The organism is Pseudonocardia sp. EC080619-01, assembly GCF_001420995.1.
Taxonomy (GTDB): Bacteria; Actinomycetota; Actinomycetes; order Mycobacteriales; family Pseudonocardiaceae; genus Pseudonocardia.
In genome coordinates this window covers 3,605,984-3,716,760 of the sequence record NZ_CP012184.1, presented here as the reverse complement: position 1 = coordinate 3,716,760, position 110,777 = coordinate 3,605,984, and the positions used below count along the sequence as shown (strand labels likewise).

121 protein-coding genes, 4 tRNA genes and 3 pseudogenes (2 of these 128 running past the window's edge) are annotated in these 110,777 nt (G+C 72.5%); 37 read left to right on the top strand and 91 right to left on the bottom strand.

Features of this window, described 5'->3' with window-relative positions; translation table 11 throughout:
• From rpsI to eccCa, 6 genes are all read right to left on the bottom strand, one after another.
• Positions 1–286 carry the start of a 30S ribosomal protein S9 gene (gene rpsI / locus AD017_RS36400; RefSeq protein ID WP_082539071.1) on the bottom strand. It extends 323 nt beyond the left edge of the window, so 286 of the gene's 609 nt are visible here — the first part of the coding sequence; it begins with the start codon at positions 284–286; its stop codon lies off the left edge, out of view.
• A complete protein-coding gene (gene rplM, locus AD017_RS17455) occupies positions 283–726 on the bottom strand; it encodes a 50S ribosomal protein L13 (protein WP_010234325.1) in 444 nt (147 codons plus the stop codon). Before rplM ends, rpsI begins: the two co-directional genes overlap by 4 nt.
• Positions 727–1,000: 274 nt before the next feature.
• Positions 1,001–1,294, bottom strand: a complete 294-nt coding sequence (locus tag AD017_RS17450; protein WP_060574846.1) for a WXG100 family type VII secretion target — start codon at positions 1,292–1,294, stop codon at positions 1,001–1,003.
• Between the two features lie 9 nt (positions 1,295–1,303).
• Complete coding sequence (locus AD017_RS17445; RefSeq protein WP_010234331.1) at positions 1,304–1,615, bottom strand: WXG100 family type VII secretion target; 312 nt, start codon at positions 1,613–1,615, stop codon at positions 1,304–1,306.
• Positions 1,616–1,755: 140 nt separating this feature from the next.
• Entirely contained in the window at positions 1,756–3,072 is a 1,317-nt protein-coding gene (locus tag AD017_RS17440) for a type VII secretion-associated protein (protein ID WP_060574845.1), read from the bottom strand.
• Positions 3,069–6,959: a type VII secretion protein EccCa gene (gene eccCa, locus AD017_RS17435; protein ID WP_060574844.1), complete on the bottom strand. Its 3,891-nt coding sequence runs from the start codon at positions 6,957–6,959 to the stop codon at positions 3,069–3,071. The genes AD017_RS17440 and eccCa overlap by 4 nt, the downstream gene beginning before the upstream one ends.
• 118 nt (positions 6,960–7,077) lie before the next feature.
• Between eccCa and eccD the strand changes: the two genes are divergently transcribed.
• Both eccD and mycP read left to right on the top strand, forming a co-directional pair.
• Entirely contained in the window at positions 7,078–8,463 is a 1,386-nt protein-coding gene (gene eccD, locus AD017_RS17430) for a type VII secretion integral membrane protein EccD (RefSeq protein WP_060574843.1), read from the top strand.
• Positions 8,460–9,794, top strand: coding sequence for a type VII secretion-associated serine protease mycosin (mycP, locus tag AD017_RS17425; protein ID WP_060574842.1), 1,335 nt, complete (start codon positions 8,460–8,462; stop codon positions 9,792–9,794). The genes eccD and mycP overlap by 4 nt, the downstream gene beginning before the upstream one ends.
• A 34-nt stretch (positions 9,795–9,828) precedes the next feature.
• Here mycP and eccB read toward each other — a convergent pair whose 3' ends face one another.
• Entirely contained in the window at positions 9,829–11,235 is a 1,407-nt protein-coding gene (gene eccB / locus AD017_RS17420; RefSeq protein ID WP_168170446.1) for a type VII secretion protein EccB, read from the bottom strand.
• Positions 11,236–11,363: 128 nt separating this feature from the next.
• Here eccB and AD017_RS36395 point away from each other — a divergent pair, with 128 nt between their 5' ends.
• From AD017_RS36395 to AD017_RS17390, 6 genes are read left to right on the top strand one after another with little or no spacing between them, the layout of a single operon-like run.
• Positions 11,364–12,959, top strand: a complete 1,596-nt coding sequence (locus AD017_RS36395) for an ABC transporter substrate-binding protein (RefSeq protein ID WP_202968864.1) — start codon at positions 11,364–11,366, stop codon at positions 12,957–12,959.
• Complete coding sequence (locus AD017_RS36390; protein ID WP_010237981.1) at positions 12,956–13,960, top strand: ABC transporter permease; 1,005 nt, start codon at positions 12,956–12,958, stop codon at positions 13,958–13,960. Before AD017_RS36395 ends, AD017_RS36390 begins: the two co-directional genes overlap by 4 nt.
• Positions 13,953–14,876, top strand: a complete 924-nt coding sequence (locus AD017_RS17405; protein ID WP_060574839.1) for an ABC transporter permease — start codon at positions 13,953–13,955, stop codon at positions 14,874–14,876. Before AD017_RS36390 ends, AD017_RS17405 begins: the two co-directional genes overlap by 8 nt.
• Entirely contained in the window at positions 14,873–15,835 is a 963-nt protein-coding gene (locus tag AD017_RS17400) for an ABC transporter ATP-binding protein (RefSeq protein WP_060574838.1), read from the top strand. Before AD017_RS17405 ends, AD017_RS17400 begins: the two co-directional genes overlap by 4 nt.
• Positions 15,832–16,512: an ABC transporter ATP-binding protein gene (locus tag AD017_RS17395; protein ID WP_060574837.1), complete on the top strand. Its 681-nt coding sequence runs from the start codon at positions 15,832–15,834 to the stop codon at positions 16,510–16,512. Before AD017_RS17400 ends, AD017_RS17395 begins: the two co-directional genes overlap by 4 nt.
• Before the next feature lie 44 nt (positions 16,513–16,556).
• The gene (locus AD017_RS17390; protein ID WP_060574836.1) at positions 16,557–17,003 is read left to right on the top strand and encodes a hypothetical protein; all 447 of its coding nucleotides are present in this window, start codon (positions 16,557–16,559) and stop codon (positions 17,001–17,003) included.
• 22 nt (positions 17,004–17,025) lie between these two features.
• On the opposite strand, the gene truA is transcribed toward AD017_RS17390, so the two are convergent.
• The 8 genes and pseudogenes from truA to infA all read right to left on the bottom strand — a co-directional run bounded on the left by truA (position 17,026) and on the right by infA (position 21,732).
• Positions 17,026–17,832, bottom strand: coding sequence for a tRNA pseudouridine(38-40) synthase TruA (gene truA, locus AD017_RS17385; RefSeq protein WP_060574835.1), 807 nt, complete (start codon positions 17,830–17,832; stop codon positions 17,026–17,028).
• A gap of 230 nt (positions 17,833–18,062) precedes the next feature.
• Positions 18,063–18,614: pseudogene (rplQ, locus tag AD017_RS36385) on the bottom strand (50S ribosomal protein L17); the annotation flags it as partial.
• Positions 18,615–18,616: 2 nt separating this feature from the next.
• Positions 18,617–19,669 (bottom strand): DNA-directed RNA polymerase subunit alpha, encoded by a 1,053-nt coding sequence (locus tag AD017_RS17375; protein ID WP_010228524.1) that lies wholly within the window; start codon positions 19,667–19,669, stop codon positions 18,617–18,619.
• 93 nt (positions 19,670–19,762) lie between these two features.
• Positions 19,763–20,368 carry a 30S ribosomal protein S4 gene (gene rpsD / locus AD017_RS17370; protein ID WP_010228522.1) on the bottom strand — a complete coding sequence of 202 codons (606 nt, stop codon included), beginning with the start codon at positions 20,366–20,368 and terminating at the stop codon, positions 19,763–19,765.
• Positions 20,369–20,386: 18 nt separating this feature from the next.
• Complete coding sequence (gene rpsK / locus AD017_RS17365; protein ID WP_010228520.1) at positions 20,387–20,794, bottom strand: 30S ribosomal protein S11; 408 nt, start codon at positions 20,792–20,794, stop codon at positions 20,387–20,389.
• Positions 20,794–21,174, bottom strand: a complete 381-nt coding sequence (gene rpsM / locus AD017_RS17360) for a 30S ribosomal protein S13 (RefSeq protein WP_010228518.1) — start codon at positions 21,172–21,174, stop codon at positions 20,794–20,796. Before rpsM ends, rpsK begins: the two co-directional genes overlap by 1 nt.
• Positions 21,175–21,350: 176 nt before the next feature.
• Positions 21,351–21,464, bottom strand: coding sequence for a 50S ribosomal protein L36 (gene rpmJ, locus AD017_RS17355; protein WP_010228516.1), 114 nt, complete (start codon positions 21,462–21,464; stop codon positions 21,351–21,353).
• A gap of 46 nt (positions 21,465–21,510) precedes the next feature.
• A complete protein-coding gene (gene infA / locus AD017_RS17350) occupies positions 21,511–21,732 on the bottom strand; it encodes a translation initiation factor IF-1 (RefSeq protein ID WP_010228514.1) in 222 nt (73 codons plus the stop codon).
• A gap of 243 nt (positions 21,733–21,975) precedes the next feature.
• On the opposite strand from infA, the gene AD017_RS17345 reads away from it, so the two are divergent.
• Positions 21,976–23,295: an MFS transporter gene (locus tag AD017_RS17345; protein ID WP_060574833.1), complete on the top strand. Its 1,320-nt coding sequence runs from the start codon at positions 21,976–21,978 to the stop codon at positions 23,293–23,295.
• A gap of 53 nt (positions 23,296–23,348) precedes the next feature.
• On the opposite strand, the gene AD017_RS17340 is transcribed toward AD017_RS17345, so the two are convergent.
• The 31 genes from AD017_RS17340 to rpsL all read right to left on the bottom strand — a co-directional run bounded on the left by AD017_RS17340 (position 23,349) and on the right by rpsL (position 44,193).
• On the bottom strand, positions 23,349–24,743 hold the full coding sequence (locus AD017_RS17340) for an NAD(P)(+) transhydrogenase (Re/Si-specific) subunit beta (RefSeq protein WP_060576443.1): 1,395 nt from the start codon (positions 24,741–24,743) through the stop codon (positions 23,349–23,351).
• A 20-nt stretch (positions 24,744–24,763) separates the two neighbouring features.
• Positions 24,764–25,093, bottom strand: coding sequence for an NAD(P) transhydrogenase subunit alpha (locus AD017_RS17335; protein WP_010228509.1), 330 nt, complete (start codon positions 25,091–25,093; stop codon positions 24,764–24,766).
• Entirely contained in the window at positions 25,093–26,211 is a 1,119-nt protein-coding gene (locus AD017_RS17330; RefSeq protein ID WP_060574832.1) for a Re/Si-specific NAD(P)(+) transhydrogenase subunit alpha, read from the bottom strand. Before AD017_RS17330 ends, AD017_RS17335 begins: the two co-directional genes overlap by 1 nt.
• A gap of 138 nt (positions 26,212–26,349) precedes the next feature.
• Positions 26,350–27,195: a type I methionyl aminopeptidase gene (gene map, locus AD017_RS17325; protein WP_010228504.1), complete on the bottom strand. Its 846-nt coding sequence runs from the start codon at positions 27,193–27,195 to the stop codon at positions 26,350–26,352.
• 78 nt (positions 27,196–27,273) lie between these two features.
• Positions 27,274–27,771, bottom strand: coding sequence for an adenylate kinase (locus AD017_RS17320; protein ID WP_238592005.1), 498 nt, complete (start codon positions 27,769–27,771; stop codon positions 27,274–27,276).
• Positions 27,772–27,956: 185 nt separating this feature from the next.
• On the bottom strand, positions 27,957–29,267 hold the full coding sequence (secY, locus tag AD017_RS17315) for a preprotein translocase subunit SecY (protein ID WP_010228500.1): 1,311 nt from the start codon (positions 29,265–29,267) through the stop codon (positions 27,957–27,959).
• Between the two features lie 355 nt (positions 29,268–29,622).
• Positions 29,623–30,081, bottom strand: coding sequence for a 50S ribosomal protein L15 (gene rplO / locus AD017_RS17310; RefSeq protein ID WP_010228497.1), 459 nt, complete (start codon positions 30,079–30,081; stop codon positions 29,623–29,625).
• Entirely contained in the window at positions 30,078–30,263 is a 186-nt protein-coding gene (gene rpmD, locus AD017_RS17305) for a 50S ribosomal protein L30 (protein WP_010228496.1), read from the bottom strand. Before rpmD ends, rplO begins: the two co-directional genes overlap by 4 nt.
• A 5-nt stretch (positions 30,264–30,268) precedes the next feature.
• Positions 30,269–30,901: a 30S ribosomal protein S5 gene (rpsE, locus tag AD017_RS17300; protein ID WP_010228493.1), complete on the bottom strand. Its 633-nt coding sequence runs from the start codon at positions 30,899–30,901 to the stop codon at positions 30,269–30,271.
• Between the two features lie 40 nt (positions 30,902–30,941).
• Positions 30,942–31,310, bottom strand: a complete 369-nt coding sequence (gene rplR / locus AD017_RS17295; RefSeq protein WP_227012851.1) for a 50S ribosomal protein L18 — start codon at positions 31,308–31,310, stop codon at positions 30,942–30,944.
• A 44-nt stretch (positions 31,311–31,354) separates the two neighbouring features.
• Positions 31,355–31,894, bottom strand: a complete 540-nt coding sequence (rplF, locus tag AD017_RS17290; RefSeq protein WP_010228489.1) for a 50S ribosomal protein L6 — start codon at positions 31,892–31,894, stop codon at positions 31,355–31,357.
• Positions 31,895–31,911: 17 nt separating this feature from the next.
• Positions 31,912–32,310, bottom strand: coding sequence for a 30S ribosomal protein S8 (gene rpsH / locus AD017_RS17285; protein ID WP_010228487.1), 399 nt, complete (start codon positions 32,308–32,310; stop codon positions 31,912–31,914).
• A 127-nt stretch (positions 32,311–32,437) separates the two neighbouring features.
• A complete protein-coding gene (locus tag AD017_RS17280) occupies positions 32,438–32,623 on the bottom strand; it encodes a type Z 30S ribosomal protein S14 (protein WP_010228486.1) in 186 nt (61 codons plus the stop codon).
• Positions 32,624–32,627: 4 nt separating this feature from the next.
• Complete coding sequence (gene rplE, locus AD017_RS17275) at positions 32,628–33,191, bottom strand: 50S ribosomal protein L5 (protein ID WP_010228484.1); 564 nt, start codon at positions 33,189–33,191, stop codon at positions 32,628–32,630.
• A gap of 1 nt (position 33,192) precedes the next feature.
• Positions 33,193–33,519 (bottom strand): 50S ribosomal protein L24, encoded by a 327-nt coding sequence (gene rplX, locus AD017_RS17270; protein ID WP_010228482.1) that lies wholly within the window; start codon positions 33,517–33,519, stop codon positions 33,193–33,195.
• Between the two features lie 14 nt (positions 33,520–33,533).
• A complete protein-coding gene (rplN, locus tag AD017_RS17265) occupies positions 33,534–33,902 on the bottom strand; it encodes a 50S ribosomal protein L14 (protein WP_010228481.1) in 369 nt (122 codons plus the stop codon).
• Positions 33,903–33,910: 8 nt separating this feature from the next.
• Entirely contained in the window at positions 33,911–34,243 is a 333-nt protein-coding gene (gene rpsQ, locus AD017_RS37435; protein ID WP_010228479.1) for a 30S ribosomal protein S17, read from the bottom strand.
• Between the two features lie 8 nt (positions 34,244–34,251).
• Positions 34,252–34,497, bottom strand: a complete 246-nt coding sequence (rpmC, locus tag AD017_RS17255; RefSeq protein WP_010228477.1) for a 50S ribosomal protein L29 — start codon at positions 34,495–34,497, stop codon at positions 34,252–34,254.
• A complete protein-coding gene (rplP, locus tag AD017_RS17250) occupies positions 34,497–34,916 on the bottom strand; it encodes a 50S ribosomal protein L16 (protein WP_010228475.1) in 420 nt (139 codons plus the stop codon). The genes rpmC and rplP overlap by 1 nt, the downstream gene beginning before the upstream one ends.
• Before the next feature lie 3 nt (positions 34,917–34,919).
• The gene (gene rpsC, locus AD017_RS17245; RefSeq protein ID WP_060574831.1) at positions 34,920–35,759 is read right to left on the bottom strand and encodes a 30S ribosomal protein S3; all 840 of its coding nucleotides are present in this window, start codon (positions 35,757–35,759) and stop codon (positions 34,920–34,922) included.
• Entirely contained in the window at positions 35,759–36,175 is a 417-nt protein-coding gene (rplV, locus tag AD017_RS17240; protein WP_010232347.1) for a 50S ribosomal protein L22, read from the bottom strand. Before rplV ends, rpsC begins: the two co-directional genes overlap by 1 nt.
• A gap of 37 nt (positions 36,176–36,212) precedes the next feature.
• Positions 36,213–36,494 carry a 30S ribosomal protein S19 gene (rpsS, locus tag AD017_RS17235; protein ID WP_010232348.1) on the bottom strand — a complete coding sequence of 94 codons (282 nt, stop codon included), beginning with the start codon at positions 36,492–36,494 and terminating at the stop codon, positions 36,213–36,215.
• Positions 36,495–36,508: 14 nt separating this feature from the next.
• Entirely contained in the window at positions 36,509–37,342 is an 834-nt protein-coding gene (gene rplB / locus AD017_RS17230) for a 50S ribosomal protein L2 (protein WP_010232349.1), read from the bottom strand.
• 16 nt (positions 37,343–37,358) lie between these two features.
• Positions 37,359–37,658: a 50S ribosomal protein L23 gene (rplW, locus tag AD017_RS17225; protein WP_010232350.1), complete on the bottom strand. Its 300-nt coding sequence runs from the start codon at positions 37,656–37,658 to the stop codon at positions 37,359–37,361.
• Complete coding sequence (gene rplD / locus AD017_RS17220; protein ID WP_010232351.1) at positions 37,655–38,341, bottom strand: 50S ribosomal protein L4; 687 nt, start codon at positions 38,339–38,341, stop codon at positions 37,655–37,657. The genes rplW and rplD overlap by 4 nt, the downstream gene beginning before the upstream one ends.
• The gene (gene rplC / locus AD017_RS17215) at positions 38,338–39,024 is read right to left on the bottom strand and encodes a 50S ribosomal protein L3 (RefSeq protein ID WP_050802408.1); all 687 of its coding nucleotides are present in this window, start codon (positions 39,022–39,024) and stop codon (positions 38,338–38,340) included. Before rplC ends, rplD begins: the two co-directional genes overlap by 4 nt.
• Positions 39,025–39,038: 14 nt before the next feature.
• A complete protein-coding gene (gene rpsJ, locus AD017_RS17210) occupies positions 39,039–39,344 on the bottom strand; it encodes a 30S ribosomal protein S10 (RefSeq protein ID WP_003938093.1) in 306 nt (101 codons plus the stop codon).
• A 511-nt stretch (positions 39,345–39,855) separates the two neighbouring features.
• Positions 39,856–41,049, bottom strand: coding sequence for an elongation factor Tu (gene tuf, locus AD017_RS17205; protein WP_060574830.1), 1,194 nt, complete (start codon positions 41,047–41,049; stop codon positions 39,856–39,858).
• Positions 41,050–41,198: 149 nt separating this feature from the next.
• Positions 41,199–43,247 carry an elongation factor G gene (fusA, locus tag AD017_RS17200; RefSeq protein ID WP_050802409.1) on the bottom strand — a complete coding sequence of 683 codons (2,049 nt, stop codon included), beginning with the start codon at positions 43,245–43,247 and terminating at the stop codon, positions 41,199–41,201.
• A 101-nt stretch (positions 43,248–43,348) separates the two neighbouring features.
• Positions 43,349–43,819 (bottom strand): 30S ribosomal protein S7, encoded by a 471-nt coding sequence (gene rpsG / locus AD017_RS17195; RefSeq protein WP_010232376.1) that lies wholly within the window; start codon positions 43,817–43,819, stop codon positions 43,349–43,351.
• Positions 43,819–44,193, bottom strand: coding sequence for a 30S ribosomal protein S12 (rpsL, locus tag AD017_RS17190; RefSeq protein WP_010232377.1), 375 nt, complete (start codon positions 44,191–44,193; stop codon positions 43,819–43,821). The genes rpsG and rpsL overlap by 1 nt, the downstream gene beginning before the upstream one ends.
• 602 nt (positions 44,194–44,795) lie before the next feature.
• Between rpsL and AD017_RS17185 the strand changes: the two genes are divergently transcribed.
• Positions 44,796–45,695: an alpha/beta hydrolase gene (locus AD017_RS17185; protein ID WP_060574829.1), complete on the top strand. Its 900-nt coding sequence runs from the start codon at positions 44,796–44,798 to the stop codon at positions 45,693–45,695.
• Positions 45,696–45,823: 128 nt separating this feature from the next.
• Here AD017_RS17185 and AD017_RS17180 read toward each other — a convergent pair whose 3' ends face one another.
• Together AD017_RS17180 and AD017_RS17175 are read right to left on the bottom strand one after the other, a co-directional pair.
• The gene (locus AD017_RS17180) at positions 45,824–49,735 is read right to left on the bottom strand and encodes a DNA-directed RNA polymerase subunit beta' (RefSeq protein ID WP_060574828.1); all 3,912 of its coding nucleotides are present in this window, start codon (positions 49,733–49,735) and stop codon (positions 45,824–45,826) included.
• Positions 49,736–49,785: 50 nt separating this feature from the next.
• Entirely contained in the window at positions 49,786–53,295 is a 3,510-nt protein-coding gene (locus AD017_RS17175; protein WP_010232380.1) for a DNA-directed RNA polymerase subunit beta, read from the bottom strand.
• 526 nt (positions 53,296–53,821) lie between these two features.
• Here AD017_RS17175 and AD017_RS17170 point away from each other — a divergent pair.
• Positions 53,822–54,793 (top strand): cyclase family protein, encoded by a 972-nt coding sequence (locus AD017_RS17170; protein ID WP_010232381.1) that lies wholly within the window; start codon positions 53,822–53,824, stop codon positions 54,791–54,793.
• Positions 54,793–56,475 carry an AMP-binding protein gene (locus tag AD017_RS17165; RefSeq protein ID WP_060574827.1) on the top strand — a complete coding sequence of 561 codons (1,683 nt, stop codon included), beginning with the start codon at positions 54,793–54,795 and terminating at the stop codon, positions 56,473–56,475. The genes AD017_RS17170 and AD017_RS17165 overlap by 1 nt, the downstream gene beginning before the upstream one ends.
• Positions 56,476–56,543: 68 nt before the next feature.
• Here AD017_RS17165 and rplL read toward each other — a convergent pair whose 3' ends face one another.
• The 14 genes and pseudogenes from rplL to AD017_RS17095 all read right to left on the bottom strand — a co-directional run bounded on the left by rplL (position 56,544) and on the right by AD017_RS17095 (position 70,810).
• Positions 56,544–56,933, bottom strand: a complete 390-nt coding sequence (rplL, locus tag AD017_RS17160) for a 50S ribosomal protein L7/L12 (protein WP_010232383.1) — start codon at positions 56,931–56,933, stop codon at positions 56,544–56,546.
• 47 nt (positions 56,934–56,980) lie between these two features.
• The gene (rplJ, locus tag AD017_RS17155; protein ID WP_060574826.1) at positions 56,981–57,550 is read right to left on the bottom strand and encodes a 50S ribosomal protein L10; all 570 of its coding nucleotides are present in this window, start codon (positions 57,548–57,550) and stop codon (positions 56,981–56,983) included.
• A gap of 290 nt (positions 57,551–57,840) precedes the next feature.
• On the bottom strand, positions 57,841–58,674 hold the full coding sequence (locus AD017_RS17150) for a hypothetical protein (protein WP_060574825.1): 834 nt from the start codon (positions 58,672–58,674) through the stop codon (positions 57,841–57,843).
• A 71-nt stretch (positions 58,675–58,745) separates the two neighbouring features.
• Positions 58,746–59,318, bottom strand: coding sequence for a hypothetical protein (locus tag AD017_RS17145; RefSeq protein ID WP_060574824.1), 573 nt, complete (start codon positions 59,316–59,318; stop codon positions 58,746–58,748).
• A gap of 189 nt (positions 59,319–59,507) precedes the next feature.
• The gene (locus AD017_RS17140) at positions 59,508–60,803 is read right to left on the bottom strand and encodes an MCE family protein (protein WP_010225957.1); all 1,296 of its coding nucleotides are present in this window, start codon (positions 60,801–60,803) and stop codon (positions 59,508–59,510) included.
• Entirely contained in the window at positions 60,800–62,122 is a 1,323-nt protein-coding gene (locus AD017_RS17135) for an MCE family protein (RefSeq protein ID WP_060574823.1), read from the bottom strand. The genes AD017_RS17140 and AD017_RS17135 overlap by 4 nt, the downstream gene beginning before the upstream one ends.
• Positions 62,119–63,519, bottom strand: coding sequence for an MCE family protein (locus AD017_RS17130; RefSeq protein WP_082539070.1), 1,401 nt, complete (start codon positions 63,517–63,519; stop codon positions 62,119–62,121). Before AD017_RS17130 ends, AD017_RS17135 begins: the two co-directional genes overlap by 4 nt.
• Positions 63,519–64,484 (bottom strand): MCE family protein, encoded by a 966-nt coding sequence (locus AD017_RS17125; protein WP_060574822.1) that lies wholly within the window; start codon positions 64,482–64,484, stop codon positions 63,519–63,521. The genes AD017_RS17130 and AD017_RS17125 overlap by 1 nt, the downstream gene beginning before the upstream one ends.
• 260 nt (positions 64,485–64,744) lie before the next feature.
• A pseudogene (locus tag AD017_RS17120) lies at positions 64,745–65,737 on the bottom strand (MCE family protein); the annotation flags it as partial.
• On the bottom strand, positions 65,734–67,188 hold the full coding sequence (locus AD017_RS17115; RefSeq protein WP_060574821.1) for an MCE family protein: 1,455 nt from the start codon (positions 67,186–67,188) through the stop codon (positions 65,734–65,736). The gene AD017_RS17115 and the pseudogene AD017_RS17120, both read right to left, overlap by 4 nt.
• Complete coding sequence (locus AD017_RS17110; RefSeq protein ID WP_060574820.1) at positions 67,185–68,027, bottom strand: ABC transporter permease; 843 nt, start codon at positions 68,025–68,027, stop codon at positions 67,185–67,187. The genes AD017_RS17115 and AD017_RS17110 overlap by 4 nt, the downstream gene beginning before the upstream one ends.
• Before the next feature lies 1 nt (position 68,028).
• Positions 68,029–68,808, bottom strand: coding sequence for an ABC transporter permease (locus AD017_RS17105; RefSeq protein ID WP_060574819.1), 780 nt, complete (start codon positions 68,806–68,808; stop codon positions 68,029–68,031).
• Complete coding sequence (locus AD017_RS17100) at positions 68,805–69,935, bottom strand: ABC transporter ATP-binding protein (protein ID WP_060574818.1); 1,131 nt, start codon at positions 69,933–69,935, stop codon at positions 68,805–68,807. The genes AD017_RS17105 and AD017_RS17100 overlap by 4 nt, the downstream gene beginning before the upstream one ends.
• 308 nt (positions 69,936–70,243) lie before the next feature.
• Positions 70,244–70,810, bottom strand: coding sequence for a TetR/AcrR family transcriptional regulator (locus tag AD017_RS17095; protein WP_145982522.1), 567 nt, complete (start codon positions 70,808–70,810; stop codon positions 70,244–70,246).
• A gap of 189 nt (positions 70,811–70,999) precedes the next feature.
• Here AD017_RS17095 and AD017_RS17090 point away from each other — a divergent pair, with 189 nt between their 5' ends.
• From AD017_RS17090 to AD017_RS17080, 3 genes are read left to right on the top strand one after another with little or no spacing between them, the layout of a single operon-like run.
• Positions 71,000–71,416: an SCP2 sterol-binding domain-containing protein gene (locus tag AD017_RS17090; protein ID WP_060574817.1), complete on the top strand. Its 417-nt coding sequence runs from the start codon at positions 71,000–71,002 to the stop codon at positions 71,414–71,416.
• Positions 71,413–72,681 carry a cytochrome P450 gene (locus AD017_RS17085; protein ID WP_060574816.1) on the top strand — a complete coding sequence of 423 codons (1,269 nt, stop codon included), beginning with the start codon at positions 71,413–71,415 and terminating at the stop codon, positions 72,679–72,681. The genes AD017_RS17090 and AD017_RS17085 overlap by 4 nt, the downstream gene beginning before the upstream one ends.
• Positions 72,678–73,694 carry an LLM class F420-dependent oxidoreductase gene (locus tag AD017_RS17080; RefSeq protein ID WP_060574815.1) on the top strand — a complete coding sequence of 339 codons (1,017 nt, stop codon included), beginning with the start codon at positions 72,678–72,680 and terminating at the stop codon, positions 73,692–73,694. The genes AD017_RS17085 and AD017_RS17080 overlap by 4 nt, the downstream gene beginning before the upstream one ends.
• Before the next feature lie 16 nt (positions 73,695–73,710).
• On the opposite strand, the gene AD017_RS17075 is transcribed toward AD017_RS17080, so the two are convergent.
• From AD017_RS17075 to AD017_RS17060, 4 genes are all read right to left on the bottom strand, one after another.
• Positions 73,711–74,613 (bottom strand): oxygenase MpaB family protein, encoded by a 903-nt coding sequence (locus AD017_RS17075; protein WP_060574814.1) that lies wholly within the window; start codon positions 74,611–74,613, stop codon positions 73,711–73,713.
• Between the two features lie 11 nt (positions 74,614–74,624).
• Positions 74,625–75,605 carry a R2-like ligand-binding oxidase gene (locus tag AD017_RS17070; protein ID WP_010243236.1) on the bottom strand — a complete coding sequence of 327 codons (981 nt, stop codon included), beginning with the start codon at positions 75,603–75,605 and terminating at the stop codon, positions 74,625–74,627.
• A gap of 26 nt (positions 75,606–75,631) precedes the next feature.
• Positions 75,632–76,741, bottom strand: coding sequence for an NDMA-dependent alcohol dehydrogenase (locus AD017_RS17065; protein WP_010243234.1), 1,110 nt, complete (start codon positions 76,739–76,741; stop codon positions 75,632–75,634).
• A gap of 91 nt (positions 76,742–76,832) precedes the next feature.
• Positions 76,833–78,134 (bottom strand): sensor histidine kinase KdpD, encoded by a 1,302-nt coding sequence (locus AD017_RS17060; RefSeq protein WP_060574813.1) that lies wholly within the window; start codon positions 78,132–78,134, stop codon positions 76,833–76,835.
• A gap of 62 nt (positions 78,135–78,196) precedes the next feature.
• On the opposite strand from AD017_RS17060, the gene AD017_RS17055 reads away from it, so the two are divergent.
• The 3 genes from AD017_RS17055 to AD017_RS17045 all read left to right on the top strand — a co-directional run bounded on the left by AD017_RS17055 (position 78,197) and on the right by AD017_RS17045 (position 80,577).
• Positions 78,197–78,865: a response regulator transcription factor gene (locus AD017_RS17055; protein WP_010243230.1), complete on the top strand. Its 669-nt coding sequence runs from the start codon at positions 78,197–78,199 to the stop codon at positions 78,863–78,865.
• 136 nt (positions 78,866–79,001) lie between these two features.
• Positions 79,002–79,412 carry a hypothetical protein gene (locus AD017_RS17050; protein WP_010243228.1) on the top strand — a complete coding sequence of 137 codons (411 nt, stop codon included), beginning with the start codon at positions 79,002–79,004 and terminating at the stop codon, positions 79,410–79,412.
• A gap of 64 nt (positions 79,413–79,476) precedes the next feature.
• Positions 79,477–80,577: a CaiB/BaiF CoA-transferase family protein gene (locus AD017_RS17045; protein ID WP_060574812.1), complete on the top strand. Its 1,101-nt coding sequence runs from the start codon at positions 79,477–79,479 to the stop codon at positions 80,575–80,577.
• Between the two features lie 76 nt (positions 80,578–80,653).
• Here AD017_RS17045 and rplA read toward each other — a convergent pair whose 3' ends face one another.
• The 14 genes from rplA to rpmG (AD017_RS16975) all read right to left on the bottom strand — a co-directional run bounded on the left by rplA (position 80,654) and on the right by rpmG (AD017_RS16975) (position 85,998).
• A complete protein-coding gene (gene rplA / locus AD017_RS17040; RefSeq protein WP_010243224.1) occupies positions 80,654–81,379 on the bottom strand; it encodes a 50S ribosomal protein L1 in 726 nt (241 codons plus the stop codon).
• A gap of 74 nt (positions 81,380–81,453) precedes the next feature.
• Entirely contained in the window at positions 81,454–81,888 is a 435-nt protein-coding gene (gene rplK / locus AD017_RS17035; protein ID WP_010243222.1) for a 50S ribosomal protein L11, read from the bottom strand.
• Positions 81,889–81,959: 71 nt separating this feature from the next.
• The gene (gene nusG / locus AD017_RS17030) at positions 81,960–82,886 is read right to left on the bottom strand and encodes a transcription termination/antitermination protein NusG (protein ID WP_060574811.1); all 927 of its coding nucleotides are present in this window, start codon (positions 82,884–82,886) and stop codon (positions 81,960–81,962) included.
• Between the two features lie 58 nt (positions 82,887–82,944).
• Entirely contained in the window at positions 82,945–83,292 is a 348-nt protein-coding gene (gene secE, locus AD017_RS17025) for a preprotein translocase subunit SecE (protein WP_010243218.1), read from the bottom strand.
• A gap of 132 nt (positions 83,293–83,424) precedes the next feature.
• A tRNA-Trp gene (locus AD017_RS17020) sits at positions 83,425–83,500 on the bottom strand.
• Positions 83,501–83,609: 109 nt separating this feature from the next.
• Positions 83,610–84,071, bottom strand: coding sequence for a MaoC family dehydratase (locus tag AD017_RS17015; RefSeq protein ID WP_010243216.1), 462 nt, complete (start codon positions 84,069–84,071; stop codon positions 83,610–83,612).
• Positions 84,068–84,520, bottom strand: a complete 453-nt coding sequence (locus AD017_RS17010) for a MaoC family dehydratase N-terminal domain-containing protein (RefSeq protein ID WP_060574810.1) — start codon at positions 84,518–84,520, stop codon at positions 84,068–84,070. Before AD017_RS17010 ends, AD017_RS17015 begins: the two co-directional genes overlap by 4 nt.
• 2 nt (positions 84,521–84,522) lie before the next feature.
• Positions 84,523–84,690 (bottom strand): 50S ribosomal protein L33, encoded by a 168-nt coding sequence (rpmG, locus tag AD017_RS17005; protein WP_029240095.1) that lies wholly within the window; start codon positions 84,688–84,690, stop codon positions 84,523–84,525.
• 43 nt (positions 84,691–84,733) lie between these two features.
• Positions 84,734–84,809 (bottom strand) — tRNA-Met (locus AD017_RS17000).
• 39 nt (positions 84,810–84,848) lie between these two features.
• Positions 84,849–84,921: transfer RNA gene (locus AD017_RS16995), tRNA-Thr, on the bottom strand.
• A 122-nt stretch (positions 84,922–85,043) separates the two neighbouring features.
• Complete coding sequence (gene rpsN / locus AD017_RS16990) at positions 85,044–85,349, bottom strand: 30S ribosomal protein S14 (RefSeq protein WP_060574809.1); 306 nt, start codon at positions 85,347–85,349, stop codon at positions 85,044–85,046.
• Positions 85,349–85,585 carry a 50S ribosomal protein L28 gene (rpmB, locus tag AD017_RS16985; protein WP_060574808.1) on the bottom strand — a complete coding sequence of 79 codons (237 nt, stop codon included), beginning with the start codon at positions 85,583–85,585 and terminating at the stop codon, positions 85,349–85,351. The genes rpsN and rpmB overlap by 1 nt, the downstream gene beginning before the upstream one ends.
• Before the next feature lie 3 nt (positions 85,586–85,588).
• Positions 85,589–85,831: a 30S ribosomal protein S18 gene (rpsR, locus tag AD017_RS16980; protein WP_060574807.1), complete on the bottom strand. Its 243-nt coding sequence runs from the start codon at positions 85,829–85,831 to the stop codon at positions 85,589–85,591.
• Positions 85,831–85,998 (bottom strand): 50S ribosomal protein L33, encoded by a 168-nt coding sequence (gene rpmG / locus AD017_RS16975; protein ID WP_010243203.1) that lies wholly within the window; start codon positions 85,996–85,998, stop codon positions 85,831–85,833. Before rpmG (AD017_RS16975) ends, rpsR begins: the two co-directional genes overlap by 1 nt.
• Positions 85,999–86,081: 83 nt before the next feature.
• Here rpmG (AD017_RS16975) and mrf point away from each other — a divergent pair, with 83 nt between their 5' ends.
• From mrf to AD017_RS16950, 5 genes and pseudogenes are all read left to right on the top strand, one after another.
• Positions 86,082–87,314 (top strand): ribosome hibernation factor-recruiting GTPase MRF, encoded by a 1,233-nt coding sequence (gene mrf, locus AD017_RS16970; protein ID WP_060574806.1) that lies wholly within the window; start codon positions 86,082–86,084, stop codon positions 87,312–87,314.
• Entirely contained in the window at positions 87,314–87,484 is a 171-nt protein-coding gene (gene rpmF / locus AD017_RS16965) for a 50S ribosomal protein L32 (protein ID WP_010243198.1), read from the top strand. The genes mrf and rpmF overlap by 1 nt, the downstream gene beginning before the upstream one ends.
• 141 nt (positions 87,485–87,625) lie before the next feature.
• Positions 87,626–88,909 (top strand): cytochrome P450, encoded by a 1,284-nt coding sequence (locus tag AD017_RS16960; RefSeq protein ID WP_060574805.1) that lies wholly within the window; start codon positions 87,626–87,628, stop codon positions 88,907–88,909.
• Positions 88,906–90,586: pseudogene (locus AD017_RS16955) on the top strand (class I adenylate-forming enzyme family protein). The gene AD017_RS16960 and the pseudogene AD017_RS16955 overlap by 4 nt, the downstream one beginning before the upstream one ends.
• Positions 90,587–90,796: 210 nt before the next feature.
• Positions 90,797–91,111 carry a hypothetical protein gene (locus AD017_RS16950; RefSeq protein ID WP_139316881.1) on the top strand — a complete coding sequence of 105 codons (315 nt, stop codon included), beginning with the start codon at positions 90,797–90,799 and terminating at the stop codon, positions 91,109–91,111.
• A gap of 6 nt (positions 91,112–91,117) precedes the next feature.
• Here the strand turns inward: AD017_RS16950 and AD017_RS16945 are convergent, their stop codons facing one another.
• On the bottom strand, positions 91,118–91,351 hold the full coding sequence (locus AD017_RS16945) for a hypothetical protein (protein ID WP_139316882.1): 234 nt from the start codon (positions 91,349–91,351) through the stop codon (positions 91,118–91,120).
• Between the two features lie 209 nt (positions 91,352–91,560).
• On the opposite strand from AD017_RS16945, the gene tenA reads away from it, so the two are divergent.
• A complete protein-coding gene (gene tenA / locus AD017_RS16940) occupies positions 91,561–92,229 on the top strand; it encodes a thiaminase II (protein ID WP_010243188.1) in 669 nt (222 codons plus the stop codon).
• A 23-nt stretch (positions 92,230–92,252) separates the two neighbouring features.
• Here the strand turns inward: tenA and AD017_RS16935 are convergent, their stop codons facing one another.
• The 3 genes from AD017_RS16935 to AD017_RS16925 form a co-directional block, all read right to left on the bottom strand.
• Complete coding sequence (locus AD017_RS16935; RefSeq protein WP_227012767.1) at positions 92,253–92,672, bottom strand: phage holin family protein; 420 nt, start codon at positions 92,670–92,672, stop codon at positions 92,253–92,255.
• A complete protein-coding gene (locus tag AD017_RS16930) occupies positions 92,669–93,910 on the bottom strand; it encodes a serine hydrolase (protein ID WP_060574803.1) in 1,242 nt (413 codons plus the stop codon). Before AD017_RS16930 ends, AD017_RS16935 begins: the two co-directional genes overlap by 4 nt.
• A gap of 89 nt (positions 93,911–93,999) precedes the next feature.
• Entirely contained in the window at positions 94,000–94,803 is an 804-nt protein-coding gene (locus AD017_RS16925) for a class I SAM-dependent methyltransferase (protein WP_082398771.1), read from the bottom strand.
• A gap of 164 nt (positions 94,804–94,967) precedes the next feature.
• Between AD017_RS16925 and AD017_RS16920 the strand changes: the two genes are divergently transcribed.
• Positions 94,968–95,942: a patatin-like phospholipase family protein gene (locus AD017_RS16920; RefSeq protein ID WP_060574802.1), complete on the top strand. Its 975-nt coding sequence runs from the start codon at positions 94,968–94,970 to the stop codon at positions 95,940–95,942.
• 100 nt (positions 95,943–96,042) lie between these two features.
• Complete coding sequence (locus AD017_RS16915; RefSeq protein WP_010243179.1) at positions 96,043–96,300, top strand: hypothetical protein; 258 nt, start codon at positions 96,043–96,045, stop codon at positions 96,298–96,300.
• Positions 96,301–96,316: 16 nt separating this feature from the next.
• Here AD017_RS16915 and AD017_RS16910 read toward each other — a convergent pair whose 3' ends face one another.
• Positions 96,317–96,535, bottom strand: a complete 219-nt coding sequence (locus tag AD017_RS16910) for a hypothetical protein (RefSeq protein ID WP_010243177.1) — start codon at positions 96,533–96,535, stop codon at positions 96,317–96,319.
• 153 nt (positions 96,536–96,688) lie between these two features.
• On the opposite strand from AD017_RS16910, the gene AD017_RS16905 reads away from it, so the two are divergent.
• Positions 96,689–98,323, top strand: a complete 1,635-nt coding sequence (locus AD017_RS16905) for a CocE/NonD family hydrolase (protein ID WP_060574801.1) — start codon at positions 96,689–96,691, stop codon at positions 98,321–98,323.
• A 161-nt stretch (positions 98,324–98,484) separates the two neighbouring features.
• Here the strand turns inward: AD017_RS16905 and AD017_RS16900 are convergent, their stop codons facing one another.
• Positions 98,485–98,838: a hypothetical protein gene (locus AD017_RS16900; protein ID WP_010243173.1), complete on the bottom strand. Its 354-nt coding sequence runs from the start codon at positions 98,836–98,838 to the stop codon at positions 98,485–98,487.
• Positions 98,839–99,266: 428 nt separating this feature from the next.
• Here AD017_RS16900 and eat point away from each other — a divergent pair, with 428 nt between their 5' ends.
• The 3 genes from eat to eutC are packed head-to-tail and all read left to right on the top strand — an operon-like array spanning position 99,267 to position 102,802.
• Positions 99,267–100,661, top strand: coding sequence for an ethanolamine permease (gene eat / locus AD017_RS16895; protein ID WP_010243171.1), 1,395 nt, complete (start codon positions 99,267–99,269; stop codon positions 100,659–100,661).
• Between the two features lie 33 nt (positions 100,662–100,694).
• Positions 100,695–102,071, top strand: coding sequence for an ethanolamine ammonia-lyase subunit EutB (locus AD017_RS16890; protein WP_010243169.1), 1,377 nt, complete (start codon positions 100,695–100,697; stop codon positions 102,069–102,071).
• On the top strand, positions 102,068–102,802 hold the full coding sequence (gene eutC / locus AD017_RS16885) for an ethanolamine ammonia-lyase subunit EutC (RefSeq protein ID WP_060574800.1): 735 nt from the start codon (positions 102,068–102,070) through the stop codon (positions 102,800–102,802). The genes AD017_RS16890 and eutC overlap by 4 nt, the downstream gene beginning before the upstream one ends.
• A 5-nt stretch (positions 102,803–102,807) precedes the next feature.
• On the opposite strand, the gene AD017_RS16880 is transcribed toward eutC, so the two are convergent.
• Positions 102,808–103,059: a hypothetical protein gene (locus AD017_RS16880; RefSeq protein ID WP_060574799.1), complete on the bottom strand. Its 252-nt coding sequence runs from the start codon at positions 103,057–103,059 to the stop codon at positions 102,808–102,810.
• An 89-nt stretch (positions 103,060–103,148) separates the two neighbouring features.
• Here AD017_RS16880 and AD017_RS16875 point away from each other — a divergent pair, with 89 nt between their 5' ends.
• The 4 genes from AD017_RS16875 (at position 103,149) to AD017_RS16860 (ending at position 105,781) form a co-directional block, all read left to right on the top strand.
• Positions 103,149–103,787, top strand: coding sequence for a maleylpyruvate isomerase family mycothiol-dependent enzyme (locus tag AD017_RS16875; protein WP_060574798.1), 639 nt, complete (start codon positions 103,149–103,151; stop codon positions 103,785–103,787).
• 31 nt (positions 103,788–103,818) lie between these two features.
• Positions 103,819–104,160: a helix-turn-helix transcriptional regulator gene (locus AD017_RS16870; RefSeq protein WP_033200686.1), complete on the top strand. Its 342-nt coding sequence runs from the start codon at positions 103,819–103,821 to the stop codon at positions 104,158–104,160.
• A complete protein-coding gene (locus tag AD017_RS16865) occupies positions 104,157–104,660 on the top strand; it encodes an SRPBCC family protein (RefSeq protein WP_060574797.1) in 504 nt (167 codons plus the stop codon). The genes AD017_RS16870 and AD017_RS16865 overlap by 4 nt, the downstream gene beginning before the upstream one ends.
• A 116-nt stretch (positions 104,661–104,776) precedes the next feature.
• A complete protein-coding gene (locus tag AD017_RS16860; protein WP_060574796.1) occupies positions 104,777–105,781 on the top strand; it encodes a helix-turn-helix domain-containing protein in 1,005 nt (334 codons plus the stop codon).
• An 83-nt stretch (positions 105,782–105,864) separates the two neighbouring features.
• Here the strand turns inward: AD017_RS16860 and AD017_RS16855 are convergent.
• A tRNA-Tyr gene (locus tag AD017_RS16855) sits at positions 105,865–105,949 on the bottom strand.
• A 98-nt stretch (positions 105,950–106,047) separates the two neighbouring features.
• On the opposite strand from AD017_RS16855, the gene AD017_RS16850 reads away from it, so the two are divergent.
• Positions 106,048–106,539: a YajQ family cyclic di-GMP-binding protein gene (locus AD017_RS16850; protein ID WP_060574795.1), complete on the top strand. Its 492-nt coding sequence runs from the start codon at positions 106,048–106,050 to the stop codon at positions 106,537–106,539.
• Here AD017_RS16850 and AD017_RS16845 read toward each other — a convergent pair.
• The 3 genes from AD017_RS16845 to htpX all read right to left on the bottom strand — a co-directional run bounded on the left by AD017_RS16845 (position 106,530) and on the right by htpX (position 109,550).
• Positions 106,530–108,017, bottom strand: coding sequence for an amidase (locus tag AD017_RS16845; protein WP_060576441.1), 1,488 nt, complete (start codon positions 108,015–108,017; stop codon positions 106,530–106,532). The genes AD017_RS16850 and AD017_RS16845 overlap by 10 nt on opposite strands.
• A 25-nt stretch (positions 108,018–108,042) precedes the next feature.
• The gene (locus AD017_RS16840; RefSeq protein WP_010243151.1) at positions 108,043–108,597 is read right to left on the bottom strand and encodes a hypothetical protein; all 555 of its coding nucleotides are present in this window, start codon (positions 108,595–108,597) and stop codon (positions 108,043–108,045) included.
• Between the two features lie 95 nt (positions 108,598–108,692).
• Entirely contained in the window at positions 108,693–109,550 is an 858-nt protein-coding gene (gene htpX, locus AD017_RS16835) for a zinc metalloprotease HtpX (RefSeq protein WP_010243150.1), read from the bottom strand.
• A gap of 148 nt (positions 109,551–109,698) precedes the next feature.
• Here htpX and AD017_RS16830 point away from each other — a divergent pair, with 148 nt between their 5' ends.
• Together AD017_RS16830 and AD017_RS16825 are read left to right on the top strand one after the other, a co-directional pair.
• Positions 109,699–110,460, top strand: a complete 762-nt coding sequence (locus tag AD017_RS16830) for an enoyl-CoA hydratase (RefSeq protein WP_010243148.1) — start codon at positions 109,699–109,701, stop codon at positions 110,458–110,460.
• A 126-nt stretch (positions 110,461–110,586) separates the two neighbouring features.
• Positions 110,587–110,777, top strand: partial view of a 2-oxoacid:acceptor oxidoreductase subunit alpha gene (locus AD017_RS16825; protein ID WP_010243146.1) — the 5' portion only. Its footprint extends 1,744 nt past the window's final position; the window shows 191 of its 1,935 coding nt (coding positions 1–191); its start codon is at positions 110,587–110,589; the stop codon falls past the right edge of the window.

The following is a 110,777-nucleotide window of genomic DNA, read 5'->3' as shown; positions in this document are numbered from 1 at the left end:
CGGGCAGCAGACGCACGCGGACGACGGCCTCCTTGCGGCGGCCGACGGTCTGCACCGGACGGTCACCCAGGACGGGCGCCTCGACGGCGAACGTATCGGCGTCGAACTCGGAGGAGTCGTCGATCGAGTAGTCGACGTCCGCGACGGCCTCGCCGACGGTCTCGGTCAGCTCGGTGTCGGTCGCCTCGGCGGCGGCACCCTCGGTCTCGACCGTCTCGACGACCTCGTCGGGTCCGTTCTCGGGGCTGGTCACGGGCTGTCCCTCTTCGTTGCTCGGGGTGGTCACTGGCTGACCTGCTTGATCTCGAACGGCTGCGGCTTCTGGGCCTCGTGCGGGTGCGACGGGCCGGCGTAGACCTTCAGCTTCTTGGCCATCGCACGGCCGAGACGGTTCTTCGGCAGCATGCCCTTGATGGCCTTCTCGACCAGGCGGTCCGGGTGGCTGTCGATCATCTCGCCGACCGACCGCTGGCTGAGGCCACCCGGGAAGCCGGAGTGCCGGTACACGAACTTGTCGGTGCGCTTGTTGCCGGACACCGAGATCTTCTCGGCGTTCACGATCACCACGAAGTCGCCGTTGTCGACGTGCGGCGCGTAGGTCGGCTTGTGCTTGCCACGCAGCAGCGTGGCGGCGTGGGTGGCGAGCCGACCGAGGCGCACGTCGTCGGCGTCGATCACGTGCCAGGCGTGGTTGATGTCGCCGGGCTTCGGGCTGTACGTGGGCACGGATCTACCTCGTCGTCGTTCTCGGCTTCGGTGGGCGGTACCGGCGGGGCATCCGCGCGGCCACCGGTCCACACTGGTGTGTCACTGGTTCCTCAGCGTGCCGCTGGTGGACGCCGGAGGGACGCACGCCCGCCGGACTCGGCTGCCCTCACGAACCTGCTCGAGGGACGACGGACAGCGCCCGCGGGTCTCCACCGCTGCACAACGAGAGTCAAGAGTACCCGGCGCTCCCGGGAGCGGACGCGGGGGGTCGCTCCGGTCCGCTCCCGGGCGGTCAGGCCGTGAACCGCTTCGCGTTGTCCGCCTCGACGGCCCGGTAGCCCGCCCCTGCGTCCAGGACCAGCACCTTGATCTTCTGCAGGGTGCCGGTCAGGTCGGCCGCGGAGCCGTCCCAGCGCCACTGTGCCTCGTCGTAGCGGGTGGCCGCGTCGCCCGTCCAGCCCGACACGACCGGCGCCAGGTACCCGCGGAGGTCGTCGAGCTGTCCGAGGATGCGCGCCCGCGCCCCGTCGATGTCGGCCGCGGCCTGCTCGATCGCGGCGAACGTGACCTTGATCTCGCCTCCCATGCCCGCCCCTCAGCCCAGCGCCGACGTGATGGCCGAGACGTTCCGGGCGTTCTCGTCCTCGATCCGCCGGTAGGCCGTGGCCGTGCCACCGAGCTGGTCGGCGATGTCGGCGAGCGCGGCGTTGAGCCGCGTCGCCTCGGTGTCCCACTCGGCCATCAGCGCGGTGAAGGCGGTGGCCGCGGCGCCCGCCCACCGGCCGCGGGTCGCCTCCAGCCGCGAGCGCAGCCCACCCAGCTCGCCGTCCACCGCGGTGCTCACCTCCCGCACCCGGCCCGCCGCCCGGGCCATCTCCTCCGTCGTCGTGCCGAACCCCTCGGCCATGCGCCTCACCCCGTCCCGTGTCCGCCCCGGGCGGCCGGGCCGTCCGGGGCCGGGGACACCCGTCCCCGGCCGGGGCACCGTCGCAGGGCGGGGACGCGGCCACGGCCGTTCGGGACCCGCCGTTCGCGACCGGGAACGCCTCAGCGCACCGTCCGCACCGAGCCGACGACCTCGGCGCAGGCCGGGGTGACCACCGCGCCCGCCGGACGACGGCAGCCCACGACGAGCTGCTCACCGCCCTCGAACACCGCGTGCCAGTCGACGACGGTGCCGTCGCCGGGGTGCTGGGTCCAGCCGAGCACCGCCCGGCCGCCGACGGTGCGCGGACCGGGCGGTCCGGTCCCGGCCCGGCCGCCGAGCAGGCCGGCGAGCTCACGGCGCACCCGGTCCGGTTCGCGGCCGGCGTCGTAGCCGAGCGGGCTGCGTTCGACGACGACGAGATCGGCGCCGTCCGGCCGTCCGGCCGGGGTGAGCAGCACGCGCCGGCGGGCCGGGTCCCCGCCGGTGTGCTCCCACCCGGCGGGCAGCGCCGCCGCGTAGCCGTACTGGACGACGACCGCTGCCCCTGCCACCGGCCCGGCGGGCCCCTCCGCCCCCACCGGGCCGCGACCGCCGGCGAGCAGGCCCGCGACGACGAGCGCCGTCCCGAGCACGGTGAGCACCGGGAGGACGAGCCGGGCGCGGCCCGGGTCGTGGTCCTCGCCCGGGTCGTGGTCCTCGCCCGGCCCGGGCTCCCCGTCCGGCCCGGGCTCCCCGTCCGGCCCGGGCTCCCCGTCCGGCCCGGGCTCCCCGTCCGGCCCGGGTTCCCCGTCCGGCTCCACGGCCCCGGCGAACGACGGCCCCGCGGCCGGATGTCCCGCGCCCCGGTTTCCCGCGCCCCGATGTCCCGCCACCAAGGCCCCCGCCCCGAGCACCGCCGCGCCGAGCACCGCCGCGGTGTCCGGCCCGGCGCCGGGCACGTCCGCCGGGTCGCCGGGCCCCGCCGGGCCCGCCACCCGCACCGGGCACGCCGCCGTCCGGGCGGTCGCGGCCGGCCAGCCGGGGTCGTCGAGCACCCGCTCCCCCGCCAGGACGATCTCCACCGGGACACCGCGCGGGGCGGTGCCGGACGGCACGACCGTCCCGCCGTCGACCACGACCGCGTCCGTCCCGTCCGGACCGGCGTGCACGACGAGCACCGGCCCGGCCGCGGGCACCGGCCCGACCGCCAGCACCGCGACCGCCACCGGTACCGGCAGCACCCGCGGCGTCCCGGGGAACGGGCCACCCGGCGTCGTCCCGACCCGGATCACGACGGCGGGCGGGTCGTCGCCGAAGAAGTCCGTGACCGCGTCGGCCGGGGGTGTCCCCGCCGGGGCCGCGGCGAGCAGCCGGATCCCGCCCTCGTCCGCGGCCGCGAGCAGCACCCCGGACGGCCGGGTGTGGACCGCCACGGCGAACCCCGGCACGGTCGTCACTCCGGCTCGGTCCAGGCCAGCTGCACCCGGCGCGCGCCGTGTCCGCGGTCGACCAGCACCGCCCGCCCCGGCGGCATCGGGCCCGGCTTCACCTTCTCCAGCAACGCCCCCTCGTCCGGGCTGCCGGCGCCGACCAGGCCGGGCGCGCCGAGCTCGCGCAGCCGCCCCAGCACCGGATCGAACAGCGCGCGGCTCGCGCCCCCGGTCCGCCGGGCGACGACGACGTGCAGCCCGACGTCGCGGGCCTGCGGCAGGTACTCGGCCAGCGGCAGCAGCGGGTGCCCGCCGGAGCTGCCGGCCGCCGGGACGACGAGGTCGTAGTCGTCGACCAGCACCCAGACGTCCGGCCCGCTCCACCAGGAGCGTTCCCGCAGCTGGGCCGGGGTGACGCCGGCGCCGGGCAGCCGCCGCCCCAGCGACCCGGCGACGTCGGCGCAGGCCTCCGCGGTCGCCCCCGCGGTCGCGGCGTGTGCCAGCAGGTGCGACGGCGGGACCGCACCGAGCAGCGTCCGCCGGTGGTCGACGACGACGATCCGGGCCTCCTCGGGCGTCCGGCGCGCCGCGATGCCGCGGGCGATCAGCCGGAGCAGGTTCGTCTTGCCGCCGCCGGAATCTGCGAAGCAGAGCAGGTGCGGCTCGTCCGGGTCGAGTTCGACGGTGCTCAGCCGGTCCTCGTCGACGCCGAGGGCCGGACCGCGCCCGGGCCCGGGCGGGAGCTCCTCGACGGTGATCCGCTCGGGCAGCAGCCGCACCGCGGGCAGACCGGCGCCGGGCCATGCGGCCGCGACCGGCGGTGCGGGGTCGGCGCCGGTGACCGTCACCGGGGCGGCGACCACGGCCGCCGCGCCGTCGGGGGCGAGCCCGTGCCCGGGCCGCGACGGCACCGCGGCGGCCCGCCGGCGGTCGGTCTCGGAGTCCGACGGGTCACCGAGACGCAGCTCGAGGCGGCTGCCGAGCTGGTCCTTGAGCACCGGCCGGAAGTCGGCCCAGCGCCCCGCGGACACCGCCACGTGCACGCCGTACGCGAGCCCGCGCGCCGCGAGCGCGGTGAGCCGCTCGTCGAGGTCGTCGCCCGCGGACCGCAGCGCGGGGTAGCCGTCGACGACGAGCAGCAGGTCCGTGCAGGACTCGTCGGTGAGCTCGCCCGCCGCACGCCGGGTGCGGAAGTCCTCCACCCCGGCGATGCCGTGCGTGCCGAAGAGCCGCTCCCGGTGCTCGACGGTCGCGACGACCTCCGCCACGACCCGCCGCACCAGGTCCGTACGACGGCGGTCGGCGACCGTCCCGACGTGCGGCAGCCCGCCGAGCGGGCCGAGCGTGCCGCCGCCGAGGTCGAGGACGTGTACACCCAGCTCGTACCGGGTGTGGGTCAGGGCGAGCGCGACGACCAGCGTGCGCAGCGCCGTCGACTTGCCCGACCGCGGACCGCCGACGACGGCGAGGTGCCCCGCCGCCCCGGACAGGTCCACCACCAGGGGGTCGCGTCGTTGCAGGTAGGGCCGGTCGACCAGCCCGATCGGTGCGACCAGCCGTCCGGTGGGGCCGGGCGCCTGCAGGCCGCGGCCGGACCGGACCGCCGGCTCGCCGAGCACCGTGGACAGCGGCGGCGGCTCGTCGAGGGGCGGCAGCCACACCCGGTGCGCGCGCGGCCCGGGCCCCGACACGGCGGCCACGACCCGCTCCAGCACGGTCGGGAACCGGTCCACCGGTGGCGCCGGGCGCGGACGGTCCGGGGCGGCGGGCGGCGACACCCGTCCGGCGAGGAACGGCAGCACGCGACGCGCGGCCGGACCGTGCCGCCGGGCCGGGAGGTCCGGTCCGGGCGCCGAGACGTAGGCGGCCCGGAACCGCACCAGCTCGTCGGTACCCGCGGACAGGTAGGCCGCACCGGGCGTCGGCGGCAGCAGGTGCGCGTCCGGCACGCCGAGCACGGCCCGCGACTCGGCGGCGGAGAACGTGCGGAGCGCGATCCGGTACGACAGGTGCGACTCGAGCCCGCGCAGCCGTCCCTCCTCCAGCCGCTGCGACGCCAGCAGCAGGTGGATGCCCAGCGACCGGCCCAGCCGGCCGACCGTGACCATCAGGTCGATCATCTCGGGGCGCTGGGCCAGCAGCTCGGAGAACTCGTCGACCACCACGAGCAGCGACGGCAGCGGTTCCGGCACGGGCTCCCCGCGCCGCGCGGCGGCCTCGCGCGCGGCCGTGTGCTCGGCCTGCGAGGCCAGGTTCCCGGCGGCCCGCAGCAGCTCCTGCCGGCGGGTGATCTCCCCGGCGAGCGCGTCGGCCATCCGGTCGACCAGCGCCAGCTCCTCCGCCAGGTTCGTGATCACCGCGGAGACGTGCGGGAGACCGGCCAGCCCGAGGAACGTCGCACCGCCCTTGAAGTCGACGAGGACGAGGTTCAGCTCGTCGGCGGGGTGCGCGGCGACCAGTCCCAGCACCAGGGTGCGCAACAGCTCCGACTTGCCCGATCCGGTCGCGCCGATGCACAGACCGTGCGGACCGGCCCCACCCTGCGCGGACTCCTTCACGTCGAGCAGCACGGGGCGGCCGGCGTCGTCGGTGCCGATCGGCACCCGCAGCCGCTCCGCCGGGCCGCGCCGGCGGCGCAGCGCGGCCACCGCGGCCGCGTCGACGTCCGGCCCGGGCAGCGACGGCAGGCCGGCGACCGGGCCGTCGGTCCCGGGTCCGGCGACGGTGCCGGGAGCCCCGGCGGGCCGGTAGCGCGCGAGCCGCCGGGCGAGCGCCCGCGCCTCCGCGACGGTGACGCCGTCGGGGCGGCCGACGGTCGTGCCGTCCGGCCCGCCACGACGCAGGGTCCTCGTCCCGTCCGGGCCGGTGCCCGCGGCGAGGCGCAGCACCGACGGGGCCGGCCTGCGCCGCCCGGCCGGGCCGAGCCGCAGCACCGTCACCCCGGGCAGCCCGGCCCACGCGCCGGGGGTGTCCGCCGCACCGTCGAGCACCACGAGCAGGTGTTGCTGCGCCGACGACGGCTCGTCGACCCACCAGCGCCGCACCCGGTCCGGGTCGTCGGTGATCATCCGGACCGGCCCGACGGCGTCGTGGTGCCGGGGGTGCTCGACGTGCGGGAGCCACTTCGCCCAGTCCCAGCGGGCAGCGGCGGCGCCGGGGGCGACGACGGCGAGCCGGGCGTCGTCCGGGCCGTGCCAGAGCACGAACTGGGCGACGAGCGCGCGGGCCAGGTCGAGCGCGGGGGTGGCCGGGCCGGCGTCGTCGAGCGGTTCGAGCCAGACGGTCGCCGCGACCCGGACGTCGACCGCGACCGGCAGGCCGGGCACGGTCGAGTGGCGGCGCAGGAAACGGCGCAGGGCCAGCGCGGACAGCGGTTCCAGGGTCTCCAGCGGTCCGGTGTGCGGGGCGGTGAGCCGGGTCGCGAGCCGCTGGGTGCCGCGGCCCGCGCGGAGCCGCCCGAAGTCGTCGTCGCCGGGGCGGCGCTCCCAGAGCCGCCCGGCGGCGAGCACGTCCGGCCACGCGCCCGGCTCCGGGTGCACGGTCTCCAGTGCGCACCGCTGCTCGGCCGCGATCCCGCGGACCCGGGCGCCGAGGACGTCGAGGTAGCGCAGGTAGTCGCGGCGGTCCTCGTCCATCGTGGCGGTGCGGGCACCGGCACCGCGCCCGCCCCCGGAGACGAGCATCCCGGCCGCCGACAGCACGAACATCCCGCCGAACAGCCAGCTGCCCGACTCGCGGGGGTTCAGCACGACGAACAGCAGGGCCCCGGCGATCATCACCAGCGGGAGCAGGCGTTGCGCCACGCCGCCGGGGACGGGCCGCTCCGGCTCCGGCGGCGGCTCCAGCACCAGCTCCCCGCCGGGCAGCTCGGGCACCGACCGCCGTGGCCGTCGCAGGCCGACCGTTCCCGCCACCGCGGACCTCCGCGCTCGCCGAGTTCTCCCGAACGCCCACGGCGGCCGCCGGGACCGGCGAATACTCGCAGCCGCCCCGGGCCCACCGGGGCCGTTCCCGCGAAGTCCGGAGCCGCCCGTGACCGCCGTCCTGCCCACGCCGACCGGCCCCACCGGAACGTCGCCGGGCCGCTGGGTGCGGGTCACCGTGCTCACCCCGCGCGGGTCGGCGGACCTGGCACTGCCCGCGGACGTCCCGGTGGCCGAGCTGGTCCCGATGGTCCGTGAGCTGGGCCTCCCGGGCGCCCGGCCGGCCGTCCCGGAGGCCTGGCGGTTCACCGGTCCCGGCGGGGGCCCGCTGCCGCCGGACGCGACCCTCGGCGAGCTCCGGGTGCACGACGGCGAGCTGCTCCACCTCGGCCCGGCCCGGCCCGCGCCGGCTCCCCCGGTCCTCGACGACGCCGCCGAGACCGTCGCGGACGCGGTCCGCGAGGCCGCCGCCGGGTCGGCGCCGGCCCCGTGGGCGGGTCCCGCCGCGGCGGTCATCGGCACCGCGGCCGCCTGCGCGGTGCTGTCCACCGTGGACGGGCCGTGGCGCTGGGCCGCGGCGGCGACCGCGGCCACCGGCGCCGTCGCCGCCCTGGCCGTGGCACGCCGCGGCGGCGACCCCGGGGACGGCGACGGCGACCGGGTCGCGACCGGCGCCGCGCTGTGCGCGGTCCCGGCCGCGGCGGCCGCGGGTCTGCTCGCACTGCCGGCACCCGCCGGGGCGGGCGCGGTCCTGCTGGCCGCGGCGGGTGCGGGCCTCGCCGCGGCGGCCGGGCAGGCGGTCCGGCGCCCGGTGTCCCCCGTGCTGCTGGCGGTGGCGCTGGCTGCCACCGCCACCGCGGCGGCCGCGCTGGTGGGCCTGTCGCTCGACGTCCCGGCGTCCGCGGTCGCCGCCGGGCTCGCCGCGCCCGCGCTGGCCGCCGGACCGCTCCTCCCGCGGCTCGCACTGCGCCTCGCGGGGGTACCCGCCCCGGTGGTCCCGGCCGATTCCGGCGGGCTCCCCGACGCCGAGCAGGTCCTCCCTGGCGACGCGCCGGCCGCCCGGGCCCGGCTCGCCCGCGGGCTGCACTCCGGCGCCCTCGCCGGGACCGCGCTGCCGGCCGCGGGCGGGGCGGCGACCGCGGCGGCGCTCGGCGGCTGGACCGGGTCGCTGCTGCTGACGGTCACGGCGGCGGTCCTGCTCCTGCGGGCCCGTGCGCTCGTCGAGCCGGTCCCGGCCCGGTTCCTGGCGGGCACGGCGGTGGTCGCCGTCGCGGTCGCCGCCGTCCCGGCCGCCGCGGCGCTCGGGCCGCCGGGGCGGATCGTGGTGGCGGCCGGGCTACTGCTCGCCGTCGGTGCGGGGGCCGTCGCGGCGCGAGCGGCACCGTCGCCACCGGCCCGGCGCGCCCTCGACGTCACCGAGCTGGTGCTCACCGCCGCCGCGATCCCGGCCGCGCTCGCCGCCATGGGCCTGTTCGGCCTGGTCCGCGGGCTGTGACCCGGGCACGCGCGGCGGGGGTCGTCGTCGCGGGGGTGGCGGCGGTCGCGCTGGCCGCGGTGCCGGCGGCGGACCTCGCCGCGGCGCCGACCGGCCCGGTCCCCGCCGTCGCGGGCGCCACCCGAGCCGCGGTGGGCGAGCCCGGCCCGCCACCCGGCCCGGCCGACGGCCTCCGCCGGACCCGCGCGTGCACCCCACCCGGCACCGGCGGGCCCGACGCCGCCCCCGGCGCTGTCCCCCGGCCCCCGGACGGGCTGGCCACCGGGGCCGGGCAGATCGTCGCGGTGATCGACACCGGGGTCGCCGCCGTGCCGCGCCTGGCCGGTCGGCTGCGCGGCGGCGGGGACTACCTCGCCGGCGGCGACGGGCTCGACGACTGCGACGGCCACGGCACCGACGTCGCACTCCTGCTCGCCGGCGCCGCCGACGGCACCGGCATCGGCGCCGGGATGGCGCCGGGCGCGGGGCTCGTGTCGCTGCGACAGTCGTCGGCCCGGTTCGCGGTGCGCGACGACGACGGGACCGAGCGGCCCGCCGGCGAGATCCGGACCCTGGCCGCCGCCGTCGACCGGGCCGTGGCGCTCGGCGCCTCGGTGATCAACGTGTCGGAGGTCGTCTGTGTCCCCGCCGACCGGCTCGACGACGTCGCCGCGCCGCTCCGCACGGCCGTCGCCGCGGCGCGCCGCGCCGACGTCCTGGTCGTCGCGGCGGCCGGGAACCTCGACCCGGCCGGGACCTGCACCGGGGACCCGGGGCTCCGGCCGCTGCCCGCGCTCTACGACGCCGTGCTGGCCGTCGGCGCCGTCGACGGCGACGACCGCCCGGCCCCGTTCTCCGTCGCGGGCCCCTGGGTCGACGTGGCCGCCCCGGGCGTCGGCCTGCCGGCGCCGGCGGGCCCGGAGGGCGCCGTCGTCAGCGGGACGTCGTACGCGGCCCCGCTGGTGGCGGGTACCGCTGCGCTGGTCCGCGAACGTTTCCCGATGCTGACCGCCGGTCAGGTGGCCGACCGGCTGCGGGCGACCGCACGCCGTCCGGGCGCGGGGCGCGACGACCGGGTCGGCGACGGCGTGCTGGACCCGTCCGCCGCGCTGAGCGCCGAGCCGCTCCTGCTGGTCCCGGGTCCGGGCGGTCCCACCGCCGGCGGGACGGCGGGCGGCCCCGGCACGCCGCAGGGCGCGACCGCGCCGCTGCCCGCCCCGACGCCCCGCCCGCCGGACCTCCCGGCGGTCGCCGGGATCGGCGCCGTCGCCGCCGCGGGCGGAGCGCTCGCCGCCGTCCTGGCCGGTCTGCGGCGGCGCACGGGCGGTGCCCGCCGATTCCTGTCCTCCTGACGAGGACTGCCTCCCACCGGCCGGGACGGGACCGTCAGCCCGGGACGTCGGCGGCACCCCGGGCCGCTGCGACGTCCAGCACACCGCCGCGCGGCAGCAGCCGCACGATGTCGGCGGGAGCGTTCCCGGACACCGTGATCCCGAGCGCCGCGGCCGTCGGGTCGTCGGCGACACCGAACACCGCACCGGACGCGGCGAGCAGCCAGCGCGTCCCGCCGGCGTCCCCCGCGGCGCCGGGGGACCTCGCGCGCAGCGGGCCGGGCCCGGACGGCGGCAGGACGATCCCGTCCAGCGCGGGTCCCGGCCCGTCCGCACCGGCCGGCGTCACCGCGACGGAGCCGGCCGCGACGGGCGGCCGCTCGCCGGCGACGACGCCGCCGCGGCCGTCCCGCCAGGTCCGGCAGAGCACCGGTGCGGACCCCGTGCCGGCGAGCCGGGCCGCCGGCCACGCGCCGGCTCCGGGCACCGTCGCCACCGGGGCGGTCGCCACCCGGCCCTGCGGCAGGGTCGTGGGGCGGCCCTGCCCGCTGCGCGACAGCACGGCGTCGGCGAGGGTCACCGGGACGGGCGCGAGACCCCCGTCGACGACGAGGTGGTACGCGGCGGGCGCCCCCAGCGGCCGGGTGACGACGACGTCCCCGGCCCTCCCGAGACCGGGCACCTCGTCCGGCCGCGGCGCGGGCACCCGCAGCGCCGGGCCCTCGGGGATCGCCGACAGCAGCCCGCCCGCCACCCGGCGCACCGGCGCCCCGAGCAGCCCGAGCCCGGACAGGGCGTCCCGGTCGGACGGGTCGAGCCGGTGCCTGCGGCCGTCGTGCACGAGGTAGGTCGCACCGCCCTCGGCGGTGAGCAGCAGGGACGGGCCCGCTCCCTCCGGGCCGGGACCCAGCGATCCGGCGAGCACGGTGACGTCCCCCGGCCAGGGGCCGGCCGCGGGCGCGGTGTCGCAGACCGCCCACGCGGGCGGCACGGCCGCGCCGTCGAGGGCGACGCCGACCGCACCGCGTGCGGCGGCGGGCGGGGTGCGCGGGGCCGTGGCGAGCACCGCGTCGGACACCGCGACCGGGACCGCGGCGCCGTCGGGCCTGCCGAGCGCGGCGAGGACGAGCCGGCCGGCGACGGGATCGGCGACCGGGACGAGCCGCGGCGGGCCGGCGGCGACGGCGTAGAGCACCCCGCTGCGCTCCCCGCGCACCAGCGCCCGCTGCTGCCAGTCCGTCGCCCCGCCGGGCAGCAGCGCAGCGACCCCGAGCGCCAGGAGCCCGAGCAGCGCCCCCGCAACCACCGCCCGCCGTTGCGAGCGGATCTGCTCGTGCAGGGGGACCGGATCGGCCCGGACGAGCGCCGCCTCGGTCCGGCGCACACCGAACCGGTAGGCGTCGACCTGGTCGCGGGTGGCCGGCGCGCGCTGGACACGGACCGGGCCGGGCTCGGCTGGCACCACCCGGACGGTAGGCAGCGACCCACCCGGCCGCGCCGGATCGGCACACGCTGCGTAGAAGTACCTCACCTGTCCGATCGGCCGGTTTCGTTGCCAGCTCTCGGTTGTTGCACATAATGTGCCGCTGCGTGATCGCCCTGCGGAACATCGCCGTCCCGTTGCTGGCCGCCCTGGTCGTCGCCGGATGCTCGGCCCCCACGCCCGCGCCCGGGGAGTCCGCTCCCACCGGGGACCCCACCACGATGACCCTCGCCGACGGCTACGAGCCCGACGACCTCAACCCGCTGCTCGGGTACGGCGCGGAGGGCGCGAGCAAGTTCTACGACGGGCTCTACGCCCACGACGCGGACCGGGCCCTGCAGCCGGCGCTGGCCGCCGGCGAGGCGACCCCGTCGCCCGACCGGCGGTCCTGGACCGTCCCGCTGCGTCAGGGCGTCACGTTCCACGACGGCTCCACCTTCGGACCAGAGGACGTCGTCGCGACCTACCGGGCGATCCTGGCGCCGGACCGGGCGGCGACGATCGGCTCCGCCGTCCCGATGCTCGAGCGGGTCGAACCCGTCGGCACGGACGCCGTCCGGTTCGACCTGTCCTACGCCTACGGGGCGTTCCCCGCCCGCCTCACCTCGGGGATCCTCCCCTCCGAGGTGCTGCAGGACGGCGGGCCCGTCGCCGACCTCCCGGTGAACACCCGGCCGGTCGGCACCGGCCCCTACTCGCTCGTCGAGTGGCGCCGCGGCGACGCGATGGTGCTGCAGGCCCACGAGGGCTACTGGGGCGGTGCGCCCGCGGTGAAGCGGGTGACCGTCGTCTTCGCGACCGACGACAACACGCGCGCCCAGCGGGTCGGCGCGGGCGAGTTCGACGGCACCGTCCTGCCCCCGGCCCTGGCGAAGGCGGTCGCCGCGCAGAGCGGCATGGCGCTGCGGGAGCACTCGTCGGCCGACTACCGCACGATCGCGCTGCCGTTCGCGAACCCGGTGACGGCGGACCCGGCGATCCGGGCCGCGCTGAACAGGGCGGTGAACCGGCAGGGCATGGTCGACGCGCTGCTCGCCGGGCAGGGGCGGCCGGCCTCGAACCCGATCCCGGACGCCCTGCCCGAGCAGGTCGAGCCGTCCGCCGCCTTCGACTTCGACCCCGCCGGGGTGGCCCGGCTGCTCGACGAGGCCGGCTGGGCACCCGGCCCGGACGGCGTCCGCGCCCGGAACGGGCAGGCCGCGAGCTTCTCCCTGATGTACCCGGCCACCGACACCATCCGGCGGGACCTCGCGCAGGCGTTCGCCTCCGACGCCCGCGCCGCCGGGATCGACGTGCGGCTGGAGGGCCTGGGCTGGGAGGCCATCGAGCCCCGGATGGGCCGGGACGCACTCGTCCTCGGCGGCGGCGATCCGTTCGACCCGGGCTTCAAGTCCTGGCAGCTGCTGCACTCGTCGAACGCGGCCGACGGCTTCAACAACCCGGGCTCGTACTCGAATCCGCAGGTCGACGCGGCCCTCGACGCCGCACTGCGCGCCCCCGACGACGCCGCCCGCGACGAGCAGATCCGCGCGTTCCAGCGGGCCTACGCCGCCGATCCCGGGATGGTCTTCCTGGTGTTCGTGGGGCACAGCTACGTCTCCCGCGACAGCTGGGACGGCTACGTCGAGGTCGTCGAGCCGCACACGCACGGCGTCACGTGGGGCCCGTGGTGGAACCTCGAGGACTGGACGCCGAAGCAGTGACGGCGATCGCGCCACCCGAGCGCCGGCGGGGACGCGCGGTCGCCCGACTGGTCGGGCTCCGGGTCCTGCTCGGTGTCCCCACGGTCGTGATCGTCGCGGTCGGGGTGTTCCTGCTCGCCGCGGCGTCGCCGTTCCGGCCGGTGTACCAGTACTTCGGGGTCGGGATCTTCTCCGCCGGCGACGAGGAGATCGCCGCCGCGGAACGCGCGCTCGGCCTGGACGGCGGGGTGTTCGACCAGCTCGGCCGGTGGCTGGGCGGGCTGCTCACCGGTGATCTCGGGCAGAGCCTGTCGATGCGCCAGCCGGTCGCCCAGGTGGTCGCCGAGCGGCTGCCGTGGACGCTGCTGCTCGTCGTCTGCGCCCTGCTGGTGTCCCTGGTCCTCGCGCTGGCGGCCGGGACGGCGGCGGCGTGGCGGCAGGGCGGCTGGTTCGACCGGGCCGTCACCGCCGTCGGGCACACCTTGGAGGGCCTGCCGCCGTTCGTCCTGGCGCTCGCGGCGATCGCGGTCTTCGCCGTCGCCTGGCCGGTGCTGCCGGTCGCCGGGCTCACCGACGCCGGTGCCGCACCGACGGCCGGTCAGGTCGCCCGGCACCTCGTCCTGCCTGCGGTGGTGCTGGGGGTGTCCCAGACGCCGTGGCTGGTGCTGCACGTGCGGGCCTCGCTGATCTCCGCGCTGGACGACGACCACGTCGCGGGTGCCCGGGCCCGCGGCCTCCCGGAGCGCGTCGTCGTGCTGCGGCACGCGCTGCCGACCGCGCTGCTGCCGTTCGTCACCGTCCTCGGCAACCGGCTGCCCGAGCTCGTCACCGGCGCGGTGCTGGTGGAGACGGTCTTCTCCTGGCCGGGCATCGCGGCCGCGGTCGTCACCGCGGCGCTCGCGGTGGACTTCCCGCTGCTCGCCGCGCTCACCCTGCTGTCCGCCGTGGCGGTGCTCGCCGGGTCGCTGGTCGCCGACCTGACCGTCCTGCTCCTCGATCCCCGGGTGGTCGCCGATGTCTGACCTCGCTCTGCACACCGGGACGCACCACCCCGATCCCGGGCCGTGGCGCCCGGCCGGGCGGCCCCGTCCCGGCTCGCCGCGCGGGCGTCGCTCGTCGGGCCGGGCCCGGCTGGTCGCGGGCGCGTCCGGACTGACGCTGCTGGTGCTCGCCGCCGCCCTCGTCCCGTGGCTCGGCGGTCTCGACGAGGGCCTGGTCGACTACACCGCGATCCGGCAGGCCCCCTCGGTGGCGCACCCGTTCGGCACCGACTCGGTCGGCCGGGACGTCCTGTTGCGCTCGTTCGCGGGCCTGTGGGTGTCGCTGCAGGTCGCGGCGGCCTGTGCGGTGCTCTCGACGGTGATCGGCACCCTGTTCGGGGCGCTGTCCGGGCTGCTCGGCGGCTGGTACGACCGACTGCTGATGCGGGTCGTCGACGCGGTCAACGCGGTCCCGCACCTGCTGCTCGGGATCGTGATCGTCGCGCTGTACCGGGGCAGCGTGCTCGCGGTGATCGCCTCGATCGGCCTCACCCACTGGACGACCGTCGCCCGCGTCGTCCGCTCGGAGATCCTCTCGCTGCGCGAGCGCCCGTTCGTCGACGCCGCGATCTCCGGCGGGGCGTCCCGGCTCCGGGTGCTGCGGCGGCACCTGCTCCCCGCGGTCGTCCCGCAGGCGGTGCTGTCCGCCGTGCTGATCCTCCCGCACGCGGTGTGGCACGAGACGGCGCTGAGCTTCCTCGGGCTCGGGCTGCCACCGCACCTGGCGAGCCTCGGGACGATCCTCGGTGAGGGGCGGCAGGCGGTGCTCCTCGGATCCTGGTGGATCGTGGTGTTCCCGAGCGTCCTGCTGGCGGCGACGACGCTGTGCGTCGCCGGGATCGCAGCGTGGTGGCGGGACCGGACCCTGCCCCGCCGCCGCTCGGAGCAGGCGCTGTGAGCGCCCGTGGGACGGACGTGCTCACCGTCCGCGATCTCGATGTGGCGTTCCGCGTCGGTCGCGGTCCGCGCGCCCGGACCGTCCGCGCGGTGACCGGCGCCGGCCTGACCCTGCGCGGTGGACGCCTCACCGCCCTGGTCGGTGAGTCCGGCTGCGGGAAGTCGGTCCTCGCCGAGGCGCTGACCGGACTGCTCCCGGGGACCGCGTCGGTGCGCGGGTCGGCCGTGCTGTCCACCCCGGACGGCGCCGGGACCGTCGAGCTGCTCACCGCCCCGGAGGCGGTGCTGCGCGACCGCGTCCGCGGACGCCTCATCGGCCTGGTCCCGCAGTCCGCCGCCTCCCACCTCACGCCGACCCGCACCGTCGGCGCCCAGCTCCGGGAGACGGTCGCCCGGCTCGGCACGGACACGACGGCGGCCGAGCTCCTCGACCGGGCCGCGCTGCCCGCGCACGTGCTCGGGCTCTACCCGCACGAGCTCTCCGGCGGCCAGGCCCAGCGGGCCGGGCTGGCGTCCGCGCTGGCCGGGAACCCGCCGGTGCTGCTGGCCGACGAGCCGACCGCGGGCCTCGACCGCCCGCTCGTCGAGCACGTGACCGCCCTGCTGGCCGGGCTCGCGGACGAGGGGCACGCCGTCCTGCTCATCACCCACGACCTGCGGGCGGCCCGGGACGTGGCCGACGACATCGCCGTCATGTACGCCTCGCGCCTGGTCGAGACCGGACCGGCCGACGACGTCGTCGCCGAGCCCTGGCACCCGTACACGGCGGGCCTGCTCGGGGCCCTCCCCGGCGCCGGGTTCACCCCGGTCCCGGGGCACCCGCCCGAGCTGTCCGCGCTGCCCGACGGCTGTCCGTTCGCTCCCCGGTGCGCGGTGTCGGCGTCCTGCTCGGGCGATCCCGAGCCGGTGTCCTACGGCGACCGCCGGGTGTCGTGCCACGTCCCGGAGGGGGCCCGATGAGCCTGCGCGCGGAGTCCGTCACCGCCGGGTGGCGGCGGGGACACCCCGTCGTCGACGACGTCGACCTCACCGTCGAGCCGGGGGTCGTGCTCGGCCTGGCCGGCCCGTCCGGATGCGGGAAGTCGACGCTGACCCGGGTACTGGCCCTGCTGCACGCCCCCTGGTCGGGAACGGTGACGGTCGGCGGGGAGCCGGTCCACCGGTACCGGTTCGGCGCACCCGCGGCACTGCGGCGGCGCATCGGCGTGGTGTTCCAGTCGCCGCGGGCGTCCACCGACCCCCGGCTGACCCTGGACCGGATCGTCGCCGAGCCGCTCCGCGCGGCGGGCACGCCGGATCCCGCTGTGACCGCACGGGTCGACGAGATCGCCGACCTCGTCGGGCTCACCCCGGAGCTGCGCACGCGGCACCCGCACGAGGTCTCCGACGGCCAGCTCCAGCGGGCCTGCCTCGCGCGGGCGCTCGCCCCGGAGCCGGACTACCTGCTGTGCGACGAGATGACGGCGATGCTCGACGCCTCCACCACCGCCGCGCTGGTCTCGGTCGTCGCCGACGAGGTCACCGGACGTGGTCTCGGGGTACTGGCCGTCAGCCACGACGAGCCGTTGCTCGGCGCGTGGGCCGGCGAGGTCGTCCGCCCGTGGAGCCGGGTCCGTCCGTGCCCCTGGACCGGGTAGTCGTACGGAGCCGCCGTCGCGGCCGCGGGCGACAGACTCACCCCATGCGGACGAGCTGGAACCTCACCCTGCAGGTGGTCGCGGTCCTGGCCGCCGCCGGGCTGCGCCTCACTGCGCCGGGCTGGCTGCTGTTCTTCCTGGTGGTGACGATCGTGGGTCTGCTCGTTCCGCTGGTCCCGACGGCCCTGTCGAGCGTCGTGTTCCGGCGGCGGGTGCTGGAGCGGGCGCTCGCCGCGCCGTTCCTGTCGTGCGCCGGGTTCCTGCTCCTGGCGGCCCTGACCGTGCCGGACTTCGACGACGTCCGCGCGCACGCGCCGATCATGGCCGGGTCCGGGGCGGAGGTCCCGGCCGTCGTGACCGGGATCGGCATGCTCTCGCTGCTCGCGTGGCTCGGGTCGGTGCTGTGGCTGTGCGTCGCCGTGGTGCTGGCACACCGCCCGTCGCGGCGACCGGCGGGACCGCCGCACCCGGCCTGGACCGCCCGGGACTGAGCGGTACCGCCGGCACGACGGATCAGGAGGCGCCGGGGACCCGGATCCGCCGGGTCTGCTCGGCCCGGGCGGCCAGCTCGTCGTCGGCGGGGTAGTCGACGCCGGTCAGCGACAACCCGTGCGGCGGCGCGACCGTCACCTCCGACGCCCGCGACGTCCGCGCCAGCAGCTCGGCGGGCCACTCCGGGGGCCGGTGCCCACGGCCCACCTCGAACACCGCGCCGACCAGGCTGCGGACCATCGAGTGGCAGAACGCGTCGGCCGACACCGACGCGACCAGCACACCGGGCTCCCCCGGCGCCGGGTCCCACTCGAAGCGTTGCAGCGCCCGCACCGTGGTGGCGCCCTCCCGGCGTTTGCAGAACGCGGCGAAGTCGTGCTCGCCCACCATCAGCGCGGACGCGGCGTTCATGAGCGCCGGGTCGAGCGGATGGGGCCAGGCCACCGTCTCGCGGGCGCGCAGCGGCTCGGCCCCGAACGACGCGGTGGTGACCCGGTAGCGGTAGTGCCTGCGGAGCGCGGAGAACCGGGCGTCGAAGGTCTCCGGGACCCGGGTCGTCGCCCGGACCCGGACGTCGGGCGGCAGGAACCGGTTGAGCCGTCGGAGCAGCCCGTCCAGCTGCGGATCGAGCTCCGCGGGGACGTCGACGTGCGCGACCTGCCCGGACGCGTGGACCCCCGCGTCGGTCCGGCCGGCGACGGTGAGCCGCAGCGGGGTGCGCAGCACGGTCGACAGCGCGTCGGTGAGCACGCCCTGGACGGTGCGGCGGGTCGGCTGGATCGCCCAGCCGGAGAAGTCGGTGCCGTCGTACGCGATGTCGAGGCGCACCCGGACCGGCCCGGAAACGCCGACGAGCCCGCCGTCGGGGACGGCGGGCTCGTCGGAGTGGTGCGGACCGGTCAGGAGCCGGACTCCTGCTGGGACGCCGGCTTCGCGAAACCGGCGGCCTCGGCGGCCTCCTCGGAGGCGAACCAGACCTCGGCCACGGTCCGGTCGTAGTGCGACGAACCGGGGACGTGGTAGAGCTTCGAGTCGTCGTTGCCCTTGATCTCGAAGCCCTCCGGGGCCTGCGCCGGGTCCTCCAGCGGGGCGTGGCTGCCCTCGCCGTACGGAGCCTCGGTGGCCTCGGCGACGGCGTCGGTGGTGGTCGCCTCGGCGGCGGTCTCCTCCGGTGCGGTCTCCTCGGCCGGGGCCTCGGTGGTGGCCTGGGACGCGGCGGCGCGGCGCGCGCGGTTCGCCTCGTCGGTGACCGTCTTCTGCTGGACCAGCTCGATGACCGCCATCGGGGCGTTGTCGCCCTTGCGCGGCATCGTCTTGGTGATCCGGGTGTAGCCACCGTTGCGGTCCGAGAAGAACGGACCGATCTCGGTGACGAGACGGTGCACGACCGACTTGTCGCGGATCACCTTCATGATCTCGCGCCGGTTGTGCAGGTCGCCGGCCTTGGCCTTGGTGATCAGCCGCTCCGCGTACGGACGCAGCCGCCGGGCCTTGGCCTCGGTGGTGGTGATCCGGCCGTGTTCGAACAGCGAGGTCGCCAGGTTGGCCAGGATCAGCCGCTGGTGCGCGGGCGACCCGCCGAGGCGGGTTCCCTTGGTGGGCTGGGGCATGGCTACAACTGCTCCGTTTCTGCGTAGTCCTGACCGTCGTCACCGAAGGTGTCCGGGTCGAACCCGCTGCCACCGTCGACGCCGTACTCGGCCGCCGCCGCCGACGGGTCGAACCCGGGCGGGCTGTCCTTGAGGGCCAGGCCGAGACCGACGAGCTTCATCTTGACCTCGTCGATCGACTTGGCGCCGAAGTTGCGGATGTCGAGCAGGTCCGCCTCGCTGCGGCCGACCAGCTCGCCGACCGTGTGGATGCCCTCGCGCTTGAGGCAGTTGTAGGACCGGACCGTGAGGTCCAGCTCCTCGATCGGCATCGCGAACGCCGCGATGGTGTCCGCCTCCTGCGGGGAGGGGCCGATCTCGATGCCCTCGGCGTCCACGTTCAGCTCGCGGGCCAGGCCGAACAGCTCGACCAGGGTCTTGCCGGACGACGCCAGCGCGTCCCGCGGGGTGATGGACGGCTTCGACTCGACGTCGAGCACCAGCTTGTCGAAGTCGGTGCGCTGCTCGACTCGCGTGGCCTCGACCTTGTAGGTCACCTTGAGCACCGGCGAGTAAATCGAGTCGACCGGGATCCGGCCGATCTCGGCGCCGGTCGCCTTGTTCTGCATCGCCGGGACGTACCCGCGACCCCGCTCGACGACGAGCTCGACCTCGAGCCGGCCCTTGTCGTTCAGCGAGGCGATGTGCAGGTCCGGGTTGTGCACGGTGACACCGGCGGGCGGCACGATGTCGCCCGCGGTGACCGCGCCCGGGCCCTGCTTGCGCAGGTACATGGTCACCGGCTCGTCCTCCTCGGAGCTCACGACGAGCTCCTTGAGGTTCAGGATGATGTCGGTGACATCCTCCTTGACCCCCGGCACGGTGGTGAACTCGTGCAGGACGCCGTCGATCCGGATGGACGTGACGGCGGCACCGGGGATGGACGAGAGCAGCGTCCGGCGCAGGGAGTTCCCGAGGGTGTAGCCGAAGCCCGGCTCGAGCGGCTCGATGACGAACCGCGACCGGGTCTCGGTGACGACGTCCTCGGTGAGAGAGGGTCGCTGAGAGATCAGCATGGGTGTGTGCCTCCTTCGCACCTGCGACAACCGCTATTTGATGTCGCAGTGAGAACCCGCCGCCCCTCCCTGCGGGGCGGCGGGGGTGTCGAGCTACTTCGAGTAGTACTCGACGATGAGCTGCTCGGTGACCTGTGTGTCGATCTGAGCGCGCTCGGGCAGCTGGTGGACGAGGATGCGCAGGGTCGACGGAACGACCTGCAGCCACGCCGGGACCGGGCGGTCGCCCTGGGTCTCCTTGGCGATGACGAACGGGTCGGTGTTACGCGACTTCTCCCGCACGTCGATGATGTCGTACTTCGAGACCTTGAAGCTGGGGATGTCGACCTTCTTCCCGTTGACCAGGAAGTGGCCGTGGTTCACCAGCTGGCGAGCCATCCGCCGGGTGCGCGCCAGGCCGGCGCGGTACACGACGTTGTCGAGGCGCGACTCGAGGATCTGCAGCAGCTCGTCGCCGGTCTTGCCCTCCCGGCGGTGCGCCTCCTCGTAGTAGGCGCGCAGCTGCTTCTCCTGCAGGCCGTACCCGAAGCGGGCCTTCTGCTTCTCCTGCAGCTGCAGGAGGTACTCGGTCTCCTTGATCCGGATCCGGCCGTGCTGGCCGGGCGGGTAGGGACGACGCTCGAACGCCTGGTCGCCGCCGACGAGGTCGGTCTTCAGTCGGCGGGACTTGCGGGTCATGGGGCCGGTGTAGCGAGCCATGGTGGTTCTCCCTTCCCCTTAGACCCGGCGCCGCTTGGGCGGACGGCAGCCGTTGTGCGGCTGCGGGGTGACGTCGTTGATGGTGCCGACCTCGAGACCGGCAGCCTGGAGCGAGCGGATCGCGGTCTCGCGACCCGAACCCGGGCCCTTGACGAACACGTCGCACTTCTTCATGCCGTGCTCCATCGCCTTGCGGGCGGCGTTCTCGGCGGCGAGCTGTGCGGCGAACGGCGTCGACTTGCGGGAGCCCTTGAGGCCCACGTGCCCGGACGAGGCCCAGGCGATGACGGCACCGGTCGGGTCGGTGATCGACACGATCGTGTTGTTGAACGTGCTCTTGATGTGGGCGTGCCCGTGCGCGACGTTCTTCTTCTCGCGACGGCGGACCTTCTTGGGTCCGGTGCCCTGGCGTGCGCGGGGCGGCATTACTTCTTACCTGCCTTCTTCTTACCGGCGACGGTCTTCTTCGGACCCTTGCGGCCGCGCGCGTTGGTCTTCGTGCGCTGGCCACGGACCGGGAGACCCCGCCGGTGACGGATGCCCTGGTACGAGCCGATCTCGATCTTGCGGCGGATGTCCGCCTGGATCTCACGGCGCAGGTCACCCTCGACCTGCAGGTGCTCCTCGATGTAGTCGCGGAGCTTGGTCACGTCCTCGTCGGTCAGGTCCTTCGACCGAAGGTCGGCGCTGATCGCCGTGGCCTCGAGGATCTCCTTCGACCGGGCCCGTCCGACCCCGAAGATATAGGTGAGCGCGATCTCCATCCGCTTCTCGCGGGGGAGGTCGACGCCGGCAACACGTGCCATGCGGCGTTGTCTCCTTCAGTTCTCGTTCCAGGTCTTCCCGGTGTCCGCCCCGTTCCGCCGCTGCGAGAACGGGCCCCGGCCTGGTTCCGGGGGTGCTACCGGGCCCTCGTGGCCCGGCAGGTGCACCGGGGGCTTCTGCTGACGCGATCAGACGATCGCGACGAGTACCGCTCTGCTCAGCCCTGGCGCTGCTTGTGGCGCAGGTTCGAGCAGATCACGATGATCCGGCCGTTGCGGCGGATCACCTGGCACTTGTCGCAGATCTTCTTGACGCTCGGCTTGACCTTCACGTCGTCTGCCTCTGTCCGTTGATCTTCTCGGTCTGGCGACCGACGGTCACTTGTAGCGGTAGACGATCCGGCCGCGGCTGAGGTCGTAGGGCGACAGCTCGACGACCACGCGGTCCTCCGGAAGGATCCGGATGTAGTGCTGCCGCATCTTCCCGCTGATGTGCGCGAGGACCCGGTGGCCGTTCTCCAGCTCCACCCGGAACATCGCGTTCGGCAGGGGTTCGACGACCCGGCCTTCGACCTCGATCGCCCCGTCCTTCTTGGCCATGTCCTCCGCTATCCGTGACAGGTGTCGGTTGCACCGGCCGACGATGGAGCCGACGACCGGATCGGCACGCGCGACCCGGGGCCCGGACCGGAGAGTGTGCAGAGCACATGCGGAGCGGGCACCAGACGGCGCACCGATAGTCAAGTGTACGGAGTGCGCACGGGACCGGTGCGAGCGGGGGTGCGGAACACCCGCGGGCGGCCCGGTTGCACGACGCGGGTGCCCGGGTGATCGCATGGGTCCGTGACGGACCACGTGCCCGACGGTACCGAAACCACCCCGCCGACGACCAGCACCCGGCTGCCCCGGGCGTTGCGCCCGTTCCGGCACCGCGACTACCGGTTCCTCGTCGCGTCGATGGCCGCGTCGCTGTTCGCCTCCGGGGTGTGGCTGCTCTCGCTCGTCTGGCAGGTCATCGGCCTCGGTGGCGGCCCCGCCGCGCTGTCCGCCGTGACGGCGTCGGCGAGCGCGGGCCTGCTGGTCAGCGTGCTCATCGGCGGCGTGGCCGCGGACCGGTTGCCGCGTCGCACCGTGCTGCGCTCGGTGGAGGTCGTCCGGATCGTCGCGGCGGCCGGTGCCACGACGCTCGCCCTGACCGGCACCCTGACGATCTGGTCGCTGGCGGCCATCGCCTTCGTGATCGGCGCCGCGGAGGCGTTCTACTTCCCCGCCTACTCGGCGCTCCTGCCCACGCTCGTCCCGTCCGGCGAGCTGCTCGCGGCCAACGGCGTCGAGCAGACCCTGCGCCCGGCGATGATGCAGGCGGTCGGGCCGGGACTCGCCGGGCTCGTCGTCGGGGCGTTCGTCCCGGGTGCCGGGCTGGCCGTGGCGACGGCCGGCTACGCCGTCGCCCTGGTCCCGCTCCTGTTCCTGCGGGTCGTCCCCCCGCTCGCCGCGGGCGAACCCGGTGCGACGGCGGAGGGTGAGCCGCGCCGCTCGGTGCTGCACGACCTGCGCGAGGGCTTCGGCTACCTGGTCCGGACCGGCTGGCTGTTCGCCAGCCTCGCGTTCGCCATGCTCTACGTGGTCGTGATCATCGGGCCGATCGAGGTGCTGCTGCCGTTCGCGGTGCGGGACCGCGCGGGCTCCGGGCCGGCGGGGTTCGCGGCCGTGCTCGCCGCGTACGGCATCGGCGGGGCGCTCGGGTCGATCGCGATGGCGAGCCGGCCGCTGCCGCGCCGCTACCTCACCGTGATGCTGCTGCTGTGGGGCACCGGGGCACTGCCCCTGGTCGTACTGGGCCTGGCGACGGCGGTGTGGCCGATGGCCGTCGCCGCGTTCCTCGTCGGGGCCACCGGCGCAGCGGCGATGGTGATCTGGGGGACGCTGCTGCAGCGGCGCGTCCCGCCGCACCTGCTCGGCCGGGTCTCGAGCCTGGACTTCTTCGTGTCGCTGGCGCTGATGCCGGTGTCGATGGCACTGGCCGGGCCGGTCGGAGCCGCGATCGGCATCCCGATCACGTTCGTCGTCGCCGGGTGCCTGCCGGTCGTGCTCGCGGTGCTGGCCATCCTGCTGTGGCGGCTCCCCCGCGACGAGACCGCGCACCCGCTCAGCGCGGAGTAGCACCGGGGCGTGGTTCCCGGGGGACCGGTCCCCCGGGAACCACGCCCGGGCGGCTACAGCGCCTTCAGCTCCTCCGTCACCTCCGTCACCGACGACTTCGCGTCGCCGAAGAGCATCGAGGTGTTGTCGGCGAAGAACAGCGGGTTGTCGATGCCGGCGAACCCGGACCCCATCGACCGCTTGAGCACGATGACGTTGCGGGACTCGTCGACGTTGAGGATCGGCATCCCGTGGATCGGGCTCGACGGGTCGTTGCGCGCGGCCGGGTTGGTGACGTCGTTCGCGCCGATCACCAGCGTGACGTCGGTGCGGGAGAACTCGTCGTTGATGTCGTCCATCTCCTTGAGCGCGTCGTAGGAGACGTCGGCCTCGGCGAGCAGGACGTTCATGTGCCCGGGCATCCGGCCGGCCACCGGGTGGATGGCGTACTTGACCTCGACGCCCTTGCCCTCCAGCAGCTTGGCCATGTCCTTCACGGCGTGCTGGGCCTGCGCCACCGCCATGCCGTAGCCGGGGACGACGATGACCTGCGACGCGTACGCCATCTGGATCGCCGCGTCCGCCGCCGAGGTCGACTTCACGGTGCGCTCGACGCCGTCGTCGACGGCCGCGGCCTGCGTCCCGCCGAACCCGCCCGCGACGATCGCCGGGATGGTCCGGTTCATCGCCACGGCCATCTGGTTGGTCAGGATCGAGCCCGAGGCACCGACGATCATGCCGGCGACGATCATCGCGGTGTTGTCCAGCGCGAGACCCGCCGCCGCCGCGGACAGCCCGGTCATGGCGTTGAGCAGCGAGATGACGACGGGCATGTCCGCACCGCCGATGGGCAGGACGACCAGCACGCCGACCACCGCGGCGATCACCAGCACCGCGACGATCCAGATCTCCGAGGCGCCCTCCATGCCGGCGAACACCGCGGCGACGACGGCCAGCACCAGCAACCCGATGTTGATGACCTGCTGGGCGCCGCCGAGCCCGATCGGCTTGCCGGGGAGGATCTCCTGCAGCTTGCCGAACGCGATCAGCGAGCCCCAGAACGAGATCGAGCCGACGATCGCGGCGAACAGCGACGCGATGACGATGTAGAGCTCGACGCCGACGAACCCGTCGGACCCGCGGAACTCCGCCCACGCGATCAGCGCGACCGCACCACCGCCGACGCCGTTGAACAGCGCCACCATCTGCGGCATCTGGGTCATCTTGACGTTCCGCGCGGACGGGACGCCGAGCAGCGTGCCGACCACCAGGCCGACGATGATCAGGATCCAGTTGGCCTGGACGAGCAGCAGTGTCGCGAGCACCGCGATCGCCATGCCGACCGCGGCGATCTTGTTGCCGCGCACCGCCGTCTTCGGCCCGGTCAGGCCGGACAGGCCGTAGATGAACAGCGCGAACGCGATGATGTAGAGGATCGGGACGATCACGCCGAGCGGGCCGTCCGGCATCGTCTCCGTGGCGGCGAGGGTCACGATCCGCTCCCGTTCTGCTCGGCCTTCTTCGCGGCACCGGGCGTCTTGCCCTTGAACATGCCGAGCATCCGGTCGGTGACCAGGAAGCCGCCGACGACGTTGATGACGCCGAAGGCGATCGCGACGACCAGGATGATCGCGTCGACGACGCCGACCTCCTCACGGCCGAGCACGACGATCGCGCCGAGCAGCACGATGCCGTGGATCGCGTTGGTGCCCGACATCAGCGGCGTGTGCAGCGTGTTCGGGACCTTCGAGATGACGGCGAAGCCGACGAAGCCGGCCAGCACCAGGATGGCGATGTTCGCCAGCAGTCCGGAGTCCATCAGGCGCTCCCCTCCTCACGCGTCACGCAGGACTTGGCCAGTACCTCGTCGTCGAAGTCCGGGGACAGCCGGCCGTCGGTGACCATCAGCTCGAGCAGCGAGGTGACGTTGCGGGCGTACAGCTCCGAGGCGTGCTCGGGCATCGACGCGGGCAGGTTCAGCGGGGACACGATCGTCACGTCGTGACGCACGACGGTCTCCCCGGGCTCGGTCAGCTCGCAGTTGCCGCCGGCCTCGCCCGCCATGTCCACGATGACGCTGCCCGGCCGCATCCCCTCGACCGCGGCGGCGCTGACCAGCTGCGGCGCCTTCCGCCCGGGCACCAGTGCGGTGGTGACGACGACGTCGAAGCCCGTGATGGCCTCCTCGAGCGCCTTCTGCTGCCTCGCCCGCTCGTCGTCGCTGAGCTCGCGGGCGTAGCCGCCCTCACCGGCCGCGTCGATGCCGAGGTCCAGCCACTGGGCGCCCAGCGACTTCACCTGGTCGGCGACCTCGGGCCGCACGTCGTAGCCGGTGGTGCGGGCCCCGAGTCGCTTCGCCGTCGCGAGCGCCTGCAGGCCCGCGACACCGACGCCGAGCACCAGCGCGGTCGCCGGCTTCACGGTGCCGGCCGCCGTCGTCAGCATCGGGAAGAAGCGGGTGGAGTGCTCGGCAGCGGCCAGCACCGCCTTGTACCCGGCGACGTTCGCCTGCGACGACAGCGCGTCCATGCCCTGCGCGCGGGAGATCCGCGAGATCGACTCCATCGCGAACGCCGTCACCCCGGCGTCGCGCAGCTTCTCCACGGTCTCGGGGTGGGTCAGCGGGGACAGGAACCCGACCAGCACCTGGCCGGACCGGAGCTTCCCGATCTGCTCCGCACTGGGCGGATTGACCACCGCGACGACGTCGGCCGCCCACGGGTCCCCGATCTCGGCGCCGGCCTCGGTGAACTCGTCGTCCGGGATCAGTGCGCCCTCGCCCGCCCCGGTCTCCACCACGACCCGCGCACCGCGGCCTGCCAGCTTGCCGACGACCTTCGGGACCAGCGCCACGCGGCGCTCGCCCTCCCGGATCTCCTTCGGCACCCCGACCGTGACCGTGCTCTGCGGGCCGTCCTGCTCGGCCTCATCGCTCATGCGGGGAACCTAGACCACGTGCAACGGTCTGTGGGCCCGGGACGTGACGGGCACTACCCGCTGGGAGAGCCCTTGATCGATTACCCGGTACGACCTGTATCGATCAGGGCCTGACCTGCCGGGCGGGTGGCCGGAGGGTCAGCTACCCGGACGGTCGGGTGCGCCGGCGGGCGCGGTCAGCAGCCACGGCCCGTCCTCGGTGACGGCGACGGTGTGCTCCCAGTGCACGGCCCGTCCGCCGCTCGCGGTGACGACGGTCCAGCCGTCGTCCAGCTCCACGGTCTCCGGGTCCCCCGCGACGAGCATCGGCTCGACGGCCAGGGCCATCCCGGGCCGCAGCCGCGGGCCGCGGCCCGGCTCGCCGTGGTTGGGCAGGAACGGGTCCATGTGCATCGAGGTGCCGATGCCGTGCCCGCCGTACTCCGCGACGATGCCGTAGTCGGCGCGGTCCGCCTCCGCGGCGGCCCGGCACGCCTCCTGGATCGCGTACGAGACGTCGGTGAGGCGCGCCCCGTCCTGCACGGCGACGACGCCGGCGTCCATCGCGCCCCGGCACGCCGCGGACAGCGCCAGGTCGGCCGGCGAGACCTCGCCGACGGCGATGGTGACGGCCGAGTCGCCGTGCCAGCCGTCCAGGATCGCGCCGCAGTCGACCGACAGCAGGTCGCCGTCGGCCAGCACCTGCCCCGCGGACGGGATGCCGTGGACGATCTGCTCGTTCACCGAGGCGCAGATGCTCCCCGGGAACCCGTGGTACCCGAGGAACGAGGGGACGCCGCCGCCGTCGCGGATGGTCTGCTCGGCCAGCGCGTCCAGCTCGGCGGTGCTCACCCCCGGCTTGGCGTGCTCGGTGACGGCGGCGAGCGTCGCGGCCACCAGTGCCCCCGACTCCCGCATCGCCTGCAGCTGACGCGGGGTCTTGAGCTCGATGTCCCGTCCCCGGTACCGGGCGATGGCGCCACGGAGGCCACCCCGACCGTTCATGCGTTCCCTCGGTTCCTCGCCGTGCCGGCCGGCACCGCCCGGTCGTCCCGGGCGGGGCCCACTGCCGACGCCGGTCCGCTAGGCGCTGCGGTCGCGCAGCGCGGAGAAGACCCGCTCGGTGATCTCGTCGATCTCACCGACGGCGTCGATCGTGACCAGCTGGTCGCGGTAGTGGTCCAGCAGCGGCGCGGTCTCCTCGCGGTACACGCGCTGCCGGTTGCGGATGGTGTCCTCGTTGTCGTCACTGCGGCCACGGCCCAGCAGCCGCTGCACGACGACCTCGTCCTCGACGTCGAACTGGACGACGGCGTCGAGCTTCAGGCCCTTCTCGTCCAGGATCGCGCCGAGCGAGGCCGCCTGCGCGGTGTTCCGCGGGAACCCGTCGAGGATGAAGCCCTTCTCCGTGTCGGCGTCGCCGAGACGGTCCTTCACCATGCCCACGGTCACCTCGTCGGGGACGAGGTCCCCGGCGTCCATGTACCGCTTGGCCTCGCGGCCGAGCTCCGTCTCGTCGCGCAGGTTCGCGCGGAACAGATCGCCCGTCGAGATGTGCGGGACATCCAGCTTCTCGGCCATCTGCTCAGCCTGGGTCCCCTTGCCGGCACCGGGCGGTCCCACCAGAACGAGTCGCACGCGAACCCGACCTCCTGAAGTCTCTTGCTTGTCCACACCGGCGGCGTTACCGGCGCGCGGTGCCGCCGGCACCGAACCGGGGCCGGGGCCCCGACCGGGGTTCCCGCACGGCCACGTTCCGCCGGACTCTAACGCAGGAAACCCTCGTAGTTCCGCTGCATGAGCTGGCTCTCGATCTGCTTCAGGGTGTCGAGGCCCACCGTCACCATGATCAGCACGGCCGTACCACCGAACGGGAAGTTCTGGTTCTGGCCGGTCCCGGTGATGCCGAGGAAGAAGTTCGGCAGCACCGCGATGATGCCCAGGTACAGCGATCCCGGCAGCGTGATGCGGCTGAGCACGAAGTTCAGGTACTCGGCGGTGGGCCTGCCGGGCCGGATGCCCGGGATGAAGCCGCCGTACTTCTTCATGTCCTCGGCGCGCTCGTCGGGGTTGAACGTGATGCCGACGTAGAAGTACGTGAAGAAGATGATCAGTGCCATGTACAACACGATGTGCACGGGATTGGACTGATCGACGAGATAGGTCTGCACGAACTGCTGGAACCATCCGCCCTCGTTCCCGGCGAGCCGGGCGACCAGGTCGGGCAGGTACAGCAGCGAGCTACCGAAGATCACCGGCACGACGCCGGCCTGGTTCACCTTCAGCGGGAGGTACGTGGAGGTGCCGCCGTACATCCGGCGCCCGACCATCCGCTTGGCGTACTGGACCGGGATCCGCCGCTGGCCGTTCTCGATGAACACGACGCTCGCGATGATGGCGAGACCGAAGGCGCAGACACCGGCGAAGACCAGGCCGCCCGAGTTCTCCAGGATGAGCTGGCCCTCGGCGGGGATCCGGTGCGCGATCGAGGCGAAGATCAGCAGCGACATGCCGTTGCCGATGCCGCGCTCGGTGACCTGCTCGCCCAGCCACATCACCAGCGTCGTTCCGGCGACCATCGTGACGACGATGACGACCAGGGTGAAGACCGACGAGTCCGGGATGACCGGCAGCTGGCAGCCCTGGAAGAGCTGGCCCCGCTCGGCGAGCGCGACGAAGCCCGTCGCCTGCAGTACCGCGATACCGATCGTCAGGTAGCGGGTGTACTGCGTCAGCTTCGCCTGGCCGGACTGGCCTTCCTTCTTCAGCTGCTCGAACCGCGGGATCACGACCTGCAGCAGCTGCACGATGATGCTCGCGGTGATGTAGGGCATGATGCCCAGCGCGAAGATCGACAGCTGGAGCAACGCCCCGCCGGAGAACAGGTTGATCAGCGAGTAGACGCTCGCGTTGTCGCCGCCCTCGACCTGGCGGACGCACTCCTGGATGTTGGGGTAGGACACCCCCGGCGAGGGGATGTTCGCCCCGAGCCGGTACACCGCCACGATCGCCAGCGTGAAGAGGATCTTCTTGCGGAGATCCGGCGTGGTCAGGGCCGACCGGACTGCGCTGAGCACTCGGTGATCCTCCTACGACGTCGGCGGCCCGACACCGCCTGCGCCGGCCCCGGGACGGGGACGGCCGGTTGGAAGACGCGATCCGCGCCTTGCGGGGACACCCGGGCCGACAGGTCCTGCACCGGCGGGGGCTGCGCGATGACACGCCTGTCCCGTTGCCTCGGACGCGTAGTCCGGAAGTGACTGTAACAGCGGCCCGGACACGCCTCGGCGCCGCCCACGAACCCGTCCCGCCTGGGCGGACGACGGGCACCGTGGACGGCGCCGTGGACGTGTCGGAGGCGGCGGTGCGGAGCCGATGGCTCCGCACCCCCGGCCGCCTGGCCTCGGGGCGGGGCCCCGTCCCGCGAGCTCGTCAGAGCTCGGAGACGGACCCACCCGCGGCCGAGATCTTCTCGCGCGCGGAGGCCGAGAACTTGTGGGCCTTCACCGTGAGGGTGACGCCCGACAGCTCACCCTCGCCCAGCACCTTGACCGGCTGGTTCTTGCGAACCGCGCCCGCCTCGGCCAGCTCGGCCGGTCCGACCTCGCCACCCTTCGGGAACAGGGCGGCCAGCTCGCCGACGTTCACGACCTGGTACTCGACCTTGAAGCGGTTCTTGAAGCCCTTGAGCTTCGGCAGCCGCATGTGCAGCGGCATCTGACCGCCCTCGAAGCGCGGCGACACCGTCTTGCGGGCCTTCGTGCCCTTGGTGCCGCGACCGGCGGTCTTGCCCTTGGAGCCCTCACCACGACCCACACGGGTCTTGGCCTGCTTCGAGCCCGGGGCCGGCCGCAGGTCGTGCAGCTTGATCACGTTCTGCTCGTCGCTCACGCCTGCACCTCCTCGACGGTCACGAGGTGGCGCACCACGTGGACGTACCCGCGGGTCTGCGGGTCGTCCGGGCGCTCCACCGACTGCCGGATCTTGCGCAGGCCCAGCGAACGCAGCGAGTCACGCTGGTTCTTCTTGGTCCCGATCCGGCTCTTCACCTGGGTGATCTTCAGAGTGGCCATGTCGCTCACACCCTCGCCGCGTCGGCCTCGGCCCGCCGACGCATCATGCTGTGCGGGGCGACGTCCTCGAGCGGCAGGCCACGGCGGGCCGCCACCTCCTCCGGACGCTGCACCGACTTCAGCGCGGCCACCGTGGCGTGCACGATGTTGATCGCGTTGTCGGAGCCGAGCGACTTGGACAGGATGTCCGAGATGCCGGCGCACTCCAGCACCGCGCGGACCGGACCACCGGCGATGACACCGGTACCCGGCGACGCCGGACGCAGGAGGACGACGCCGGCGGCGTCCTCACCCTGCACGCGGTGCACGATCGTGCCGCCGATGCGCGGGACGCGGAAGAAGTTCTTCTTCGCCTCCTCGACGCCCTTGGCGATCGCGGCCGGCACCTCCTTGGCCTTGCCGTAGCCGACGCCCACCAGGCCATCGCCGTCGCCGACGATCATCAGCGCGGTGAAGCTGAACCGGCGGCCGCCCTTGACGACCTTGGCCACGCGGTTGATCGTGACCAGCCGCTCGATGTACGGGGTCTTGTCCTGGGCCGCCCCGCCACGGCCACCGTCCCGGCGGTCCCGGCTGTTGCGGTTGTCGTTGCTACCGCCGCCGGGCCCTCCGCCGTCACGCCGCGTACGTCCCGGCATCAGACGATCCCTTCAGTTCCGTGCATGGTCTGCGTCTTCATCAGAACTCCAGGCCCCCCTCGCGGGCGGCGTCGGCCAGAGCCGCGATCCGCCCGTGGTAGGCGAGGCCCCCACGGTCGAACACGACCGCGGAGACGCCGGCGGCCTTGGCCCGGGCTGCGATGAGCTCGCCGACCTTGGCCGCCTTGGCCTTCTTGTCGCCGTCCACCGTGCGCACCTCGACGTCCAGGCTGGACGCGTGCGCCAGGGTGTGCCCGGCGAGGTCGTCGATCAGCTGGACGGTGATGTGCCGCGAGGAGCGGTTGACCGCCAGACGCGGGCGGACCGGCGTACCGGAGATCTTCTTGCGGAGCCGGGCGTGCCGACGGATGCGCGAGTCGCGGCGCTTGCGCGCAACCTGGGACGCCATCCGCCGACGGGCGGCACCCGACACGGTCTCGTTCGTCTCGGCCATCACTTACCCGTCTTTCCGACCTTGCGGCGGACCTGCTCGCCGGCGTACCGCACGCCCTTGCCCTTGTACGGGTCGGGACGGCGCAGCTTCCGGATGTTCGCGGCGGTTTCGCCGACCAGCTGCTTGTCGATGCCGGAGACCGAGAACCGGGTCGGCGACTCGACCGCGAAGGAGATGCCCTCCGCCGGCTCGATGACGACCGGGTGCGAGTAGCCCAGGGAGAACTCGAGGTTCGCGCCCTTGAGCTGCACCCGGTAACCCACGCCGTGGATCTCCAGCTTCTTCTCGTAGCCGGCGCTGACGCCGACGACGATGTTGTTCACGAGCGAGCGGGACAGGCCGTGGAAGGCCCGGGTCTCGCGCTCCTCGTCAGGACGCTGGACCAGCACCGCGCCGTCGTCGTCGCGCTCGACCGTGATCGGCTCGATGACGGTGTGCGACAGGGTGCCCTTGGGGCCCTTCGCGGTGACCGTGCGGCCGTCGATGGTGATCTCCACGCCGGACGGGACGGTGACGGGCAGCTTTCCGATGCGGGACATCGTTCGTTACCCCTTTCTCACCAGGCGTAGGCGAGGACTTCCCCGCCAACGCCGCTCCGGTAGGCCTGCTGGTCGGTCATCAGACCCCGCGAGGTCGAGATGATCGCCACGCCGAGGCCACCCAGGACCCGCGGCAGGTTCGTCGACTTCGCGTACACACGCAGACCGGGCTTGGAGACCCGGCGCAGGCCGGCGATGCTCCGCTCACGGTTGCGGCCGTACTTCAGCTCGACCACCAGGGACTTGCCGACCTCGGCGTCCTCGGTGTGGTGGGCCGCGATGTAGCCCTCCTTCTGCAGGATCTCCGCGATGGAGACCTTCAGCTTGGAGTGCGGCATCACGACGCGGTCGTGGTAGGCCGAGTTCGCGTTCCGCAGACGGGTCAGCATGTCTGCGATCGGATCGGTCATCGTCATGGTGTATGTCTCTTTCCCGCCGTGGTTCCTCGCGGCCCGGCGCGGTGCCCCCGTGGAGGGGCACCGCGCCGGCGCGGGCCTTCGGCGATCGGGTCGACCCGGGCCCCGCCGGTGCGGGGCCTGCGGATCACCAGCTGGACTTGCTCACACCCGGCAGCTCGCCGGCGTGGGCCATGTCGCGCAGGCACACGCGGCAGAGGCCGAACTTGCGGAAGACGGCACGCGGACGGCCGCACTTCTGGCAGCGGGTGTAACCCCGCACGCCGAACTTCGGCTTCGCGTTCGCCTTGTTGATGAGCGCCTTCTTCGCCATTCGCTCAGCTCTCCTTGAACGGGAAGCCCAGGTGGCGCAGCAGCGCCCGGCCTTCGGCGTTGGTGGTCGCGGTGGTCACGACCGTGATGTCCATGCCCCGCGGCCGGTCGATGGTGTCCGGGTCGATCTCGTGGAACATCGACTGCTCGTTCAGCCCGAACGTGTAGTTCCCGCGACCGTCGAACTGGTCGCCGCTCAGGCCCCGGAAGTCCCGGATACGCGGCAGCGCGATGGTCAGCAGCCGGTCCAGGAACTCCCACATGCGGTCGTTGCGCAGGGTCACCTTCGCGCCGATGGGCATCCCCTCGCGCAGCTTGAACTGCGCGATCGACTTGGTCGCGCGGCGCAGCTGCGGCTTCTGACCGGTGATGGTGGCCAGGTCGCGCAGCGCGCCGTCGATCAGCTTGGAGTCCCGGGCGGCGTCGCCGACACCCATGTTCACCACGACCTTGGTCAGGCCGGGGATCTGCATGACGTTCGTGTAGCCGAACTCCTCGCGCAGGGAGCCGAGGATGTCGTCACGGTAACGCTGCTTGAGACGCGGGATCTCGGTGGTCGGAGCGGTCATCTCAGATCTCCTTCCCGTTGCGCTTGGAGATCCGGACCCGGCGGGTCGTGCCGTCCTCGTTCTCGACGACCTTCTTGCCGATCCGGGTCGGCTTGCCGTCCGAGTCGACGACCATCACGTTCGAGACGTGGATGGCCGCCTCCTGCGTGACGATCCCGCCGCTCTCGGCGCCACGCTGGTTCTGGCTGATCCGGGTGTGCTTCTTGATCCGGTTCACGCCCTCGACCAGCACGCGCTCACGGTCCGGGTAGGCCGCGATGACCTTGCCCGTCGCGCCCTTGTCCTTGCCGGCGATCACCTGCACGGTGTCGCCCTTCTTCACCTTCATCTTCGCCTTCATGATCAGAGCACCTCCGGAGCGAGGGAGATGATCCTCATGAACTTGCGGTCGCGCAGCTCGCGCCCGACCGGGCCGAAGATACGGGTCCCTCGGGGTCCGTTGTCCGCCTTGATGAGGACGGCGGCGTTCTCGTCGAATCGGATGTAGCTGCCGTCGGGACGGCGCTTCTCCTTCTTGGTGCGCACGATGACCGCCTTGACGACGTCACCACGCTTGACACCTGCGCCGGGGATGGCTTCCTTGACCGTAGCGACGATGACGTCGCCGATCCCGGCGTAGCGCCGCGCGGAGCCGCCCAGCACCCGGATGCACAGGATCTCCTTGGCACCGGTGTTGTCGGCGACGCGCAGCCGCGACTCCTGCTGGATCACTGTGACTCCTACTTGGCCTTCTCGAGGATCTCCACCAGCCGCCAGCGCTTGGTCGCCGACAGCGGACGGGTCTCCATGAGGCGGACACGGTCACCGATGCCGGCCGTGTTGCCCTCGTCGTGCGCCTTGACCTTGCTGGTCCGGCGGATGACCTTGCTGTAACGCGGGTGCTTGACCCGGTCCTCCAGCGAGACGACCACGGTCTTGTCCATCTTGTCGGACACGACCAGGCCCTCGCGGACCTTGCGCTCGCCGCGCTGCCCCTCCGGCTTGACGTGCGCGGACTGCGGCTTGCTCGCCGCGGTCGCGTCGTCGGCCGGCGAGCGCACGTCGTCGCTCACGCCCTCGCTCATGCTGCGCCCTCACTCTCGATCGGCGCAGCGGAAAGGCCCAGCTCACGCTCGCGCATGACGGTGTAGACCCGCGCGATGTCGTGGCGGACGGCCCGCAGCCGCCGGTTGTTGTCCAGCTGCCCGGTGGCCATCTGGAAGCGGAGGTTGAACAGCTCCTCCTTGGCCTCCCGGACGCGCACGACCAGCTCCTCGTCGGAGAGCTCGCGCAGCTCGGCCGCCTTGGTGTTGCCAGCGCTCGCCATCAGATGTCACCACCCTCACGGGACACGATCCGGCACTTCATGGGCAGCTTGTGGATGGCCCGGCGAAGTGCCTCGTGGGCCGTCTCCTTGTTCGGGAAGGTCATCTCGAACAGCACCCGGCCGGGCTTCACGTTCGTGACCCACTTCTCCGGCGAACCCTTACCGGAGCCCATGCGGACCTCGGCGGGCTTCTTGGTCATCGGGATGTCCGGGAAGACGTTGATCCAGATCTTCCCGCCACGCCGGATGTGCCGGTTGATGGCGATACGTGCGGACTCGATCTGCCGGTTCGTCACGTAGGCCGGCTCCAGCGCCTGGATGCCCCAGTCACCGAAGGTGACCGCGGTACCGCCGCTGGCCATGCCCTTGCGCTTGGGCCGGTGCTGCTTGCGGTGCTTGACCTTGCGTGGGATCAGCATCTGTCAGCTCTCCCCACCGTTGCTCTGGTTCTCACCGGAGGCCGGCTCCTCGGCGGTCGCCGTGGAGGCGCCGCCCTGGCCGCCGCTCTGCGCGGCACGCCCGGCCTCGGTGCTGGTCGCGGTCGTGCCCGAGGCACCCGAGCGACGACGGGCCGGACGCTCGCGGCGCGGACCGCGCCCCGGCGCCTCGGCGGCGGGCGCGCCCTCACGGCGGCCACCGACGACGTCACCCTTGTAGATCCAGACCTTCACGCCGATCCGGCCGAAGGAGGTCCGGGCCTCGAACAGGCCGTAGTCGATGTCCGCGCGCAGCGTGTGCAGCGGGACCCGACCCTCGCGGTAGAACTCCGACCGCGACATCTCGGCGCCGCCGAGCCGGCCGGAGCACTGGACCCGGATGCCCTTGACCTGCGGGCTGCGCATGGCCGACTGGATGGCCTTGCGCATCGCACGCCGGAAGGCGACACGGTTCGACAGCTGCTCCGCCACGCCCTGCGCGACGAGCTGTGCGTCGGACTCCGAGGCCTTGACCTCGAGGATGTTCAGCTGGACCTGCTTCTTGGTCAGCTTCTCCAGGTTGCCCCGGATGCGGTCGGCCTCGGCGCCGCGGCGGCCGATCACGATGCCCGGACGGGCGGTGTGGATGTCCACCCGCACGCGGTCCCGGGTCCGCTCGATCTCGACCTTGGAGATGCCGGCCCGCTCCATGCCCTTGGAGAGCATCTTGCGGATCTCGACGTCCTCCTTCACGTACTCCGAGTACTGCTTGTCCGCGTACCAGCGCGACTTCCAGTCCGTGGTGATGCCCAGGCGGAAGCCGTGCGGGTTGATCTTCTGCCCCATCAGCGGGCCCTCCCCTTCGCACCACGACGGCCGGCCTTCGCGGGGACCGACTCGACCTCGATGGTGATGTGGCTCGTCCGCTTGCGGATCCGGTAGGCGCGCCCCTGGGCACGCGGACGGATGCGCTTCAGCGTCGGGCCCTCGTCGACCATCGCCACGGCCACCACGAGGGTGTCCGGGTCCAGGTCCAGGTTGTTCTCCGCGTTGGCCGCGGCGCTGGCCACGACCTTCGCCACGGGCTCCGCAGCCGACTGCGGCGAGAACCGCAGGATCGCGAGCGCCTCGGACACCGGCAGGCCGCGGACCAGGTCCACGACGCGGCGGGTCTTCATCGGCGAGCTACGGACGAACCGTGCCACGGCACGCGCACGAGTCGGCTCGAGCACGGCGCCGGTGGTCTCGGCAGTGTCTGCCATTTCCTCCACCTCTCCTTGTCGCTACTCGGGCCGGCTTCTAGCGCCGACGTGCCTTGCGGTCGTCCTTGATGTGACCCCGGAAGGTCCGCGTGGGGGCGAACTCCCCCAGCTTGTGCCCGACCATCGAGTCGGACACGAACACCGGGACGTGCTTGCGGCCGTCGTGCACGGCGATCGTGTGACCGATCATGTCCGGGATGACGGTGGACCGTCGGGACCACGTGCGGATGACGGTCTTCTTGCCGGACTCGTTGAGGGCGTCCACCTTCTTGAGCAGGTGGTCGTCCACGAAGGGGCCCTTCTTCAGGCTGCGCGGCATCTTTACCTCCCTGCTCAGCGCTTCTTGCCGGTACGGCGCCGGCGGACGATCAACTTGTCGGAGGGCTTGTTGCGACGGGTGCGGCCCTCGGGGGTACCGGCCGGGTTGACCGGGTGCCGGCCACCGGAGGTCTTGCCCTCACCACCACCGTGCGGGTGGTCCACCGGGTTCATGACGACACCACGGACGGTCGGGCGCTTGCCCTTCCACCGCATGCGGCCGGCCTTGCCCCAGTTGATGTTGGCGTGCTCCGAGTTGCCGACCTCGCCGACGGTCGCGCGGCAGCGCACGTCGACGTTGCGGATCTCGCCGGAGGGCATCCGCAGCTGCGCGTAGGGCCCGTCCTTGGCGACCAGCTGGACGCCGGCACCGGCCGAGCGCGCGATCTTCGCGCCGCCACCGGGGCGGAGCTCGATCGCGTGCACCACGGTGCCCGTCGGGATGTTGCGCAGCGGCAGGTTGTTGCCCACCTTGATGTCGGCCCGGGGGCCGTTCTCGATCGGGTCGCCCTGCTTCAGGCGGGCCGGGGCGATGATGTAGCGCTTCTCCCCGTCCGCGTAGTGCAGCAGCGCGATCCGCGAGGTGCGGTTCGGGTCGTACTCGATGTGAGCGACCTTCGCCGGGATCCCGTCCTTGTCGTTGCGACGGAAGTCGATCAGGCGGTAGGCCCGCTTGTGGCCGCCACCCTGGTGCCGGGTGGTGATCCGGCCGTGGGCGTTGCGGCCGCCCTTGTTGTGCAGCGGACGCAGCAGCGACTTCTCCGGGTGGTCCCGGGTGATCTCGGCGAAGTCCGAGACACTGGAGCCGCGGCGACCGGAGGTCGTCGGCTTGTACTTACGAATGGCCATGGGTCTGCTCGCTCCCTCAGCTCGCCTGGCCACCGAACACGTCGATCGCCTTGCTCTCCTCGGAGAGCGTGACGATCGCGCGCTTGGTGTCCTTGCGCTTGCCGTAGCCGGTGCGGGAGCGCTTGCGCTTGCCCGGGCGGTTCAGCGTGTTCACGCTGGTCACCTTGACCCCGAACACCTTCTCCACGGCGATCTTGATCTGGGTCTTGTTCGCGTCGGGTGCCACGACGAAGGTGTACTGGCGCTCGTCGAGCAGCCCGTAGCTCTTCTCCGAGACGACCGGCGCGAGCAACACGTCCCGCGGGTCCGTGATCACTTCTCGCCCTCCTCAGCGGCAGCCCGGCGGCTCGCGGCCTTCGGCGTGGCGATGGGGCCGGACAGGAAATCGTCCAGCGCCGTCTGCGTGAACACGACGACGTCGTTGACGAGCACGTCGTGGGTGTTCAGCTGGTCCGGCGCGATCATGTGGACCTGCGGCAGGTTGCGCAGGCTCAGCAGCGCGGTCTCCGCCGTCCGCTCGACGACGACGAGCACGCGGCTCGCACCGGCCTCCGGCAGCAGGACCTCGAGGGTCTTGCGGGCGGCCTTGGTCGACGGGGTGTCACCCTCGACCAGAGCGGACACGACGTGGACGCGGCCGGCGCGGGCCCGGTCCGAGAGGGCACCGCGCAGGGCGGCGGCCTTCATCTTCTTCGGGGTCCGCTGCGAGTAGTCCCGCGGCGTCGGGCCGTGCACGGTGCCACCACCGGCGAACTGCGGCGCGCGGACCGAACCCTGACGGGCGCGGCCGGTGCCCTTCTGCCGGTACGGCTTCTTACCACCACCGCGGACCTCGCCGCGGGTCTTGGTGTCGTGCGAGCCCTGGCGCGCCGCGTTCAGCTGCGCGGTCACGACCTGGTGCATGAGGGCGATGTTCGCCGTCACGTCGAAGACGTGGTCGGGCAGCTCGACGCTGCCACCTGCGGCGCCCTCCGGCGTCTTGATCTGAACGGTGCTCACTTGCCATCACCCTTCGCGGGGGTCTTCACCACGACGAGGCCACCACGGGCACCGGGGACCGCGCCCTTGATGAGCAGCAGGCCGCGCTCGGCGTCCACGCGGTGAACCTTGAGGTTCTGCGTGGTCTGGCGCTCGGAGCCCATCCGGCCGGCCATCCGCACGCCCTTGAACACGCGGCCCGGGGTGGCGCAGCCGCCGATCGAGCCCGGCGAGCGGTGCTTGCGCTGGGTGCCGTGCGAGGCGCCCAGGCCGGCGAAGCCGTGCCGCTTCATGACACCGGCGAAGCCCTTGCCCTTGGTCACTCCGACCACGTCGACCTCGGCGATCTCCGCGAAGGCCTCCGCGGTGATCTCCTGTCCCGGCGTGTAGTCGGCCGCGTCGGCGGTGCGGAGCTCGAGGAGGTGGCGACGGGGGGTGACGCCGGCCTTGGCGAAGTGGCCGGTCTCCGGCTTGTTCACCTTGCGCGGGTCGATGGCCCCGTAGGCCAGCTGGACGGCGGTGTAGCCGTCGGACTCCTCCGAGCGCACCTGGGTCACGACGTTCGGCCCGACCTGGACCACCGTGACCGGCACGACGCGGTTGTTGTCGTCGAACACCTGGGTCATCCCGAGCTTGGTGCCCAGGACCCCGGTGATGTTCCTGGCCTGCTTCGTGGCGGCCGTCTTCTTGTTCACTGCAGTCATCGTCGCCCCCACGCCTACTGGATGTTGACGTCGACGCTCGCCGGGAGGTCGATGCGCATGAGCGCGTCGACCGTCTTCGGCGTCGGGTCGAGAATGTCGATCAGCCGCTTGTGCGTGCGCATCTCGAAGTGCTCGCGCGAGTCCTTGTACTTGTGCGGCGAGCGGATGACGCAGTACACGTTCTTCTCGGTAGGCAGCGGCACGGGGCCGACGACCCGGGCACCGGTGCGCGTCACGGTCTCCACGATCTTGCGAGCAGACGCGTCGATTGCCTCGTGGTCATAGGCCTTGAGCCTGATGCGGATCTTCTGTCCCGCCATGGTCGTCGGTCGTCCTCTTCTTCCTGCCGCGGGGGTGTCGCGGTTCGGCCCCGTAAGAACTCGCGCCGTGCTGCCACCGGGGGATCCCCGGGACGCGGCCGGCTGCGGCCCGTGCTCTGTTCAGGTCTGTCGGCCCGGAGCGGCTCCAGTCGCCTGGAACCGGCTTCCTGCCGGGGCTCTCCGGTCCACGCGGTCGGGCGTGTCGCACCCGACCCTCATAGTTCTACCCGGGTCACCGCGTCCCACCCCCTGTGGGGCGGGCATGTCGTTGGATCTCCCCGATCCCGCTGCCCGACACCGGCTGACCGGGACGGGAACGACGAACTCGGGGCTCACAACGAACATGGCGCGTGGAGCGCGACTCCTGAACTACCGGAGGACCGGGAACAGAGGCGGCGCTTCCACGCGCCATGCTCATCGTGCAACCCGTCAAGGATGACACACCGCTGTGCGGCACCCTCGACCGGGGGGTGGGTAGCGGGGCTGCTCACCTCGGAGCAGCCCCGCGACCTCACGCGTTGATCTTGGTGACCTGACCGGCGCCCACGGTACGACCACCCTCACGGATGGCGAACTGCAGGCCCTCCTCCATGGCGATCGGCTGGATCAGCTGAACGCTCATGGTGGTGTTGTCACCCGGCATGACCATCTCGGTGCCCTGCGGGAGGGTCACCACACCGGTCACGTCGGTCGTCCGGAAGTAGAACTGCGGACGGTAGTTGTTGAAGAACGGGGTGTGACGGCCGCCCTCGTCCTTGCCCAGGATGTAGACCTGGCCCTCGAACTCGGTGTGCGGGGTGATCGAACCCGGCTTCACGACGACCTGGCCGCGCTCGACGTCCTCGCGCTTGATGCCGCGGAGCAGCAGGCCGACGTTCTCGCCGGCACGCCCCTCGTCGAGGATCTTCCGGAACATCTCGACACCGGTGACGGTGGTCGGGGTCTTGTTCGGGCGGATCCCGACGATGTCGACGGTCTCGTTGACCTTCACGATGCCCCGCTCGACACGGCCGGTGACGACCGTGCCGCGACCGGTGATCGTGAAGACGTCCTCGACCGGCATGAGGAACGGCTTCTCGATGTCGCGCTCGGGCTCCGGGATCGCCTCGTCGACGGCGTCCATCAGCTCGACGATCGCGTTGGCCCACTGCTCGTCGCCCTCGAGGGCCTTGAGCGCCGAGACGCGGACGATCGGGAGGTCGTCTCCCGGGTAGTCCTGGTCCGAGAGGAGCTCACGGACCTCCATCTCGACGAGCTCCATGATCTCCTCGTCGTCGACCATGTCCGCCTTGTTCAGGGCGACGACGATGTACGGCACGCCGACCTGACGCGCGAGCAGCACGTGCTCGCGGGTCTGGGGCATCGGGCCGTCGGTCGCGGCGACCACCAGGATCGCGCCGTCCATCTGGGCGGCACCGGTGATCATGTTCTTCACGTAGTCGGCGTGCCCGGGGCAGTCGACGTGCGCGTAGTGCCGCTTCTCGGTCTGGTACTCGACGTGCGCGATGGAGATCGTGATACCGCGCTGGCGCTCTTCCGGCGCCTTGTCGATCATGTCGAACGCCGAAGCCTCGTTGAGGTTCGGGTACTTGTCGTGCAGAACCTTGGTGATGGCCGCCGTCAGCGTGGTCTTGCCGTGGTCGATGTGACCGATGGTGCCGATGTTGACGTGCGGCTTGGTCCGCTCGAACTTCGCCTTCGCCACTGCTGGGTCCTCCTGGACTCTTGTCTTCTTCTCCGCCGTGCTGACGGCAGGTCTGTGGGTGTGAGGTGCGGGCCGCGGACCTTACAGATCCGCGGACCGCTCCCTCCGAGCAGGTCGGACTGGGTACCGACCGGCCCTCGTTGCGAGACTTACTCGCCCGTCGCCTTCGCGATGATCTCCTTGGCCACGTTCGCCGGAACCTCGGCGTACGAGTCGAAGACCATCGTGTAGTTCGCCCGGCCCTGGGTCCGCGACCGGAGGTCACCGACGTAGCCGAACATCTCGGACAGCGGCACGAGCGCCTTGACGACGCGGGCGCCGGCCCGCTCCTCCATGGCCTGGACCTGGCCACGACGGGAGTTCAGGTCGCCGATGACGTCACCCATGTAGTCCTCGGGGGTGGTGACCTCGACGGCCATCATCGGCTCGAGGATGGCGGGGCTCGCCTTGCGGGCCGCCTCCTTGAACACCATCGAACCGGCGACCTTGAAGGCCATCTCCGAGGAGTCGACCTCGTGGTACTGCCCGTCCAGCAGGGTGCACTTCACGCCGACCACGGGGTAGCCGGCCTGGATGCCGTACTGCATGGCGTCCTGGACACCGGCGTCCACCGACGGGATGTACTCCCGCGGGATGCGGCCACCGGTGACCTTGTTCTCGAACTCGTACAGCGCACCGTCGCCGCCGGTGAGCGGCTCCAGGTTGATGATGACGCGGGCGAACTGCCCCGAGCCACCGGTCTGCTTCTTGTGCGTGTACTCGTACTTCGTGACCGGCTGCCGGATGGTCTCCCGGTAGGCGACCTGCGGCTTGCCGATGTTGGCCTCGACCTTGAAGTCGGACTTCATCCGGTTGACGAGCACCTCGAGGTGGAGCTCGCCCATGCCGGCGATGATGGTCTGGCCGGTCTCGTCGTCCAGGGAGACCTGGAACGTCGGGTCCTCCTCGGCGAGCTTCTGGATCGCCGTGGAGAGCTTCTCCTGGTCGGCCTTCGACTTCGGCTCGACGGCCACCTGGATGACCGGGTCCGGGAAGGTCATCGACTCGAGGACGATCGGGTTCTGCGAGTCGCAGAGCGTGTCGCCGGTGGTCGTGTCCTTCAGACCGATGACCGCGTAGATGTGCCCGGCGACGGCCTCGTCGACCGGGTTCTCCTTGTTGGAGTGCATCTGGAAGAGCTTCCCGATGCGCTCCTTGCGGTCCTTCGTCGAGTTGATGATCTGCGCGCCCGACGCGACCCGGCCCGAGTAGACCCGGACGTAGGTCAGCTTGCCGAAGAACGGGTGGGCGGCGATCTTGAAGGCCAGCGCCGAGAACGGCTCGTCCTTCGACGGCTTGCGGCTCGCCGGGGTCTCACCGTCGGTGAGGAAGCCCTCGACCGGCGGCACGTCGTACGGCGACGGCAGGTAGTCGATCACCGCGTCCAGCATCGGCTGGACACCCTTGTTCTTGAAGGCGGACCCGCACAGGACCGGGTAGGCGGCGCGGTCGGTGACCAGCTTCCGGATACCGGTCTTGATCTGCGCGACCGAGATCTCCTCGCCGCCGAAGTAGGCCTCCATCAGGGCGTCGTCGGTCTCGGCGACGGCCTCGATGAGCGCGGTCCGGTACTCCTCGGCCCGCTCCTTGAGCTCGGCCGGGATCTCCTCGATGGCGTAGTCCTCGCCCTTCTTGGGCTCGCCACGCCAGGTCAGCGCCCGCATCTCGACCAGGTCGACGACACCGATGAAGTCCGACTCCGACCCGATCGGCAGCTGCAGGGGCAGCGGCGTCGCGTTCAGCCGGTCCTTGATCGTCTGGACGGTGAAGTAGAAGTCCGCGCCCAGCTTGTCCATCTTGTTGACGAAGCAGATGCGGGGGACGTCGTACTTGGTGGCCTGCCGCCAGACCTGCTCGGACTGCGGCTCGACCCCCTCCTTGCCGTCGAAGACCGCCACCGCGCCGTCGAGCACCCGCAGGGACCGCTCCACCTCGACGGTGAAGTCGACGTGCCCGGGGGTGTCGATGATGTTGATCTGGTGGTCGTTCCAGAAGCAGGTCGTCGCGGCCGACGTGATCGTGATGCCGCGCTTCTGCTCCTCCTCCATCCAGTCCATGGTGGCGGCGCCGTCGTGCACCTCACCGAGCTTGTAGTTGATCCCGGTGTAGTACAGGATCCGCTCGGTCGTGGTGGTCTTACCGGCGTCGATGTGGGCCATGATGCCGATGTTGCGGACCTTCGTGAGGTCCGTCAGCACGTCCTGTGCTGCCACTGCTCAGCTCTCCCTCGATCGCGAGTTGGCGCCCGACGGTCGGCCGGTCACCAGCGGTAGTGGGCGAAGGCGCGGTTCGACTCCGCCATCTTGTGCATGTCCTCGCGCCGCTTGACGCTGGCACCGAGGCCGTTGCTCGCGTCGAGCAGCTCGTTCATGAGGCGCTCGACCATGGTCTTCTCACGGCGCTGACCGGAGTAGGTGACGATCCAGCGCAGGCCCAGGGTGGTCTGCCGGACGGCACGGACCTCGACCGGGACCTGGTAGGTCGCGCCACCGACACGGCGGCTGCGGACCTCGAGGGCCGGCTTCACGTTGTCGAGCGCGCGCTTCAGCGTGACGACCGGGTCGGTGCCGGTCTTGTCACGGGTGCCCTCGAGGGCGGCGTAGACGATGCGCTCGGCCAGCGAACGCTTGCCGTCCTTCAGGATCTTGTTCACCAGCTGGGTGACCAGCGGGGAGCCGTAGACCGGGTCCGAGACCAGCGGACGCTTCGGGGCGGGGCCCTTGCGGGGCATCAGCTCTTCTCCTTCTTCGCGCCGTACCGGCTGCGGGACTGCTTGCGGTTCTTGACGCCCTGGGTGTCCAGCGAGCCGCGGATCACCTTGTAGCGCACGCCCGGCAGGTCCTTCACTCGGCCACCGCGCACCAGCACGATGGAGTGCTCCTGCAGGTTGTGACCCTCACCGGGGATGTAGGCGGTGACCTCGATGCCGCTCGAGAGCCGCACACGGGCGACCTTGCGAAGCGCGGAGTTCGGCTTCTTCGGGGTGGTGGTGTACACGCGGGTGCAGACCCCGCGGCGCTGGGGGCTCCCCTTGAGCGCGGCGGTCTTGGTCTTCGCGACCTTGTCCTCGCGGCCCTTGCGGACCAGCTGCTGGATCGTGGGCATGAACCGTCTACTTCTTCCCGTCAGGTGTGGCTCGACTGTTGTCGCTCGTCGCTGTTCTTCGTCGTGCTTCGTTCTCGATGACTCCGGGGATCCGGGCGCCGGGGTGGCTTCCGATCTCCGCCACCGTCGCGCCGGACCCCGAGGTCGGGCGTGTCGTCCCGTGCACGCTCGTGGCCGGAAGGGCCCCGCGGAGGCTGTCGGGACGTCCACCGTGCCCGTCACCGCGGCACTACCTGGTCCCGGGAGGTGATGACCTTCCGGGACCGAGCACCACGGGGCACGCGGACCGGCCCGACCGAAGTCGAGCGCAGAGCATGAGAGTACTCGGCCCTCTTCGACACGGTCAAAGCGGGTCCGTCACGGACACCGCCTCGGGATCCTCCGGGGGCTTCGGAGATCCTCGGATCCGCCGGGGCCGTGCCCCTGCGGAGACCTGATGTGACCCGACGATGCCGCACGGAGCGGCGCCTGGCAAGCAGGCTCACCCGCTCGTCGCAGATCGTCTGCCGCTCGTCGCGGCCGGGTCGGTGCTGGGCGATGGTGCTGTCGCACGTGGTCCGGCTGGTCACCCCGGGGGGCCGGTGTTCCGGTTACCGTCCGGTATGCACCTGCCGACGGCGGTCAACCGCTTCGCCACGCGCGCGCTCATCGCGCCACTGCTCGCACCGACACTACCCGTACCGGTCCGGCGCCGTGGCCTCGACCTCGTCGGCGCGTCGGTACCGCTCCCCCGCGGCACCCGGCGGGCCCGCGGCGAGCTCGGTGGCGTCCCCACCGAGGTGGTCGCGCCGTCCGTGCCGTTCGGACCGCACCGTGTGCTCTACCTGCACGGCGGCGGTTACCTGGTCGGGTCCGCCGCCTCGCACCGGCCACTGCTCACAGGGCTCGCACACGCGACCGGGACGCCCGTGCACGCGCCCGAGTACCGCCTGGCACCGGAGCACCCGTTCCCGGCCGGCCTGGACGACGCACTGGCCGCCTGGCACGCCCTGCGCGCGGCCGGACACCCTGCAGAACGCATCGCGGTCGCCGGTGATTCCGCAGGCGGTGGCCTGACCATGGCGCTGCTGCTGCGGCTCCGCGCCGACGGGGAGGACCTGCCCGGCTCGGTCGGGCTCGTCTCCCCCTGGCTCGATCTCGGCTGCACCGCGGACGCGATGACGCGCAACGCCGCGTCCGACGCGATGCTGGACCCGTCGTGGCTGCCGTCCGCCGCCGCCGACTACGCCCCGGGCGGCGTCGTGGCACCCGAGCTCCGCCCGCTCGACGCCGACCTCTCCGGGCTGCCGCCGCTGCACGTCGTCGCCGGATCGGACGAGATCCTCGTCGACGACGCCGACACCCTCGTCGAGCGGGCCCGTGCCGCCGGCGGCACCGTGGACTACCAGCGCGTCGAGGGCATGTGGCACGCCTTCCCGACGCTGGCCGGGCTGCTCGCCGAGGCCGACGACGTCCTGGGTCACCTGGGGGCGGCACTGCGGGCGGACTGCGGCGTGCGCTGACCTGCGACGGGCCCGGAACGCACGAACGGGGCCGGACACCGCCACGGGAGAGCGGTGCCCGGCCCCGTCCGGGACCTCCTCGGCCGCGTCCCGCCGCCGTCGCGGCGGGACGCGGTGCGGTCACCGCATCAGCGGTAGTCGCGCCCGAAGTCGTAGTCGTCCAGCGGCACCGCGGCACCGGTGCCCGTGCCGAACACGTCGGGGCTGTAGTAGCCGTCGTCGTAGCTCGGCAGCGCGTAGGCGGCCGCGCGGGCCTCCTCGGTCGGCTGGACCTGGATGTTCCGGTACCGGTTGATGCCGGTACCCACCGGGATCAGCTTGCCGATGATCACGTTCTCCTTGAGCCCGACGAGCTTGTCGCGCTTTCCGTTGATCGCGGCATCGGTGAGGATCCGGGTGGTCTCCTGGAACGAGGCCGCGGACAGCCACGACTCCGTCGCCAGCGAGGCCTTGGTGATCCCCATGAGCACCGGGCGGCCGGAGGCCGGCTCGTTGCCCTCGGCGACGACCCGGCGGTTCTCCGACTCGAACTCGCCGCGCTCGGCGAGCGCGCCGGGCAGGAACTCGGTCGCACCGGAGTCGATGATCGTCACCCGGCGGAGCATCTGCCGGACGATGACCTCGATGTGCTTGTCGTGGATGTCCACGCTCTGCGTGCGGTACACCTTCTGCACCTCCCGCACGAGGTGCAGCTGCACCTCACGCGGGCCCATGACGCGCAGCACCTCGTGCGGGTCCGCCGTGCCCTCGAGGAGCAGCTGACCGACCGTCACGTGGTCGCCGTCGGCCAGCGGCCGCTCGGCACCGTCGACCGAGGTCATCCCGAGCCACTGCCGCTTGGACAGCTTCTCGTAGACGATCTCCTCGCCGCCGTCGTCCGGGATCAGCGTGATCTTCCAGAAGCGGTCGCCGTCCTCGATGCGGATGCGTCCGTCGACGTCGGCGATCGGCGCCTTGCCCCGCGGCACCCGGGCCTCGAAGAGCTCGGTGACACGCGGCAGACCGGTCGTGATGTCGTCGCCGGCCACACCACCGATGTGGAAGGTACGCATCGTCAGCTGCGTGCCCGGCTCACCGATGGACTGCGCGGCGACGATGCCGACGGCCTCGCCGACGTCCACCAGCTTGCCGGTGGCCATCGAGCGGCCGTAGCACATGCCGCAGATGCCGGTCGCCGAGGCGCAGGTCAGCGCGGACCGCACCCGGATCTGCCGGATGCCGGCACCGACCAGGGCGTCCAGCGCCGGGTCGCCCAGGTCGTCGCCCTTGCGGACGATCACCGTGCCGTCGGGCGCGGTGACCTCCTCACCGGAGGTACGGGCGTACACCGAGGTGCGCAGGTACCGGTGCGGGATCAGGCGGCCGTCGGCCGTCTCCTCGGTGACCTGCATGGTGATCGCACGCTCGGTGCCGCAGTCCACCTCGCGGACGATGACGTCCTGCGAGACGTCGACCAGACGCCGGGTCAGGTACCCCGAGTCGGCGGTCCGCAGCGCGGTGTCCGCCAGACCCTTCCGGGTGCCGTGCGTGGAGATGAAGTACTCCAGCACCGACAGGCCCTCGCGGAAGTTCGACTTGATGGGCCGCGGGATGTACTCACCCTTGGGGTTCGCCACCAGGCCCTTCATGCCCGCCAGCTGGCGGACCTGGGCCATGTTGCCCGCGGCACCGGACTGCACGATCGTCGGGATCGGGTTGTCCTGGGGGAAGTTCTCCTCCATGGACCGCGCGACCTCCTCCGAGGCCTGCGACCAGATCTTGACCATCTCGTCGTTGCGCTCCTGGTGCGACAGGGCGCCGCGCTGGTAGCGCTTGTTGATCTGGTCGGCCTTGACCTCGTACGAGTCCAGGATCTCCTGCTTCTTCGGCGGGACGACGACGTCGTCGATCGCCAGGGTGACGCCCGAGCGGGTCGCCCAGAAGAAGCCGGCGTCCTTGAGGCGGTCCAGGACCTGCGCGACCTCGGTCATCGAGTACCGCTCGGCCAGGTCGTTGATGATCATCGCCTGGCGCTTCTTCGGCAGCGGCTCGTTGACGAACGGGTAGTCCGCCGGGAGCAGCTCGTTGAACAGCACCCGGCCGAGGGTGGTGTCGGCCGTCCAGACGCCGTCCTCGGTGACCGTCTCGGCCGCGGCACCCGCGGTCGGCGTGACCTGCGGGAGCCGGATCTTGATCGGCGCCTGCAGGTGGAGCACCTTGCGGTCGTAGGCCATGATCGCCTCGGCCGAGGAGCCGTAGTGGTTGCCGGCCCCGTGGGCCTCCTCGCGCAGCCGGGTCAGGTGGAACAGACCCGTCACCATGTCCAGGCGGGGCATCGCCAGCGGGCGGCCGGACGCCGGGGACAGGATGTTGTTCGAGGACAGCATCAGCACGCGGGCCTCGGACTGCGCCTCGGCCGACAGCGGCAGGTGCACCGCCATCTGGTCACCGTCGAAGTCCGCGTTGAACGCCTCGCAGACCAGCGGGTGCAGCTGGATGGCCTTGCCCTCGACCAGCTGCGGCTCGAAGGCCTGGATGCCGAGACGGTGCAGCGTCGGCGCACGGTTCAGCAGCACGGGGTGCTCGGAGATGACCTCCTCGAGCACGTCCCACACCTGCGAGCGGCCGCGCTCGACCATCCGCTTGGCGGACTTGATGTTCTGCGCGTGGTTGAGGTCCACCAGGCGCTTCATCACGAACGGCTTGAACAGCTCCAGCGCCATCTGCTTGGGCAGACCGCACTGGTGCAGCTTCAGCTGCGGGCCGACGACGATGACCGAACGGCCCGAGTAGTCGACGCGCTTGCCGAGCAGGTTCTGACGGAACCGGCCCTGCTTGCCCTTCAGGAGGTCGGACAGCGACTTGAGCGGGCGGTTGCCCGGTCCGGTCACCGGCCGGCCGCGACGGCCGTTGTCGAACAGCGCGTCGACGGACTCCTGGAGCATCCGCTTCTCGTTGTTGACGATGATCTCGGGCGCGCCGAGGTCGATCAGTCGCTTGAGGCGGTTGTTCCGGTTGATGACCCGGCGGTACAGGTCGTTCAGGTCCGACGTGGCGAAGCGGCCACCGTCGAGCTGCACCATCGGGCGCAGGTCCGGCGGGATGACCGGGACGCAGTCGAGCACCATGCCCATCGGCGAGTTGCCGGTGGACTGGAACGCCGCGACGACCTTCAGGCGCTTGAGCGCACGCAGCTTCTTCTGGCCCTTGCCGGACCGGATGATCTCGCGCAGCTTCTCGGCCTCGGCCTCGATGTCGAAGTTCTCCAGGAGCTTCTGGATCGCCTCGGCACCCATGGCGCCGGTGAAGTAGTCGCCGTAGCGGTCGTACAGCTCGCGGTAGATGGACTCGTCCGCGATGAGCTGCTGGACGTCGAGCTTGGTGAACGTCGTCCAGATCTCGTCGAGCCGGTCCAGCTCGCGCTGGGCACGGTCGCGGAGCTGGCGCATCTCCCGCTCGCCGCCGTCCTTGACCTTGCGGCGGACGTCGCCCTTGGCACCCTCGGCCTCGAGCTCGGCGATGTCGGACTCGAGCTTCTGGGCGCGGGCCTCGAGGTCCGCGTCGCGGGTCTGCTCGATCCGCCGGCGCTCCACGCTCATCTCGTTCTCGAGCGTGGACATGTCGTTGTGCCGCAGCTCGGTGTTCACCGAGGTGATCACGTACGCCGCGAAGTAGATGATCTTCTCGAGGTCCTTCGGAGCCAGGTCGAGCAGGTAGCCCAGCCGGCTCGGGACGCCCTTGAAGTACCAGATGTGCGTGACCGGCGCGGCCAGCTCGATGTGGCCCATCCGCTCACGACGCACCTTGGCGCGCGTGACCTCCACGCCGCAGCGCTCGCAGATGATGCCCTTGAACCGGACGCGCTTGTACTTGCCGCAGTAGCACTCCCAGTCCCGGGTCGGACCGAAGATCTTCTCGCAGAAGAGCCCGTCCTTCTCCGGCTTCAGGGTGCGGTAGTTGATGGTCTCCGGCTTCTTGACCTCACCGTGCGACCACTGGCGGATGCCCTCGGCGGTGGCCAGGCCGATGCGCAGTTCGTCGAAGAAGTTGACGTCGAGCACGTATGTCCTCTGTTTCTTCGTTATCTCGGCTGAGTCGGTCTACGGCGGGGTCAGTTGACGACGTCGTCGACGGTCATCGACTCCGAGCCCGGGCGGCTGGACAGGTTGATGCCCAGGTTCGCGGCGGCACGCTCGAGGTCCTCGTCGTCGGCGTCCCGCATCTCGATCGCCGCGCCGTCGCTGGAGAGCACCTCGACGTTCAGGCAGAGGGACTGCAGCTCCTTGAGGAGCACCTTGAACGACTCGGGGATCCCCGGCTCCGGGATGTTCTCGCCCTTGACGATCGCCTCGTAGACCTTCACGCGGCCCACGACGTCGTCGGACTTGATCGTCAGCAGCTCCTGCAGGGTGTAGGCCGCGCCGTACGCCTGCATCGCCCAGCACTCCATCTCACCGAAGCGCTGACCACCGAACTGCGCCTTACCTCCCAGCGGCTGCTGGGTGATCATCGAGTACGGGCCGGTCGACCGGGCGTGGATCTTGTCGTCCACCAGGTGCGCCAGCTTCAGGATGTACATGTAGCCGACCGCGACCGGGAACGGGTACGGCTCGCCGGAGCGCCCGTCGAGCAGCTGCGCCTTGCCGTCCGGCTGCACCATCCGCTCACCGTCGCGGTTCGGGAGGGTGCTGCCGAGCAGCCCGGTGATCTCGTGCTCGCGCGCACCGTCGAAGACCGGCGTCGCGGTCTTCGTGTCGGCGGGCACCGAGTAGAGCTCCTCGGGCATCCGGGACGCCCATTCGGGCTGCCCCTCGATCTCCCAGCCGGTCTTGGCGATCCACCCGAGGTGGGTCTCCAGGATCTGGCCGATGTTCATACGACGCGGCACACCGTGGGTGTTCAGGATGATGTCGACCGGCGTGCCGTCCGGGAGGAACGGCATGTCCTCGGCCGGGAGGATCTTGCCGATGACGCCCTTGTTGCCGTGGCGGCCGGCGAGCTTGTCACCGTCGGAGATCTTGCGCTTCTGGGCCACGTAGACCCGGACCAGCTCGTTGACGCCCGGGGCCAGCTCGTCGTCGTCGTCGCGGGAGAAGACCCGGATGCCGATGACCTTGCCGTTCTCGCCGTGGGGCACCTTCAGCGAGGTGTCGCGGACCTCGCGCGCCTTCTCACCGAAGATCGCGCGGAGCAGGCGCTCCTCCGGGGTCAGCTCGGTCTCGCCCTTCGGCGTGACCTTGCCGACCAGGATGTCGCCGGGCTGGACCTCGGCACCGATCCGGATGATGCCGCGCTCGTCGAGGTCGGCGAGCACGTCCTCGGAGACGTTCGGGATGTCCCGCGTGATCTCCTCGGCACCCAGCTTGGTGTCACGGGCGTCGACCTCGTGCTCCTCGATGTGGATCGAGGTCAGGACGTCGTCCTGGACGAGGCGCTGCGACAGGATGATCGCGTCCTCGTAGTTGTGGCCCTCCCACGGCATGATCGCCACGAGGAGGTTCTTGCCCAGCGCCATCTCACCGTTCTCGGTGCACGGTCCGTCGGCGAGCACCTGGCCCACCTCGACCCGCATGCCCTCGTCGACGATCGGCTTCTGGTTGTTGCAGGTGCCCTGGTTCGAACGGCGGAACTTGTTCAGACGGTAGGTCTGACGCTGCCCCTCGTCGTCCATGACGGTGATGTAGTCGGCGCACAGCTCCTCGACCACACCGGCCTGCTCGGCCACCACGACGTCGCCGGCGTCGACCGCGGCCCGCAGCTCCATGCCGGTGCCGACCAGCGGCGACTCGGAACGCAGCAGCGGCACGGACTGACGCTGCATGTTCGCACCCATGAGGGCGCGGTTCGCGTCGTCGTGCTCGAGGAACGGGATCATCGCGGTCGCGACCGACACCATCTGGCGCGGCGAGACGTCGATGTACTCGACGCCGGTGGGCGAGATCAGGTCGACCTCGCCGCCCTTGCGGCGGACCAGGACCCGGTCCTCGGCGAACGAGCCGTCCTCGTTCAGCCGGGCGTTCGCCTGGGCGACGACGAAGCGGTCCTCCTCGTCGGCGGTCAGGTAGTCGATCTGCTCGGTGACGACACCCTCGGTGACCTTGCGGTACGGGGTCTCGATGAAGCCGAACGGGTTGACCCGCGCATAGGAGGCGAGCGACCCGATCAGACCGATGTTCGGCCCCTCCGGGGTCTCGATCGGGCACATCCGGCCGTAGTGCGACGGGTGGACGTCACGGACCTCCATGCCCGCACGCTCACGCGACAGACCACCCGGGCCGAGCGCCGACAGGCGGCGCTTGTGGGTCAGGCCCGCGAGGGGGTTGTGCTGGTCCATGAACTGGGACAGCTGCGAGGTGCCGAAGAACTCCCGGATCGCGGCCGTGATCGGCCGGGTGTTGATCAGGGTCTGCGGCGTGATCGCCTCGACGTCCTGCGTGGTCATCCGCTCGCGGACGACCCGCTCGGTGCGCGACAGACCGACCCGCACCTGGTTCTGGATCAGCTCGCCGACGGTACGCAGACGCCGGTTGCCGAAGTGGTCGATGTCGTCGGTCTCGACCGGGATCTCCCGGGCGGAGTCGCCGGAGCCCACCGACATCGTGGTCTCGCCGGCGTGCAGCCGGACGAGGTACTCGATGGTCGTGGCGACGTCCTCCTCGGTCAGCGTGCCGACCGAGTTCTCGATGTCCAGACCGAGCTTCTTGTTGGCCTTGTAGCGCCCGACCTTGGCCATGTCGTAGCGCTTGTCCTTGAAGAACAGGTTCTCCAGGAGGGCCTGGGCGCTCTCGCGCGTCGGCGGCTCACCGGGGCGCAGCTTGCGGTAGATGTCGAGCAGCGCCTCGTCCTGACCCGCGGTGTTGTCCTTCTCCAGCGTGGTCATGATCGTCTCGGAGAACCCGAAACGCTCGCCGATCTGCTCGGCCGTCCAGCCCAGCGCCTTCAGCAGCACGGTGACCGGCTGGCGGCGCTTGCGGTCGATGCGGACACCGACGGTGTCGCGCTTGTCGACGTCGAACTCCAGCCACGCACCCCGGCTCGGGATGATCTTGACCGAGTAGACGTCCTTCTCGGTCGTCTTGTCGATCGAGTGGTCGAAGTACACACCCGGCGACCGGACGAGCTGCGACACGACGACGCGCTCGGTGCCGTTGATGATGAAGGTGCCCTTGTCCGTCATCACGGGGAACTCACCCATGAACACGGTCTGGGACTTGATCTCACCGGTGGTGTTGTTCGTGAACTCCGCCGTGACGAACAGCGGGGCCCCGTAGGTCATGTCCTTGTCCCGGCACTCCTCGACGGAGGCCTTGACCTCGTCGAAGCGGGGGTCGGAGAAGGACAGCGACATCGACCCGGAGAAGTCCTCGATCGGGGAGATCTCGGTGAGGATCTCCTCGAGACCGCTCACGGGGAGGTCGTCGCCGGCCTCGATCCGGCGCTGGAACCAGGCCTCGCTGCCGACGAGCCACTCGTAGGACTGGATCTGCAGGTCGAGGAGGTCCGGGACCTCCAGCGGCTCGGAGATCTTCGCGAAGGTGACCCGAGTGGGTGCACCGGGGTAGTTCGGGTTCGCCGAAGCGGAGAGGGTCGAGGTGGTCGCGGCGGCGCGGGAGACAGCCAAGATGCGTCCTTCCGAGAACTGCGCTTCTCGTCTGGCGTGCGCCGGTGGCGAGCGCTACCGTCTCCCTCGATCCGATCGGGTCCCCCCGGGATCGTGAGCCGGCAGCCGGCCCCGTCGCACGCCGTCTGTTGTCAGGCGCCGTCGTGCGCGCCAGAATCCCCGCGCCCACTCCGCCGGACCCTCTCCGGCGGCCGACGGACACACCGCCAGGCCCGGATACTTCCGGTAGTGAGCGCGCAGAGCCTGGGCGCAGGCAGCGCAAAGAATGACTATAGACGCTGCGAACGCAGCTGTCGAGACAGGTCGCCGATTTCAGCATCCAGGCAACCACCGTGGCCCAAGAGTGACCTGCCCGGCGCACCGAGTCAAGTCCCCGAGCGTCGATGAACGGTCGGAAGTCCGGGACGACCGGTCGTCGGCCGTCCGTTCGCAGCGGTTCCTCCCGATGGTTGACACGACGTCGTCGCCACACCAACGATCTGTCACGGGTCGATGACGACGCGGATGACGACGCGGGAGGACGACGATGTCCGACGACACCCCTTCGATGCGCGAGCTGCTCGGGGACGACGCACCGTCGAACTGGGGCCGGTGGGGCCCCGACGACGAGCTCGGCTGTCTCAACTACCTCGACGCCGGCGAGGTCCTGCGCGGCGTACGGCACGTGCGGTCCGGCGAGGTCTTCACGCTGCAGATCCAGATGGGGCGCACCGACTCCCCCGGCGATCCGCTGTGGCCGGGCCGGGAGGGCATCAAGCGCCAGAACGTGATGGACGAGGGCACCTGGGACGGTGCGGACGCGCCGCAGTTCCCCGGCGGCCTGCACTACGCCGACGACACCGCCCTGATCTTCCTGCAGGGCTCCACGCAGTACGACGCGCTCGGCCACGTCTGGTACGACGGCAAGCTCTGGAACGGCTACGACGCCCGCTCGACGGTCGACGCGATGGACCGGGCGTCGGTGCTCCCGATCGCCGAGAAGGGTGTCGTCGGACGGGGGGTCCTGATCGACGTCGCCCGGCACCGCGGGAAGCAGTGGCTGGAGAAGGGCGAGACCTTCGACCACACCGATCTCGAGGCCGCCGCGGCGGCGCAGGGGGTCGAGATCGAGCCGCACGACGTCCTCGTCGTCCGCACCGGGTGGATGCGGTACTGGTACGAGCTGAACGACCCGGAGACCTTCTACACCGACTTCAAGGAACCCGGCCTGACCTACTCCCGGGAGCTCGTGGAGTGGTTCCGGGACAAGGAGATCCCCAACCTCGTCACCGACACCATCGCGAACGAGGTGACGACGGAGCCGGGTACCGGGGTGGCCCTGCCGCTGCACTGCGCACTGATGCGCAACCTCGGCGTCACCCTCACCGAGATCGCCTGGCTCGACGACCTCGCCGACGCCTGCGCCGCCGACAACCGCTGGAGTTTCCTGTACGCGGCCGCGCCGCTGAAGGTCGTCAACGGGACCGGCGCGCCGGTGAACCCGATCGCGATCCGCTGATGGGGTACGCGGACCGCCCGTGGCTCCCCCGCTTCGCCGAGGGGCAGCCGCACGACATCACCCCGGACTTCCCGGATGCGCTGACGATGTTCCGCGCGGCGGTGGCGCGGAACCCCGACGGGGACGCGATCCGCTACTTCGACGGCGCCGTCACCCACCGCGAGCTCGACGCACTGACCGACGCCTTCGCGGCCGGGCTCCTCGACGCCGGCTTCACCGCGGGTGAGCGGGTCGCCATGTACCTGCAGAACGTGCCGCAGTTCGTGATCGGGCTCGTCGGGACCTGGAAGGCGGGCGGCGTCGCCGTCTCGGTCAACCCGATGAACCGGGAGCGGGAGCTGGACCTGCTGCTGCGTGACTCCGGGGCGTCGGTCCTGGTGTGCCTGGAGTCGCTCTACGCCGACGTCGCCGCCGGGGTGGTCGCGGGGACCGGCGTCCGCACCGTCCTCACGACCTCCGAACGGGACTTCCAGACCCGGGACGACCCCCGGGCGTTCGGCGACGCGCCCCGCCCGGACCTGTCCGGGGCCGCCGTCACCGGCCTGGGCGCGTTCCTGGAGCGGTACCGCGGGACGGTGCCGCCCGCGGTGTCCTTCGAGGCCGGGGACACCGCGTTCCTGACCTACACCTCGGGCACGACGGGGCCGCCGAAGGGAGCGATGAACACACACGGCAACGTCGTGTTCAACAGCCAGGCCTACGCCACCTGGTGCGACCTCGGCGACGACGACGTGGTGCTCGGCGTGGCACCGCTGTTCCACATCACCGGGCTGATCGCGCACGTGACCCTGGCCCAGTACCTGGCGGTGCCGCTGGTGCTGTTCCACCGGTTCGAGCCGTCGCTGGGGATCGACGTGATCCGTGAGCACCGGCCCACCTTCACCGTCGGCGCGATCACCGTGTTCATCGCGCTGATGAACGCCCCGAACGCCGAGCGCTCCGCACTCGCGTCGCTCACCACGATCGCGTCCGGGGGCGCGCCGATCCCGCCGTCCACGGTGACCGCGTTCCACGAGGTGTTCGGGCACTGGATCCACAACGTCTACGGGCTCACCGAGACGACCTCGCCGTCGCACGGGACGCCGATCGGCACGCAGGGCCCGGTCGACGCCGCGTCCGGGGCCCTGTCGGTGGGGGTGCCGATCTACAACACCGTCGTGCGGATCCTCGACGACGAGGGCGCCGAGCTGCCGCCGGGCGAGGTCGGCGAGATCTGCACGTCCGGCCCGCAGGTCGTGTCCGGCTACTGGAACAAGCCGGAGGAGACGGCGACGGCGCTGCACAGCGACCCCACGCGGCCGCCGGAGCTGCACACCGGCGACGTTGGCTACATGGACGAGGCCGGCTGGTTCTACATCGTCGACCGGAAGAAGGACCAGATCAACGCGGGCGGCTACAAGGTCTGGCCGCGCGAGGTGGAGGACGTGCTCTACGAGCACCCCGCGGTGCGGGAGGCGGCCGTCGTCGGCGTCCCGGACCGGTACCGGGGCGAGACGGTGAAGGCCTTCGTCTCGTTCCGCCAGGGCACGAGCGCGACCCCGGAGGAGCTCGTCGCGTTCACGAAGGAGCGGATGGCGGCCTACAAGTACCCGCGGCAGGTCGAGATCCTCGACGAGGTGCCCAAGACGGTGACCGGCAAGGTCCTCCGCCGGGAGCTGCGGGACCGCGACCCGCGGGGATAGGACCCCGGGAACGCAGAAGGGGCGGGACCCGCGTCGGGTCCCGCCCCTTCCGGGCGCATGCGCTCAGATCACTTGAGGGAGATCTTGGCGCCGGCCTCTTCGAGCTTGGCCTTGGCCGCGTCCGCGGCCTCCTTGTTGACGCCCTCGAGGAGCGGCTTCGGCGCACCCTCGACGAGGTCCTTGGCCTCCTTGAGGCCCAGGCCCGAGACGACCTCACGGACGACCTTGATGACCTGGATCTTCTTGTCACCGGCGGACTCGAGGACGACGTCGAACTCGTCCTTCTCCTCCTCGGCCGGGGCGTCGCCCGCGGCCGGGGCGCCGGCGGCCGCGACGGCGACCGGGGCGGCGGCGGTGACGTCGAAGGTCTCCTCGAACTTCTTCACGAAGTCCGAGAGCTCCAGGAGGGTGAGCTCCTTGAAGGCATCGAGCAGCTCGTCGGTGGACAGCTTCGCCATGATGGCTGGTCCTTTCTCTTACGAAAGACGTTCGGTGGGGGTGGTGATCAGCTCTCGGCGGAGTCGCCGTCGGCCGCGGCCTCGGCCGGGACGGACTCGCCGCCCTCGACCTTCTTGTCGGCCAGGCCCTGGGCGAGCCGGGCGACCTGGGAGGCCGGCTGGCTGAACAGCGTCGCGGCCTTCGACAGGTTCGCCTTCATCGCGCCGGCCAGCTTGCCCAGCAGCACCTCGCGGGACTCGAGGTCCGCGAGCTGCTCGATCTCGGCGACGGACAGGGCGCGCCCGTCCATGTACCCGCCCTTGATCGACAGGCCGGGGTTGTCCTTGGCGAACTTCTTCAGCGCCTTGGCGGCGTCGACAGCCTCGCCCTGGATGAACGTGATCGCGGTCGGACCGGCGAGCAGGTCGTCGAGACCCTGCACACCGGCGTCCGCGGCCGCGCGCTTGACCAGCGTGTTCTTCGCGACGCGGAACTTCGCGTCCGCACCCAGGTCCCGGCGCAGCTGGGTCAGCTTGGCGACGCTGAGTCCGCGGTACTCGGTCACGACCGAGGCGTTGGCCTCGCGGAAGCGGCTGGTGATCTCCTCGACCGCTGCGACCTTGTCAGGTGCTGCCATCGCTGCCCTCCTCTCGGGTGGTTGGTCCTTGCAGGTGCCACCGCACCGACCCCGAGAGACGACGAACGCCCCGTGCGCAGAGCACGGGGCGTGGAAAGTACTGGGGCGCTGTCGCGCCGGATCGCCTCGTCCTCCTGCGCGGGCCGCCCGGTTCTTCCGGGACCTTCGACGCTCCGGCGAGCCGGGGCGCAGACCTGCGGTCTTCGGTGGATCGTGGACAACCCTACGCGAGCGCCCCGTACCCCCGGCAGGCGGGGGTACGGGGCGCGGGACGCGACGTCCGGACCGGGTCAGGCCGGGGTCATGGCGCCGATCTTCCAGCGGCCGTCGAGGAACTCGGCGTCGATCCGCAGCCGGGCCGCGGCCGAGCCCTCCTGCGGCGCCCCGCCGTCGGCCTGCCGGCGGATGACCTGGTTGACGAACACGTACACGGTGGCCCGGTCGCCGTCGATGCTCGCGACCGCGGACTTCGGGATCGTCGCGGTGACGACGGCCTGCTGCTGCGGGGCGAGGTCCCGCACGCTGCCGAAGATCCGCTCGAACTCCGGCCGGAAGGCCGGGGTGATCACGTCGGCGGCGTCGGCCTCGGCCTGCTGCAGCCGGGCGTAGTCGAACGAGTAGACCTTGGTGACCGCCTCGCCGACCTGGGCGCTCACCTCGGCCGTGGCGCCGACGTCGGTGAGGGCGGTGTTCGCCGCCGAGCCGGCGAACTCGGTGCGGTACCACTGCACACCGAAGAACGCGGCGGCCGCGGTGAGCAGCACGGTGACGGCGAGCAGCACCGCGGTCGCCCGGCCGGTCGCCGGGGCGGCAGGGAGCGGAAGCCTGCGGCGGGCGCGGGGGGCCGGGTCGGCGGTGCCCCCGCCGGTGGCGGTGGTGTCGGCGTCGGGGTCCAGCTCGGTCCCTGCCGCGTCCTCCGGCTCCGCCGCGCCGGTTCGCACCGGTGCGGCGGGGGCGACGTCGACCGGGGCGTCGGCGCGCTCGTCGACGGCGACGCCGCCGGTGGTCGTGCCGGACGTCTCGCCGGTGCCGTCCTGCTCGTCGTCGGCGCGGCCGGTGCGCGGCCGCCCGGCGACCTGGGGCCTGCGGATGCCGCCCGTGGGGCGGCGGCGCGGGGTGGACATGCGGTGACCTCCTGGGGTGGTCGACCTGGGAGCGGGCCGGCGGCCGGTGCGGGCCGCCGGGAGGGCGGGACTCAGCCTTCGGAACCGGGCGTCAGCAGCGGTTCGAGGGCGTCGACCTTCCAGCCGTCCGGGGTGTCGACCATGCCGAGCTCGATGCGCTGCCGGGTCACGGTCGGCTGGCCGCCCTCGGGTGTCACGGTCACGTCGACGCCGGCCAGCACCCTGGCCGTCCCGGCCCGCGGGTCGACCTCGGACACGGCGGCGTCGGCGACGGTCGCGGTGGTCGTGCGCTTCTGCTGGGTGACGAGCTGGGCGTAGGCGTCACGGTTCTTCTCGAACTCGTCCCGCACGGAGCCCGACGACGACTGGATCCACAGGTCCAGGCCCTTCTGGGCGTCGTTGTGGTCCAGCGTGTTCAGGTTGATGACGGCCTGGCGGGCGTCGCGCAGTGCCTCGTCACGGGCCTGCGACACCTGCACCGAGTCGCTGTTCAGGGCGATCAGCCAGAGCGCTCCGAAGACCAGTGCCAGCACCGCGGCGACGATCGCCGCGATCGGCAGGATCCGGGCGAGCCGTCCCGGCTCCCGCGGGGGGTTCGGCGGCTCCCCGGCGTCGGCCGGGCGCTCGTCGAGTTCGGTGACCATTGCGGAGCGTTCCTCCTCCCGGCTGCGGGGGCACAGCCGCTCGGCGGCCGCTCGGGGCGGCCGTGGGGCCGGCCGTGGGACCGGGCCGCCCGGCGGGCGGCCGCGGCACCGCGGTCGTCGTGCCGGTCGCGCCACGGGGGTGCACGACCGTCGTGCCGGTCACGCCCGCCGGGGGCGCGACCGTCGCGCTCATCCGCCCATCAGGATCTGGGCGGCGTCGTCGACCAGGCCAGACGAAGCGATCCGCTCGGGACGGTCGTCGCCGAGCGAACCGGCGTTGGGCCGCGTCCCGGGCCCGCCGTCGGTCCCACCGGCGCCGGGGTCTCCACCGTTCCCGGAGAACCCGGAGTTGCCCGAGTAGTCCTGCACCTCGAGAGGCTGGGGCCTCTCGACATTCTGCATACCGCGCACGTTGGTGGGGCTGCCGGGGGGCTCGGCGCAGCGGGCGTCGGAGTTCACCGGGACCTCGCTGACGTCCAGGCCACCCCGGGTGTCCGTGCCCTCGTACCCGCGGGCGCAGGCCGGCGGGTCGAAGAAGTTGACCACCAGGCCGAGGTGGGCCGTCCCGTCGCCGGGCACCACGTTCGGCGCCACGGCGACCAGTCCGGGGTAGGTCACCAGCAGCTGGCGCAGCCCCGCCTGGCGTGGCTCCAGCAGCTCGCTGACGGTGCGCAGGTTCGCGACCGACTCGCCGAGACCCGGGCCGCTCTCGCGGATCAGCCCGCTCAGCTGGTCGCCGGCCCGGGGGCCGTCGTCGATGATCCGCCGGATGTCCGGGTCGGACTGCTTCAGCTGCTCGGCGACCTCGCGCAGCCCCCGGCTGAACTCCTGGAACTGCGGTGCGACCTCGTTCTGGGTGGTCAGGACCGGACGCGCGTCGCGGATCAGCGCCGTTGTCTGCGGCAGCGCCTCGGTCGCGGTCCGGGTGAACTGCCCGGACGTGTCGAGCAGCTGCTGCAGCGGCTGCGCGGTGCCCTCGAAGCCCTGGCCCAGCTCCGACACCACGGTGCGCAGCGAGTCCTTCGGCACCGTCGAGACGAGCCCGTCGAGCTCGGTCAGGAAGGTGTTGATCCCGACCGGGGCCTGGGTGCGCTCCTGCGGGATCACGGCACCGGCGGCGAGGGTCTCGCCGCCGTCGGCGACGGGCTGCAGGTCGACGTACTGCTCACCGATCGGCGACAGGTTCCCGACGACGGCGCGGGTGTCGGCCGGGATCTCCGGCGACCCGTTGGCGATGTCCAGCTGGACGTCGACGCCGGACTGGGACAGCGACAGCGGGCCGACCCTGCCGACGCTGACGCCGCGGTAGGTGACGTCGGCGCCGGTGAAGATCCCGCCGGAGTCGGCCATCTGCACGGTCACCGGGTACGTCGTCGCCCCGAAGATCCGGTCCAGGCCCGCGTAGCGGAACCCGGCGTAGCCGACACCGACGATCGTCACGATCGCCAGCGCGATCAGCTGCCAGCGGACGGTCTTCGTGATCACGATCCACCTCCGAAGAGTCCGCCGAGGAGACCGCCACCGCCGGAGTCACCGGACTCGGGCGCCGGGGTCGGGGTCGGGGTCGCCGGTGCCGTTCCGGACGGCGCCGGGGTCCCGGGCGCGCCCTCCGCGGGGGGCGCCGGTGCCGGGGTCGCCTGCTCCGGCCCGAGCAGCGGCAGCTGCGGGACGCCGGGGGCAGGCGGGGTGGCCGGCGCGTCCCCGCCGAGCAGCGGGGTGAGCAGCTGGGCCGTCGGCGGCAGCTGTTGGAGCTGGTCCAGCGGCAGCGGGAGTCCCAGCTGCCGGGAGTTCAGGATGTTCTGCAGGATGTTCCCCAGGTCGGCGTCGACCGTCACGTAGAGGTTCGCGTAGTCGCCGGCGACGGCGTCGGTGGCCGCGTCGGTGAAGGGGATCGTCAGCAGCAGCTCGAGCGAGTCCGGCAGGTTCTGCCCGGAGTCGGCGAGGTTGCGCAGGACCGGTCGCAGCGCCTCGAGATCGGCGAGGAGGTCGTCGCGGGAGCGGTTCACGACGTTCGTCGCGACGCCGGACAGCCGGTCGAGCGCCTGCAGCATCCCGACCAGCTGGGTCCGCTGCGCCTCCAGCTCGCGCAGCCCGGGGCTGATGTTCTGCAGGGCGTTCTGGATCTGCGGACGGCGCTCGGCCAGCGTCGCCGACAGCCGGTTGAGGCCGTCGAGCGCGCGGTTGATGTCGTCCTTGCTCTGGTCCAGCGACCCGACCAGCTGGTCGAGGTTGCCGAGCAGGGCCCGGATCTCCGGCTCGCGTCCGGAGAGCGCGTTGTTGAGCTCGGTGGAGATCGTCCGGATCTGCGCGACGCCGCCACCGTTGAGCAGCATCGACAGCGCGCCGAGCACCTCCTCGACCTCGGCCGCCCGGCCGGAGGACTGCAGCGGGATCCGCCCGGCCTGGGCCAGCGAGCCCTCGGCGGGACCCTGCGGACGGTCCAGGGACACGAACTTCTCGCCGAGCAGCGACGTCGTCCGCACCCGGGCGGTCGAGTTCGCCGGCAGCTCGACGTCGCGGTTGACGTCGATCGTGACGAGCGCGTTCCAGGAGGCCGGCTCCACGTCGACGCTCTCGACCGTCCCGATCGGGACGTCGCCGTAGCGCACGATCGACTGCGGGACGAGGTCCACGACGTCCGGGAACTCGATCTGCACCCGGTAGGGGTCGTCGCCGAGGCTCGCGCCACCGGGCAGCGGGATGCCCCGCAGGCCGCCGTCGACCACGCCGCAGCCGCTCGCACCGATCGCCACGGCGGTCAGCAGGGCGGCGGCGCGACCGATCCGGCCGGTCGTGCCGATCACGATCCACCTCCGAAGAGTCCGCCGAACAGGCCGCCGCCGCGCTCCTCCGGCTCGGGTACCGGCGTCGGCGTGGCCTGGGGGCCGGACGTCGGTGCCGGAGCGGCGGGCGGGGCGCTACCGGGGGCCGGGGTCTCCGGGGCCGGGGCCTCCGGGGCGGACGGCGCCGGGGCGCCCGGGGCCCGCAGCTGCGAACCCGGGTCGGTCAGGGAGAGCGGCGAGCCGGGCAGCAGCTGGGGCAGCGCCGGGTTGGACGGCGTCACGCCCTGCTGGAGCTGGGTGATGATCTCCTGCGGCGTGGGCAGCGGGACCGCGCCGTCGAGGATCGGCTGCAGGCCGTCACACAGCGCTCCGGCTCCGGCCTGCGGTCCCTCCGTGGGGAGCGTGCCCGCTCCGCGGCGGAGGATCTCGCAGATCGCGACCGGCAGCGGGTACGCCAGCTCGTTGATGTTCGCCCGGGTGTCCAGGGTCTCCGACGATCCGTTGTAGATGTTCGCCAGGTTGCCCAGTGCCGCCGGGGCGGTGTCCGCGATCTCGGCCAGCGCCCGCTGGTGGTCCACGACCTCCTGCGACACGTTCGCGAGCTTGTCCACGTTGGACTTGAGCGCGCCGCGGTTGTCCTGGACGAAGCCCGCGACGTCCCCGAGCGCGTAGGACAGCTCGTTGAGGGCGCCGCCCAGCTCGCCGCGCTGGCCCGCGAGGAACCCGGTCACGTCGGCGAGCTTGCCGTTGAGCTCCCGCACGCCGGGGTCGTTCTCCTTCAGCGTGGCGACGAACTTCTGCAGCTCGGTGACGGTGCCGAACAGGTCCTCGCTGGAGCCGTTCAGCGTCGTCGAGAGCCCGCCGAGGTTGCGGATGGTGTCGTTGAGGGCACGGCCGTTGCCGTCGAGGTTCTGCGCGGCGACGTCGAGCGTGTCGTTCAGCGCACCGTTCGCGTTGGCGCCCTGCGGGCCGAGTGCCCGGGACAGCTCGGTGGCGGTCCGGGTCAGGTCGTCCACGCCCAGCGGGAACGCGGTGCGCTCCAGCAGGATCGGCTCGCCGTTCCACTCGGGTCCACCGGTGTAGACCGGCGTCAGCTGGACGTACCGGCCGGTGACGAGGCTGGGCGAGACCACCGCGGCCTTGACGTCGGCCGGGAGGGTCACGTCGTCGTCGGTGATGGTCATGTCGACCCGCACCCGGTCGCCCTCGGGGGTGATCTTCTCGATCTTCCCGACCGGGACGCCGAGCACCCGCACGTCGTTGTCCTCGAACAGCGCCGCGGCGCTGGTGAAGTACGCGGTGACCGGGCGGCCGCCACCGGAGGTGATCAGCCAGATCGCGCTCGCCGCCAGCACGGCGACGACGGCGACCAGGGCACCGAACTGCAGCGCGCGCCGGTCGTTGGCCCAGGAACCCATCAGCAGTCACCCCCCAGCGGGACGGCCGGCGGGACGAGCCCGCAGACGTAGTTGTCGAACCAGCGGCCGTTGCCGAGGGCGTTGCCGAACACGCGGACGAACACCGCTTCCTTGTCCAGGATCTCGCCGAGGTTGTCGCGGTTCTCCTCGAGCACCGCCAGCACCTTGTCCACGGTCTCCAGCGCCGGCCGCAGCTGCTCCTGGTTGTCGCCCACCAGCCCGCGCAGCTGCACCGACAGCTTCTGCACGCCGTCGAGCAGGTTCGCGATGGCGTCCTTGCGCTGCTGCAGCTCGCCGAGCAGGAGGTTGCCGTCGTCGACGAGCTTGACGACGTCGCCCCGCCGGTCGGCCAGCGTGGTCGAGAGCTGCCGGGTGTTGGCGAGCAGCTGCTTGAGCTGGCCGTCCCGGCTGGAGATCGTGTTCGAGAGCCGGGACAGCCCGTCCAGCGCCCCGCGGATCTCCGGCGGCGTCTCCCGGAAGGTGTCCGAGTGCGTGGTCAGGCTCGTCGCCAGCTGGTCGGTGTCGAGCTGGTCGATGGTGCCCGACAGCCCGTTGAACGCGTCCACGACGTCGAACGGGGACTTGGTGCGGTCCCGCCCGATCGGCGCGTCCGGGTCCTGCTCGGCGTCGCCGCGCGGGTCGAGGGCCAGGAACTTCGAGCCGAGCAGCGTCGCGATCTCGATCGACGCCGTCGTCCGGTTGCCGACCCAGGCCTCCTCGACGCTGAAGTCGACCTTCACGTGGTCGCCCTCGAGCTCGACGCTCTGCACCCGGCCCGCCTCGACGCCGGCGACCGTGACCCGGTCGTTCGCCTGCAGGCCGGCGGCCTCCGGGAACTCCGCGGTGTAGCGGGTCGCCCCGGAGAACAGCGCCTCGTAGTTGAACGCGGCCAGGGTCAGCGCCACGACGGTCACGAGGCCGATCGTGGCGACCAGGACGGGCCGCTTCTGCCCCACCTGTGCCATCAGTTGCCTCCCGGCTGCAGCGCGGCGGTCGGGTCACCGCTGGAGTCGACGCCCTGCCCGGCCGGGTTCGCCAGCTGCTCCAGCGACTCGGTGTTCGGGTCGCGCATCAGCGGGTTGTCCTCGGGCTTCTGCGCCCGGTCGTCCGGGCCGCCGGGCGACGAGCCGTCGGTCGGGCCGGTACCGCCCGGGCCGAGCCCGGACGGGTCCGGGCCGCAGCGGCGCTCGGGGTTCTGCGCCAGCCCGCCCAGACCGAGGTCCTCCAGCGAGGTCGGCGGGAGGATCGGCGAGACGCCGATGTTCCCGTCGAGGCCGCACAGGTAGAAGTTGAACCAGCTGCCGTAGGAGCCGACCCGGGCGATCCGGTTCAGCTTGAACGGCGCGTACTCCAGGAACCGCTCGATCGCGGGCCGGCCCTGGTCGAGCTGGGTGGCCAGGTCGCCGAGGTTGCGGATGTCGTCGCGCAGCGCGGGCCGCGCGTCCTCCACGAACGACCCGGTGACCTGGGTCAGCGTGCCGATGGACTCGATCGCGTTCCCGATCGGCTCACGGTCCTGGGCGAGCCCCGACACCACGGCCTGCAGCGAGCTGATCAGCTCGTTGAGCCCCTGGTCGTTGTCGTTGACCGTCTGCAGGGTCAGGTTCAGGTTGTCGATGACCTGCCCGATCACCTGGTCGCGGTCGGCGACGGAGTTCGTCAGCGACGACGTCGACGCGAGCAGCGACTGCACGGTGCCGCCCTCGCCCTGCAGGACCTGGACGATCTCCATCGACAGCTTGTTGATCTGGTCCGGGTCGAGTCCCTGGAACAGCGGCTGGAAGCCGTTGAACAGCACGGTCAGGTTGACCGCGGGCCGGGTGCGCTCCAGCGGGATCTGGCCGTCGGCGGGCAGCGTCTCGCCGGTCGGGCCCGCGCCCTGGTCGAGCGCCAGGTAGCGCTGCCCGATGAGGTTCTTGTACTTGAGCGCCGCGTTGGTGGACGCGGGCAGCTGCGTGGACGAGTTCACGTCGAACTCGACCTCGGCGACGCGCCGGTCGACGATGCGGACGTCCTTCACCGACCCGACGACGACGCCGGCGATCCGGACGTCGTCCCCGGCCAGGAGGCCGGTCGCGTCGGTGAACCGCGCGGTGTACTCGGTGGTGTCGCCGCCACGGGCGTTCGCGATCGTCAGACCGAGGACCGTGGTCCCGAGCGCCGTGACCAGCGCGAACACCAGGAACTTGATCAGCGGGGAGAGCGGGAGCCTGCTCACGTCAGCGTCACCTCCGCCCCGCGCAGCAGCGGGCCGACCATCGTGCTGCTCCAGGCCGGGACGGCCTCCGGGGAGCCACCCTGCTGCGCGGCCAGCAGCTGTGCGACGACCTGCTGCTCGCCGGGTGAGTTGGCGACGCCCATGTCGACGGCGCCGGACTGGTGCTCACCGCTGGTGTGCGAGCTCGGCTGGATGCCGGCCTGCCCGAGCGCCGTCGTCAGCGGGGGCAGGATCCCGGCGCCGTTCTGCGCGCTCTGGTCCTGGACCAGGCCGAAACTGTCGGTGCCGTCGTAGGTGCCGAAGGTGTCGACGCCGAAGTCCTCCGGGTTGCCCATCGGCTGGCCTGCCGGGCCGGGGCCGGGCACCGAGCCGTCACGGAACGGGCCGTCCGGCGGGTACTGGGTGCCCTCCGGGACCGGGATCGGGTAGCAGCGCGGGCCGCGGTCGTCGCCGTACTCGGGCTCGTCCTGGTTCGGCAGGTACTTGCCCTTGCTGGCGACGATCTCCAGCGTGATGTTGACGCCGACCCGGTCGGTGCCCGGCCGGATCGCGTCGTTGATCTTCGGGACCAGGTCGACGAGCTGGCGGGTCAGGCACGGGAACTCGGGCGAGTACCGGGCCAGGGTCTCCAGCGTGGGCCTGCTGGCGCTCGAGACGCCGATGATGTTGTCGCCGTTGGCGTCGAGGAAGGCCCGCAGGTCGTCGGACGCCCCGGTGACGGAGCGGTACAGGTTCCGCAGCCCCTCGCGCTTCTCGACGATCGTCCGGCTGGTGACGGTGAGGTCGTCGAGCGCGTCGAGCAGGTCCGGCGCCGCGGTGTTCAGGTTGTCCGAGAACGTCGCGAGCTGGCGGATGTCCTCCTGCAGGTCCGGCACCGCCGGGTTCAGGCCCTCGACCAGCGTGTTGAGCTGGGTCAGCGTCTGTCCCAGCTGGTCACCACGGCCCTGCAGCGCCTGGGACAGCGAGCTCAGCGTGGTCGCCAGGTCCTGCGGGCGGACGGTCTGCAGCAGCGGGAGGAGCTCGTCGAGCACCCGCTCGACCTCGATCGCGCCCTGGCTGCGGTCCTCGGGGATCACGTCGCCCGCGGTGAGGCGCGTCGTCGCCGGGGCCTGCGGCGGGACCAGGGACACGAACTTCTCGCCGAACAGCGTCTTCGGCAGCAGCTGCGCCTGGACGTTCTCCGGGATCTGGTCGATCAGCGCCGGGTTCATCGACATCTCGATGCTGGTCGTCTGCCCGTCCGAGGTGACCTGGTCGACCTCGCCGACGATGAGCCCGCGCACCTTGACGTCGGCGCGCTCCTGCATCTGGGTGCCGACCCGGGCGACGTTGAGGGTCACCGGGACGCCGGAGGAGAACAGGCCCGAGTACTGCGCGACGGCGAGGCCGAGCAGCACCACGATGACGGTGACGAACGCCAGGCCCTGGAGGACTCGCTTGGGGGACCTCATCCGGCCACCCGCACCGAGGTCGAGGTGCCGAACATGACCAGCGTGAGGAAGAAGTCCAGGATCGCGGTGCTCACGATGGACAGCCGCACCGCACGCCCGACCGCGACGCCGACGCCCGCCGGGCCGCCCTTGGCCGCGTAGCCGTAGTGACAGTGGATCAGGATGATCACCGTCGCGAAGACGATCACCTTCAGGTACGACAGCAGCACGTCGCTGACCGGCAGGAACAGGTCGAAGTAGTGGTCGTAGGTACCACCGGACAGTCCGTTGACCAGGGTCACGTTCAGGCGGGCGGCGGCGTAGCTCGCGAGCATGCCCAGCGTGTAGATCGGGATGATCGCGACGATCCCCGCGATCACCCGGGTGGTCACCAGGTACGGCACCGACGGCACCGCCATGACCTCCAGCGCGTCGATCTCCTCGGAGATCCGCATCGCGCCGAGCTGGGCGGTGAAGCCGGCGCCCAGTGTCGCCGTCAGCGCCGACGCGGCGACCAGCGGGGCGATCGACCGGGTGTTGAAGTAGGCGGTGATGAAGCCGGTCAGGGCCTCGACGCCGAGCGCGTCGAGCGCCCGGAAGCCCTGCAGGCCGACCAGCGAGCCGACGAACAGCGACAGCGACGCCATCACGCCGACCGTGCCCAGGATGACGATCAGCGCGCCGGACCCGAAGGAGACCTCGGCGAGCAGCCGGGCGACCTCCTTGCGGTAGTCCTTGAGCGTCTTCGGGATCCAGACGATCGACCGGGTGTACAGCGAGAGCTGGTCGCCCAGCTCCTCGAGCTGGTTCAGCGGCGCCTGCACCAGCCGGCGGGCCCGCGTGCCCAGTTGTGTGGCCATGTCAGAAGCCCTTCGGCGGGACGAGCTCGAGGTACAGCGCGGTGAGCACGAGGTTGATCAGGAACACCAGCACGAACGAGATGACGACCGCCTGGTTCACCGCGTCGCCGACCCCCTTCGCGCCGGGGGGCGGGTTCAGCCCGCGGAACGCCGCGACGACGCCGGCCACGATGCCGAACAGGAACGCCTTGATCTCCGACACGACGATGTCCGAGACCTGGGCGATCGCCGAGAAGCTGCTGATGTAGGCCCCGGGCGAACCGCCCTGGATGATCACGTTGAAGAAGTAGCCGCCGCTCACGCCGACGCAGGTCGCCAGGCCGTTGAGCACCACCGCGGTGATGCCCATGGCGAGCACCCGCGGGACGACGAGGCGCTGGATCGGCGAGATGCCCAGCACCTCCATCGCCGCGATCTCCTCGCGGATCGTGCGGGCGCCCAGGTCGGCGCAGACCGCGCTGCCGCCCGCACCGGAGATGAGCAGCGCCGTGACGATCGGCGCCGCCTGCTGGACGATCGCGAGCACCGCGCCGGCACCGGTCTGCGACTGCGCACCGAACTGGCGGGTGAGCTCGCCCAGCAGCAGCGCGATCGTCGCGCCGAACGGGATCGTGAACAGCGCGGTCGGGAGGGCCGAGACCTTGGTGACGAACCAGGTCTGCTCGATCAGCTCGCGGAGCTGGAACGGGCGCCGCAGCGACTGCTTGCCGATCTCGGCGCCGAGGCCGATGAACTTCCCGACCGGGGAGAGGACCCGGGTGACGGGGCTGGGCGCGGTCACCGGTCGCCGCCGGAGAGCTGGTGCCGCCCGGGCGGCGTGGTGTCGTCGGTGATCCGCGGGTGGATGTCGGTGGGCCGCTCGTCGGACCCGGCACCGTCACGTGCGACCTCGCGGGTCGTGCCGTCGTTCGCGGGGAGGTCGGGGCGGGCGTAGCCGGACCCGCCTGCGGCCCCGTAGGACTCCCGGATCGCCCGCTGGGCGGGCTCGGGCAGCTCGTGCATCATCGCCTCGACCCGCTCCCGGCGACGGTGCACCGCCTGCCGGTCGGGCATCCCCGACGACGCCTCGAGCTGCGGCTTGAGCGGCGGCAGGCCCTGCAGCTCCCCCGCCTCGGCCATCTCCCGCTCCGCCTGGCCCGCGTCCTTCTCCTCCGACATCCCGATCGGCCCCTCACGACGGCCGTTGAGGAACTGCGCGACCACCGGCTCCTCCGAGGTCAGCAGGACCTCCCGCGGACCGAACATCGCCAGGTGCTTGCGGTACAGCAGGCCGATGTTGTCCGGCACCGTCTGCGCGGTGTTGATGTCGTGCGTGACGATCAGGAACGTCGAGTCCGTCTGCGCGTTCAGATCGATGATCAGCTGGTTCAGGTACGCCGTGCGCACCGGGTCCAGACCCGAGTCCGGCTCGTCGAACAGGATGATCTCCGGCTCCAGCACCAGCGCCCGGGCCAGCCCGGCCCGCTTGCGCATCCCGCCCGAGATCTCGCCCGGCAGCTTGCCCTCGTCGCCGCGCAGGCCGACCAGGTCCATCTTCTCCAGCACGATGTCCCGGATCTGCGACTCGCTCTTCTTCGTGTGCTCGCGCAACGGGAAGGCGATGTTGTCGAACAGGTTCATCGACCCGAACAGCGCGCCGTCCTGGAACAGCACCCCGAACAGCTTCCGGATCTCGTAGAGCTTCGACTCCGTGCATCGGACGAGGTCGGTGTCGTGGATCATGATCGACCCCTTCTCCGGCTTGAGCAGCCCGATCAGGGTCTTCAGGAACACCGACTTGCCGGTACCCGACGGGCCCAGCAGCACCGACACCTCGCCCGGGGGCAGGGTCAGCGTCACGTCCGACCAGATGTTGGCCCGACCGAAGGACTTGGTCAGCCCCTCGACCTTCACCTCGACACCGGCCACGTGTCGCCTCCTCGCGCAATCGACCGTCGGTCCGCACCGGGGGCCCGGGTACGCGGGGAGCGCGGGCCACTCTTCGGTGCTGAACGGCACAACGAGACGGACGGCACCGGGTTACTCGGAGGTACCCCAGCTGTCCGGCCAGTTTCCATAACGTGCTCTACGTTATGGTGACGGTGCGTCAGTCTTCGGTCACCGATGTAGCGGACCGTGGGTAACAGTTGCTCTCCGACGCCCATCGGACTGGTCCGAACGGCCTGATCGTCACCGATCGCCCCGTTCCGCACCGGCCGGGACACCCGGCCGGATGATCACCCGATCGGAGGCGTCACGGACCGGAGATGTTCGGGCGCGTAGGTGAGGATCAGGCGCTGGAAGTCGTCGAACAGCACCCGGAGCAGGTCCCGGTCACGGGGGTCGCACGTCTGCTGGAAGCCGGCCATCAGCGAGATGCCGAGGACGGCGAGCCGGTGCGCCTCCGCGCGGTCCTCGACGACGGCACCGACGACCTGCTCCAGCGCGATCCGTCGCTGCACGTCGACCCGGGACTGGGCCCGGCCCACCTCGGCGTCGATCTGCGACCACGCGCGGATGGCCGCCTCGGCGTCGTGCCGGAGGTCGACCGTCAGCCGCTTCACCACCAGCATCCGCTCGACCGGGTCCGCGGTGGCCCTGGCCAGCTCGACCACCCGCTCGGTCTGCTCGGCCTCCCAGTACCGCAGCAGACCGCGGACGAATCCCGCCCAGCCACCGAAGTGGTGGTAGAACGAGCCGCTCGTGACGCCGAGCGACCGGCACAGCGGGCCGATCTTGAGCCCGGCGGCCCCGTCCCGCGCGAGGATCGACATGGCCGCCTCGTAGTACTGCTCGGCGGCCACCTGCCGTCCCGCTCTCCTGGCCACCTCGCGCCGCCCCGCTCTCGTCGCGCCCCGTTCCGGAGCGACCACCCTGCCACGGATCCGGGCCCACCACCCCGCCCCGAGGGCGAGGGCCGTCCACCCGTTTGACAGTAACGTACTCTACGTTATGTTCGGGACGACCGGTTCACACGACGACGTGGAGGACACGTGCCCGGCTTCGCCGACGAGGACGAGCTGTACCGCTACATCGGCGGAATCTTCGAGACCGCACTCGCCGATCCCGACCTGGAACCACGGCTGCGCGCCACCGGTCTGGTGCTGCGCCAGCAGTGCACCGACCCCGACTCCGCCCTGGTCATCGACCTCCCCGGCGGGAAGGTCTGGCGAGGATCGGACCCCGCCGCCCCGGACGCCCACGCCACGATGACGATGGCGACCGCGACCGCCAACGCCTACTGGCAGGGCACGGTCAACCTCACGTTCGCCATGGCCCGCGGCACGGTGAAGGTCGAGGGGACCGTGACCAAGCTGTTGCAGCTGGCGCCCCTGGCGAAGCGGCTGTTCCCGGTCTACGCCGAGCGGCTGCGCGCCGACGGCCGCGACGACCTGCTGGTGGCGTCGTGACGGCCGCACGGGCCCACGACCCCGTCGACATCTCCAGCCGGGCGTTCTGGGCGCGGCCACCGGACGCCCGCGAGGAGTCGTTCGCCGAGCTGCGCCGGGAACGCCCGCTGTCCTGGCACCCGCCGGCCGAGACCGACCTGCTGCCCGATCCGGACGCCCCCGGGTTCTGGGCGCTGGTCACCCACGCCGACATCACCGCGGTCAGCCGCGACGCCGAGACGTTCGCCTCCGGGCAGCGGTTCGGCGGGGTGATGCTCGAGGACGTCCCCGAGGACATGCTCGAGGCGGCGCACTCCATCCTCGCGATGGACGCGCCGCGGCACGTCCGCCAGCGCCGGGTGATCGCCTCGGTGTTCACCCCGCGCCGGGTCCAGCGGATCTCCGACCAGATCCGCGAGCAGGCCCGCCTGATCGTCGACGAACTGCTCGCACAGCCCGGTGAGGTGGACTTCGTCGGCGCGGTGTCCGCCCGCCTCCCGATGTGGACGATCTCGGAGATGATCGGCATCCCGGAGCCGGACCGGCAGCGGGTCGCGGACGCCGCCAACGCGATGGTCGGCTGGAACGACCCCGACTTCATCGGTGACGGCGACCCGATGGCCGTCCTGCTCGACGGGCTGATGACGCTGCACACCGCGTCGTTCGAGCTGTCGGCGCTGCGCCGCGAGGAGCCGGCCGACGACCTGATGACGGCGCTGGTGCAGGCCGAGGTCGAGGGGGCGTCGCTCACCGACGAGGAGATCGCCGCGTTCTTCGTCCTGCTCTGCGTGGCGGGGAACGACACCACCCGGCAGACGGCGTCGCACGCCGTCCTCGCGCTCGACCGGAACCCGGAGCAGCGACGGCTGCTCGTCGAGGAGTTCGACGACCGGATCGGGCCAGCGGTCGAGGAGTTCGTGCGCTGGGCGAGCCCGGTGCTCACCTTCCGGCGGACGGCGACGCGCGACACCGAGATCCGCGGGCAGCGGATCGCCGAGGGCGAGCGGGTCGTGATGTTCTACCACTCGGGCAACCGCGACGAGTCCGTCTTCGCCGACCCGCACGCGTTCGACGTCACCCGCGCGGAGAACCCGCACGTCGGCTTCGGCGGGGGCGGGCCGCACTTCTGCCTGGGCAGCCACCTGGCCCGGATGCAGCTGCGGTCGCTGTTCGGCGAGCTGCTGACCCGGGTGCCGGACCTGTCGGTCGGCGAACCCGTCTGGCTGGCGGGCAACTTCATCAACGGCATCAAACGGCTGCCGGTGACCTTCGGGGAGGCGTCGTGAAGCTCGGTCTCGCGCTGGGGTACTGGGCGGCGGGCCCGCCCCGCGGCACCGCGGAGAAGGTCGCCGCCGCCGAGGACCTCGGCTTCGACTCGATGTGGACCGCCGAGGCCTACGGCTCGGACGCCTTCACACCATTGTCCTGGCTCGGGGCGCGGACCACGCGGATGCGGCTGGGCACCTCGGTCGTGCAGATGTCGGCCCGCACGCCGACCGCCACGGCGATGGCGGCGATGACCCTCGACCACCTGTCGGGCGGGCGCACGGTGCTGGGCATCGGCGCGTCCGGGCCGCAGGTGGTGGAGGGCTGGTACGGGCAGCCGTACCCGCGCCCGCTCGCCCGCACCCGCGAGTACGTGCGGATCCTGCGCGACACGATCGCCCGGGAGAAGGTCGTCTCCGGCGGACCCGCCTACCCGATCCCGCACCCCGGCGGGACCGGCCTGGGCAAGCCGCTGCGGTCCACACTGCACCCGTACCGCACCGACCTCCCGATCCTGCTCGCCGCCGAGGGCCCGAAGAACGTCGCCCTCGCCGCGGAGATCGCCGACGGCTGGCAGCCGCTGTTCTACGCACCCCGCCACGACGCCCACTACCGCGAGTCGCTCGCCGCCGGCTTCGCCGCCCGCGGCGGGGAGCCGCCGGGCTTCGAGGTCGTCTGCATGGTCCAGGTCGTCGTCGACGACGACGTCGAGGCCGCCGCCGACCGCATCCGCCCGTTCCTCGCCCTCTACATCGGCGGGATGGGCGCGAAGGGCGCGAACTTCCACTACGAGGTGTTCGCCCGCATGGGCTACCCCGACACCTGCGCCCGCATCCAGGAGCTCTACCTGGCCGGGGACAAGGACGCGGCGGCGAAGGCCGTGCCGACGTCGATGGTGGAGCAGGTGGCGCTCGTCGGGCCGGAGGCGAAGATCCGCGAGGAGCTCCCGGTGTTCCGGGACTCCCTGGTCACGACCATGGTCGTGGACGGGTCGCCGGAGCACCTGCGCACGATCCGCGACCTGGTCGGCTGAGCCCGGCGGGCCCCGTTCAGACCGCGGTGTCGCGGGGCCCGTCGTGCCGGACCGGGCAGGTCGGGAACGTGCCGAGCTCCCGGACGTCGTAGCCGCTCGGGTAGCTGCGGATGTTGGGCGACTCCGTGACGGAGAAGGGCTCGGTCCGCACCGGCATCCGCCGCACGACGGTGCCCCGCGCCCGCAGGAGCAGGTCGGCGGCGATCCGGGCGGGCTTCGGCGGGAACGGGTACCCGAGGGCGTCGAGCAGCGGTGTGTCCATGAGGGACAGCACGAACCCGCGGCTCAGCGCCGCCGGCAGCAGGTGGTTCGGCGGGAACGTCGTCGCCAGCCCGAGGGTCGCGTCGGCGACGGCCCGGCCGCCCGGGTCGTAGCCGAAGTGCTCGGCCTCGTAGGTGTCGAGGAGGGCGTAGAACTCCTGCCAGGTCTCGGGGACGTCCCTGATCCCCATGTGCCTGCCGAGCCGCCGGTAGTAGTTCGCGGTCGCGACCCGCTCGACGTCGGTGTGCCGGCGCCAGCCCCACCGGTCCACCCACCGCAGCGGGACGACGACGAACGTCGCCAGGACGTAGCGCATGTCGTCGTTCGAGATGTCGTAGGACCGGTGCATCTGGTTCATCCGGCGGATCGCGGCCCGGCCCTCGACGTGGTCGAAGCCGTTCGCCAGCACCGACTCCAGGATCAGGGCGGTGTCGTCGTAGCGCTTCTGCACCCGCCCGGTGAACTCGCCGGTGCCGGCGAGCAGCCGTCCGATCGAGGGCACCGCGTAGGTGCGGAACAACGCCAGCGACAGCGCCTGCTGGACGTCCCAGGGGAACTCCAGCCCGGACAGCGCCCGGTAGATCTCGACGTAGGAGACCTCCGGGTCCATCGCCGCGAGCTCGTCGCGCCGGTCGTACCGTCCGGGCCGGGTGTCCATCCTGGTTCCTCCTACGATGCGGCGGCCGCGGCGAGGATCCGCTGGTCCTCGGCGTGGAACCGCTCCTCGAGCCGCTCGGGTTCGGCGTCGGCGTCGATCGTCAGCAGGTCGGCGCCGCGGGCCGACTCGATGGCGCCCAGCCGTCGTCCGACCTTGTCCATGGCGTACTCGGCCAGCTCGTTCAGGTCGATACCGAACGGCGCCTGCCCGTCCGGCCACCGGTCGACGGTGCCGGTGACGACACCCATCGCCGGCACCATGAGCTCCTGCATCCGGCCGTCGACGACGTCCCAGAGCGCGTCGTCGGCCGCGACGTGCCTGCGGCAGGTGAAGGTGCCCCAGGCCATGTGGCGGCGCTCGTCGTCCCCGATGTGCTTGATCACCTTCTGCATCCCGGGGAGGATCCCGCGCTCGGCGCAGATCTTGTGCCAGGTGAAGTAGCCGGTCAGCGCGAGCGTCCCCTCGACGACGTGGTTGTACGTGACCGACGCGCGGAGCTGGTTGGCAGGGCTCGGGTCGTCCGCGAGCGCGTACAGGCTCTCCGGCAGCGCCCGGGTGAAGATCTCCAGGTAGTGCTCGTTGTGCTCGATGTAGGAGTGCAGGTCACCCGTCATCCCGACGGCGTCGAACCACAGCCGGAAGGCCTGGGTGTGCTTGGCCTCCTCGTAGACGAACTGGGTCAGGTACATCTCGTCGCCGAGCCTGCCCTCCGCGGCCATCGCGGCCACGAACGGCTGCAGGTCCTGCGTCACCGACTCCTCGCCGGCCATGAACTGCGCGGCGAGCGCGCAGGTCTGCCAGCGCTCGTCGTCGGTCATCGCCGCGAAGTCCTCGGCGTCCTGCGTGAAGTCGATCGCCGACGGGTCCCAGTGCTTCCCGTTGCCCTTGCTGAACAGCCGCATCGGGAACGAGTCGGCCCGCAGCCGTCCCGCGGACAGGCTCGCGAACCCGTCCCGCTTGCCGTGCTCGATGGTGCGCGTGGTGGTGGTCAACGCTCGGCCCCCTTGCCGTGGTCGCCTTACCGGTACCTGATCAGTCCCCTGATGTTGCGCCCCGACCGCATGTCCTCGTAACCCTCGTTGACCTGGTCGAGTGTGTACTCCCGGGTGATGAGCTCCCGGAGCCGGAGCTGCCCGAGGTTGTGCATCTCGAGCAGCCGCGGCACGTCGTGCTGAGCGGCCGAGCTGCCGAACAGTGCGCCGCGGATCTGCTTCTCGTAGAGGGTGAGGTCCAGCAACGACAGCGTCGCCGTCTCCTCCTCGGCGTTCGCCAGCGCGGTGACGACGACCCGGCCGCGCTTGCCGACCAGCTGCAGCAGCGGCTGCAGCTCGGCGCCGGCCGCGACGCCGGTGCACAGGATCGCGGCGTCCGCCATCTGGCCGCGGGTCACCTCGCTGACGATCTCCCAGGCCTCGTCGATGCTCGCCGCGACGTGCGTGGCGCCGAGCTCCCGCGCGCGCTCGCGCTTGAGCTCCACCGGGTCGACGGCGACGACGTACCGGCAGCCCGCGACCCGGGCGCCCTGCACCGCGTTCGCGCCGATCCCGCCGACGCCGACGACCACGGCCGCGTCGCCGGCGCGCAGCTCGGCGGTGCGCACCGCCGAGCCGAACCCGGTGGTCACGCCGCAGCCGACCAGCGCGGCCAGGTCCAGCGGGAAGCCCTCGTCGATCTTCACCACGGACTTCACGGGGACCACGGTGTGCTTCGCGAACGTGCCGAGCAGGCACATCTGCCCGATGTCCTCGCCACGGGCGTGGAACCGGTAGGTGCCGTCGAGCTGCGGGCCCAGGGTGGCGCCCGCGCCGTCGTTGCACAGGTTCGGCAGGCCCTTGGCGCAGTACGGGCAGCGCCCGCAGGACGGCAGGAACGTCATGACGACCGGGTCGCCGACCTCCAGGTCGGTGACGCCCGGGCCCACCTCGATCACCCGGCCCGCGCCCTCGTGCCCGCCCACCATGGGGAGCACGGCCGGGAGGTCCCCGGTGACCAGGTGCTCGTCGGAGTGACACAGCCCGGAGGCCGTCAGCTCCACCATCACCTCACCGGCGCTCGGCCCGTCGAGCTCGACCTCCTCGAGCTCCCACTTGCCGCCCGGTTCCCACAGCACCGCTGCCGTCGTCCGCATGGCGGCCGATGATGGTCCGCTCGCGACGGCGGCCACACCCGCCGTCCGCGCCACGGCTGGCCCCCGGGTGCCACCCGGCGGGCGACGGGAGTCAGGCCGGCGGGAGCGGCAGGGTGAGGCGTGCGGTGAGCCCGCCGCCGTCGCGCGGGAGCAGGCTGAGCTCGCCGTCCATCGCCGACGCGAGCGCCTCGGCGATCCACAGGCCCAGCCCCGCGGTGCCGCGCCGCTCCCCCAGCGCCACGCCCTTCGCCGTCACCACGCCCTCCTGCCCCTCGGGCAGGCCGGGGCCGCGGTCGCGGACCTCGGCGGTGAGGGTGGCGCCGTCGTGTGCCAGGTGGAGGTCCACCGGCTCGTCGCCGCTGTGCCGGGCGGCGTTCTCGGCGAGGTTGGTGAGCAGCCGCCGCAGCCGCTGCGGGTCGCAGTGGACGGCGGCGTCGGGCGGTGTGACGACGGGGCGCCGCCGCTCCGCGCTGATCCCGGCCGAGTCGAGGACGGCGTCGGCGAGATCGGCGAGCGGGATCCGGCGGGGCCGGTTGCGGCCGAGCGGGCTGCCGTCGGCGACGGCGAGATCGGCCAGCCCGTCGAGCATGTCCTGCAGGTGGGCGGCGTGGTCGGCGAGCAGCCGCGACGCCGTCCGGGCGGCGTCACCGGTCAGCCGTTCCTGGGCGAGGTCGGCCGAGAGCGCGGTCAGGGAGGCGACCGGGGTGCGGAACTCGTGCAGCACGACCCGCGCCCCGTCGAGCCGGGCCCGGCTCTGCGAGACGATCCGGTCGCGCAGCTCCCGCTCGGACAGGTACCGCTCGTGCTCGCTCTCGGCACGGGCCCGGGTGGTGGCGATGTCGGCGAGCTGGCGTTCCAGCAGCCGGACCAGCACCCCGACGAGCACGGCCGTCGCGAACAGGAACCCGGTCCACCATACGCCGGCGACGACCCGGCCGAGCAGCGACGTGCCCGTTGCCGAGCCGAACAGCGCCGCCGCGGTGTACCCGGCCCCGAGCGCGAGGGCGGCGGCCCGGCCGACCCGGTCACCGCCGCGCAGCGCGATCGCGATGACGACCAGCGGCAGGGTCGCGACCATCGGGCTCGCCAGACCGCCGGTCAGCCAGCACGCGACGACGCCGAGCACCCCGTCCAGCCCGGTCAGCACGGCCGGGCGGACCGGCAGGGTCCCGCGCAGCACCGACGTCGCCGCCAGCACCGCGGCGTAGACCGCCGTCAGCCCGATCAGCACCGTGGCGAGGACGACCCGCTCCCCGGCGAGCTCGGGGCGCAGCACGATCAGCACGACCGCCGCGAGCACCACGCACAACCGCAGGACGACGGCCGTGCGCTCCTCGGTCGTCCGCTCCGGTAGCTGGTCGGAGGGCCTGGTGGCGGCGGTGCTGGTGGTCATCCTGGACGGCCCCGCTCTCCCGGTGCGACGACGGCTGGCGCGCCCACACTAGGCTCGCGGCCGTGCCCGCCGAGCCGCACGTCGTCGTCATCGTCGACGACCACGCCCTCTTCTCCCAGGGGCTCGCCCTGCTGCTCGAGTCCCGCGCCGGTGACACCTTCCGGGTCGCCGGGTCGGCCACCGCCGGGGAGGAGGCGGTCGCGCTCGTCGGGAAGCACCGTGCGGGGATCGCGATCGTCGACCTGGCCCTGCCACCGCTCGGCGGGGTGGAGACCATCCGCCGGATCAAGGCCGCGTACCCCGCGACGAAGGTGCTCGCGCTGTCCGGCACCGAGGACCTCGACCTGGCCGCGGCGTCGCTGCGGGCCGGTGCGGACGGCTACCTCGGCAAGTCGGCGGACCCCGAGGTGCTCGTCGCGCCGCTGCTGTCGATCGCCGCCGGGGTGCGGGTGCTGCGGGCCGAGCTGCTCGACGCGCTGCTCGCGGCCTCCGACCGCACCGCCGACGGCCTGCTCGACCGGCTCGGTGACCGCGACATCGAGCTGTGGACACTGCTCGCCCGTGGCCTGGAGACCGCCGACATCGCCCGGCCGCTGCTGGTGAGCGAGCGCACGGCGAAGCGCATGATCGCGTCGCTGCTGCACAAGCTGGGTGCGACGAACCGGATCGAGGCCGCCGCGCTGGCCGGGCGCTGCGGGCTGCTCGACGAGGACCCGGCCGACCGGCCCTGAGCCGTTCCGGGCGGGACGGCCCGGGCGGGCCAGACGTGGCCCGGTGATCGGCTGGGCCGCGCCGCCCGCTGCCGCCAGACTCCCCCACGGTCACGGGCACGTCCGTGCCCGCCGCACATCTCGCGAGGAGGCGCTGATGGCCGTGTTCGCCGACGAGGCCGAGGTCTACGAGTACCTGGGCGGGGTCTTCCGGATCGGTCTGGAGGACCCGCAGCTGGTGGCCTCGCTGCAGCCGTCCGGGGTCGTCCTGCGGATCACCTACACGAAGCCGGACGCGGTGGTCACGGTCGACATGCCGAACTCCGAGCTGCACACCGGCGCAGGCAACGGCCCCGCGCCCAACATCGAGCTGTTCATGTCGGCCGACACCGGCAACAAGTTCTGGCTGGGGAAGGTCGTCCTGCCGGTCGCGATGGCCAAGGGTGACGTGCGGGCGAAGGGCCCGGTCTCGAAGCTGCTCAAGCTGCTCCCGCTGGCGAAGCAGCTGTTCGGGCCGTACAAGGCGAAGCTGGAGGCCGAGGGGCGGGACGACCTGCTGAAGGCCTGAGCCCGCCTGCACCGCGGCGCCGGGATACCGTCGCCGCGACGACACGCGACGAGGAGGTTGCCGGGTGACACGGGGCAAGGGTCCGCTGGCCGGACTGAAGGTGATCGAGCTGGCCGGGATCGGGCCCGGACCGCACGCGGCGATGATCCTCGGGGATCTCGGCGCCGACGTGGTCCGCATCGACCGGCCGTCCGGCGGGTTCTCACCGGGATCGGGCGACGCGCCCGACCCGACGGTCCGCGGGCGGCGCACCGTCACCGCGGACCTCAAGGACCCCGCGGGCCGGGAGACCGTGCTGCGGCTGGTCGAGAAGGCCGACGTCCTGCTGGAGGGCTACCGGCCGGGGGTCACCGAGCGCCTCGGCGTCGGGCCCGACGACTGCCGCACCCGCAACCCGCGGCTGGTCTACGGCCGGATGACGGGGTGGGGCCAGGACGGCCCGATGGCCCCCCGCGCCGGGCACGACATCAACTACATCTCGATGACGGGCGCGCTGCACGCCATCGGGCGTGCCGGTGAGCGCCCGGTCCCGCCGCTGAACCTGGTCGGCGACTTCGGCGGCGGCTCGATGCTGCTGGTCGTCGGCGTGCTGGCCGCGCTCTGGGAGGCCAGGGCGTCCGGTGAGGGCCAGGTCGTCGACGCCGCGATGGTCGACGGCGTCAGCGTGCTGAACCAGATGTTCTGGGGCTTCCTCGGGCAGGGCGCGTGGACCGACGAGAAGGACTCCAACCTGCTCGACGGGCACGCCCCGTTCTACGACACCTACGCCTGCGCCGACGGCGGGTACATGGCCGTCGGGGCGCTGGAGCCGCAGTTCTACGCCCAGCTCCTCACCGGTCTCGGGCTGACCGACGACGAGCTCGGCCACCAGTACGACCGGGCGGGCTGGCCCGCGATGCGGGCCCGCTTCACCGAGGTGTTCGCGTCGAAGCCGCGGGACGAGTGGGCCGCGGTCTTCGAGGGCACCGACGCCTGCACCACCCCGGTACTCTCCTTCGGCGAGGCCGCCGAGGACGCGCACCTGGCCGCGCGGGGCACGATCGTCACCGCGGACGGCGTCCCGCAGGCCGCGCCCGCGCCCCGGTTCTCCCGGACCGGCACCGCGACCGCGACGCAGGGCACCGGCCCGGAGGACGTCGACGCCGTCCTCGCCGACTGGGTCTGAGCGCACCGCCCCGGCACACGACGACGCCCCCGGCTCCGCGAGCGGAACCGGGGGCGTCGTGCGTGGTGTCAGGAGATCAGACCGTCTCCTCCGCGTCCTCCGAGAGGAGGTTGCGGGTGCGGTTCGGGTCGACCGGGATGCCCGGGCCGGAGGTCGTCGAGAAGGTGATCTTCTTGACGTAGCGGCCCTTGGCGGCCGACGGCTTGAGCCGCATGATCTCGTCGAGGGCGGCGCCGTAGTTCTCCACCAGCTTGTCGGTGTCGAACGAGGCCTTCCCGATGATCATGTGCAGGTTGGCCTGCTTGTCGACCCGGAAGCTGACCTTGCCGCCCTTGATCTCGTTGACGGCCTTGGTGACGTCCGGGGTGACGGTGCCGGTCTTCGGGTTCGGCATCAGGCCACGCGGGCCCAGGATGCGCGCGATCCGGCCGACCTTGGCCATCTGGTCCGGGGTCGCGATGGCGGCGTCGAACTCGAGCCACCCGCCCTGGATCCGCTCGATCAGGTCCTCGGCGCCCACGGCGTCCGCACCGGCGGCCTCGGCCTCGACGGCCTTGTCACCGGTGGCGAACACGATCACCCGGACGGACTTGCCGGTACCGTGCGGCAGGTTCACGGTCCCGCGGACCATCTGGTCCGCCTTCCGGGGGTCGACACCCAGCCGCAGCGCGACCTCGACGGTCGAGTCGGTGTTGCGGCTGGAGGTGTCCTGGGCCAGCTTGGTCGCCGCGAGCGGCGAGTAGAGGCGGTCCGCGTCGATCTTCGCGGCGGCCTCGCGATAGGCCTTGCTGCGCTGTGCCATCTGTCCTCGTCTCCTTGGAGGTCAGGTCGTGGTTCGAGCCGCGCCCGGCTCTCCCACGCGTACGGGAGGGTTCGTCAGCCGTCGACCGTGATGCCCATCGACCGGGCGGTGCCGGCGATGATCTTGGCGGCCTGGTCGAGGTCGTTGGCGTTGAGGTCCCTCATCTTGGTCTCGGCGATCTCGCGGACCTGCGCCATCGTGACGGTGGCGACCTTGGTCTTGTGCGGCTCGCCGGAGCCCTTGTCGACGCCCGCGGCCTTGAGCAGCAGCTTCGCCGCCGGCGGGGTCTTGAGCTCGAAGGTGAACGAGCGGTCCTCGAACACGGAGATCTCGACCGGCACGACGTTGCCGCGCTGGGCCTCGGTCGCCGCGTTGTAGGCCTTGCAGAACTCCATGATGTTCACGCCGTGCTGACCCAGCGCGGGGCCGACCGGCGGGGCCGGCGTCGCGGCGCCGGCCTGGATCTGGAGCTTGATGATCGCGGAGAGCTTCCGCTTCTTGGGGGGCATGTCCTGGTCCTGTCGTGATCGATGTGCGCGCCGCGCGGCCCTGCCTCGCCACGGGCGTCCTCAGCGGTGCCTCAGATCTTGGAGACCTGGTTGAACCCGAGCTCGACCGGGGTCTCCCGGCCGAAGATCGAGACCAGCACCTTGAGCTTCTGGGCGTCGATGTTGACCTCGCTGATGCTCGCGGGGAGCGTCGCGAACGGCCCGTCCATGACGGTGACCGACTCGCCGACCTCGAAGTCGACCTCGACGGTGGAGGATCCACCGGTGGTGGCGGCGGCGCCTGCGGCAGCCGGCTTGCCCGCCTCGGCCTCCTTCTTGGGGGCCTCGGTCTTGGGCAGCAGGAACTTGACGACCTCGTTGACGGTCAGCGGCGACGGCTTGGACGTGGCACCGACGAAACCGGTCACGCCCGGGGTGTTCCGCACCGCGCCCCAGGACTGGTCGTTCAGCTCCATCCGCACCAGGATGTAGCCGGGCAGCACCTTGCGCTGGACCTTCTTGCGCTGCCCGTTCTTGATCTCGGTGACCTCTTCGGTCGGCACCTCGACCTGGAAGATGTAGTCCTCGACGTCGAGGGTCTGTGCTCGCGTCTCGAGGTTCGACTTCACCTTGTTCTCGTAGCCGGCGTACGAGTGGACGACGTACCAGTCGCCGGGGGCGCGGCGCAGCGCGGCGCGCAGCTCCTCCTCCGGGTCGACGTCCTCCGCCGGCTCGTCGGCCGCGGGCTCGTCGGTCGCGGTGCCGTCGCTCTCGTCGGTCGCGGCGTCGGCGGCCGGCTCGTCGCCCGCACCGTCCAGCGTCTCCGCGGCGGCACCGGCGGTCGACTCGTCGTCGGCGGCGGTGTAGTCGCCGGAGACGGCGTCGTCACCGTGGGCCGCCTCGGTGTCGGCGTCCTGGACGGACTGCTCGGGCAGCGTCTCGTCGGCCGTGTGCTCGGCGACGGCGTCGAGCGCGGCCTCGTCGGCCGTCTCGTCGTACGCGTTGCTGTCGGAGGTCACGTCCTACTCGCTTCCTTATCGGTGTCGGGTCGTCACCGGTCGGTCCGGTCCGCTCGCGTCAGTTGCCGAACAGCAGCGCGACGCCCTCGGCGAACGCCGAGTCGAGCAGGAACACCAGGGTCACCATGAACGTCACGAAGACGAGGACGGCGATGGTGTACTTGACCATCTGGGAACGGTTCGGCCAGATGACCTTGCGGAGCTCGGCGACGACCTCACGCAGGAAGCGGGCGATCCGCGCGAACGGCGACGCCTTCTTCTCCTTGGTGGCCGTCGCCCGGGTCGGGGTGACCCGCCCCTTGGACGGGGTCTCACCCGATCCGGACCGGGCTGCCCGCCGCCCACGACGGTCGGCGGCGTTGCTCGGGCGCTCCTGCCCGGACCCCGGCTCGTGCTCGTCGCTCACGCGTTCGCCCTCCGCACGCGGCGGACGTCCGCCCGCCCTTCGGTCACGTCCTCCTCCTGAGGAGAACCTGCTCTGCTTCGCCGTTCGTGCCGTCGGCCGCGCCACCGTGCCATCCGGTGACCTGCGGCGTCGTGGCAGGGGTGACAGGACTTGAACCTGCAACCTGCGGTTTTGGAGACCGCTGCTCTGCCAATTGAGCTACACCCCTTTGCCCCGATCCACCCCTAGAGGCGGTGGGACGGGCACGACCGATCATCCGGCGCACCCGGCTGGTTCGAGTGTACGCACCCGCCGTGGCGGGCCCGCACCCCGGGTCCTTATCGGTCCGGCGCCGACGGCAGCAGGACCTCGGCACGGGCACGGCCCAGCACCGTCTTCCCGTCGAACACGGCCCGGAGGTCGACGACGGCGACCCGGCGGTCACCGTCCTCCCGGACCTCGGACACCGTGCCGCCGAGTTCGACGGTGGCGCCGGTGTCGTCGTCCGGGACGACGACGGGGCGCGTGAAGCGGGTGCCGTAGCTCAGCACGGCCGCGGGGTCGCCGGTCCAGGCGGTGAGCACGCGGGCCGCGAGCGCCATCGAGAGCATCCCGTGCGCGATGACGCCGGGCAGGCCCGCGGCGGAGGCGATCCGGTCGCTCCAGTGGATCGGGTTGAGATCACCCGACGCCGCGGCGTACCGGACGAGGTCCGAGCGCGTGACCTGCACCTGGAACGACGGCAGGTCGTCGCCCTTCTGCACCGCCGCGGCGGTCTCCGGGGTCAGTCGGCCGGTCATTCGCCGGCCTCCCCGGCGGGCGAGACGACCATGCTGCGCGTGGTGGCGACCGGCTCGCCCGTGGCGTCGGACACCTCACAGCGCAGGGTCAGCATGTGGTTCCCGGCACGGGTGCGGAGCTCGTCGACGTGCACGACCGTGGTCAGCTCGTCGCCGGCGCGGATCGGCCGACGGTACGCGATGTGCTGGTCACCGTGGACCATGCGGGTGTAGTCCCAGCCGAACGCGGGGTCCTTCAGGAACTCCTCGATGACCGGCATGGTGAAGCAGACCGGGAACGTCGGCGGAGCGACGAGATCGGGGTGCCCGGCCGCGCGAGCCGCGTCGAGGTCGTGGAACAGCGGATCGCCGTCACCGATGGCGACGGCGAACTCGCGGATCTTCTCCCGACCGACCTGGTACGGCCCGACCGGGTCGAGCTCACGCCCGACCCAGGACTGGTCGACCACGCTCAGCGGGTCTCGCGGTGCGCCCGGTGGGTGCCGCAGTTCCGGCAGAACTTCTTGATCTCGAGCCGGTCGGGGTCGTTCCGCCGGTTCTTCTTGGTGATGTAGTTGCGGTTCTTGCACTCCTCGCAGGCCAGAGTGATCTTCGGCCGCACGTCCGTGGCCTTGGCCATCGCGGGTGCCTCCCAGCAGGATGATCGGAATACTTCGCCAACGTGGTGACGATGGCCGGACTTGAACCGGCGACACAGCGATTATGAGCCGCTTGCTCTACCAACTGAGCTACACCGTCATACAGAGCTCGCCTGTGTCAGCTCTGAAGTTCAGTCAGAGCCCCCTTACGGAATCGAACCGTAGACCTTCTCCTTACCATGGAGACGCTCTGCCGACTGAGCTAAGGGGGCGGCAGCGGTCAGCGGGAGTGGTACTGCGCTCTCCGCTCACCGACTGGAAGAACTTTACACGGCGGTTCCGGGGCCCCGATCCGGGGGTCCCCGGAACCCTGTCCGCGCTGGTCAGGCCGGTTTCACCAACTCGACTTCCGGACGCCGGGCAGCGCCCCGTCGTGGGCCAGCTCCCGCAGCCGGACCCGGGACACCCCGAACTTGCGGAGGTGACCCCGCGGACGACCGTCGACCGAGTCGCGGTTGCGGACCCGGGTGGCACTGGCGTCCCGCGGCTGGCGGCGGAGCTCGGCGGCGGCGGCCGCCCGCTCCTCCCCGGTCGCCGACGGGCGCGCGATCACCGCCTTGAGCTCGGCCCGCCGCTCGGCGTACCGCGCGACGATCTCCTTGCGCCGTTCGTTCTTGGCGATCTGCCCCTGCGTGGCCATCAGACCCTCACCCCGTTCGCGCGGATCCGGGCGACGGCCGCGGGCACGCCGATCCGGTCCACTGTTTTGATCCCCTTCGCCGAGAGGGTCAGCCGGACCCAGCGCCCCTCGTCGGCGAACCAGTAGCGCTTCGACTGCACGTTCGGGTCCCAGCGCCGGCTCGTCCGGCGGTGGGAGTGGGACACGGCCTTCCCGAACGACGGCTCGCGGCCGGTCAGGTCACAACGACGCGACATCGGTCACCGCCCCGCGTGCGGGTAGGGCAGCAGGGCCATCTCCCGCGCGTTGCGGATCGCGAGCGCCACCTGCCGCTGCTGCCGGCCCGTCAGCCCGGTCACCCGGCGGGCCCGGATCTTGCCGCGGTCCGAGATGAACGTGCGCAGCAGCGCCGCGTCCTTCCAGTCCACGTGCTCGATCCCGCGGACCTTCAGCGGGTTGGCCTTGCGGCGGGCCGGGCGCAGCGTCGTCTTCCGGGACGGCATCAGCGCTCCTCCTTGAACTCGACGTGGCGGCGCAGCTTCGGGTCGTACTTGCGCAGGACCAGCCGGTCCGGGTCGTTCCGCCGGTTCTTGCGGGTCACGTAGGTCGTGCCGGTGCCGGCCGTCGACCGCAGCTTCACGATCGGCCGGACATCGGTCGTCTTCGCCATCGGAGCCCTCCTCTCAACATGGGAATCGTTTTCGTTTACGCTACACCCGACCGTCATCAGGCCCGAGCCCCGGGAGGGAAGTCATGACCGAGCTGGTGGTCCTGTGCGGGACCGTGCGCGACGGGGTCGAGCGGACGATCGGACGGATGCGGGAGCTCGACCCGGGCGTCGTCGTGCTGCACCACGAGCTGCACGACCTCGGCCGCGGCCGGGTGCACCGGCGCCTGCGCCGCGGTGCCGACGACGAACGCACCGTGCTGGAGCTGGCACACGGCTGCGTGAGCTGCACGATCCGCGAGGACGTCCTGCCGACGCTGGCCGCGCTGACCGGCACGGTGGACCGGGTCGTCCTGCACCTTGACCCGCGCCTCGAACCCGAGCCGGTCTGCTGGGCACTCGGGGCGGTGCTGTTCGAGCCGGGCGACGGCCGTGCCGCCTGCACCGCGGCCGACCTGGTCGACCTGCGCGGTGTGGTCGCCGTGCTCGACACCGACACCTGGCTGGACGACGCCACCGGCGACGCGACCCTGCCCGAGCGCGGCCTGAGCACCCTGCCCGACGACGAGCGCACGGTCGCCCAGCTCGCCGTCGGCCAGGCCGAGTTCGCGGACGTCGTCGTGACGGCCGGAGGGCCGGCGACCGGGCGGACCGCGGCCGTCCTGGACCGGCTCGCCCCCACCGCGCCGCGGCTGACCGCCGACACCGCCGACCACCGGTTGTTCTGCGACGGCCTCGCCCCGGACGCGCGCCGCGGCGTCCCGGGCGGGGTGCACGATCCGCTGTTGCGCGGCACCCCTCCGCTGGAGGAGTCGGGCGGCGTCCGCACGCTGCTGTTCTCCGAGCGCAGGCCGTTCCACCCGGACCGGCTGCACGACGCGATCGACACGCTGCTCGACGGCGTCGTGCGGACCCGGGGACGGGTCTGGCTGGCCACCCGGCCGGACGCCGTCCTCTGGCTGGAGAGCGCGGGCGGCGGGCTGCGGATCGGGCACGCCGGCGACTGGCTGGACGGCGCCGACGAGCAGGCCTGGGCCGAGGCGGGCGACCAGCGGCGGGCGATGGCGGCCCTGTCCTGGCACCCGCGCTGGGGTGACCGGGCCCAGGACCTCGTGGTGCTGTGCCACGAGGCCGACCCCGACGACGTCGACGCCGCCCTGCGCCTCGCCCTGCTGACCGACGCCGAGATCGCCGCCGGCGAGGCCGCCTGGGCCGAGCTGCCCGATCCCTTCGGCTGGGCCCACGACGAACCCTGCGCGGACCCCGAACCGGCGCGCAGCGACCCGACCACCGGAACCGATCGAGAAGGAGAGCACTGATGGCCGTCCCCAAGCGGCGGATGTCGCGCGCGAACACCCGGCACCGCCGGTCGCAGTGGAAGGCCGAGACGCCGGACCTCGTGCCGCTCACCCTGGAGGGGCGCCGGCACCTGGTGCCGCGCCGGCTCGTCCCCGCCTACCGCCGCGGCCTGCTGCCACCGCCCTCCTGAGGCGTTCCCGCCCGAGGGCGGGGGCGGACCGGAGACCCTGTCCCCTCCGGTCCGCCGCTGGCACGCCCGGGCCGTGACGCGCGCCACGCACGCTGCCTAGCCTCGGACTGCCGCGCCTGCGCGGCAGGAGGGACGGCGACGATGCCGGACGCGACCACCCACCCGTTCGACCTCTCGGACATCGACGGCGCCTGGACCGCCCCGATCCGCGAGCGCGCCGCCGGGTTCGCGGCCCTGCGCGAGGCGCCCGGCATCCCCTGGTTCGAGCAGCCGCCCTCGCCCGTCCCCGATCCGGGCCCCGGCTACTACGCCCTCACCCGCTACGACGAGATCGTCGAGGCGAGCCGCGCACCGGGCGTCTTCCGGTCCGGGCCGGGCGCGACGTCGGTCGCCGACATGCCGCCGGCGTTCCTCGAGTTCTTCGGCTCGATGATCAACGCCGACGACCCGCGGCACGCGCGGCTCCGCCGGATCGTCTCCCGCGGTTTCACCCCGCGACGACTCGCCGACCTGCAGGGCAGCATCGAGCAGGGAGCCCGCGAGATCGTCGACGACCTCCTGGCCGCCGGGGAGTGCGAGGGCGTCGAGACCGTCTCCGCGCGGCTCCCGCTGCGGACGATCTGCGACATGATGGGCATCCCGGCCAGCCACCACCGGTTCGTCTACGACCGGTCCAACGTGATCCTCGGCGCCGGCGACCCGGAGTTCGTGCCCGAGGGCACCGACGTCACCACCGCCCTGCTCACCGCGGGCGGCGAGCTCGCCGCCCTGATGCGCGAGCTCGGCGACGCCCGGCGGGCCGACCCGACCGGCGACGTCACCTCCGCGCTGGTCAACGCCGAGATCGACGGGGAGCGCCTCACCCCGGACGAGCTGGCGAGCTTCTTCGTCCTGCTCGTCGTCGCCGGCAACGAGACCACCCGCAACGCCACCAGCTGGGGCCTGCAACTGCTGACCGACCACCCGGACCAGCGGGCCGCCTGGCTCGCCGATCCGGAGGGGGTGACGGCGACCGCCGTCGAGGAGGTCGTGCGCTGGGCCTCGCCGGTGATCTACATGCGCCGGACGCTCTCCGAGCCCGCGGTGCTCGGCGGCACCGAGCTGCCCGCCGGGGCGAAGACGGCGTTGTTCTACTGGTCGGCGAACCGCGACCCCGCGGTGTTCGGCCGGGACGGTGCCGATCCCGAGGCCTTCGACGTGCGTCGCGCCCCGAACCCGCACCTCGGGTTCGGCGGCCCCGGCCCGCACTTCTGCCTCGGCGCGCACCTGGCCCGCCGCCAGCTGACCGTGCTGTTCACCGAGCTGCTGCGCCGGGCGCCGCGGGTGGCCGTCACCGGGGAGCCGCGCCGGCTGCGCTCGATGTTCATCAACGGGATCACCCGGTTGCCACTGACCGCCGACGCCGGAAAGGCCGTGCTCGCATGATCGTCCGCTCCCCCGCTCCCGCCCTCGACGTGCCGGCCCTGCCGGCCGGTGCGCAGCTGCGCGGCGCCGCCGCCGCGTTCGGCGACGCCCCGGTGCTCCACCACGCCGGGCACGAGCTGTCGTTCGCCGGGCTGCTGGCCCGGGCGTCGTCGTTCGCGCACGCGCTGCACGCCGACGGCATCGGCCGCGGCGACGTCGTCGCCCTGCACCTGCCGAACTGCCCGCAGTACGCGGTCGCCTACTGGGGCACGCTGCTCGCCGGGGCGACCGTGACCCCGGCGAACCCGCTGCTGGCCCCCGCCGATCTCGGGGCCCAGCTCGCCGACTCCGGCGCGGTGGCCGCCCTGTCGTGGGGCGCGGCGCTGCCCGCGCTGCTCGCCGCGCGGCCCGGGACCGCGCTGAAGCGGGTCCTCGCGACGGGACCGGGTGAGGTGCCCACCGACGCGACCGACCTGGACGCGTTCCTCGAGGGCCGGCCCACGGCCCCGCCCGGCACCGACCTCGATCTCGACCCGGCCACCGATCTCGCGCACCTCGCCTACACCGGCGGGACGACCGGCCGGTCCAAGGGCGTCCGGGTGACCCACCGGAACGTGCTGACCAACGCGTTGCAGTCCGCCTGCTGGGGAACCGGCGCGAGCCCGGGTGTCCGCGACACCGCGCACGGCCCCGGCGTCGTGCTGGTCGATCCCGGCCCACCCGAGGAGTTCCCGACGCCCCTCGGTTCCGGCCGCGCGATCGGCATCGCGCCGTGGTTCCACGCGATGGGCACGATCGGCGGGCTGAACGTGCCTGCTCGCCGGGAGCCTCACGATCGTGCACGGCCGCTTCGATCCGAAGGCGTACCTCGCCGACGCGACCCGGTTCGCGGTCACGTCGATGTCCGGGGCGCCGCCGGTGTACGCCGCGCTGCTCGCCCACCGCGCCGCCGCCGGGGACCTGTCCTCGGTCCGGTCGTTGACCTCCGGGGCGGCGCCGCTGCCCACCGGGATCATCGCCGGGCTGCGCGAGTGGCTCGGCGACGACCTCGCGATCAGCGAGGGGTACGGCCTCACCGAGGTCACGATGGCCGCCACCCTCGGGCCGGCCGGCCGCTCGGCACCGCGCCGGCCGGGCACCGTCGGGCTGCCGGTCGCGGGAACCGAGATCCGGATCTCCGGCCACGACGGCGAGGAGCTCGGGCCCGGCGCGGAGGGCGAGGTGTGGATCCGCGGCCCGCAGGTCACCGGCGGGTACCTGGGCCGGCCCGCGGACACCGCGGCCGCCTTCGACGGCGACGGCTGGCTGCACACCGGCGACGTCGGCGTCCTCGACGACGACGGCTTCCTCCGGATCGTCGACCGGCTCAAGGACATGCTGCTCCACAAGGGCTACAACGTGTACCCCCGCGACCTGGAGGAGCGGTTGCTCGCCGTGCCCGGCGTGACGGGCGCCGCGGTCGTCGGCCGGCCGGCCGGCGTGGCGGGCGAGCGTCCGGTCGCGTTCCTCACCGGGCCCACCGAGGCCGACGCCCGTGCCGCCGTCGAGGAGCTGAACGCCCGGCTGCTGCCCTACCAACGCCTGCGCGAGGTGCACGTGGTGGAGGCGATCCCGGTCTCCGCGGCGGGCAAGGTGCTCAAGCGGGAGCTGCGCGACCAGCTGGCCGGGATCCCGGAGCAGGGTGCCGCATCGGAGTGACAAAGCGTGACTCGTAGTCACGTTCCGATCGGCGTACGGGTGTTCCCGTCAGCCACACGGGTGGAGTAGTCACTCCGACGATTGGCGGATGCCGTCACCGGATAACAAGGTGAACGTCCGACACGACAAGACGGGCAGAAGCAGGAACCGGCGGCGCGCACCGGGTCCCGAAGAACCCGTATCGACTCCCCCGAGATCGTGGTGATCGTCATGTCCGCGCCCGTCGTCCGCATCCCGAGCCCGCGCCGTCCCGTCGGATCCGCCGGACCGGTCCCGCAGATCCCGCAGGTCCCGGCCCCGCGACCGGCCCCGGAGGCCGGCCACCGAGCCGGCGCACCCGGCCGGCACCGGGGCACGGCGCGACCGGTCACCACGGCGGCACGGACGTTCACCGTCCTCGCCCGGGCCGGCAGCCTCACCACGCTGGCCGCGATGGTCGTCCTCGCGGCCGCCGTCGCCGGGCTCGCCGACGGCGAGCCGCCGGCCGACGGTACGGGCGAGGCCGCCGTCAGCACCCCGCGCTGAGCCGGCTCAGGCGGCGTCCGTGCGGGACTCCTGCTGCCCTGCGGGCTGCGACTTGAGGACGTGCTCCATCAGCTCACCGACGAGACGGTTCCCGCCGAGCCGGTAGCCGAAGTCCTCCCAGGCGAGGAGCTCCCGGGAGATCAGTTCGCCGACCGGACCGGGGTACACCCGGGTGGCACGGAACGCGGCTGCCCGCATCCGCATCTTCTCGTGGTGCTCCATGGGCGCCGGTGCGCTCATGCCCTCACCTCCGCTTTGGGGGACTCGACTTCGGCGCGCTCTCCGCGCTGAGGTGCCCGCCGGTCCTCATGGTGACGGACGATCCGCGATTCGCACGCAGAAGTGCGCTGCGTCTCAATCTGCACGTCACCGCACGGTTGACGGCGCGTTGAGCAGGTGTTGCCCGGATGATCACAGGTCCCGCCGGGCCTCGTGACTACGGTGGACGGATGGCGGACCGCACGCGTGACCTGCTCTGGTCGGACGTCGAGACCATCCACGGGAAGATCCTCCGGCACCCGTTCGTCACCGGGCTGACCGACGGATCGTTGCCCCACGACACGTTCCGGCACTACATCGTCCAGGACGCGCACTACCTGCGCGGCTACGCGAAGGCGCTCGCGGTGTGCGCGGCGAAGGCCCCCACCGACGACGACACCCTGATGTTCGCCGAGCACGCCGGCGGTGCGATCACCGCCGAGCGCGAGCTGCACGACGACCTGCTCGGCGCGCTGGGCCTCACCTCCGAGCAGGCCCGCACGGCGCCGGTCGCCCCGGCCACCCGCGCCTACGTCAGCTACCTGCTCGCCGCCGTGTACGGCGGGTCGTGGGCGGAGGGCGTCGCCGCGGTGCTCCCCTGTTACTGGATCTACGCGAAGGTCGGCGAGCACCTGGTCGGGACCGGCTCGCAGGACCCCCTCTACCAGCGCTGGATCGACATGTACGCCGGTGAGGAGTACCGCGCGGTGGTCGACGCCGCCCTGGACGCCACCGACCGGGCCGGTGCGGCCGCGTCCGTCGCGGAGCTCGCCCTGATGCGCGAGCACTTCACGACGACGTCGCGCTACGAGTGGATGTTCTGGGACGCCGCGCACCGGCAGGAGACCTGGCCGGTCTGACGGCCCCCGCCGGGGCCGCCGGGTCAGCGGGCGTCGTAGCGGTCCGGGATCACGAGGTGCAGGAAGAACGACACGATCCCGACGATGATCGCGCCCCAGAACGCGGACCAGAACCCGTCGACGACGAACGGCAGGTCCACCAGACCGGCCAGCCAGCCGGTCAGCATGAACATCAGCGCGTTCACCACCAGGGCGAACAGCCCGAGCGTGAGGATGTAGAGCGGGCAGCCGAGCGTCGCCACGACGGGCTTCACGATCGCGTTCACCACGCCGAACACCAGCGCGACGGCGAGCAGCGTCCCGGCCCGGGCCCCTGTCGACCCGGCACTGAGGTCGATGCCGCTGACGAGGACGGTCGCCACCCACAGCGACGCCGCGACCACCAGCGTCCGTACGACGAACGCGAGTCCTGGTCCGGCCTGCATCGCCGGTCGGTCACTCATCGGTCGATCACCGCCTGCTGCACGAGGGTCTGGAGCTGGGAACGGATCGGGTAGGTGCTCGACGGCACCAGCTGGGTGAAGAAGAGGGCGACGACGTCGTCGACCGGGTCCACCCAGAATGCGGTGGAGGCGAGCCCGCCCCAGGCGAAGGTGCCCGGGTTGGCGAGCTGCTTGGCCGCCGCCGGGTCGATCACCACGGAGAAGCCGAGTCCGAAGCCGACGCCGGCGAACGCGGACTCGGAGAAGATCGGGCGGCCGACCGTGTCGAGGTCCTCACCGCCGGGCAGGTGGTTGCGGGTCGCCGCGGCGAGCGTGCGCGGTCCCACGATCCGGACGCCGTCGAGCTCGCCGCCGCGGGCCAGCATGCGGGCGAACCGCAGGTAGTCGCCCGCGGTGGAGAGCAGCCCGCCGCCGCCGGAGAGGTAGTCCGGCTCCCGGGTCGCCGTGCGCGCCAGCACCTTGTTGACGACGAGCCCGCCGCCGGGCTTGGCGTTGTAGAGCGTCGCGAGCCGCTCGGCCTCCGGCGAGTCCGGCGCGACCGAGAACGTCGTCTCGGTCATCCCCAGCGGGCCGGTGATCTCTTCGCGGAAGAACTCGTCGAGCCGCCGGCCCGACGCGACCTCGACGACCCGCCCGAGCACGTCGGTGGCCACCGAGTAGTTCCACTCGGTGCCGGGCTGGAACAGCAGCGGGAACGACGCGAAGTGCTCGGTGGCCGTCGCGAGGTCCATCCCGGCGGGGGCGCCGAACTCGAAGCCCTTCGAGCGGTACATCTCGTCCACCGGGTGCGCGTGGTGGAAGCCGTAGGTGAGACCGGCGGTGTGGGTGAGCAGGTGGTGGATCCGGACGGGCTCGACGGCCGCGTCGGTCCCCGGGTTCAGGGCCGACCCGCCGCGGTAGACCCGCTGGTCGGCGAACGCCGGGATGTAGCGCGACACCGGGTCGGTCAGCTCCAGCGCGCCGCGCTCCCAGAGCATGAGCGTCGCGATCGACGTGATCGGCTTGGTCATCGAGTAGATGCGCCAGATCGTGTCGTCGGTGACCGGGGTCCGCGCGTCGACGTCGCGGTACCCGTGGTGCGAGACGTGCGCGACGCGGTCGTGCCGCGCGACCGCGATCGTCCAGCCGGGGAGCCTGCCGTCGTCGACGTAGCGGCGGAAATGGGTGTCGATCCGGGCCAGCCGCTCCGCATCGAACCCGACCTCGGCCGGGTCCACCTCGATCTTCGGAACCGTCACCGGGCCGACCCTACCGACGCGCGCTCCGCCACTCCGACGATCCTCGCCGTGCGAGCCGTCACCGGACGGGTGGACGCTCGTCGCGCCGGTCAGGCCGCCAGCAGCTCGTAGCGGGCCAGGCGGTGGCCGCGCAGCGCGGGGACCGTCCGCAGTCCGGCCGCCATCGCACGGGTCGTGCGCGGCAGGCGCGCCGCGACGGCGGCGGGCGGCACCCCGGCGCCGCAGGCCTCCAGCAGGCGCAGGCCCCACGGCTCCAGCTCGCGGGGGTCCTCACAGGTCCAGTCGACGTCGAGGCCCTGCAGCGGGCCGGCGACCAGCCGGTCGGCGGCTGCCCGGGACAGCACGTCGGTCACCAGGGTCGCGCCGGGCAGCATCCGGGCGGCCGTGAACACGATCCGCTGCACGCCCTGCTCCGGCAGCAGCGCCAGGACCTGGTCGGACACCACGAGGTGGGGCCCGGGCAGCTCGCGGGCGAGCTCCATCCAGTCCTCGTCGAGCGCCGACCCGGACACCAGGTGCGCCGGGCCCGGCAGGAGCTCGCGCCGCAGGTCCGCGATCTCCGGGAGCTCGACGTCGATCCAGTGCGCCGGGCCCTCCGCGCCGAGCCGCCCGGCCCGCCCGTCGAGGCCCGGCCCGAGCTCCACGACCGTCCCCGACGGGTGCTCGGCGACGAACTCCCGCACCCAGTGGTCGAGCACCGCGCCGCGCAGCATCATGCAGAGCGCGTCGGTGCGGCCCGGTGCCGTTCCGAGATCGAGATCGTCGGCGAGCCCCGCGGCGGCCGGGTCGCCCACCACCGGACGGCGGCGGCGCGCGTCACTCGCGCGGGCCGACGCGGCCGGAAGCGACGTCGACTCGATCGCCCCCAACCGCAGCTGGCGTCGTTGCGTCACGGTGTTACCCCCTGGTCGGGCGAACCTACTAGGGCCCGTACCGGCATCCGGGACGGGGCGGTGGGCGGCGCCGGTCCGGCGGCCGGTGGTACGCGAGCGGTCCGCTCGTCGTCGCCGGGTACCGCGGCGGCGGGCTCCGTCCGGCCCGTCGCGATGATGGGCCGATGCGCAGCCACTCGCTCTCCCCGGGGGCCCACGGCGACGCCGAGGTCCTCGCGCTGCTCGAGCGGCGCCGGACCGCGGGCCGCGGCGCCGGCGCGCACGCCGACGACCACCGGCTGGCCCTCGTCGTCGGCGGTGGCGGGATGCGTGGCGCCTACGCCGGCGGGATGGTGCACGCCCTGGAGGCCGCGGGCCTCGCCGGCTGCTTCGACGAGGTGTGGGGCAGCTCGGCGGGCGCGTTCGTCGGGACGGCGCTGGTGCTCGGGCACGGTGCGGACGCGTCGCGGATCTTCTGCGACGACATGGCGAGCCGGGAGTTCATCGACCCGCGCCGCTGCGGGACCCGCCGTCCGATGGTGTCGCTCGATCACCTGCTCGACCACATCCTCGTGGAGTCCAAGCCGACCGACTGGTCGTCGCTGGTGACCAGCCCGGTGCCGCTGCACGTGCTGGTCACCCGCGCCTCGGACCTCTCGGCGCACGTGCTGACCGGCCTGCCCGACGGCCACGCCTGGAAGTCCGCGATGCGTGCGACGGCGGCGATCCCGCTGCTCGCCGGGCCGCCCGTCCGGATCGGCGACGACGACTGGATCGACGGGTCGGTGAGCGACCCGCTGCCGGTGGCCCGGGCGCTGCGCGGCGGCGCCACCCACGTGCTGGCGCTGATGACGCGCACCGTCGACGAGCTCGTCGCGACGCCGGCCGACGCCCGCGCCCCGCTCTGGGCACGGTCGCTGGACCGGCTCGCCCCCGGTCTGGGCCGGATGGCACAGGACGCGAGCCGGCACGGCGAGTGTCTGTCGCTGCTGACCGACGCGGCGCACCCGGACCGGGCCGGGGCGCACCTGCTCACGCTCGCCCCGCACACGTCGGCCGGAGTGCGGGGCCTGACCACCGATCCGGGCCGCGTCGCCGCGGCCTCCCGGATCGGCCACGAGACCGTCGACGGCGCGCTCGGGCTCCCCGCTGCGGCCTGACCCGCGCCGGGCGATCATGGGGCGGGTCAGGCCGGCCCGATGATTTTCCGGGTGCCGGCCGGTCCCCACTGCCGAGCCGGGTCCGTGAGGGGGTGAGCCGATGCCGGGCGCACCGACCTTCCACACGCGCACGATCACGCTGCTCCCCGGCGGGAGCCGCCCGCACGACGAGGACGAGTGGCGCGGGGCCCTGGTCGTCGTCGACGCCGGGGAGATCGAGCTCTGCTGCTCGGCCGGTGGCAGCCGCACCTTCGGCGCGGGATCGGTCCTGTGGTTCACCGGCCTGGATCTCGTGGTCGTGCGCAACCCCGGCACGACCGACGCCGTGTTCCGCGGGATCACCCGGGCCGCGTCCTGATCCCCGGGTGGCGGGCTCAGACCCCCGCGTCGAGCGCCCGGAGCCAGATCCCGTTGCGGGTGGCGACGAGGCCCAGCTCGCCCGGGTCGGCGACGCACGCCCCGCGCCGCCGGTGGGTGTCCCAGAGCTCCGCGTCGTCGAACACCGCGCCGCAGCCGCCGAAGCGGCCACAGCAGTGCGCCCGGTCCGGTCCGACCCACTCCCGACCGCAACACGTCATCCGCTCGACCCGCACGGGGGCGCACGGTACGCGGGCCCCCCGACAGTTCCGGCCGACCGCCCTCGACCACCCGACGGGCCGGCTTCCGGCGGCGGCCCGGATGGAGCAACCGGGTTCTCCTACGATCGGTCCAGCCCCGCATCGAGCGGGTGCGAGGGGGAGGTGACGATGGCCGCGCTCGCGGAACGCCTGGTCGATCGGCGGCTGGGGTTCACCGACACCACGCCGTACGTGCGTGAGCGGGACCTGCGGGTCCCGTTGTCCGACGGTGTGGTGCTGCTCGCCGACCTCTACCGCCGTCCCGGGCCGGTCGAGCCGCGGCCGACGGTCCTCATGCGCACGCCCTACGGGCGCGACGGTCTCGGGTCGATCATCGGCTCGCTGCTGGCCCGGCGCGGCTTCCAGGTGCTGGTGCAGTCCACCCGCGGGACCTTCGGGTCCGGCGGGCAGTTCCGGCCCTTCCTGCACGAGAGCCCGGACGGGCTCGACACCCTGGACTGGGTGCGTGAGCAGGACTGGTGCGACGGCCGTGTGTCGATGGTCGGGCCGAGCTACGTCGGGCACACCCAGTGGGCGATCGCCCCGTACGCCCGTCCGGGCCTGGCCTCGATGAACGCCGACATCACCGCGTCGGAGTTCACCAGCACGTTCTACCCGGGCGGCGCACCGGGCCTGCTGAACCTGGCGAGCTGGGTCAACCAGATCGGCAGGCAGGAGCGGATCGGCGCGGTCACCGGCTTCCTCGCGACGCCGGTGTTCAGCCGTCGCAAGCGCCGCGCCGTGGCGTCGCTGCCGCTGCAGGCCGCCGACGTGGCGCTGACCGGCGCACCGGTGGTGTTCTGGCGCGACTTCGTCGAGCACGCCGAGTCGCCGCGCGAGTTCTGGGCGCCCGCCGAGCACGACGGGTTCGACGCCGCCGCGATGCCCCCGGTCTGCATGGTCACCGGCTGGTGGGACCTGTTCCTCGACCGGCAGCTGGTCGACTTCACCGCGCTCCAGCGGGGCGGCGCGACCGCCCGCATCACGATCGGGCCCTGGACCCACGGCGACCGGAGCTCGCTGCCGACGATCGCGCAGGAGATGGTGCACTGGCTCGGCGTGCACCTGCACGGCGGCGAGCACGACGGCCGCGCCCCGGTCCGCGCGTGGGTCGAGCACGCCGACCGGTGGACCGACCTGCCATGCTGGCCGCCGCCGGACGCGCAGCCGACCGAGTGGTACCTGGCCCCCGGGTCCCGGCTGCGCAGCGACTCGACCGGCCCGGCCGGGGCAGGCACGTTCGTCTACGACCCGGCCGACCCGACGCCGACCGTGGGCGGGCCGATGCTGCAGCCGCCGTCGAAGCAGCACGACAACCGCGACATCGAGGCCCGCGACGACGTGCTGGTCTACACCGGGGCGCCGCTGGAGACCGATCTCGACCTGCTCGGCGACGTGTCGGCGGTCGTCTACGTCCGCACCGACTCGGGCGCCGGTGACGTCTTCGTCCGGGTGTGCGACGTCGCGCCGGACGGGACGTCGTCGAACGTCACCGACGCGATGCACCGCCTCGTCCCCGGGCGGGAGGCGAGCGCGCCGGACGGCACGACCGTCGTCCGGATGGCATTGAGCCCGACCGGGTACCGGGTCCGCGCCGGGCACCGGCTGCGCGTGCAGATCGCGGGGGCCGCGTTCCCGCGGTTCGCCCGCAACCACGGAACGGGTGAACGGATGTCGGCGGCGATCGACGGCCGTCCCATCCGGTACGAGATTCTGCACGGCCCGGACCACCCGTCGCACGTGGTTCTGCCGTACCACCCCTGAGCACATTCCGGCGCATTCCCGGAATCGTCACGGAACCGGTCCCGGGAATGCAGGAATCCCCCGCTCCGGTTCGAGAGCGGGGGATGTCCGGTGCACGCGTTCCGTCCGGCCCGGGGAGACGGCCCCGGGTCCGGGCGGGCGCGACAGATCGTCGGCCTGGATCAGCCGTCGATGTTGGTCTGCGAGGTCGAGCCCGGGGAGCACTCGGAGACGGCCGGGGCGTCCTCGCCGTTCACGGCCTGCCCACCCAGCACACCCAGCACGCTGGCGGCGATGTCGACGCTGTTCAGCGAGCAGGAGAGCACGTTGGCGTTGTTCAGGGCGTTGACGTCGCCGACGTTGATCAGACCGGACTGGCGGTTCGAGTCGTTCTGGTCGATGTTGTTGATCTGCTTGGCGTTGACGTCCCCGCCGTGCCCGTGCCCGTGGCCACCGTCACCGGCGAACGCCAGCGGCGAGACGGCGAGCAGCCCGGCGGTGACACCAGCGGTGACGATTCCAGCCTTCTTCAGCACAGTTCATTCTCCGTTTGTGTACGGGTCCGTGTCGGACCGGCGTGTTCGGCGTGGGTTCGGGAGCCCCGCCGATGCACAGAACGCTATCCGGTCGTACCTCGATCCAACGAATTCCTTACCACCATCGGACCAGTGGGATTACTTTCGGCGAGGATACTGCTCTCTTCCGGCATCCCGATCTTCGTCGAACCGGCCCCGACGGACGCGCCGTACGACGGACCGTCACCACGGTGGACCCGAACGGACGCGCATCCTTTTCGTGGACCACGCTCCGTGATGTACCTCCGCACGGCCGCGTGAGCCCGCGTCACCCTCTCGCGTCGTCTTCCGCCCGCTGCATCACGAAACAGAACCCTCACAACGGCGTATCCCACCCGGCCGGGGGTCACTCCTACGATCCGCTCACCCGACGAGCGGAGGCGTGCCCCATGAGCGACCCGACCGAGGACTACCTGGCCCGACGCACGCTCCGCACGGGCGCCGCCGGCTGGGTGCTGCTCGCCGGCCTCGGCGTCAGCTACGTCATCTCCGGCGACTACTCCGGATGGAACTTCGGCCTGGCCGAGGGCGGTTTCGGGGGCCTGCTCGTCGCCGGGATCGTCATCGCCGCGATGTACTTCGCGATGGTCCTGGGCATGGCCGAGCTGTCCTCGGCGCTCCCGGCTGCCGGCGGCGGCTACACGTTCGCCCGCCGCGCGCTCGGGCCGTGGGGCGGGTTCGCCACCGGGACGGCGATCCTCATCGAGTACGCGATCGCCCCGGCCGCGATCGCGACCTTCATCGGCGCCTACGTCGAGTCGCTGGGCCTGTTCGGGATCACCGACGGCTGGTGGGTCTACCTGGCCGCCTACGTCGTCTTCATCGGCATCCACCTCACCGGTGCGGGCGAGGCCCTGAAGGCGATGTTCGTGATCACGGCGATCGCGCTGGTCGGGCTGGTGGTGTTCGCCGTCGCCGCGATCCCGCTGTTCGACCCGGCCAACCTGGTCGACATCGCGCCGACCGCTGCGGCGGGCGCGTCACCGTTCCTGCCGTTCGGGTGGCTCGGCGTCTGGGCCGCCGTGCCCTTCGCGATCTGGTTCTTCCTCGCGCTGGAGGGCGTCCCGCTGGCGGCCGAGGAGGCGCGGGACCCGGAGCGCAACGTCCCGCGCGGCATCCTCGCCGCGATGCTCGTCCTGCTGCTGACGGGTGCGTCGGTGCTGGTGCTGGCCACCGGGGCGCTCGGTGCCGACGCCCTCTCGGAGTCCGGCAACCCGCTGGTCGAGGCGCTCGGCAGCTCGCCGGCCGCCGTCGTCGTCAACTACATCGGTCTGGCCGGGCTCGTCGCCAGCTTCTTCTCGATCATCTACGCCTACTCGCGGCAGACGTTCGCCCTGTCCCGCGCCGGGTACCTGCCGCGCGTCCTGTCGATCACCAACGGCCGGAAGGCGCCGACGCTCGCACTGCTCGTCCCCGGCCTGGTCGGGTTCCTGCTGTCGCTGACCGGGCAGGGCGACATGCTGCTGAACATGGCGGTGTTCGGTGCCGCGCTGTCGTACGTGCTGATGATGGTCAGCCACATCGTGCTGCGCAGGCGGGCGCCGGAGATGCCGCGGCCGTACCGGACGCCGGGCGGGACGGTCACGACCGGGTTCGCGCTGGTCGTCGCGCTGCTGGCGGTGGTCGCGACGTTCCTGGTCGATCCGGTCGCCGCGGGCGCGACCCTGGGTGCTTTCGCCCTGTTCATGCTGTACTTCGCCCTCTACTCACGGCGTCACCTGGTGGCCGCCGCGCCGGACGAGGAGTTCGCGGCGCTGGCGGAGGCCGAGGCGGAGCTGACGTGACGGAGCCGATGTGACGGCCGGGCGGGGGGCGGGATGACACGGCGGCGGGCGACCCTCGGTGGTCACACCTACGAGTTCGCGGACCTCGCGGCGCTGCTGGCCGCCGCCACCCCGGAACGCTCCGGTGACGTGCTCGCCGGGATCGGCGCGTCGTCGGAGCAGGAACGGGTCGCCGCCCAGGGCGTCCTGGCCGACCTCCCCCTGGCGACGTTCCTCTCCGAGCAGGTCGTCCCGTACGAGGACGACGACGTCACCCGGCTGATCGTCGACACCCACGACCGGGAGGCGTTCGCCCCGGTCGCGTCGATGACCGTCGGCGGGTTCCGGGAGCACCTGCTCCGGCCCTCGACCGACACGACGTCCCTCGCCGCCGGGCTCACCCCGGAGATGGTCGCGGCGACGGCCAAGCTGATGCGGCTGCAGGACCTCGTCGCGGTCGGCCGACGCACCCCGGTCGTCACGGCGTTCCGGTCCACGGTCGGGCTGCCGGGCACGATGGCGACCCGGCTCCAGCCCAACCACCCGACCGACGACCCGGGCGGGGTGACGGCGTCCATCGTGGACGGCCTCCTGCTCGGCTGCGGCGACGCCGTCATCGGGATCAACCCGGCCACCGACTCGCCGCAGCGCACGACCGAGCTCCTGCACCTGATCGACGAGGTGCGCACCCGGTACGAGATCCCCACCCAGTCCTGCGTGCTCGCCCATCTCACGACGTCGATCGAGATCATGGAGCGCGGCGCCCCCGTCGACCTCGTCTTCCAGTCGATCGCCGGGACCCAGGCCGCGAACGAGGGGTTCGGCGTCGGCCTGGACCTGCTGCGCGAGGCGCACGAGGCCGCGCTCGCACTGGGCCGGGGCACGGTCGGCACGAACTGCATGTACTTCGAGACCGGTCAGGGCAGCGCGCTGTCCGCCGACGCGCACCACGGCGTCGACCAGCAGACCCTCGAGACCCGGGCCTACGGCGTGGCGCGGGCCTTCGACCCGCTGCTGGTCAACACCGTCGTCGGGTTCATCGGGCCGGAGTACCTGCGCGACGGCAAGCAGATCACCCGGGCCGGGCTGGAGGACCACGTGTGCGGGAAGCTGCTGGGCGTCCCGATGGGGGTCGACGTCTGCTACACCAACCACGCCGAGGCCGACGCCGACGACACCGACGCCCTGCTCACCCTGCTCGGCGCCGCGGGCTGCTCGTTCGTCATCTGCGTGCCCGGCGGCGACGACGTGATGCTGCACTACCAGTCGCTGTCGTTCCACGACGCGCTCTACGCCCGCCAGGTGCTGGGACTGCAGCCCGCGCCCGAGTTCGCGTCCTGGCTGGCGACGATGGACATGCTCGACGACGACGGCCGGGTCCGTGAGCTCCCGGCGTCGGCGATGCGTGCACTGACGGCGGGGGTCCGGTGACCGGGCACGGCGGGTCCGACCCGCTCGACGTCCTGCGCGCCTCGACCCGGGCCCGGGTCGCGCTGGGCCGCGCCGGCGACGCCCTGCCCACCGCCCGGCTGTTGGAGCTGCGGGCTGCGCACGCCGCCGCCCGCGACGCCGTCCACACCCCGCTCGACGCCGACGCGCTCGCCGACCGGATCGCCGGGCTCGGCGTGCCGACGCTGCGTGCGGCCGGCGCCCCGCGCGACCGCGCCGAGTACCTGACCCGCCCCGACCTCGGCCGCCGGCTGGCGCCCGGTGTGGAGCTGCCGCGGGGTGAGCACGACGTCGTGCTCGTCGTCGCCGACGGGCTCTCGCCGCTCGCGGTGACCGACCACGCGGTGGGGATGCTCGCCGAGGTCCTCGACCGGCTCGGTGACGCGCGGGTGGCCCCGGTCGTCGTCGCCACCCAGGCCCGGGTGGCGCTCGGCGACGAGATCGCCACCGCGGTCGGCGCCCGGAGCGTGGTGGTCCTGATCGGCGAGCGGCCCGGGATGAGCTCGGTCGACTCGCTCGGCGTCTACTTCACCTACGACGCCCGCCGCGGCCGTCGCGACTCCGAGCGGAACTGCCTGTCCAACATCCGGCCCCCGCACGGCACCGGGTACGCCGAGGCCGCGACGACGCTCGCCCTGCTGATGAGTGAGGCGTGGCGGCTCAAGCTGTCCGGGGTGGCGCTGAAAGCGGATCCCGCGCTGCCGGCGGGGTGAGCCGGTCAGCCGCGCAGCTGCCCGACGGCGGCCTCGGCCGCGTCGATCTGCCGGGTGCCCTGCCCGACCGCCCACACCCGCGTGTCGCGGTCGACGGCCAGGCACGTCCACCCGGGACCGTCCTCACCGGACAGGTGCACCAGCAGGATCCGGTCGTCGTGCTCGACCCGGAGCCGGTGTCGCGGGTTGCCGTCCTCGTGCAGCGTCCGGACGGGCGGCTCGGTGTCGGGCGCGACGAACGACGTCCAGCGCGGCATCGGTGCTCCTCGGTGTCGACGGACCGGGATGAGTTCCGCAGTGTTCCGCGGTCTCCCCTTCCGAGGCCACCGACCACCGGGAGACGACCGTGCCGCTGACGACCCGTGACGACCTGTGGGCCGCGATCCACGCGGAGCGCGCCGCCCTCGCCGAGGACCTCGGCGACCTGACCGACGAGCAGTGGGCGACGCCGTCGCTGTGCGGGCGCTGGACGGTCGAGGAGGTCGTCGCCCACCTCACGGCGGCGGCGAGCACGGGCACGTTCCGCTGGGTGCGGAGCATGCTCGCCGCCCGGTTCGACGACGGCGTCCACAACGACCGCCGGCTCGCGGAGCACCGGGGCGTGACCCCTGCCGGGACGCTCGAACGCTTCCGCGCGGTGGTCACCGCCACGACGGCGGCGTCCGGGCACACCGCGGCGTGGCTGGGCGAGGTCGTCGTGCACGGCCAGGACGTCCGGCTCCCGCTCGGCATCGACCGCGCCCCGTCGGTCGGGGCGGCCACCGCCGTCGCCGGGTTCTTCGTGCGCCGCGACTTCACCGTGAACAGCCGCCGGGCCGCCGCCGGGCTGCGGCTGGAGGCCACGGACGGACCGTTCGCCCACGGCTCGGGGCCCCTGGTCCGCGGGACCACGGTGGCACTGGTGACGGCGCTGGCCGGGCGTGCCGCCGTGCTCGGCGAGCTGGACGGCCCGGGCGTCGCGCCCCTGCGGGAACGCTGCACCTGATATTCCTTGACGCGTATATACCGATAACGGCATGCTAGGACTCGTGCGCGACGTCTTCGACGTGCTGGCCGACCCGACCCGGCGAGCCATCCTCGACGAGCTCCGCCGCCGGGGCGGGTGCGTCGTCGGTGAGCTCACGACGGCGCTCGGGCTCGGGCAGCCCACGGTCTCGAAACACCTGCGGGTGCTGCGCGACCTGCACGTGGTCGACGTCGTCGCCGAGTCCCAGCAACGTCGCTACAGCCTGCGGCCCGGCGGGCTGGCGGCGGTCGAGGACTGGCTCGCACCGCACCGCGCGTACTGGACGGAACGGTTCGAGGCGCTCGGCGAGTACCTCGACGAGACGGACCCCGCAGGAGGAGACACCGCATGAACACCGACGTCAGGCTGGAACACGGCCCGGAAGGGCCGGTCCTCCACTTCACCCGCCGCTACCCGCACTCCGTCGAACGGGTGTGGGCGGCGCTCACCGAGCCCGAGCGGATGAGCCGCTGGTTCCCCTGCGAGGTGGAGGCCGATCTCCGCGTCGGCGGCCTGATCACGTTCCGGTTCGGCGCCGACGACGTCGACACCGCCGAGATCACCGAGCTGGACCCGCCCCGGGTGCTGGCGTTCACGTGGGGCGGTGAGCACCTGCGATGGACGGTCACCCCCGACGGTGACGGCTGCGTGCTGCGGCTGGAGAACCCCGTCGCGGACCCGGACTGGACCTCGAACACCGCGGCCGGCTGGGACCGCTGCCTCCACGCACTCGCCGCGGACCTCGACGGCGAGGAGCTCCCGGAACACACCGGGCCCGACGAGGCGCTCACCGCCCATTACCGGGAGGTCCTGGGTCCGCACCCCTTGCCGTCGCCACCGGGACGGGGATAATCCGGTCCGCGGGTCCCGCCCGAACCGGCTGCCGGAACCAGGACCCGTGGGAGGCGCCCGGACACGGCCGTCCGCGGGAGGCGCCGGCCCTCGGCACGAACCGCACGAGGATGAGGATGTCCGCGAGCGACGGGTCCGACGGCGAGATCACCCGGTCCGGCTTCTCCACCACCGATCCCGGACGCGCCGAGCAGTTCTTCCGCGACTCCTACGCCGACCTGCGGCTCCGGTTCACCGGACGACCGGAGGACTTCACCGTCGACCAGCTCGCGGTCACGGGCCCCGGGCTGGTGGTGAGCACGCTGCAGATCGGCATCGACCTGACCTACGCGATCGACCAGATGCTCGACGACGTCCTCGTGATGTCCAGCCCCTTCACCGGCCGGCTCACCTACGCCGAGACCTGCTACCAGGACACCTGCGTGACCCGGGGCGAGGTGGCTCTCAGCCCACCGACCGGACCGGCGGTCGCGACGTCCGAGCAGCTCGGCGCGGCCGTCGTCGTCCTCGACCGCGCCCGGGTGGCCCGGCACGCGGCCGCGATGGTCGGGATCGAGCCCGACCAGCTGCGGTTCGACCGGATCACGCCCGCGGACCCGCGGATGGCGCGGTTCTGGACGGGCACGGTCGCGCACGTCCGCGACGACGTGCTGATCAACCCCTGGGTGGTCGCCGAGCCGATCCTGGCGAACCAGGCGTTCCGCACGCTGGCCACCGGACTGCTCTCGACGATCCCGAACTCGGCGCTCGCACGCGCGGTCGACCCCGAGACCCCACCGGTCCACGGCGACCTCCCGGAGGCCACGCTCCGGGAGGTCGCCGAGTACATCGACGCACACGCCGACCGGCCGCTCGGGCCCACCGACATCGTCGGCCTGACGGGACGGTCCACCCGTGACGTCGGGGAGGGCCTGCGCCGGAGCCGCGGGAAGCATCCCTCCGAGCTGCTCTGGGACGCCCGGCTGCGCGGGGCGCGGAGAGCCCTCGAACAGGCCGCGCCGGAGACCGCCCCGGACATCGCCGCCCTCGCGCGCCGGTGGGGGTTCGGCGACCTCGGACGGTTCCGGGTCGCCTACACCCGTGCATTCGGCGAGCCCCCCGAGGAGACGCTGCGCCGCTGAGCGACCGGCCGGGAGGAGCACTCCCACAACGAGAAAGGCCCCCGCTCCCAGCGTCTCCGCTGGTCGGGGGCCTCTCTCAACCCTGGTGGCTGGTCCAGGATTCGAACCTGGGAAGGCTACGCCGACGGATTTACAGTCCGCTCCCTTTGGCCGCTCGGGCAACCAGCCGGGGTGCACGTCGTTCTCTCTCGGTGCGTGGACGAGGATACGACACGACACGTGAGCCCCCGACGAGGGGGGCCCGACCCCGAGAGGAGGACCGAGACATGGCGGACCCGTCATTCGACGTCGTCAGCAAGGTGGACCGGCAGGAGGTCGACAACGCCCTCAACCAGGCCGCGAAGGAGCTCTCGCAGCGGTTCGACTTCCGCGGGACGAACACCACGGTCGCCTGGGCCGGGGAGGAGGCCGTCACCTTCGAGTCCGACACCGAGGAGCGGCTGCGCGCCGGGCTCGAGGTCTTCAAGGAGAAGCTGATCAAGCGGGGCATCTCGCTGAAGGCGTTCGAGGCCGACGAGCCGGCGATCTCCGGCAAGACCTACCGGGCGAACGGCACGATCCTCCAGGGCATCGCGCAGGACAAGGCCAAGCAGATCAGCAAGGCGATCCGGGACGAGAAGCTCAAGGGCGTCCAGGCCCAGATCCAGGGCGACCAGCTGCGCGTCTCGGGCAAGAAGAAGGACGACCTCCAGGCCGTCATCGCACTGCTGAAGGAGAAGGACTTCGGCATCGCACTGCAGTTCACGAACTACCGCTGACCGAGCGGCGGCTCCCGGTGTGCCCACGGGCGGGCCCGCTCCAGCTGTGCGGCCAGCGCCAGCAGCTCGGGCTCCGACCCCGGCCGTCCGACGAACTGGACGCCGAGCGGCAGCCCGCCGGGCGTCCGGTACAGCGGCACCGACGACGCCGGACGCCCCGTCAGGTTCGCCAGCTGGGTGTAGGGGACCGGGGCGAAGTTGGCGTCGACCAGGCTCTCGACCAGGTTCATCCGCCCGAGCAGCCCACCGGCCCGTGCCGACAGCAGCCCCCGCGCGGTCAGCTCGACCGGCGCGGCCAGGTCGAGCTCCCCGATCGGCCACGGCGGCCGGGCCAGGGTCGGGGTGAGCAGCAGGTCGTAGCGCCGGTGGAACTCCGCCAGCGCGCGGGTGTGGGTCTGCCAGCGGGCCTGCGCCCCCAGGTAGGCCGGTGCCGGGGTGGCCCGCCCGATGGCGGCCATCACCCGGGTCGCGGTCTCGAACGCGTCGTCGCCGCAGCCGGTCAGCCGGCGGGCGGCGTCGACCTGCGTGGCGATCATCCCGAACCACGTCGTGAGGAAGTCGGTGGCGAGCGCCCGGCCGTCGACCGCGGGAGCGGACTCCTCGACGACGTGCCCGAGCCCGGTGAGCAGCTCGGCGGCGTCGGCCGCGGCGGCGACGGCCTCGGGGTGCACGGCTCCGCCGAGCGGGGACGCCGTGCTCATCCCGATCCGCAGGCGGCGAGGATCGTCGCGGACCGCGTCGGCGTAGGGCCGCTCCGGCGGCCGCACGAGGTACGGGCTCTCCGGGGCGGGACCGGCGACGACGTCGAGCAGCGCCGCGGAGTCGCGGACCGTCCGCGACAGCACGCCCTGCACGGCGGCGCCGTGGAACCCCTCGTCGGCCTCCGGACCGGAGGGGACGACGCCGCGGCCCGGCTTCAGCCCGAACAGCCCGCAAGCAGCGGCGGGGATGCGGATCGACCCTCCGCCGTCGCTCGCACCGGCGGCCGGGACGATCCCGGCGGCGACGGCCGCGGCGGACCCGCCGGAGCTGCCACCGGGGGTGCGGGCCGGGTCCCACGGGTTGCGGGTCGGGCCGCCGGCGACCGGTTCCGTCACCGCGCGGGCACCGAACTCGGGCGTCGCGGTACGGCCGAGGACGACGAGCCCCGCGTCGAGCCAGCGCCGCACCACCGTGGAGGTCTCCGGGCGCGGGTACGACGCCAGCGGCCGGGTTCCGCTGCCCGTCGGGACGCCCGCGATGTGCTGGCCGAGGTCCTTCACCAGGAACGGCACCCCGGCGAACGGCCCGGTCAGCGCGCCCCGCGCGCGGGCACGGGCGCTGCCGGTCAGCCGGTGCCGGATCGCGTTGATCGACGGCTCGACGGCGTCGGCCCGGTCGAGCGCCGCCTCCAGCAGTTCCGGCGCGCTCACCTCACCCGAGGCGACGAGCCCGGCCAGGCCGACGGCGTCGTGGCTGCGGTAGTCCTCCCACGTGATCCCCACACGGGGATCGAAGCACGGATCAGGGGCCGGACACCGGTGCGGGCGGTGCGGGTGCCGGAGCGGGATCCGGCGCACCGTTCACCCCGGCGACGACGCCGAGGGCCAGCACGATCGCCGTCGCCGCGCCCAGGACGGCAGGCAGCACCGGCCGCACCGACGACGGCAGCACGGTCGCCGTCGTGCCGCGCACGGGGGCGGGCCGGAACGGCTCCGGCAGCTGCGCGACCGCGTGGGGACCGCGCCAGGAGGCCCGGTCGTCGCGTGGACGCGGGATCACCGGCAGCGCCTGGGTCGGGGCCTCGTCGGCCGGATCGCCCGCGTGCGGGGTGAACAGCTCGTCACCGGCGGGCGCGGGCTGCGGCACGGCCGGGGCGTCGCCCGTCGCCTGCACGTCCGGCCGGGCCGGTACCTCGACGCGCTCCGCGCGGTCCTCCGCCGGGGACCACGCCTGCTGCTCGGGGACGTCCGCCCGGACACCTGCCGGCTCGTCGTCCCGGGGGCCGCCCTGGGTCGGCACGGCCGGTCCGGTGTCCGACAGCGCGTGCCGGGGCTTGCGGGACGGGGTCTCGCTCATCGGGTCCTCTTCTGCAGGGGGAGCTCTGCTCTCCCACTACATCGCCCGCGAACCCCCGGACCGTTACGAATTCGCGACCTCCGCCGGGTCCGGCATCAGCGGACCATCGCCTGCAGGCGCGCGATCCGGTCCTCGATCGGCGGGTGCGTGGAGAACCAGCGCGCGGCCTTCTCGCCGGGCCGGAACGGGTTGGCGATCATCAGGTGCGACTGCGAGGTGAGCCGCGGGTCCGGCGGCAGCGGCGCCGCGGCCGTCCCGTACTTGAGCTTGTGCAGCGCCGACGCCAGCGCCAGCGGGTCGCCGGTCAGCTCGGCACCGGAGGCGTCGGCCTGGTACTCCCGGGACCGGCTGACCGCCATCTGCACGACGCCGGCGGCGATCGGCCCGAGCATCGCGACGAGGATGATCGCGATCGGGTTCGGCCGGTCCTCGTCGCCACCGCCGAACAGCGAGCTGAACATGGCCATGTTCGCGATGAAGGACACCGCGGAGGCCATCGCACCGGCCACCGACGAGATCAGGATGTCGCGGTTGTAGACGTGGCTGAGCTCGTGCCCCAGCACCGCGCGCAGCTCCCGCTCGTCGAGCAGCTGCATCAGGCCCGTGGTCACGCACACCGCGGCGTTGCGCGGGTTGCGGCCGGTGGCGAACGCGTTCGGGGCATCGGTCGGGCTGATGTAGAGCGCGGGCATCGGCTGGCGCGCACGCTGGCTGAGCTCGCGGACCACGCGGAACAGCTGGGGGTACTCGGCCTCGGTGACCGGCTGGGCGTGCATCGAGCGCAGCGCCAGCTTCGCCGAGTTGAAGTAGGCCCAGCCGTTCATCGCGAACGCGATCACGACGGCGACGACCAGGCCGCCGCGACTGCCGATCACCCCGCCGATCGCGATGATCAGGGCGCTCATCGCGCCGAGGAGCACGGCCGTCTTCAGACCGTTCATGTGGCTGTGCACGCCGCCCTCACCTCTCCGTGCGGTCCTGTGGGGGTTCACCGGGTGAACGGGCGAACCGGGCGCAACGTTCCGAGGTGTGACCCACGGCGTCCCGCTCCCCGGAACCCGACGGGTGCAGCCCGCCGTTCCGGCGTGGATGATCCGTGGCATGAGCGACATCGAGGTCCGGACCGAGATCACCGACGGCGTCGCGGTGCTCACCGTGTCGAACCCGGCGCGACGGAACGCGCTCAACCTGGAGCTCTCCGGGAGGCTCGTCGAGGCCGTCGACGCGGCGAACGCGAACCGGGACGTCGGCGCGATCGTCGTCACCGGCGAGCCGCCGGCGTTCTGTGCCGGGGGCGACCTCGCGGAGCTGCAGGAGGCCGACCCGGAGACGCTGCGGCGCGTCTACTCGGGCTTCCTCGCCATCGCGGCGTCGCCGCTGCCGACCCTCGCCGCGGTGAACGGTGCCGCCGTCGGGGCCGGGATCAACCTGGCGCTGGCCTGCGACGTCCGGCTCGCCGGGCCCACCGCGAGGTTCGACGTCCGCTTCATGCAGTTGGGCCTGCACCCCGGCGGCGGGTACACATGGATGGCGCACCGCGCACTGGGCGCGCAGGGGAACGCGGCGATGACACTGTTCGGCGACGTCCTCGACGCACGGGACGCCGAACGGGTGGGCCTCGCGTGGCGCGCCTACGACACCGACGAGGACCTGCGCGCCGGTGCGATGGAGCTGGCGGGGCGCGCGGCGGCGGCGCCGCGGGACCTCATCACGACGACGAAGGCCACCATGCGGGTGACGTCCCGGCTCGACGCGCACGCCGACGCCACCGACATCGAGGTCCGGGCCCAGGCCGAGACGGTGCACACCGAGGCGTTCGCCGAGCGCGTCGCCGCACTGCAGAAGAAGATCAGCAAGAAGTGACCGGACTCACTCCGGCGACGCACGAACCCCTGTGACGTGCGACAGGGCGACGGGACGTCGTTGCGAACCGGCAGTTAACCTCGACTTAGCACCGCACTTCCGACGGAACCGGGGGCCGATCTGCCCATGACCACCAGCGACACCCCTGTCGAGGCTCGTGACTCCGAGGTCGTCCAGCGCGATCGGGTGGTGATCCGGTTCGCGGGTGACTCCGGTGACGGGATGCAGCTCACCGGTGACCGTTTCACCTCGGAGACGGCCAACTTCGGCAACGACCTGTCGACCCTGCCGAACTTCCCGGCCGAGATCCGGGCACC

What these genes read in the sequence shown, in the direction of transcription:
- AD017_RS17450 (WP_060574846.1), bottom strand. Translation starts at nt 1,294, where the DNA reads ATGGGAGGCGAGATCAAGGTCACGTTCGCCGCGATCGAGCAGGCCGCG.
- AD017_RS17445 (WP_010234331.1), bottom strand. Translation starts at nt 1,615, where the DNA reads ATGGCCGAGGGGTTCGGCACGACGACGGAGGAGATGGCCCGGGCGGCG.
- AD017_RS17405 (WP_060574839.1), top strand. Translation starts at nt 13,953, where the DNA reads ATGTCTGACCTCGCTCTGCACACCGGGACGCACCACCCCGATCCCGGG.
- AD017_RS17395 (WP_060574837.1), top strand. Translation starts at nt 15,832, where the DNA reads ATGAGCCTGCGCGCGGAGTCCGTCACCGCCGGGTGGCGGCGGGGACAC.
- AD017_RS17390 (WP_060574836.1), top strand. Translation starts at nt 16,557, where the DNA reads ATGCGGACGAGCTGGAACCTCACCCTGCAGGTGGTCGCGGTCCTGGCC.
- AD017_RS17375 (WP_010228524.1), bottom strand. Translation starts at nt 19,669, where the DNA reads ATGCTGATCTCTCAGCGACCCTCTCTCACCGAGGACGTCGTCACCGAG.
- rpsD (WP_010228522.1), bottom strand. Translation starts at nt 20,368, where the DNA reads ATGGCTCGCTACACCGGCCCCATGACCCGCAAGTCCCGCCGACTGAAG.
- rpsK (WP_010228520.1), bottom strand. Translation starts at nt 20,794, where the DNA reads ATGCCGCCCCGCGCACGCCAGGGCACCGGACCCAAGAAGGTCCGCCGT.
- rpsM (WP_010228518.1), bottom strand. Translation starts at nt 21,174, where the DNA reads ATGGCACGTGTTGCCGGCGTCGACCTCCCCCGCGAGAAGCGGATGGAG.
- infA (WP_010228514.1), bottom strand. Translation starts at nt 21,732, where the DNA reads ATGGCCAAGAAGGACGGGGCGATCGAGGTCGAAGGCCGGGTCGTCGAA.
- AD017_RS17340 (WP_060576443.1), bottom strand. Translation starts at nt 24,743, where the DNA reads ATGCCGGACGGCCCGCTCGGCGTGATCGTCCCGATCCTCTACATCATC.
- AD017_RS17335 (WP_010228509.1), bottom strand. Translation starts at nt 25,093, where the DNA reads ATGGACTCCGGACTGCTGGCGAACATCGCCATCCTGGTGCTGGCCGGC.
- AD017_RS17330 (WP_060574832.1), bottom strand. Translation starts at nt 26,211, where the DNA reads ATGAGCGATGAGGCCGAGCAGGACGGCCCGCAGAGCACGGTCACGGTC.
- map (WP_010228504.1), bottom strand. Translation starts at nt 27,195, where the DNA reads ATGAACGGTCGGGGTGGCCTCCGTGGCGCCATCGCCCGGTACCGGGGA.
- AD017_RS17320 (WP_238592005.1), bottom strand. Translation starts at nt 27,771, where the DNA reads ATGGCCGAGAAGCTGGATGTCCCGCACATCTCGACGGGCGATCTGTTC.
- rpmD (WP_010228496.1), bottom strand. Translation starts at nt 30,263, where the DNA reads ATGGCCACTCTGAAGATCACCCAGGTGAAGAGCCGGATCGGGACCAAG.
- rpsE (WP_010228493.1), bottom strand. Translation starts at nt 30,901, where the DNA reads ATGCCGGGACGTACGCGGCGTGACGGCGGAGGGCCCGGCGGCGGTAGC.
- rplR (WP_227012851.1), bottom strand. Translation starts at nt 31,310, where the DNA reads ATGGCGTCCCAGGTTGCGCGCAAGCGCCGCGACTCGCGCATCCGTCGG.
- rplF (WP_010228489.1), bottom strand. Translation starts at nt 31,894, where the DNA reads ATGTCCCGCATCGGAAAGCTGCCCGTCACCGTCCCGTCCGGCGTGGAG.
- rpsH (WP_010228487.1), bottom strand. Translation starts at nt 32,310, where the DNA reads ATGACGATGACCGATCCGATCGCAGACATGCTGACCCGTCTGCGGAAC.
- AD017_RS17280 (WP_010228486.1), bottom strand. Translation starts at nt 32,623, where the DNA reads ATGGCGAAGAAGGCGCTCATCAACAAGGCGAACGCGAAGCCGAAGTTC.
- rplE (WP_010228484.1), bottom strand. Translation starts at nt 33,191, where the DNA reads ATGACCGCTCCGACCACCGAGATCCCGCGTCTCAAGCAGCGTTACCGT.
- rplX (WP_010228482.1), bottom strand. Translation starts at nt 33,519, where the DNA reads ATGAAGGTGAAGAAGGGCGACACCGTGCAGGTGATCGCCGGCAAGGAC.
- rpmC (WP_010228477.1), bottom strand. Translation starts at nt 34,497, where the DNA reads ATGGCGAGCGCTGGCAACACCAAGGCGGCCGAGCTGCGCGAGCTCTCC.
- rplP (WP_010228475.1), bottom strand. Translation starts at nt 34,916, where the DNA reads ATGCTGATCCCACGCAAGGTCAAGCACCGCAAGCAGCACCGGCCCAAG.
- rpsC (WP_060574831.1), bottom strand. Translation starts at nt 35,759, where the DNA reads ATGGGGCAGAAGATCAACCCGCACGGCTTCCGCCTGGGCATCACCACG.
- rplV (WP_010232347.1), bottom strand. Translation starts at nt 36,175, where the DNA reads ATGGCAGACACTGCCGAGACCACCGGCGCCGTGCTCGAGCCGACTCGT.
- rpsS (WP_010232348.1), bottom strand. Translation starts at nt 36,494, where the DNA reads ATGCCGCGCAGCCTGAAGAAGGGCCCCTTCGTGGACGACCACCTGCTC.
- rplB (WP_010232349.1), bottom strand. Translation starts at nt 37,342, where the DNA reads ATGGCCATTCGTAAGTACAAGCCGACGACCTCCGGTCGCCGCGGCTCC.
- rplC (WP_050802408.1), bottom strand. Translation starts at nt 39,024, where the DNA reads ATGACTGCAGTGAACAAGAAGACGGCCGCCACGAAGCAGGCCAGGAAC.
- rpsJ (WP_003938093.1), bottom strand. Translation starts at nt 39,344, where the DNA reads ATGGCGGGACAGAAGATCCGCATCAGGCTCAAGGCCTATGACCACGAG.
- fusA (WP_050802409.1), bottom strand. Translation starts at nt 43,247, where the DNA reads ATGGCCCACATCGACGCCGGTAAGACCACCACGACCGAGCGGATCCTG.
- rpsG (WP_010232376.1), bottom strand. Translation starts at nt 43,819, where the DNA reads ATGCCCCGCAAGGGCCCCGCCCCGAAGCGTCCGCTGGTCTCGGACCCG.
- rpsL (WP_010232377.1), bottom strand. Translation starts at nt 44,193, where the DNA reads ATGCCCACGATCCAGCAGCTGGTCCGCAAGGGCCGCGAGGACAAGGTC.
- AD017_RS17185 (WP_060574829.1), top strand. Translation starts at nt 44,796, where the DNA reads ATGCACCTGCCGACGGCGGTCAACCGCTTCGCCACGCGCGCGCTCATC.
- AD017_RS17170 (WP_010232381.1), top strand. Translation starts at nt 53,822, where the DNA reads ATGTCCGACGACACCCCTTCGATGCGCGAGCTGCTCGGGGACGACGCA.
- AD017_RS17165 (WP_060574827.1), top strand. Translation starts at nt 54,793, where the DNA reads ATGGGGTACGCGGACCGCCCGTGGCTCCCCCGCTTCGCCGAGGGGCAG.
- rplL (WP_010232383.1), bottom strand. Translation starts at nt 56,933, where the DNA reads ATGGCGAAGCTGTCCACCGACGAGCTGCTCGATGCCTTCAAGGAGCTC.
- rplJ (WP_060574826.1), bottom strand. Translation starts at nt 57,550, where the DNA reads ATGGCAGCACCTGACAAGGTCGCAGCGGTCGAGGAGATCACCAGCCGC.
- AD017_RS17150 (WP_060574825.1), bottom strand. Translation starts at nt 58,674, where the DNA reads ATGTCCACCCCGCGCCGCCGCCCCACGGGCGGCATCCGCAGGCCCCAG.
- AD017_RS17145 (WP_060574824.1), bottom strand. Translation starts at nt 59,318, where the DNA reads ATGGTCACCGAACTCGACGAGCGCCCGGCCGACGCCGGGGAGCCGCCG.
- AD017_RS17130 (WP_082539070.1), bottom strand. Translation starts at nt 63,519, where the DNA reads ATGGGTTCCTGGGCCAACGACCGGCGCGCGCTGCAGTTCGGTGCCCTG.
- AD017_RS17125 (WP_060574822.1), bottom strand. Translation starts at nt 64,484, where the DNA reads ATGGCACAGGTGGGGCAGAAGCGGCCCGTCCTGGTCGCCACGATCGGC.
- AD017_RS17115 (WP_060574821.1), bottom strand. Translation starts at nt 67,188, where the DNA reads ATGAGGTCCCCCAAGCGAGTCCTCCAGGGCCTGGCGTTCGTCACCGTC.
- AD017_RS17110 (WP_060574820.1), bottom strand. Translation starts at nt 68,027, where the DNA reads ATGGCCACACAACTGGGCACGCGGGCCCGCCGGCTGGTGCAGGCGCCG.
- AD017_RS17075 (WP_060574814.1), bottom strand. Translation starts at nt 74,613, where the DNA reads ATGGACACCCGGCCCGGACGGTACGACCGGCGCGACGAGCTCGCGGCG.
- AD017_RS17065 (WP_010243234.1), bottom strand. Translation starts at nt 76,741, where the DNA reads ATGCGGACGACGGCAGCGGTGCTGTGGGAACCGGGCGGCAAGTGGGAG.
- AD017_RS17060 (WP_060574813.1), bottom strand. Translation starts at nt 78,134, where the DNA reads ATGACCACCAGCACCGCCGCCACCAGGCCCTCCGACCAGCTACCGGAG.
- AD017_RS17050 (WP_010243228.1), top strand. Translation starts at nt 79,002, where the DNA reads ATGGCCGTGTTCGCCGACGAGGCCGAGGTCTACGAGTACCTGGGCGGG.
- rplA (WP_010243224.1), bottom strand. Translation starts at nt 81,379, where the DNA reads ATGGCACAGCGCAGCAAGGCCTATCGCGAGGCCGCCGCGAAGATCGAC.
- rplK (WP_010243222.1), bottom strand. Translation starts at nt 81,888, where the DNA reads ATGCCCCCCAAGAAGCGGAAGCTCTCCGCGATCATCAAGCTCCAGATC.
- AD017_RS17015 (WP_010243216.1), bottom strand. Translation starts at nt 84,071, where the DNA reads ATGACCGGCCGACTGACCCCGGAGACCGCCGCGGCGGTGCAGAAGGGC.
- rpmG (WP_029240095.1), bottom strand. Translation starts at nt 84,690, where the DNA reads ATGGCCAAGGCCACGGACGTGCGGCCGAAGATCACTCTGGCCTGCGAG.
- rpsN (WP_060574809.1), bottom strand. Translation starts at nt 85,349, where the DNA reads ATGGCCACGCAGGGGCAGATCGCCAAGAACGAACGGCGCAAGGAGATC.
- rpmB (WP_060574808.1), bottom strand. Translation starts at nt 85,585, where the DNA reads ATGTCGCGTCGTTGTGACCTGACCGGCCGCGAGCCGTCGTTCGGGAAG.
- rpsR (WP_060574807.1), bottom strand. Translation starts at nt 85,831, where the DNA reads ATGCCGTCCCGGAAGACGACGCTGCGCCCGGCCCGCCGCAAGGCCAAC.
- rpmG (WP_010243203.1), bottom strand. Translation starts at nt 85,998, where the DNA reads ATGGCGAAGACGACCGATGTCCGGCCGATCGTGAAGCTGCGGTCGACG.
- mrf (WP_060574806.1), top strand. Translation starts at nt 86,082, where the DNA reads ATGACCGAGCTGGTGGTCCTGTGCGGGACCGTGCGCGACGGGGTCGAG.
- rpmF (WP_010243198.1), top strand. Translation starts at nt 87,314, where the DNA reads ATGGCCGTCCCCAAGCGGCGGATGTCGCGCGCGAACACCCGGCACCGC.
- AD017_RS16960 (WP_060574805.1), top strand. Translation starts at nt 87,626, where the DNA reads ATGCCGGACGCGACCACCCACCCGTTCGACCTCTCGGACATCGACGGC.
- AD017_RS16950 (WP_139316881.1), top strand. Translation starts at nt 90,797, where the DNA reads ATGTCCGCGCCCGTCGTCCGCATCCCGAGCCCGCGCCGTCCCGTCGGA.
- AD017_RS16945 (WP_139316882.1), bottom strand. Translation starts at nt 91,351, where the DNA reads ATGAGCGCACCGGCGCCCATGGAGCACCACGAGAAGATGCGGATGCGG.
- tenA (WP_010243188.1), top strand. Translation starts at nt 91,561, where the DNA reads ATGGCGGACCGCACGCGTGACCTGCTCTGGTCGGACGTCGAGACCATC.
- AD017_RS16935 (WP_227012767.1), bottom strand. Translation starts at nt 92,672, where the DNA reads ATGAGTGACCGACCGGCGATGCAGGCCGGACCAGGACTCGCGTTCGTC.
- AD017_RS16920 (WP_060574802.1), top strand. Translation starts at nt 94,968, where the DNA reads ATGCGCAGCCACTCGCTCTCCCCGGGGGCCCACGGCGACGCCGAGGTC.
- AD017_RS16915 (WP_010243179.1), top strand. Translation starts at nt 96,043, where the DNA reads ATGCCGGGCGCACCGACCTTCCACACGCGCACGATCACGCTGCTCCCC.
- AD017_RS16905 (WP_060574801.1), top strand. Translation starts at nt 96,689, where the DNA reads ATGGCCGCGCTCGCGGAACGCCTGGTCGATCGGCGGCTGGGGTTCACC.
- eat (WP_010243171.1), top strand. Translation starts at nt 99,267, where the DNA reads ATGAGCGACCCGACCGAGGACTACCTGGCCCGACGCACGCTCCGCACG.
- AD017_RS16890 (WP_010243169.1), top strand. Translation starts at nt 100,695, where the DNA reads ATGACACGGCGGCGGGCGACCCTCGGTGGTCACACCTACGAGTTCGCG.
- AD017_RS16880 (WP_060574799.1), bottom strand. Translation starts at nt 103,059, where the DNA reads ATGCCGCGCTGGACGTCGTTCGTCGCGCCCGACACCGAGCCGCCCGTC.
- AD017_RS16870 (WP_033200686.1), top strand. Translation starts at nt 103,819, where the DNA reads ATGCTAGGACTCGTGCGCGACGTCTTCGACGTGCTGGCCGACCCGACC.
- AD017_RS16865 (WP_060574797.1), top strand. Translation starts at nt 104,157, where the DNA reads ATGAACACCGACGTCAGGCTGGAACACGGCCCGGAAGGGCCGGTCCTC.
- AD017_RS16860 (WP_060574796.1), top strand. Translation starts at nt 104,777, where the DNA reads ATGTCCGCGAGCGACGGGTCCGACGGCGAGATCACCCGGTCCGGCTTC.
- AD017_RS16850 (WP_060574795.1), top strand. Translation starts at nt 106,048, where the DNA reads ATGGCGGACCCGTCATTCGACGTCGTCAGCAAGGTGGACCGGCAGGAG.
- AD017_RS16840 (WP_010243151.1), bottom strand. Translation starts at nt 108,597, where the DNA reads ATGAGCGAGACCCCGTCCCGCAAGCCCCGGCACGCGCTGTCGGACACC.
- AD017_RS16830 (WP_010243148.1), top strand. Translation starts at nt 109,699, where the DNA reads ATGAGCGACATCGAGGTCCGGACCGAGATCACCGACGGCGTCGCGGTG.